This window comes from Paenibacillus agaridevorans, assembly GCF_018604145.1.
GTDB classification, from domain to species: Bacteria; Bacillota; Bacilli; order Paenibacillales; family Paenibacillaceae; genus Pristimantibacillus; species Pristimantibacillus agaridevorans.
Map to the genome: position 1 here is coordinate 150001 of NZ_CP075889.1, position 115343 is coordinate 265343.

77 protein-coding genes, 18 tRNA genes, 3 rRNA genes and 2 pseudogenes (2 of these 100 only partly in view) are annotated in these 115343 nt (G+C 51.2%); 84 read left to right on the forward strand and 16 right to left on the reverse strand.

Annotation, left to right across the window (positions count from 1 at the left end; all coding sequences use genetic code 11):
- The 21 genes from KJW29_RS00555 to KJW29_RS00655 all read left to right on the forward strand — a co-directional run.
- Positions 1-138, forward strand: a 16S ribosomal RNA gene (locus tag KJW29_RS00555) (it extends 1417 nt beyond the left edge of the window).
- Between the two features lie 182 nt (positions 139-320).
- A 5S ribosomal RNA gene (rrf, locus tag KJW29_RS00560) occupies positions 321-437 on the forward strand.
- Positions 438-631: 194 nt separating this feature from the next.
- Positions 632-708 (forward strand) — tRNA-Ile (locus KJW29_RS00565).
- A gap of 30 nt (positions 709-738) precedes the next feature.
- Positions 739-814: transfer RNA gene (locus tag KJW29_RS00570), tRNA-Ala, on the forward strand.
- Between the two features lie 144 nt (positions 815-958).
- A 23S ribosomal RNA gene (locus KJW29_RS00575) occupies positions 959-3891 on the forward strand.
- Together the 16S, 23S and 5S rRNA genes with 18 tRNA genes alongside form the textbook arrangement of a ribosomal RNA operon.
- An 89-nt stretch (positions 3892-3980) precedes the next feature.
- Positions 3981-4056 (forward strand) — tRNA-Asn (locus tag KJW29_RS00580).
- Positions 4057-4059: 3 nt separating this feature from the next.
- Positions 4060-4147 (forward strand) — tRNA-Ser (locus tag KJW29_RS00585).
- 4 nt (positions 4148-4151) lie between these two features.
- Positions 4152-4226: transfer RNA gene (locus KJW29_RS00590), tRNA-Glu, on the forward strand.
- A gap of 79 nt (positions 4227-4305) precedes the next feature.
- Positions 4306-4381, forward strand: a tRNA-Val gene (locus tag KJW29_RS00595).
- A gap of 17 nt (positions 4382-4398) precedes the next feature.
- Positions 4399-4475: transfer RNA gene (locus tag KJW29_RS00600), tRNA-Met, on the forward strand.
- A gap of 33 nt (positions 4476-4508) precedes the next feature.
- Positions 4509-4585: transfer RNA gene (locus KJW29_RS00605), tRNA-Asp, on the forward strand.
- Positions 4586-4600: 15 nt separating this feature from the next.
- A tRNA-Phe gene (locus tag KJW29_RS00610) sits at positions 4601-4676 on the forward strand.
- A gap of 21 nt (positions 4677-4697) precedes the next feature.
- Positions 4698-4773 (forward strand) — tRNA-Thr (locus KJW29_RS00615).
- A 9-nt stretch (positions 4774-4782) separates the two neighbouring features.
- A tRNA-Tyr gene (locus KJW29_RS00620) sits at positions 4783-4866 on the forward strand.
- Between the two features lie 6 nt (positions 4867-4872).
- A tRNA-Trp gene (locus tag KJW29_RS00625) sits at positions 4873-4946 on the forward strand.
- 23 nt (positions 4947-4969) lie between these two features.
- Positions 4970-5045 (forward strand) — tRNA-His (locus KJW29_RS00630).
- A 30-nt stretch (positions 5046-5075) separates the two neighbouring features.
- Positions 5076-5150 (forward strand) — tRNA-Gln (locus KJW29_RS00635).
- A gap of 5 nt (positions 5151-5155) precedes the next feature.
- Positions 5156-5230, forward strand: a tRNA-Gly gene (locus tag KJW29_RS00640).
- An 11-nt stretch (positions 5231-5241) separates the two neighbouring features.
- Positions 5242-5315 (forward strand) — tRNA-Cys (locus KJW29_RS00645).
- Between the two features lie 14 nt (positions 5316-5329).
- Positions 5330-5406: transfer RNA gene (locus KJW29_RS00650), tRNA-Arg, on the forward strand.
- Positions 5407-5421: 15 nt separating this feature from the next.
- Positions 5422-5503 (forward strand) — tRNA-Leu (locus KJW29_RS00655).
- 45 nt (positions 5504-5548) lie between these two features.
- Here KJW29_RS00655 and KJW29_RS00660 read toward each other — a convergent pair.
- The gene (locus KJW29_RS00660; protein WP_214628354.1) at positions 5549-5992 is read right to left on the reverse strand and encodes a tyrosine-type recombinase/integrase; all 444 of its coding nucleotides are present in this window, start codon (positions 5990-5992) and stop codon (positions 5549-5551) included.
- A 220-nt stretch (positions 5993-6212) separates the two neighbouring features.
- Between KJW29_RS00660 and KJW29_RS00665 the strand changes: the two genes are divergently transcribed.
- On the forward strand, positions 6213-6647 hold the full coding sequence (locus KJW29_RS00665) for a hypothetical protein (RefSeq protein ID WP_214628355.1): 435 nt from the start codon (positions 6213-6215) through the stop codon (positions 6645-6647).
- 133 nt (positions 6648-6780) lie between these two features.
- On the forward strand, positions 6781-9057 hold the full coding sequence (locus tag KJW29_RS00670; protein ID WP_214628356.1) for an ATP-binding protein: 2277 nt from the start codon (positions 6781-6783) through the stop codon (positions 9055-9057).
- 138 nt (positions 9058-9195) lie between these two features.
- Here the strand turns inward: KJW29_RS00670 and KJW29_RS00675 are convergent, their stop codons facing one another.
- Positions 9196-10083 carry a hypothetical protein gene (locus tag KJW29_RS00675; protein ID WP_214628357.1) on the reverse strand — a complete coding sequence of 296 codons (888 nt, stop codon included), beginning with the start codon at positions 10081-10083 and terminating at the stop codon, positions 9196-9198.
- Between the two features lie 664 nt (positions 10084-10747).
- Here KJW29_RS00675 and panB point away from each other — a divergent pair.
- Positions 10748-11566, forward strand: a complete 819-nt coding sequence (panB, locus tag KJW29_RS00680; RefSeq protein ID WP_214628358.1) for a 3-methyl-2-oxobutanoate hydroxymethyltransferase — start codon at positions 10748-10750, stop codon at positions 11564-11566.
- 128 nt (positions 11567-11694) lie between these two features.
- Here panB and KJW29_RS00685 read toward each other — a convergent pair whose 3' ends face one another.
- The 5 genes and pseudogenes from KJW29_RS00685 to KJW29_RS00710 form a co-directional block, all read right to left on the reverse strand.
- The gene (locus tag KJW29_RS00685) at positions 11695-12942 is read right to left on the reverse strand and encodes a DUF418 domain-containing protein (RefSeq protein ID WP_214628359.1); all 1248 of its coding nucleotides are present in this window, start codon (positions 12940-12942) and stop codon (positions 11695-11697) included.
- 10 nt (positions 12943-12952) lie between these two features.
- A pseudogene (locus KJW29_RS00690) lies at positions 12953-13750 on the reverse strand (SDR family oxidoreductase).
- Complete coding sequence (locus KJW29_RS00700) at positions 13747-14295, reverse strand: class I SAM-dependent methyltransferase (RefSeq protein ID WP_214628362.1); 549 nt, start codon at positions 14293-14295, stop codon at positions 13747-13749. Before KJW29_RS00700 ends, KJW29_RS00690 begins: the two are co-directional and overlap by 4 nt.
- On the reverse strand, positions 14295-14726 hold the full coding sequence (locus KJW29_RS00705; RefSeq protein ID WP_246608781.1) for an SRPBCC family protein: 432 nt from the start codon (positions 14724-14726) through the stop codon (positions 14295-14297). The genes KJW29_RS00700 and KJW29_RS00705 overlap by 1 nt, the downstream gene beginning before the upstream one ends.
- A complete protein-coding gene (locus tag KJW29_RS00710; protein ID WP_181376441.1) occupies positions 14726-15040 on the reverse strand; it encodes an ArsR/SmtB family transcription factor in 315 nt (104 codons plus the stop codon). Before KJW29_RS00710 ends, KJW29_RS00705 begins: the two co-directional genes overlap by 1 nt.
- 329 nt (positions 15041-15369) lie before the next feature.
- On the opposite strand from KJW29_RS00710, the pseudogene KJW29_RS36685 reads away from it, so the two are divergent.
- Positions 15370-15451 (forward strand): annotated as a pseudogene (locus tag KJW29_RS36685) (multidrug ABC transporter ATP-binding protein); the annotation flags it as partial.
- Between the two features lie 220 nt (positions 15452-15671).
- Here the strand turns inward: KJW29_RS36685 and KJW29_RS00715 are convergent.
- On the reverse strand, positions 15672-17129 hold the full coding sequence (locus tag KJW29_RS00715; RefSeq protein WP_246608527.1) for a DUF4091 domain-containing protein: 1458 nt from the start codon (positions 17127-17129) through the stop codon (positions 15672-15674).
- 383 nt (positions 17130-17512) lie between these two features.
- On the opposite strand from KJW29_RS00715, the gene KJW29_RS00720 reads away from it, so the two are divergent.
- The 13 genes from KJW29_RS00720 (at position 17513) to KJW29_RS00780 (ending at position 32548) form a co-directional block, all read left to right on the forward strand.
- Complete coding sequence (locus KJW29_RS00720) at positions 17513-18379, forward strand: AraC family transcriptional regulator (RefSeq protein WP_214628364.1); 867 nt, start codon at positions 17513-17515, stop codon at positions 18377-18379.
- Between the two features lie 68 nt (positions 18380-18447).
- On the forward strand, positions 18448-18927 hold the full coding sequence (locus tag KJW29_RS00725) for a hypothetical protein (protein WP_214628365.1): 480 nt from the start codon (positions 18448-18450) through the stop codon (positions 18925-18927).
- Positions 18928-19403: 476 nt separating this feature from the next.
- Positions 19404-20591: a hypothetical protein gene (locus KJW29_RS00730; protein WP_214628366.1), complete on the forward strand. Its 1188-nt coding sequence runs from the start codon at positions 19404-19406 to the stop codon at positions 20589-20591.
- Positions 20592-20620: 29 nt separating this feature from the next.
- Positions 20621-21877: a DegT/DnrJ/EryC1/StrS family aminotransferase gene (locus KJW29_RS00735; protein ID WP_214628367.1), complete on the forward strand. Its 1257-nt coding sequence runs from the start codon at positions 20621-20623 to the stop codon at positions 21875-21877.
- A gap of 209 nt (positions 21878-22086) precedes the next feature.
- The gene (locus KJW29_RS00740; protein ID WP_246608782.1) at positions 22087-23280 is read left to right on the forward strand and encodes a Gfo/Idh/MocA family protein; all 1194 of its coding nucleotides are present in this window, start codon (positions 22087-22089) and stop codon (positions 23278-23280) included.
- Between the two features lie 39 nt (positions 23281-23319).
- Positions 23320-24345, forward strand: coding sequence for a TIM barrel protein (locus KJW29_RS00745; protein ID WP_214628368.1), 1026 nt, complete (start codon positions 23320-23322; stop codon positions 24343-24345).
- A gap of 5 nt (positions 24346-24350) precedes the next feature.
- Positions 24351-25208: a sugar phosphate isomerase/epimerase family protein gene (locus KJW29_RS00750; protein WP_214628369.1), complete on the forward strand. Its 858-nt coding sequence runs from the start codon at positions 24351-24353 to the stop codon at positions 25206-25208.
- 360 nt (positions 25209-25568) lie between these two features.
- Positions 25569-26693 (forward strand): ROK family transcriptional regulator, encoded by a 1125-nt coding sequence (locus tag KJW29_RS00755; protein ID WP_214628370.1) that lies wholly within the window; start codon positions 25569-25571, stop codon positions 26691-26693.
- Positions 26694-26721: 28 nt separating this feature from the next.
- Positions 26722-28866: a hypothetical protein gene (locus KJW29_RS00760; RefSeq protein ID WP_214628371.1), complete on the forward strand. Its 2145-nt coding sequence runs from the start codon at positions 26722-26724 to the stop codon at positions 28864-28866.
- A 107-nt stretch (positions 28867-28973) separates the two neighbouring features.
- Positions 28974-29981 (forward strand): LacI family DNA-binding transcriptional regulator, encoded by a 1008-nt coding sequence (locus KJW29_RS00765; protein WP_214628372.1) that lies wholly within the window; start codon positions 28974-28976, stop codon positions 29979-29981.
- 25 nt (positions 29982-30006) lie between these two features.
- Positions 30007-30378, forward strand: coding sequence for a sensory rhodopsin transducer (locus tag KJW29_RS00770; RefSeq protein WP_214628373.1), 372 nt, complete (start codon positions 30007-30009; stop codon positions 30376-30378).
- A 48-nt stretch (positions 30379-30426) separates the two neighbouring features.
- On the forward strand, positions 30427-31332 hold the full coding sequence (locus tag KJW29_RS00775; RefSeq protein ID WP_087570728.1) for a polysaccharide deacetylase family protein: 906 nt from the start codon (positions 30427-30429) through the stop codon (positions 31330-31332).
- Positions 31333-31375: 43 nt separating this feature from the next.
- A complete protein-coding gene (locus KJW29_RS00780; protein WP_087570729.1) occupies positions 31376-32548 on the forward strand; it encodes a M24 family metallopeptidase in 1173 nt (390 codons plus the stop codon).
- 480 nt (positions 32549-33028) lie between these two features.
- Here the strand turns inward: KJW29_RS00780 and KJW29_RS00785 are convergent, their stop codons facing one another.
- Positions 33029-34162 (reverse strand): SGNH/GDSL hydrolase family protein, encoded by a 1134-nt coding sequence (locus KJW29_RS00785; RefSeq protein ID WP_214628374.1) that lies wholly within the window; start codon positions 34160-34162, stop codon positions 33029-33031.
- Between the two features lie 247 nt (positions 34163-34409).
- On the opposite strand from KJW29_RS00785, the gene KJW29_RS00790 reads away from it, so the two are divergent.
- On the forward strand, positions 34410-35171 hold the full coding sequence (locus KJW29_RS00790; protein WP_214628375.1) for a sugar phosphate isomerase/epimerase family protein: 762 nt from the start codon (positions 34410-34412) through the stop codon (positions 35169-35171).
- A gap of 308 nt (positions 35172-35479) precedes the next feature.
- Here KJW29_RS00790 and KJW29_RS00795 read toward each other — a convergent pair whose 3' ends face one another.
- Positions 35480-36385, reverse strand: coding sequence for an AraC family transcriptional regulator (locus KJW29_RS00795; protein WP_214628376.1), 906 nt, complete (start codon positions 36383-36385; stop codon positions 35480-35482).
- A gap of 230 nt (positions 36386-36615) precedes the next feature.
- Between KJW29_RS00795 and KJW29_RS00800 the strand changes: the two genes are divergently transcribed.
- The 7 genes from KJW29_RS00800 (at position 36616) to KJW29_RS00830 (ending at position 49321) form a co-directional block, all read left to right on the forward strand.
- Complete coding sequence (locus KJW29_RS00800; protein WP_214628377.1) at positions 36616-38052, forward strand: ABC transporter substrate-binding protein; 1437 nt, start codon at positions 36616-36618, stop codon at positions 38050-38052.
- A gap of 78 nt (positions 38053-38130) precedes the next feature.
- On the forward strand, positions 38131-39060 hold the full coding sequence (locus KJW29_RS00805; RefSeq protein WP_214628378.1) for a carbohydrate ABC transporter permease: 930 nt from the start codon (positions 38131-38133) through the stop codon (positions 39058-39060).
- On the forward strand, positions 39057-39881 hold the full coding sequence (locus KJW29_RS00810; protein ID WP_214628379.1) for a carbohydrate ABC transporter permease: 825 nt from the start codon (positions 39057-39059) through the stop codon (positions 39879-39881). The genes KJW29_RS00805 and KJW29_RS00810 overlap by 4 nt, the downstream gene beginning before the upstream one ends.
- 33 nt (positions 39882-39914) lie before the next feature.
- Positions 39915-40982, forward strand: a complete 1068-nt coding sequence (locus tag KJW29_RS00815) for a Gfo/Idh/MocA family protein (RefSeq protein ID WP_214628380.1) — start codon at positions 39915-39917, stop codon at positions 40980-40982.
- 18 nt (positions 40983-41000) lie between these two features.
- Positions 41001-45596 (forward strand): LamG domain-containing protein, encoded by a 4596-nt coding sequence (locus KJW29_RS00820; RefSeq protein WP_214628381.1) that lies wholly within the window; start codon positions 41001-41003, stop codon positions 45594-45596.
- Positions 45597-45687: 91 nt separating this feature from the next.
- Entirely contained in the window at positions 45688-48345 is a 2658-nt protein-coding gene (locus KJW29_RS00825) for a glycoside hydrolase family 38 N-terminal domain-containing protein (protein ID WP_246608783.1), read from the forward strand.
- 22 nt (positions 48346-48367) lie between these two features.
- Positions 48368-49321 (forward strand): carbon-nitrogen hydrolase family protein, encoded by a 954-nt coding sequence (locus KJW29_RS00830; protein ID WP_214628383.1) that lies wholly within the window; start codon positions 48368-48370, stop codon positions 49319-49321.
- A gap of 224 nt (positions 49322-49545) precedes the next feature.
- Here the strand turns inward: KJW29_RS00830 and KJW29_RS00835 are convergent, their stop codons facing one another.
- Positions 49546-50976 (reverse strand): extracellular solute-binding protein, encoded by a 1431-nt coding sequence (locus tag KJW29_RS00835; protein WP_214628384.1) that lies wholly within the window; start codon positions 50974-50976, stop codon positions 49546-49548.
- 177 nt (positions 50977-51153) lie between these two features.
- Between KJW29_RS00835 and KJW29_RS00840 the strand changes: the two genes are divergently transcribed.
- Both KJW29_RS00840 and KJW29_RS00845 read left to right on the forward strand, forming a co-directional pair.
- A complete protein-coding gene (locus KJW29_RS00840; protein ID WP_214628385.1) occupies positions 51154-52716 on the forward strand; it encodes a sensor domain-containing diguanylate cyclase in 1563 nt (520 codons plus the stop codon).
- A 93-nt stretch (positions 52717-52809) separates the two neighbouring features.
- Positions 52810-54420 (forward strand): S-layer homology domain-containing protein, encoded by a 1611-nt coding sequence (locus KJW29_RS00845; protein WP_214628386.1) that lies wholly within the window; start codon positions 52810-52812, stop codon positions 54418-54420.
- A 102-nt stretch (positions 54421-54522) separates the two neighbouring features.
- Here the strand turns inward: KJW29_RS00845 and KJW29_RS00850 are convergent, their stop codons facing one another.
- Complete coding sequence (locus KJW29_RS00850; protein WP_214628387.1) at positions 54523-55713, reverse strand: coenzyme F420-0:L-glutamate ligase; 1191 nt, start codon at positions 55711-55713, stop codon at positions 54523-54525.
- 373 nt (positions 55714-56086) lie between these two features.
- On the opposite strand from KJW29_RS00850, the gene KJW29_RS00855 reads away from it, so the two are divergent.
- From KJW29_RS00855 to dgoD, 6 genes are all read left to right on the forward strand, one after another.
- Positions 56087-57091, forward strand: a complete 1005-nt coding sequence (locus tag KJW29_RS00855) for a Gfo/Idh/MocA family protein (protein ID WP_214628388.1) — start codon at positions 56087-56089, stop codon at positions 57089-57091.
- Positions 57092-57137: 46 nt separating this feature from the next.
- Positions 57138-58451 (forward strand): enolase-like domain-containing protein, encoded by a 1314-nt coding sequence (locus KJW29_RS00860; protein ID WP_214628389.1) that lies wholly within the window; start codon positions 57138-57140, stop codon positions 58449-58451.
- Positions 58448-59377, forward strand: coding sequence for a Gfo/Idh/MocA family protein (locus KJW29_RS00865; protein ID WP_214628390.1), 930 nt, complete (start codon positions 58448-58450; stop codon positions 59375-59377). The genes KJW29_RS00860 and KJW29_RS00865 overlap by 4 nt, the downstream gene beginning before the upstream one ends.
- Before the next feature lie 713 nt (positions 59378-60090).
- Positions 60091-64776 (forward strand): S-layer homology domain-containing protein, encoded by a 4686-nt coding sequence (locus KJW29_RS00870; protein ID WP_214628391.1) that lies wholly within the window; start codon positions 60091-60093, stop codon positions 64774-64776.
- A gap of 164 nt (positions 64777-64940) precedes the next feature.
- Positions 64941-65612 (forward strand): FadR/GntR family transcriptional regulator, encoded by a 672-nt coding sequence (locus KJW29_RS00875; RefSeq protein ID WP_214628392.1) that lies wholly within the window; start codon positions 64941-64943, stop codon positions 65610-65612.
- Positions 65613-65617: 5 nt separating this feature from the next.
- Entirely contained in the window at positions 65618-66766 is a 1149-nt protein-coding gene (gene dgoD, locus KJW29_RS00880; protein WP_214628393.1) for a galactonate dehydratase, read from the forward strand.
- Between the two features lie 3 nt (positions 66767-66769).
- Here the strand turns inward: dgoD and KJW29_RS00885 are convergent, their stop codons facing one another.
- Positions 66770-68569, reverse strand: coding sequence for a sensor histidine kinase (locus tag KJW29_RS00885; protein ID WP_214628394.1), 1800 nt, complete (start codon positions 68567-68569; stop codon positions 66770-66772).
- Positions 68566-70185: a response regulator gene (locus KJW29_RS00890; protein ID WP_214628395.1), complete on the reverse strand. Its 1620-nt coding sequence runs from the start codon at positions 70183-70185 to the stop codon at positions 68566-68568. Before KJW29_RS00890 ends, KJW29_RS00885 begins: the two co-directional genes overlap by 4 nt.
- Positions 70186-70360: 175 nt before the next feature.
- Between KJW29_RS00890 and KJW29_RS00895 the strand changes: the two genes are divergently transcribed.
- The 9 genes from KJW29_RS00895 (at position 70361) to KJW29_RS00935 (ending at position 81556) form a co-directional block, all read left to right on the forward strand.
- Positions 70361-71350, forward strand: coding sequence for an ABC transporter permease (locus tag KJW29_RS00895; RefSeq protein ID WP_246608528.1), 990 nt, complete (start codon positions 70361-70363; stop codon positions 71348-71350).
- Positions 71351-71380: 30 nt separating this feature from the next.
- Positions 71381-72256 (forward strand): carbohydrate ABC transporter permease, encoded by an 876-nt coding sequence (locus tag KJW29_RS00900; protein ID WP_187104413.1) that lies wholly within the window; start codon positions 71381-71383, stop codon positions 72254-72256.
- Positions 72257-72318: 62 nt separating this feature from the next.
- Complete coding sequence (locus KJW29_RS00905; protein ID WP_214628396.1) at positions 72319-73833, forward strand: extracellular solute-binding protein; 1515 nt, start codon at positions 72319-72321, stop codon at positions 73831-73833.
- Positions 73834-73867: 34 nt separating this feature from the next.
- The gene (locus tag KJW29_RS00910) at positions 73868-75379 is read left to right on the forward strand and encodes an FAD-dependent oxidoreductase (RefSeq protein ID WP_214628397.1); all 1512 of its coding nucleotides are present in this window, start codon (positions 73868-73870) and stop codon (positions 75377-75379) included.
- Positions 75380-76909, forward strand: a complete 1530-nt coding sequence (locus tag KJW29_RS00915) for an alpha-L-arabinofuranosidase C-terminal domain-containing protein (protein WP_214628398.1) — start codon at positions 75380-75382, stop codon at positions 76907-76909. It begins immediately after the preceding gene.
- Positions 76910-77913: 1004 nt separating this feature from the next.
- Positions 77914-78834, forward strand: a complete 921-nt coding sequence (locus KJW29_RS00920; protein ID WP_214628399.1) for an ATP-binding cassette domain-containing protein — start codon at positions 77914-77916, stop codon at positions 78832-78834.
- Entirely contained in the window at positions 78827-79588 is a 762-nt protein-coding gene (locus tag KJW29_RS00925) for an ABC transporter permease (protein WP_214628400.1), read from the forward strand. The genes KJW29_RS00920 and KJW29_RS00925 overlap by 8 nt, the downstream gene beginning before the upstream one ends.
- 190 nt (positions 79589-79778) lie before the next feature.
- On the forward strand, positions 79779-80480 hold the full coding sequence (locus tag KJW29_RS00930; protein ID WP_214628401.1) for a response regulator transcription factor: 702 nt from the start codon (positions 79779-79781) through the stop codon (positions 80478-80480).
- Positions 80477-81556 carry a sensor histidine kinase gene (locus tag KJW29_RS00935; RefSeq protein WP_214628402.1) on the forward strand — a complete coding sequence of 360 codons (1080 nt, stop codon included), beginning with the start codon at positions 80477-80479 and terminating at the stop codon, positions 81554-81556. Before KJW29_RS00930 ends, KJW29_RS00935 begins: the two co-directional genes overlap by 4 nt.
- A gap of 249 nt (positions 81557-81805) precedes the next feature.
- Here the strand turns inward: KJW29_RS00935 and KJW29_RS00940 are convergent, their stop codons facing one another.
- Positions 81806-83131, reverse strand: coding sequence for a serpin family protein (locus tag KJW29_RS00940; RefSeq protein ID WP_214628403.1), 1326 nt, complete (start codon positions 83129-83131; stop codon positions 81806-81808).
- A 280-nt stretch (positions 83132-83411) separates the two neighbouring features.
- Between KJW29_RS00940 and KJW29_RS00945 the strand changes: the two genes are divergently transcribed.
- From KJW29_RS00945 to KJW29_RS01035, 20 genes are all read left to right on the forward strand, one after another.
- On the forward strand, positions 83412-88484 hold the full coding sequence (locus KJW29_RS00945) for a DUF8202 domain-containing protein (protein WP_214628404.1): 5073 nt from the start codon (positions 83412-83414) through the stop codon (positions 88482-88484).
- A complete protein-coding gene (locus tag KJW29_RS00950) occupies positions 88481-89191 on the forward strand; it encodes a metallophosphoesterase family protein (RefSeq protein ID WP_214628405.1) in 711 nt (236 codons plus the stop codon). The genes KJW29_RS00945 and KJW29_RS00950 overlap by 4 nt, the downstream gene beginning before the upstream one ends.
- A 157-nt stretch (positions 89192-89348) precedes the next feature.
- Positions 89349-90530: a polysaccharide lyase 6 family protein gene (locus tag KJW29_RS00955; protein ID WP_214628406.1), complete on the forward strand. Its 1182-nt coding sequence runs from the start codon at positions 89349-89351 to the stop codon at positions 90528-90530.
- Between the two features lie 103 nt (positions 90531-90633).
- Positions 90634-92988: an AraC family transcriptional regulator gene (locus KJW29_RS00960; protein WP_214628407.1), complete on the forward strand. Its 2355-nt coding sequence runs from the start codon at positions 90634-90636 to the stop codon at positions 92986-92988.
- 581 nt (positions 92989-93569) lie between these two features.
- Positions 93570-95237, forward strand: coding sequence for a type 2 periplasmic-binding domain-containing protein (locus KJW29_RS00965; protein ID WP_246608529.1), 1668 nt, complete (start codon positions 93570-93572; stop codon positions 95235-95237).
- A gap of 105 nt (positions 95238-95342) precedes the next feature.
- Positions 95343-96296 carry an ABC transporter permease gene (locus tag KJW29_RS00970; RefSeq protein WP_087570037.1) on the forward strand — a complete coding sequence of 318 codons (954 nt, stop codon included), beginning with the start codon at positions 95343-95345 and terminating at the stop codon, positions 96294-96296.
- A 12-nt stretch (positions 96297-96308) separates the two neighbouring features.
- The gene (locus KJW29_RS00975; protein WP_087570038.1) at positions 96309-97184 is read left to right on the forward strand and encodes a carbohydrate ABC transporter permease; all 876 of its coding nucleotides are present in this window, start codon (positions 96309-96311) and stop codon (positions 97182-97184) included.
- 23 nt (positions 97185-97207) lie between these two features.
- Positions 97208-98338 carry a glycoside hydrolase family 88 protein gene (locus KJW29_RS00980; RefSeq protein ID WP_214628408.1) on the forward strand — a complete coding sequence of 377 codons (1131 nt, stop codon included), beginning with the start codon at positions 97208-97210 and terminating at the stop codon, positions 98336-98338.
- A 576-nt stretch (positions 98339-98914) separates the two neighbouring features.
- Positions 98915-101209, forward strand: a complete 2295-nt coding sequence (locus KJW29_RS00985) for a chondroitinase-B domain-containing protein (RefSeq protein ID WP_214628409.1) — start codon at positions 98915-98917, stop codon at positions 101207-101209.
- 844 nt (positions 101210-102053) lie between these two features.
- Positions 102054-102182 (forward strand): hypothetical protein, encoded by a 129-nt coding sequence (locus tag KJW29_RS36400; protein WP_281426307.1) that lies wholly within the window; start codon positions 102054-102056, stop codon positions 102180-102182.
- Entirely contained in the window at positions 102172-103188 is a 1017-nt protein-coding gene (locus KJW29_RS00990) for a glycoside hydrolase family protein (RefSeq protein ID WP_246608530.1), read from the forward strand. The genes KJW29_RS36400 and KJW29_RS00990 overlap by 11 nt, the downstream gene beginning before the upstream one ends.
- A gap of 23 nt (positions 103189-103211) precedes the next feature.
- Positions 103212-104216, forward strand: a complete 1005-nt coding sequence (locus KJW29_RS00995) for an aldo/keto reductase (protein WP_214628410.1) — start codon at positions 103212-103214, stop codon at positions 104214-104216.
- Between the two features lie 36 nt (positions 104217-104252).
- Positions 104253-104639, forward strand: coding sequence for a cupin domain-containing protein (locus tag KJW29_RS01000; protein ID WP_214628411.1), 387 nt, complete (start codon positions 104253-104255; stop codon positions 104637-104639).
- Positions 104640-104792: 153 nt separating this feature from the next.
- A complete protein-coding gene (locus KJW29_RS01005; RefSeq protein ID WP_214628412.1) occupies positions 104793-105773 on the forward strand; it encodes a Gfo/Idh/MocA family protein in 981 nt (326 codons plus the stop codon).
- Positions 105766-107919, forward strand: coding sequence for a TIM-barrel domain-containing protein (locus tag KJW29_RS01010; RefSeq protein WP_214628413.1), 2154 nt, complete (start codon positions 105766-105768; stop codon positions 107917-107919). Before KJW29_RS01005 ends, KJW29_RS01010 begins: the two co-directional genes overlap by 8 nt.
- Positions 107920-108011: 92 nt before the next feature.
- Positions 108012-108806, forward strand: a complete 795-nt coding sequence (locus KJW29_RS01015) for a helix-turn-helix domain-containing protein (RefSeq protein ID WP_214628414.1) — start codon at positions 108012-108014, stop codon at positions 108804-108806.
- Between the two features lie 173 nt (positions 108807-108979).
- The gene (locus KJW29_RS01020; RefSeq protein ID WP_214628415.1) at positions 108980-109945 is read left to right on the forward strand and encodes a Gfo/Idh/MocA family protein; all 966 of its coding nucleotides are present in this window, start codon (positions 108980-108982) and stop codon (positions 109943-109945) included.
- A 53-nt stretch (positions 109946-109998) separates the two neighbouring features.
- Complete coding sequence (locus tag KJW29_RS01025) at positions 109999-110829, forward strand: sugar phosphate isomerase/epimerase family protein (protein WP_214628416.1); 831 nt, start codon at positions 109999-110001, stop codon at positions 110827-110829.
- Between the two features lie 135 nt (positions 110830-110964).
- On the forward strand, positions 110965-111693 hold the full coding sequence (locus KJW29_RS01030; protein ID WP_214628417.1) for a ThuA domain-containing protein: 729 nt from the start codon (positions 110965-110967) through the stop codon (positions 111691-111693).
- Positions 111693-112733 carry a Gfo/Idh/MocA family protein gene (locus tag KJW29_RS01035; RefSeq protein WP_214628418.1) on the forward strand — a complete coding sequence of 347 codons (1041 nt, stop codon included), beginning with the start codon at positions 111693-111695 and terminating at the stop codon, positions 112731-112733. Before KJW29_RS01030 ends, KJW29_RS01035 begins: the two co-directional genes overlap by 1 nt.
- Positions 112734-112778: 45 nt before the next feature.
- Here the strand turns inward: KJW29_RS01035 and KJW29_RS01040 are convergent, their stop codons facing one another.
- Positions 112779-113681: an AraC family transcriptional regulator gene (locus tag KJW29_RS01040; RefSeq protein WP_214628419.1), complete on the reverse strand. Its 903-nt coding sequence runs from the start codon at positions 113679-113681 to the stop codon at positions 112779-112781.
- A 264-nt stretch (positions 113682-113945) separates the two neighbouring features.
- On the opposite strand from KJW29_RS01040, the gene KJW29_RS01045 reads away from it, so the two are divergent.
- Positions 113946-115343, forward strand: partial view of an ADP-ribosylglycohydrolase family protein gene (locus KJW29_RS01045; RefSeq protein WP_214628420.1) — the 5' portion only. The gene runs 483 nt beyond the window's last position; the window shows 1398 of its 1881 coding nt (coding positions 1-1398); its start codon is at positions 113946-113948; its stop codon lies off the right edge, out of view.

A 115343-nucleotide genomic window follows, 5' to 3' on the forward strand; every position in this document is an offset into this window, starting at 1 on the left:
CACACCACGAGAGTTTACAACACCCGAAGTCGGTGGGGTAACCCGCAAGGGAGCCAGCCGCCGAAGGTGGGGTAGATGATTGGGGTGAAGTCGTAACAAGGTAGCCGTATCGGAAGGTGCGGCTGGATCACCTCCTTTCTAAGGATATACCCGGTCACGATGATGACTGGATAGGAAGCATGTCTTCCATAGCAGTAACTCTCAGGCAGGATTGTTGCTCGCTCGTTGTCAGTTTTGAAAGATCAATGATCTTTCGCATGATGCGTATTTTCTGAAGCGATTCGGAGAAGGATGTCATCGAAAAACGCTGTAGCAATCCGTTTGGTGGCGATGGCGGAGGGGAACCACGCGTTCCCATACCGAACACGACCGTTAAGCCCTCCAGCGCCGATGGTACTTGGACCGCAGGGTCCTGGGAGAGTAGGACGTCGCCAAGCGGGTAACTCTTAGATGAAGCGTCGTTATTCTCCCTTGGGAGAGTATCGGGAACTTGATCGATGAATACTCAATGAAGCTTATGCGATAACTAATGAAGTTTCCGATGCCGACCTTGAAGCGATTCGAGATGTGCGGTCATCAGGTGCGGAATGGACGTCGTAAAGCGGATGGAAGTTCAAAACGGAATATCTGAGGGCCTTTAGCTCAGCTGGTTAGAGCGCACCCCTGATAAGGGTGAGGTCGGTGGTTCGAGTCCACTAAGGCCCACCATTATCATCACTGAAGTGTTGATCCCATTATGGGGCCATAGCTCAGCTGGGAGAGCGCCTGCCTTGCAAGCAGGAGGTCAGCGGTTCGATCCCGCTTGGCTCCACCAAGCACATCCCCTTCGGGAGTATGTGCGAATTTGCACCTTGAAAACTGGATAACGAAAGTAAAAAGAAGATGAAAATCTTCTGCTGAAACATCCTTTAGCTGGATTAACAGATGGCTGCAGCAATGTAGTTCATCGAAAATACTAGGTTAAGCTAGTAAGAGCGCACGGAGGATGCCTAGGCACCAGGAGCCGAAGAAGGACGTGGCGAACAACGATACCGCCTCGGGGAGCCGTAAGCAGGCTTTGATCCGGGGATTTCCGAATGGGGAAACCCAGCTGGAGTAATGTCCAGTTACTCTTGAGTGAATACATAGCTCAAGAAGAGGCATACCGGGGGAACTGAAACATCTAAGTACCCCGAGGAAGAGAAAACAAAAGTGATTCCGTCAGTAGCGGCGAGCGAACGCGGATTAGCCCAAACCAAGGAGCTTGCTCCTTGGGGTTGTAGGACATCTCACATGGAGTTACAAAGGAATGGATTAGGCGAAGAGGTCTGGAAAGGCCCGCCATAGCAGGTAAAAGCCCTGTACCCAAAAGTCCATTCTCTCCGAGGTGTATCCTGAGTACGGCGGGACACGTGAAACCCCGTCGGAATCCGGCAGGACCATCTGCCAAGGCTAAATACTCCCTGGTGACCGATAGTGAAGCAGTACCGTGAGGGAAAGGTGAAAAGCACCGCGGGAGCGGAGTGAAAAAGAACCTGAAACCGTGCGCTTACAAGAAGTCAGAGCCCGATCAATGGGTGATGGCGTGCCTTTTGTAGAATGAACCGGCGAGTTACGATTACGTGCAAGGTTAAGGTGGAAAGCCGGAGCCGCAGCGAAAGCGAGTCTGAATAGGGCGATTTGAGTACGTGGTCGTAGACCCGAAACCGTGTGATCTACCCCTGTCCAGGGTGAAGGTGCGGTAACACGCACTGGAGGCCCGAACCCACGCACGTTGAAAAGTGCGGGGATGAGGTGGGGGTAGCGGAGAAATTCCAATCGAACTCGGAGATAGCTGGTTCTCCCCGAAATAGCTTTAGGGCTAGCCTCGGTTATGAGTGTCGTGGAGGTAGAGCACTGATTGGGTGCGGGGCCCGCCAAGGGTTACCAAGTCTAGTCAAACTCCGAATGCCATTGACATGCTTACCGGGAGTCAGACAGTGAGTGCTAAGATCCATTGTCAAGAGGGAAACAGCCCAGATCATCAGCTAAGGTCCCCAAGTGTGTGTTAAGTGGGAAAGGATGTGGAGTTGCACAGACAACCAGGATGTTGGCTTAGAAGCAGCCACCATTTAAAGAGTGCGTAATAGCTCACTGGTCGAGTGACTCTGCGCCGAAAATGTAACGGGGCTAAACACACCACCGAAGCTATGACATTGCAGCTTGCTGCATTGGGTAGGGGAGCGTTGAATACGGATTGAAGTTGGACCGTGAGGACTGGTGGACTGTATTCAAGTGAGAATGCCGGTATGAGTAACGAAAAGACAAGTGAGAATCTTGTCCGCCGAAAGCCTAAGGGTTCCTGAGGAAGGCTCGTCCACTCAGGGTAAGTCGGGACCTAACGCGAGGCCGAAAGGCGTAGTGGAAGGACAACAGGTTGAAATTCCTGTACCACCGTAAGCCGTTATGAGCAATGGGGTGACACAGAAGGGCAGTGACGCGGGCTGATGGAATAGCCCGTCCAAGCAGTGAGGCTGACTTGTAGGCAAATCCGCAAGTCGTTAGGCTGGGCTGTGATGGGGAGCGAAAATTGCAGTAGCGAAGGTCATGTACTCCGGCTGTCAAGAAAAGCCTCTAGCCAGGTGATGGTGCCCGTACCGCAAACCGACACAGGTAGGCGAGCAGAGCATGCTAAGGCGCGCGGAAGAACTCTCGTTAAGGAACTCGGCAAAATGACCCCGTAACTTCGGGAGAAGGGGTGCCTCGGTAGGGTGAATAGCCCGAGGGGGCCGCAGTGAAAAGGCCCAATCGACTGTTTAGCAAAAACACAGGTCTGTGCGAAGCCGTAAGGCGAAGTATACGGGCTGACGCCTGCCCGGTGCTGGAAGGTTAAGGGGAGCGGTTAGGGGCAACCCGAAGCTGTGAACCGAAGCCCCAGTAAACGGCGGCCGTAACTATAACGGTCCTAAGGTAGCGAAATTCCTTGTCAGGTAAATTCTGACCCGCACGAATGGCGTAACGAATTGGGCGCTGTCTCAACGAGAGATCCGGTGAAATTTTAATACCTGTGAAGATGCAGGTTACCCGCGACAAGACGGAAAGACCCCATGGAGCTTTACTGCAGCTTGATATTGGACTTTGGTACGATCTGTACAGGATAGGTGGGAGCCTTTGAAGCCGGAGCGCCAGCTTCGGTGGAGGCGCCGTTGGGATACCACCCTGATCGTATCGGAGTTCTAACCTGGTACCGTGAATCCGGTACGGGGACCGTGTCAGGCGGGCAGTTTGACTGGGGCGGTCGCCTCCTAAAATGTAACGGAGGCGCCCAAAGGTTCCCTCAGAATGGTTGGAAATCATTCGAAGAGTGCAAAGGCATAAGGGAGCTTGACTGCGAGACCTACAAGTCGAGCAGGGACGAAAGTCGGGCTTAGTGATCCGGTGGTACCGAATGGAAGGGCCATCGCTCAACGGATAAAAGCTACCCTGGGGATAACAGGCTTATCTCCCCCAAGAGTCCACATCGACGGGGAGGTTTGGCACCTCGATGTCGGCTCATCGCATCCTGGGGCTGAAGTAGGTCCCAAGGGTTGGGCTGTTCGCCCATTAAAGCGGTACGCGAGCTGGGTTCAGAACGTCGTGAGACAGTTCGGTCCCTATCTGTCGCGGGCGTAGGAAATTTGAGAGGAGCTGTCCTTAGTACGAGAGGACCGGGATGGACGTACCGCTGGTGTACCAGTTGTTCCGCCAGGAGCACCGCTGGGTAGCCAAGTACGGACGGGATAAGCGCTGAAAGCATCTAAGCGTGAAGCCCCCCTCAAGATGAGATTTCCCAGTATGTAAGACCCCTTGAAGACGACGAGGTTGATAGGTTCGGGGTGGAAGCACAGCAATGTGTGGAGCTGACGAATACTAATCGGTCGAGGGCTTATCCTAATCGCTTATTTGGTCATACAGCCGGTAAGCAAGCTAAAGATTCAGCAACTTTCGTATCCAGTTTTCAATGTGCAAACATTGAAGCATATTCCCTGATAGCTCAGTTGGTAGAGCACTCGACTGTTAATCGAGTTGTCACAGGTTCGAGTCCTGTTCGGGGAGCCATACAGAGAGGTGTCCGAGTGGTCGAAGGAGCACGATTGGAAATCGTGTATACGGCAACGTATCGAGGGTTCGAATCCCTTCCTCTCTGCCAGTAAGGCCCGTTGGTCAAGGGGTTAAGACACCTCCCTTTCACGGAGGTAACAGGGGTTCGAATCCCCTACGGGTCACCAACTTTTCTTTAAAAAAATCTTCAAAAACGACTTGCAATCATACATAAAGATGTGATATGATATAAAAGTCGCTCGCCATGGAGGATTAGCTCAGCTGGGAGAGCATCTGCCTTACAAGCAGAGGGTCGGCGGTTCGATCCCGTCATCCTCCACCATGAAAATTTCTTACTGACGCGGGGTGGAGCAGCTCGGTAGCTCGTCGGGCTCATAACCCGAAGGCCGCAGGTTCAAATCCTGCCCCCGCAACCAATTACCATCGGAGATGTCCGAGATTAATGATCTGGAGCTGTGGTGTAGAGGCCTAACATGCCTGCCTGTCACGCAGGAGACCGCGGGTTCGAATCCCGTCAGCTCCGCCATTTATGGCATCATAAGGCTCGGTAGCTCAGTCGGTAGAGCAGAGGACTGAAAATCCTCGTGTCGGCGGTTCGATTCCGTCCCGAGCCACCATTTAAGTATGTTTTTATTTTTGCCGTTGTAGCTCAACTGGTAGAGCAACTGACTTGTAATCAGTAGGTTGGGGGTTCAAGTCCTCTCGACGGCACCATTGTTTTTTGGAGGATTAGCGAAGTGGCCAAACGCGGGAGACTGTAAATCTCTTCCTTCGGGTTCGGTGGTTCGAATCCATCATCCTCCACCAGTTTGTAGGGGCATAGTTTAAAGGTAGAACAAAGGTCTCCAAAACCTTTGGTGTGGGTTCAATTCCTGCTGCCCCTGCCAGATTTAATTTAGTGTGTAGCGTGGCGGTCGTGGCGAAGTGGTTAACGCATCGGTTTGTGGATCCGACATTCGGGGGTTCAATTCCCCTCGATCGCCCCATAACTCACACACAAACGAAGTATCTAGTGTTGGGGATTAGCCAAGCGGTAAGGCAACGGACTTTGACTCCGTCATTCCTAGGTTCGATCCCTAGATCCCCAGCCATCAATGCGGAAGTGGCTCAGCGGTAGAGCATCGCCTTGCCAAGGCGAGGGTCGCGGGTTCGATTCCCGTCTTCCGCTCCATCATTTCTTCTGGCGCCATAGCCAAGTGGTAAGGCAGAGCTCTGCAAAAGCTCTACCCCCAGTTCGAGTCTGGGTGGCGCCTCCACAATACCATAATGAGCGGCCTTAGCTCAGCTGGATAGAGCGTTTGACTACGAATCAAAAGGTCAGGAGTTCGAATCTCTTAGGCCGCGCCATTATCTTCTCGAAATGCCGGTGTGGCGGAATGGCAGACGCGCGCGACTCAAAATCGTGAGGGAAACCGTGGAGGTTCGAGTCCTCTCACCGGCACCACATTAACAACTGACAGTTCATTAGAGAATATCTAATGGGCTTTTTTTATATTTTGATTACTCCATTCATTGTGTTTCCTGAGGATACTTTTGAACTGAATTCCAGGCGAGAATAAATGTTAGCTGTTGCGGAGTAGTCACTGTGACCTAACCACTCTTGAATTTCTTTTAGGCTGACGCCATTGCTCAAGAGCAGAGTGGCGCAGCTATGGCGAAGATCGTGATAACGGATATGCCAGAAATTGTTTTTTTTCAAAACGAGAGCAAAATGTTGTGAAAGATAGTTGGGTTTGATTCGATCGCCAATTTTATCTACATAAATATAGCCCAGATAGTCCGTACAATAAGATTCCTTACAGACCTGTTTATCTGCTTCTTGCTGCTGTTTTAAACGTATCAGAAAGTCGTAGAAGGCGTCTAACGAGGGGAAGCGTATGGCGGCTCGACTTATTTTTTGTCCGGCCTTTTGAAATGGTGACCAGTTTCCCATCAAAGAGCCGGTCGTAACAGTATGCTTGTCCCCTTCACCACTTCTAATAACTGATTAACTTCTGCTGCTGTTTAAAAAAGCCGAGAGTATAGTTCCAAGGCTTGGAACATACTTCGGCGGATCGATTAAATAAATGAAACTATTGGCTATAAAGATGTGATGCGAGTAATGCAATATTAATGCTGAAAATGCGATACCGAAGCTGGCGGGCGAAGGGCGTATGCTTCGGCGGCATGTGGTTGGCGAAGAAGGGGAGTTCCCTGGCTGGGGGTGGTGGCCGGCAATTTTTCCTACGGGGCGGAAGTGGAATGGACATTCCCAAACGTGGGCTGGCATTGGGAAGGCATTCATTTCCGCCATTACGTCGACGCGCGGATCAGGGCTGCTCTGTTTGTGTCTCTTCTCGGATATCGGATCGCAGGGCGGAAGGACGCTTGTCGTGGAAGGCTCTCACCATCTGTGCCACCCGTTCCTTATTCATGCCGCTTCGCCAAACGATAGCGGGGTTCCGCGGTTCATGTGCAATCGCACGTCCCCGCTGAAGGAGAAGCTTCGCATTGCCGCAGCAGGTGCCGCCGACGAGTCGCCGCTGGAACGAAGTGGTTTGAATTTCGATAATTGCGCACAATACCATCCTTACCGACTGTTGAACTGACAGGATACGACTACATGTATGATAACGTAGCAGGAATTCATTTTGCCTCGTCGAAATAAATTAAATCATGAACATAAACAAGAACCTGAAGCTTTTACTCCTTTCACTTCTATTTATAATGGCCTTGGTGAGCTTGCGATTTTTTTATTACAGCTTGATCCAACCCGCGGATCATCCGCTGGCAGAGAACGGTATTTTGGATTTGCGTCTGCTGCTTCCGCTTCATCTTTATATGGATGATATCACCCGCAAGCTGGAGCTCATCTTTGTATCAGGCACCTACCTGCTCGTTCCGATCATCGTCTATCGCTCTATCTTGCAAGGGTTGAAAGATTACGTGTTTATTTTGCTGGCCACCATCAGCGTTTTCGTCAGCACTGCTTGGGGACTGCTTTCCAGCAGCACGCTAATAGAAGTATACTATTATCCGTTCGATTTTGTCATCGCCTCGTTCAGCTTCGCTGCTTTTTGGTTCAAACGTTTTTTCCAGGCCACATCAGAGACGAAAAAGCTCGCGCTGCGATTACAAGACGAGGATAAACGCAAGGACGAGTTCCTTGCCAATACCTCTCACGAACTGCGCAATCCGCTGCATGGCATCATCAATATCGCCCAAGCTGTACGGGAAAATCCGAACAATACGCTGGAGCACAAAGACCGCGACAACCTGGATCTGTTGATTACGGTAGGGAGACGCATGTCCTCGATGTTGAACGATCTGCTAGATGTTTCCAGGCTGAAAGACAGCCAGATTCGTCTTGATCTTCGCGCCGTATCCGTTGCTTCAATCACGGCGGGGGTATGCGACATGCTGCGTTTCATGACCGAGAACAAGCCGGTTCGTCTGGTACAGGACATTCCCGATGACTTCCCGCCGGTCCATGCGGATGAGAATCGTTTAACGCAAATCTTATTTAATCTGCTGCATAATGCCATCACCTACACCGATTTCGGCGAAGTTCGGTTAATTGCGGCGTACAACGGCGACCGGGCGATCCTGCGCATTCGCGATACCGGGGTAGGTATGGATCAAGCGACGATGGACCGCATTTTCCTCCCGTATGAGCAAGGGAATGGCAGCCAAACCGGGCGCAGCGGCGGCCTGGGGCTCGGCCTGCACATCTGCCAACAGCTTGTGGAACTGCACGGCGGGCGGTTGGACGTGCGCTCTTCTCCGGGACAGGGGGCCGACTTCAGCTTCACCCTTCCCTTCTCGCCCTCCGTTCCGCTGCTGAGCGTGGCAGAAGCGGCAGCTGCAGAAACGCGACAGCTTGCGAATGAGCGGACGAAGCCTGACGCCACGTTAGGTTCGGAAAGGAAAGCGGCCGGAAGCGGAGAAATCGTTGCCGCCTCACTGGATGGAGCGGATACTGCTGCCCGGAACGAAGAGCATGGCAAAAACGTCGCCCGCATTCTTGCAGTCGACGACGATCCGGTCAATCTGAGAATTTTGCAAAACCTGCTGGCTGCAGAAGACTCTTCCATTACCCCGGTTTCTAGCGGGGCGGAAGCACTGAAGCGATTAGGCGAAACCCGCTTCGATCTGATCATCGCCGATGTGATGATGCCGCTCATGTCCGGATATGAACTGGCCCGAGCGGTCAGGGAACGTTTCTCCTTGTCTGAGCTTCCGGTTCTGTTGCTGACGGCGCGCAATCATCCGCAGGACATCGGCACCGGCTTTCGATCGGGCGCCAACGATTATGTAACGAAGCCGGTCGACGCCCTCGAACTCAAGTCCCGGGTACGCTCGTTGATCGCCACCCGACGTTCGTTCGAAGAACATTTGCGCATGGAGGCGGCCTGGCTGCAGGCGCAGATTCAGCCTCACTTTCTGTTCAACACGTTGAACACAATCGGGGCGCTGAGCGAGATCGACACGGCACGCATGCGCCAGGTTCTCGATGCCTTCAGCAGCTACTTGCGAACAGGCTTCGACTTCCGGAACCTCAACCGCGTCGTACCGATCGAACATGAGTTGATGTTGGTTCGTTCCTACCTGTCCATCGAGCAGGAGCGATTTGCCGAGAGGCTGGAAGTATCCTGGCATCTGGATGAACCACTGCTTGTCGAGTTGCCCCCGCTAACGATACAACCGCTTGTCGAAAACGCCCTGAAACACGGCATTCTCAAACGGTCGCGCGGCGGCAAGGTGGAGATCGCTGTCAGGCAGGATGAACGGGAAGCAACGGTTTCCATCAAAGACAACGGCGTGGGTATGGAAGAGGCTCTCATTCGCGATGTGTTGAATCATTCGGTAGCGAACAAAGCGGGAGTCGGTCTTTCCAATACCGACAGACGATTGAAGCAAAACTACGACCGCGGCTTGACCATCATCAGCGCTCCCGGACAAGGCACCGAGGTCGTCTTCCGCATTCCCATTGCCGAAGTCGGCAATCGGGAGCCCTGAACGAAAATCGGTAAATCGCTCCTCTTGGCCAGGATTGCCTCTAAAAAAGAAACGCAGGATTCACCATAAAAAGGCTCACACGTATCGCAGGTTTCCAAGCAAACGGGCTAACAATGCGAAGCGGTCAGGGCCGCAAAATCAGCCTTCCGGTGCGGCGTACTTACTCACGTCCGGCTCGAATGCTGCTTCGTTGGAGGGGTCCAGCTCTACGTGGGTTGTTCCGCGATCGTCGGTCAGCACGAGCATGCGCGCTCCGACGACGGGAACGCGGTCTGCGCTGGTGCGCATGTGCGCTGAGATGACACGAGAAGCGCCGTTGACCATGTAGCCTACCTCGACAGTGAATACCGGGAGATCGAAGAGCCAGCTGTTCGTGAAGTTCACGGCGGTTAGCGTCCCGGTGAATGACGAGCCTTTCGCGTATAGATGCTCGATATCCGCCTGACGCCGCCGGGCGTGGGCGATCGAGCGGGGCAACCGTAGAAGCACGATAGCGGCCCAGAGCGCGAAGCTGGCTCCGACGACGGCGCCAAGCTCCGGCGGAATTGTCGGCGACGTCGCGAGGGCCTCGAGGTCAAAGGGGCGCGACGTATCGCTACTCAGCGTCCAGAGCAGGAGAACTCCTGCGGCTGCAACGAGTCCTCCTGCGATTGCAAGCATCGCGAACAATCCGGCGACTCTGATCTGTCCGAACTGCTCGTCCGCTCGCGAGTACAATCCGACGGTCGCACCGATTGCGACGAACAGCAGCACCACGGCGACGCTCACCGTGGCCGGATGGCCGAGGAACATGCTGATCGCCGGTGTCGGCGCTAGGCCAAGCAGAGCGCCGAACGGCACGGAGCCTGTCATCGCCCATAATGCAGCGGCTGCGATCAGCCACGGCAGCAGCGGAGCAGCGCGTCCGGTGTGACGGTCAGGACGGAACAACGTCATCCTTACACCCTTGTCCGTGGTGGAGAAAAGCGGCAGCGTCTCAATATGCTCCTGCTGCCCATTCTGCTGACCCTCCGCAGCCCCCCTCATCGGCATGACCCTCCCGAGGGAGATTCGTGAAACTCGAGCGGCGACGGAGGAGTCCCCGCAGCGCAGCCGGATCGATCAACTATAAAATGGAGGAGCTGCTTCCCTTTTTGTTGTTCTTCCACATTATTAAACAATTCAATCTTATATATTTGATAAGGTAGAGGTGAACTTTTGTATGCGTTCTCAAATTTCCGTTCGCATTGACGCTGATCATCTTTGGCCATACACACGTTCCTATCCATGATTTTTTAGCTATATCATAACACATATGAGTACTAGCCGGGTGGGTAGGCAGCCGCGTTAAGCAAACGGGCTGGAATATAAGCTGGCTTACCCGGCTCGGGGTTACTCCTATAAGCTGCGCCGATATTGTGACAATGATCGAGGGTGCGCTCGGCATGTATAATCATCAAAGAAGAACTGGCCACAGCTGCTTCTTTCAGCGCTTTATCTCGCAAATCATGACGAGCAAGTCGCCGGTTGGCTATGCGGAAGACATTGATGCTTAAAACATTGATCATTACAATCAGAATAAAGGTTTGATATACTTAGAGATGTCCGGATTGCATCCAAATGGAGCTGATACCTGACTAAACAGCATAGCAAAATTTTTCTTAAACCGCGCTTTGATTCATTCGTGAACAGAGACAAGGAGGAACGCGCTTTGAAAAAAACATTGTCAGATTTACGTAGCAAAAAGCAATTGAAACAGAAAATTTCCATGTTAACTTGTTACGACTACCCTACGGCTCGCTTGCAGGACCAGGCAGATATGGATGTTATTTTTGTCGGTGATTCACTCGGCCCCAATGAGTTAGGCTATGAGCATGAGAAGGACGTTACGTTAGAGGACATGATTCATCACCTTAAGGCAGTCCGCAGGGGTATAAAGAATGCTTATCTTTTGGCCGATATGCCTTATGGAACCTATGACACGATTGAAGCAGCGCGTACTACTGCGATGAAATTGATTGACCATGGCGCAGATGGAGTTAAATTGGAAGGACTGGAACTGGCTGTAATAGAGGACCTTTCCAAAAGAGGTATTGAAACATGGGCCCATTTAGGATTTAATCCTCAAAAACATACTGAGGCTAGCGTTCATGGCAAGACGTTTGAAACAGCGAGGTCACTAGTCGAGGCGGCAGACGCCTTGCAGAGTGCGGGAGCTTGTATGATGGTACTCGAGCTTGTTCCTGAAGAGGTAGGAGCTCTGCTGACGGAGCGTTTGTTGATTCCTACCATTGGCATAGGGGCTGGGAGGTTTACAGATGGGCAGGTTTTAATTGCACATGATTTATTGGGACTAACGCCTAAGAAGCTTCGACACGCTAAAGATTATGGACAATTGGATCAGCATATGCTAACCGCTTTTCAACATTACGTGAAAGATGTGAGTAGTGGAATGTTTCCCGAAAAAAGTAACTTACGCCATATGGATCAGGATGAACTGCATCTATTAAGATGTTATTTGTTGAAATAGACTGGTTGGTTCTGCTTATATCATTCAAATATAGCGAGCCTTATCTGTTTTTCGTCTTAAGGGCCTATCGATGTCCAATGACCACTGTCCAAAAACACGAACCGGTTTGTTTTGTGGAACAGGAAGTTCTAATCGTCACCGGATGCGAGGCAGCGGTTTTTCATCGACTGACGTTTGCCGTACGTCAAGGAACGCCAAACCCATTCGAACGGTCCGAAGCGGAAGCGGCGCAGCCATAGTCCGCTTAGCCAAACTTGAACCGCAAAAATGAGCAAGGATAGCGCAAGCCCGATTGATGGCGCGATTTGACCGTACCATCCGAGACCGTAGCTGTAAAACAGGAAGGTGCATACGAAGGACTGTAGCAAATAGTTGGTAAGCGCCATACGTCCCGCAGCCTGGAGCGGCGTAAAGAGCTGTCTCCAGAAGCTCCGCCGAATGAGCAGCAGCAGGCTGGCCATATAAAACAGCGCGATCGCCGGACCGGCGATCAGGATACCCGCCCAATGCGCGGTGTTAAACCCGATTTGTCCCGCGTCTACCGTATGGTACAGCCAAAGCTGGAACGCCAGAAACAAAATTCCGATGCCGCCGCTCCACCGCCAAACTTTACGGATCGCCGCAACATGGCGGTCCGGATCGCGCAGCCATCCTTTCTGCCAGCCATACGCTCCGAGTAGAAACATAGCGAACGTTAAAGGAATTGTTAATAACGAGCTGTTTTGCAAATGGGAAAGGTCGACAAGCCGCTGTCGAAATATTTCCTCGTACGTGCCGCCGCTGTAAACCGCATTTGAATCGTGTAGCAGCCGCAATGCCTCGTCCGCCGACGGCCCGAGAGGAAGTCCCCATGGGACAAGCTCGGGCGCAAACGTATGAGCCGCAATCCATGCGGCGGGAATCAGCAAAAGACCGAGCGCGGTGTACAGAAGCGTATTCAGCTTGCGTCTGTAGAAGGCGAGAAGGGCAAAACCGAGCATCGCGTACACAAGCAAAATATCGCCGAGCCAAATGAAATAGCTGTGCAACGCGCCGAACAGCAGCAGCACAACAAGCCGCCTTATGTAAAGCGCAGTTCCTCTTCGGCCTTTTCGTTCGGCATTTTGGAGAAATAGAATGAAGCCCGCTCCGAACAAAAAGGAAAATATCGAAATAAACTTATAGTCGATGGCGATATAGATCAGTTGCTTCACGAGCAGATCTGCCGCTGCGCTCCACCATTCAACATTCACCATATTCATATAGACGGAGGCGGACGCAAACAGCGGCATATTGGCGATGACGATTCCGAGCAGCGCCAGCCCGCGTATCATATCGAGATGGGCCGCTCTCGCCTCTCGTCCCCCGGCATTCGGCTCCACGTTGCTGCGCTTCATGCGTGGAGCCCTACAAGCTTTCGCCGGGCGGGTCGATATCGCGGAAGCCGTATTCCACCGCAACATCGGCGACTCGCAGCGTTTGGCCCGAGTATCGCTGCACGTCCGGATCCGTAAGCAGCGCCTGAACCGCGCGCCCCGGGAACTCGATGGAATCGCTCCCCGGCGGTCGTTCGCCGATCGCCGCTACAATCGCTTCGGTTCGCGTAAATCCGGGAGAGAGCGCCACGGCGGCAACCCCTTGGGAACGGAAATCGCGAGCAAGCGAACGGGCAAGCCGACTCACGCTGCTCATCGCCAGATCGTAGAACAGATTGCCCATCACGTCCGCCTTAGGATCCGTATATCCGGTCAATATTACGAGACCTTTCCGTTCCATGAGCAGCGGCGCGGCGTACCAAGCGGAAACCAGATGACTTCGAACGCCGATGTCGATCATGTTCCGCCAGTTTTCAAGCGGAAGCGTCCAGAACGGGCCGTTCTGGAAAGGGAGCGCGTTCCCGTTGCAAGCATTGGCGACGAGCAGATCGATCCCGCCGTGTTCATCTCGAATACTCGTAAACAACGCTTAGACGGCGCTGTCGTCCGTATGGTCGAGGGGGATCGCAATACCTTTCCCGCCTCTGGCCGTCACCTGCTCCGCCGTATCTTCGACCGTGCCTGGCAAGGGCGACGTCTTTCGGCTCCGGGATTCAATATCGGTGACATAGACGGTGGCGCCGGTTTCCCCGAGCACCAATGCGATGCCGCGCCCGATGCCGCGCGCCGCTCCCGTGACGACAACGACGGTGCCGCTTCGATCGTTCATTCGTTGTCACTCCCGTTTTTGGATTCGTCTACTTCAGCAACGATGCATACGCCCGGAACCGGTAACAGCTCATGGGCGATCATGTGCTTGATCGCAAACCCGGCGCTTATGAAATGGCCGGCGGTACGATCGGCAATAAGCTGCAGCTTGCTTGCTGCCGGAGGCTGATTGAACACATAGACGGCGCCGCCGGGCGCCAGCATCTGTTTCATGAGGTCCAGGCCGCAATCGCGCTCCAGCCAAAACTGATTGACGTTTACAGCAAAAATTTTGTTGAACCGGCTTTGGGCAAAATCGGCTTCATGCAAAGAAACGGCTAGAAAGCGAGCCTTACCGGATGCGACATGCTCTGCATTGTTTTTCTCAGCGAGGCGAATCATTTTAACCGATCGATCGATAGCGGTGATGCTGCCGTTTGTCAACGTCCTGCAAATTTCAGCAACCGCCGCTCCGTTGCCGCAGCCGATTTCAAACAGCCGGTCGGACGGAGAGATCGCAAGCACATCGACTGCCCAGCGGATTCGATCCACTATAGTCGCTCCCATTATGAGGCTCCCTGACCGATCGTTCCATCGTTCGTTAACACATCCCGCAGCTGCGGCAAATTGCGATTCCAGCCATCCTCGTGGCATTCCCGTTCGGACTCCGGTACAGAGGAGTGCTGGAGGTGCAGCCAGGTACCGCCGGCATCGGGTTTCAGCGCAATGTCCACAATGGAAGAGCCCGGCGGATGGACGTCGCTTCCTTTCCACCCCCATGTGAATACGATTCGCTCATAAGGGTCAATCGTCTTGAACGTGCCGAGCACGATATCGTGTCCGTTCATATCGATCTCGATGCGGCCGCTCTCTGCCGGTTCCAGCTTTGCTTGTTGGCCTAACCATAAACGAAGCTTGGCGGCATCGGTGAAATACGAGAAAATCGTGCTGGGCTTTGCCTCAATGAAAATTTCCCGCTTAATGCCTACATCGCTCATCACTGCTCCTTCTCCCTTTCTTCGGCTTCGGCCAACTGCTTCAGCACCGTAAGATGATCGTCCCAAAACTGCCCTAAATATTGCTGTAAATCTTCAAAACCTTCCTTTCGCAAATAGTAAATTCGACTGTTCTTCCGCTTCTCCACGCCGACCAGCCTGGCTTGCAAAAGCACCTTCAAATGTTGGGATACGGCGGAGCCGCTAATGTCGAAGGAGGAAGAGAGGTCGCCTGCCGTCCGTTTGCCATGCTTGAGAATGTCCAGCATCCGTCTGCGATTCGGGTCGCTGAATGCGGTGAAAATGTGATTGTTCATGAGCATATTTTAGCAAAAACTTAATTTAGTGTAAACTTAAATTATTCGTTCTGTGCTAGATACGATCGTCGTGTGCCTTGGCACGGTTTACAGGGAACAGGATCCCAACCGGCATGCGCCAAATGGCGCTGTTGGCGAGATTTACAATCTTGCGGATCGGCGAGTTCTCTCGGAACTGGAATGGCACCAGATGATAGCGGGTCTGATGAAGTGGGATAGCGAGCTTGTAGTAGCTCCCGATGATTGAGGCTTTGAATTTGGTATGGAACGGTGCTTTACTGAAATCACACCCTTGGAAACAGTCCTACTGAACACCATCAACTGGGAGTTTCTTAGGCACCAACGGAGCGGGGGAAGACGACCACCATTCGCATGATGGTGGAACTGATCAAGGTCAGTCGAGGCGATATTTTCCCTTATAATCGATTAAAGACCTACGCTATGCTGTGAATCCATTTCTGAAGAGCCCGGTGCGGGAAATCCGCACGCCGGGTTCTGTGGGAGTTCGGGCCACCAGTTGAGTGGCCCTTCTACCCGGAGACGGGGGTTAGGCGCCCCCTCCTGCTCGATTCTGGCAATGTAAAACAAGAAAATTTTCATGCGGTTAGTCTACAATTTCCCAAAGTCCTTATTATGCTAAGACTACGGCATCTGCTATTGCGGCATTAATACGCTGACGAGTCTGAAGCAGCCAATCCAAACTTTTCGGATATTGATCGAAAGCAAGCTTTTCCTGCAAACCCAGCTCTAACAACGTCATTGTTTGCTCTCTGCCCACAAGCTTCTCCAGCAATTGAAGCGCGCGCATATCCTGCAAACCTTCATAGAACACTTCCCAACGCAAGGAGTCCAGCGGACCGTCAGCGCCCGGGTACACAACAAAGGCATCGCCGGAAGGGAAACCGCAATCGGCATCCGTCACGCGGAACGGATCAATCGCTTTAAGGGAATGCTGGCTGTACCAGAAGTTAAAGCCCCAATGCAGGAAACCTTTTACATTAAATTTGTACATTTGTGCACCGATAATCCGGTTACGATAAGATGGCATGCCGAAGAAACGATTGGCTACGTCGACATATTGTCCGCAGCAATAGTACGTCCATAGCGGCTCCACTTGATTCTCAATAAACGGCTCGATATGATTAGTCGCCGGAATAGGCACATCTACCAATCCATGTTGGTAAAAATCATAGTCGGACAAAGCATCAAGGAAAGCAAAATTACCCAAGTGCTTCTTCAGAATTTCGCTGGCTTGGCGGTAAGGCTCCAAATGTTCTTTATGCGGCTCATCCGAAATATGAAAGTACACTTGCTTCTCGATACCGCGCTTTTCAATAAACGCAACAAGTTCCTGTAAAAATTGATCAAGGAACGCGCAATAGGCTTCTCCGCCAGCATCCGTATCCCATCCGAAAATGCGCTGTTCCTCTCCATCCACTTCCGCGATAATTTTAGGAGCATGCTTCGCCCCCCACTGGGTGAACAAATGTGAGAACTCGTAATAGAGAATGCCGACTCTCTCACACATCGCAATCCAGCGCTCAAGCTTCTCAAAATTGAACTCATACGTATGTTCTGCGACTTGCTTCACGCCAATCAATTGAATTGTCGGACGTTCTCCTCCAATTGCCGTATCAAGCGGCGGTGTAAATAGCGGGGTAAGTAACAAGTTCACACCATGTCTGGCGGCATTGCTCGCATATTTCTCGATAAGCTCCCAATGCTCCTCGCCGAGCCTCTCTACCTTATATTGTGTTGCTATGCAATCCGTATGGAACCATTCTGTATGAATCAGTTGCTGTGGCGGCAGCTCAGCCGGAAGAACTTCCAGTGTAAACTGTTCTTCTCCCAAGTGAGTACCCTCGCTGCTTGCAAAAGCAAGTGTGATAGCAAAAGATTTCTTGGCTTGCGCCGCATCCGCCGCTGCGATAGACGGCAACGCAACCGTTACCCAAATCGAACGCCATTGATGCGGAATTGCATGCACACCTTGCTCGACAGGATACAAAATATCCGGATACAGACCGGGAGTTGTGCGTGTATAATCATCATCTGTTTGCGCGAAAGTCGGCATATCCGACGGTGCCAAGCCTACAGACCGCAAAGTGATGTAAGGCTTCATTTCGGATTTGACAGATACTTCAAGAAACCTTGATAAGGTGCTACTGCGATAAGCTACTTGAAAGGAGTATACTTCATGCCACAAAGCTGTTCCGCTATTGATCTGTGAATCAAGTAGATCCGAGTCTGCAAACACTTTACTCAGAGAACTTAGACAGCGTGTCTCGAATACTGGTGAAATACTGGTCACAATATGACCTCCTCTAGCTATGATGGTTTCATCATAGCAATAGAACTTATTGTTCGCAATCTAAGGATATTGAATAAACTATAACAATAATGACCTTAATTTCAGAAAAAATTTGCGGTATACTCAACTAGAGAAAGATTGCAGAAAGGCAGGGTTTAATCATGGAACAAGGCGCGTTTGCATTCAGATATACAGAAGCTCTCCCTTACTTGCTGCTCGATTCTATTGGTTGGCAATCTACTGATTCACCCTATTACGGCAATAATGGGCATACCCGCACCGACAATGGTCATGTTATTTTTCAATATACCTTGAGTGGGGAAGGCAGGCTTGAATTGGATGGCCAGACATACAGACTCACGCCTGGAAAAGCTTTTATCGTAAAAATTCCGAGTGATCACCGCTATTACTATGCGGTGGAGACAGGGGAACCGTGGGAGTTTATTTGGCTGAATGCCAAAGGTGAAGATGCGTTTCGCATGTGGGACCGCATTATCGAACATGGAGGAGAAGTTATTGCCTTGCGCGATCGCAGCTTGTCATTGTCCAGTTTTTGGGACATGTATAAAGCTGTATCCGAAGAAAAACTTTCCGATTGTGCAGAGCTGTCCGTTATGTTATACCGCTTCATGCTCTCCTTATTTACTCCCGATGCAGGCTTGAATACACAGGCAGAGAATTCTTCTATAGTAGAAAAAGCCAAACATTATATCAAAGAAAACCTTACCACTCCGGTCACTTTGGAGGATATTGCGGCATATTGCGGGGTATCAGGTGCCTATTTATGCCGCTTGTTCCAACGGAACAAACTTTCTTCGCCGCTGGAATATTTGCGTCGGCGCCGAATTGAAGCTGCTGTGACCATGCTACGTACAACAGAAATGAGCGCACAGGATATTGGCAAACAATGTGGCTTCGAAAGTCCCAGCTACTTCAGTAAAATCTTCAAAGCTTATCTCGGTTTCTCCCCCCGAGAATATCGCGTGCATAGAGTGAATTATCCATTTGATACGATTTATTTGGACTAATTATTTTGTCCTGGCATCGTACTACAAGTTTAATGTGCTCATGTTGTTGTGCCGCCACAGGAACTGCGGTGACGGCTACAAGCTCGGTGCCAGGCAAGTTGTACCTGGTGCCGGCAAAAGCGTATGCTTCTGAAAGCGAGCTTGAGCAAGCCGTCTTGTCGGCAGTAGATGGCACGGTATACGGATTGAAGGCAGATGCGTCAGCGGGGATAGAGGTATCGTTCGACACTTCGCATATGGAACCCGGCAAGTACCAATTATACGCAGTAAACCTGAGAGGCATTGTTTCGCCGGGATCAGCTTCAATAACAGTAAGCTCTGAGCCTGCAGTTATTGACGATACAAGCCCGTTCGTTACTTACAGCAAACGTTGGTCTACACTAACTAACGCCTCATTGCATGGAGGGAGTGAACGTTATGCGCTGGATGATGGGGGTTCCGTTGAGATTATGTTTTATGGGACGCGGGCTACTGTGTACGGAACTATCGCATTTAACGGAGGGATCGCGGACGTTTATGTCGATGGAGAATTGAAGGGACCGCTATGAAACTCAAAAATCCGCAACCGTCAAGGCTGCGGATTTTTGGTGCGTTTGGCCATTCCGGAGGAGTAGAGCCTGGAATAACGACGGCCATTGAGCTGTCAAACAAGTATTAGAATATGTACCTTGATTTAACGGGCGTATTTCTATGCTTGGGTGGGCCGCTCGACTATTTTGTCAGCCAAGCGAATCCGGATACGCTAATTATGCGACTCCCAGACTTGAATCACCTTCAGGTGATTTGTTCTTATTACTCACTTATTAGATAGCTTGTTATTTGATTCTCGAGGTTCTCAATCCGCTAACTCACAGCTATATAATTCAATTAGTGAATTATATAGAAGAATCAACTGTACAGTGGATATTGAAAGCTTTATTGAGTGCGTAAATATTTTAGTTATGGGGTTTACAAATGGGTTTATCGGTTATATAATTCACTTAATGAATTATATAAAGGAATCGAATCGGGAGGGATACGAGCGATGAAAGATGGAGGAGTGAAGGCGGCGTTTGGAAAAGTAAAGATAACGCCAGAGGAGCTGGCGCCGCTGCAAGGTTATGATCCTAGTTTATACATTGCGAATCCTGACAAAGACATACTGGATGAACTGTATGCGCGGGTTTTGATTTTGGACGATGGAAGATCTCGGCAAGTGATTGTTAGTGTCGACTGTTGTCTCACGAACGAAAAGGACTACCTGTCGCCTAATCCTGATGGGCAAATGGAGCCTTATCGTCAATTGCTCCAAACGTTCCCGGAAGGGACTAAACGGTTATGGGCGGATGCAGCTCAAACAGAGGAATTTACCGTATCTGTGCATGCCACGCATACCCATAGCGCCCCCGAGCATTTTAGCGAGAAGTATACTTCCCGAATCGCGGCAATGATTGCAGAAACGGCCGAAAGGCTGCAGGACGTACAAATTCGTGCAGCTGCCGGACAATGCAGCGTATCGGTAAATCGCAGACCTCATCTGCAGCATAACGATACATTGCCCATTGATCATTCGCTCCATCTCATTATGATTGAGTCGCTAGACGGCGAGGCTCTGGGGGCAATCGTCAACTGTGCGGTTCATCCAACCTTGCTGGCGAATCCGTTTAATCGGGTTTCCAGCGAATTTGTCGGACTGGCGATGAGTGAGTACGAATCGACGTTTAAAGAAGGTTTTGTGTCATTGTTCATTCAAGGGTTTTCTGGAAATGTGGGCCCGAGAGACCATTACCGGACAGAAACAGAAGATACGTATCGTTGGGTGCTCGAGATGGCTCAAGCGTTGCATCGGGATATTGCTCACGCAGCGAAAGACCTGCAGCCGATTGGCATACTTCCGATGAAAGCGGCAGAGAAGCAAGTCACGCTTCCAACGCGTCAAGGATATTTTATGCCAACGATCGACGTGACGCTGCAAGGTTTCCGAATCGGGGATTTGCTGCTGCTTGCCGTATCCTGCGAGGTTTTTAATGGCTATGAGAGGTTGATTAAACCGTATTCCCCAGCGTCGTTTACGTTGATGTCCGGACTTGCGAATGGATGCCATGGGTATCTGCCGACCGTAGAGGCGTTCCGTGATGGGCTGGGTGGATACGAAATGAATGTTACCCCTTACGACGAAACCGTTTCTAATCTATTTGTTCGGGCTGCGGCAGAGCTAGTCGAGAGTTTATAAAAAATAACGGTAGGAAAGTAGGGAACTCGATGCAATTACATGATAATCATACTCCGGTACGTACGAAACCATGGGATTTCGGCTTAGTCAGCACGGCGGAAATTGGTGAGCTGGAAAAAGAGTATGTACTGCGTGTCCTGGACAAAAAGAGAGTGTTCCGATACAGCGGAAGCGATAACGAGCTTTCGGAAGCGTATCAATTGGAGAAATTGTACAGTAATCGGCTAGGCGTACAATATTGTCTAGGCGTTAATGCCGGTACTTCGGCGCTTGTAGTTGCGTTGATTGGAGCGGGCATCGGACCGGGAGACGAAGTAATCGTACCGGCTTACACCTACATTGCTACTGCGGCGGCCGTCTTAATTGCCCGCGCAGTTCCAGTCATTGTAGATGTAGATGACACATTAACGATGGATCCGCAAGCGCTGGAGGCGGCTATTACCCCTTATACGAAAGCGGTTATTCCCGTCCATATGCGTGGAGTTCCTTGCCAGATGGACGAAATTATGGCGGTCGCGACAAAGCATAACCTTATTGTGATCGAAGATGTGGCACAAGCAAATGGCGGTTCCTACAAAGGCAAGGCGCTTGGATCGATTGGCAATGCCGGCTGCTTTAGCTTTCAGCAATATAAACTGGTTACTGCGGGCGAAGGCGGCATGCTCGTTACCAATGATCCATCTATAAACGCGCGAGCTATGATTTATCATGATTCTGCTTTTGTGTACTGGGATATGAACAAAATGGCCGAAACCGTTCCTTTTGCTGGCGAGAACTACAGACTCAGTGAGCTAAACGCGGCGCTTGCGCTTGCTCAATCACAGCGGATCGATTCTCTTGTATCTCGACTTCAGAAGGTCAAATCGGTCATTGTGGATGGGATCAAGGATATCGCGCAAATACAGCTTCAACGTATTCCGGATCCACAAGGCGATCTCTCTTACAGCTTGGTTTTTTACTTGGATACATTGGAGCAATCCGAACAATTTTCGAAGCTGTTGGTCAAAGAAGGCATTCCAAACGGCACGATTAACAATAATGGTTTTGCCGATCGGCATATCTTTAAAAATTGGAAATACGTAATGGAGAAGCAGGGCGCTTCGGAAAATGATACCCCTTGGAACTGTCAGAGCTACAAAGGCAATGTCCAATATTCGCAAGATATGTGCCCGCAAACGATTGACTGGCTAAACCGTGCTATCGCGATAAATCTGCATCAAAATATGACGGATGATGATTGTAACGATGTCATTGAAGCGATTCGTAAAGTTGCAGCCACCCTATAAGTGCGTGTTCAAAAAGTTCGGTTCTCAGTACCGAGAAGATTGGATGAAGCTAGGACCTGAGGAGCGGAGCGTAGTGGAAGCTACGTGAGCACCGGAAGGTTCGGCTGAATTCAATATTCGACGTCGAGTAGGCTTCTTGGATTACTTCGTAATGGGAAGCGGACTTTTTGAACAACCTCTATAAGGAGTGAGGGAGCGAGGTGAGTGAGATGCTGTCAGGCGGAACGGTGAAAAAGAAATTGCGCGTTGGCATGATTGGATACAAGTTTATGGGAAAAGCCCATAGCCACGCTTATCGCGACTTGCCTTTCTATTTCGATACTAAAGTCGAACCTGTCATGCAGGCGATAGCGGGACGCAATCAAGAGGGAGTGCAAGCGGCGGCGGAGAAGATGGGATGGGCTTCTTGTGAAACGGATTGGCGTCGTCTGATTGAAAGAGATGACATCGACTTAATTGATATCGTTACACCGAACAATACGCATGCGGAAATCGTGATCGCGGCAGCAAATGCCGGCAAACATATTTTATGCGAGAAACCATTGGCGATGAATGTCGAAGAGGCCGGGCGCATGTTGGAAGCGGTTAATAAAGCCGGAGTTGTGCATATGATATGTCACAATTATCGTTTCGCTCCGGCCGTTCGATATGCCAAACAGCTAATCGACAGCGGGAAGCTTGGGCATATTTATCATTTTAGAGCTAGATATTTGCAGGATTGGATTATGGACCCCAACTTTCCGCTTGTCTGGCGGATGCGCAAGGATGTATGCGGATCCGGCACGCATGGAGATTTGATGGCTCATTCTATTGATTTGGCACGGTATCTAGTAGGCGAGATCAGCGAAGTGTCAGGAATGATGGATACCTTTATCAAGAAACGTCCTCTGGGAGAAATGAGCGGCGGGTTAAATGCGGAGATTTACGGGGATCAAATGGGCGATGTTGACGTTGATGATGCAGTAGCGTTTCTGGGCCGCTTTGACAATGGGGCGTTCGGCGTCTTCGAAGCGACTCGTTTCGGCAAAGGAAACCGCAATACGAACCAGTTCGAGATCAATGGCTCCAAGGGTTCTATCCGTTGGGATATGCAGAGTATGAACGAATTGGAATTATATTTGGAAGATGATGAGCAAGGCAATCAAGGGTTCCGCACCATCACTTGTACGGAGGGAATCCATCCGTATGCGGGGGCTTACTGGCCTGCAGGTCATATTATCGGTTATGAGCACACTTTTATCAACCTTTTGCATGAGCTAACAAATGGTATTGCCGAAAATAGAAGTCCATCGCCTAATTTCGAGGATGGATATCGCAATCAACTGGTCCTGGAAGCAGTTGAAACTTCATCTGCAAACAAAAGTTGGGTAAAAATACCGACAACAACTATTCTTACGCCATAGGACGGCGAATAGCCGTTTTTATTTGAGAGGAGCTTGACTATGTATCGTTTTTCATTTGGACCTTGGAATATTCATGAGGGGACAGATCCGTTTGGCCCCGCGGTTCGTCAATCCTTTGATTTTCAACAGAAATTAGCCGTTTATCGCGAGCTTGGATTCGAAGGCATACAATTTCACGACGATGATATTGTACCGGATATTGAACAGAAATCTTATGCGGAAATCATGAAGGAAGCCGGTGCCGTACGCCGACGTTTAGATGAGCTTGGATTGGTTGCGGAAATTGTTGCACCACGTCTATGGGAGAGCGAGAGTACGATTGATGGCGCGTTTACTTCCAATGATGCGAAGGAGCGCGCCTACGCAATCGAACGTTCCAAACAAGCTGTCGATATTGCGAGAGAGATGGGAACGAACAACTTTGTGTTATGGCTGGCAAGAGAGGGCACTTATATTCGCGAAGCCAAAAATCCGGTTGATTCGGTTCATTATATTGTAGATGCCATGAATCAACTGCTTGAATATGACAGCAATATCCGAATTCTAATTGAACCGAAGCCAAATGAGCCAATGGATCATGCGTACATACCGACTATTGGACATACATTAGCGCTTGCCTATCGGACGATAGATCCGAAGCGAGTGGGCGGGTTGATCGAAACAGCCCATTGCATACTGGCAGGTCTCGACCCATCGGATGAAATGGGCTATGCGCTCTCCTTCGACAAGTTGTGGAGCGTACATCTTAATGACCAGAATGGGCTGAAATACGATCAGGATAAGTCATTCGGGTCTGATAATTTACGGCGCGCATTTAATCAGGTGCGTGTGCTTGAAGAGAATGGATATGGCAAAAACGGTGAATTTGTTGGCTTGGATGTAAAGGTCATGAGGACGCAGCCGCGCGACATTTCGTATAAACACTTGGAAAATAGCAAAAAAATGTTTTTGCATCTCGTTGATAAGGTACGCACTTACGACAAAGAAGCGGAGCGCCAATTGATTGCGGCGCGCGATTATGAAGGATTGGATTTGCATGTGTTAGAACATTTAATGGGGAGATGAATGTCTTGAGCGCATTTAAAGGTAAAGTAGCCGTCCATGGCATTACTTGGGGCGACAAATTCGAAAAAAGCTTTGAGGAAGCGGCGCTGCTAGGCTACAAGGCCATTGAGCCGTGGCCCTCCTTTGTGTTAGGGTTTGAAAATCGCGAGAGCGAACTGCAGCAATTGCTCGATCGATACGGTCTTGCCCTTGCCGGCGTATACGGAGGAGCTTCGGGCGAAGCGGGGCGTTGTTTTGCCGATCCGGCCAAGCAACAGAGCATCATTGATTTTAACGTTCGGCTAGCCCAAATAATCTCCAAATGCGGAGCAGGACATATCGTGTTCGGTCCAGGGGCTCCTCGTAAAGGGACTATGACGCCGGAACAATTAAAGCAGGCGGCAATTACAATTAACGAATCCGCAAAACGAACGTTGGAATTTGGAGTTAAGTCGTGCGTGCATCCCCATTTGTGGACGGAGCTTCAAGATGAGAACGAGCTCGATGAGCTGCTTGCGCTATGCGATGCCGAAGTGTTCTTCGCACCTGATACGGCACATTTATCAGGGGCGGGTATGGATGTGGTCAGTGTGATTCGTCGACATAAGGAGCGGGTCGCCTATGTGCATCTGAAGGATCTTGCGCCGAGAGACGCAAGTGTCGAAGCTGCTACTATGCTGCTGGGCAATGAAGCGTTGCTTGATTTTTGCGAGCTTGGTACAGGTGTGATCGACTTCCCGCCGATTATCGACGCATTAAATGAAATTGGTTACGAGGGATGGCTGACTGTCGAAATCGACTATTCCTTGCATACGCCTCTACGAAGCTTGGAAATATGCCGCGATTTTGTTGAGCAAGAGCTTAAGATTCCGGTGAGAAGCTGATTTCCGGACAAGAAAGAAGAACAGCCGCGGCTATTAGCCGTGGCTGGTTCTATGTCGGCAGAAGCACACATTTCACGCTACAATGCCGGTTACATAATTCATTAAGTAGATTATATGATTGTTTCACTTTGAGTTAAGGCAATCAATTAGTTGTAATCGTTGGATTTGATTTTTATTAATGTATTTACAATCGAGTATTTAAGTTATATAATTTATTAAGTAAAATATATAAGATAAAACAGCCATTCAAGCAGCGAAGACATTATAGTTCAGTCAAAAGCCTTACCCTGTAAGCACAACGAACACTTATGATAGAATGGGTAGGTGATTTTATTATTGCGTGTGAGAGGATAGTTTAGGATGAAATTAAATCCATTGGAAAATCAAATTCTGAAGGTCATACAGAAATGCGAAGGCGTCTCCCGTAAAGCGTTAGCGGAAATGACAGGACTTTCGCAAGCCACAATTACTAATATTACAAAAATGCTCATCGAGCATCATTACGTTGTCGAGGGCGATCGTGTTGGCAATGGGATGGGAAGAAAAGAAGTATTGTTATACTTAAATCCCGAGAAGTTTCGGTTTTTAGGAATTGATATTGGGGGATACCGAATCCGCTTTGCATTGGCGGATAACCTCATGAGAATTACGCATGAGCAGGAATACTTTGTAGATGAGTTTGACGGAGAAGCGGATGTCATAGAGCGTGTGCTTGAGAAAGTCGAACGGTTTTTGGCCGAGTCGGAATTGAATCCAGAAGAGCTTGATGGCATAGGGATCGGTGTTACGGGTATCGTGGATAGGAGTATGCAGCGGATATTAAATATTCCAAACCTCAATGCTTGGGGAGAACTGGATATTGTATCCAGGCTGAACCGGCGCTTTGATTGCCCCGTTTATTTGGACGAAAGCGGTCGAACGATGGCTCTAGCCGAGAAAATAGAAGGTAAAGCCAAAGATGTCGAGGATTTTATCAATGTTCACGTTGCTTACGGTATAGTGGCCGGCATATTTATTAACGGGCAGTTGCTTAGAGGCGCTAATAATGTAGGCGGGCTGCTCGGACATATTACCGCAGATGAAGATGCTGGTCGCTGTTCGTGTGGTAATTATGGTTGTTTAGAAAATATTGTGACTTATCCGATGATCGAGGCTGCTTATAAGCGCCAAGGCGGCCAATTCGAATCCATTGCAGAAGCTTATCGAATAAATGATAAAATCGCATTTGATGTCTGCATAACGTCAGGTAAAGCGATCGGTATAGCTTTGAGCAACGTCATTAATTTGTTTAATCCGCAAGTGATTTATTTGGGAGGTCCCGTATTTGAACATTTGCCTATCATTTTCGAAGAAACAAAACGTACGATCCTGCTTAGAGCAAATCGTTATGCCGCGGTAGAAATGCAACTGGAGCATAGCTCGTTCGGAGATAAGCAGGGGATGATCGGAGCCTTGACGCTGGTTAGAAATTCGTTGATTGGATGATTGAAAATGAATGATGAGGGGGCGGAAGATGGAGCGCAACTACGATTTTCGCAAGCGGCTGGAAGTGGTTCATAAGCCGAATCGCCGTGATTCCAGCGTCCGCGCCGAAGCGGGCGAGCTGGAAATTTCGGAGGACTGGCGCATCGTTATCGATGAGGCGGCCAGTCCGCTGCTGGTCCATACGGCCAAGGATTTGCAGGACTACCTGTTTACGAGCATGAACGTTTCCGTTCGTTTGTTGCGGGTAAAGGATATGGCGGAGACGGTTGCCGTGCAAGAGCGTGTAATCGTACTGGCGACGAGCGAGCAATTGCCAGCGATTGGCGGTAAGCTTGAGAAGCCGCGAAGTTACCGAATCGTTGCTCAGCAAAGTCGTATCATTGTATGCGGTTACAAGGAACGCGGGGCAGCTCAGGGGAGCTATTTTCTCGAGGATCAGATGAATTTGCGCGAAGCGCCGGTGCTGGCTTGCTCGGATGTTACCCGCGAACCGCTGTTCTCGCCGCGTATGGCCCATTCCGGCTGGGGGCTGGATCGTTATCCCGATTCGCATTTGAATGCGCTTGCACATGCGGGGATCGACGCGATTATGGTGTTTGTGAAGGATGTTGACGAGACGCCGGAAGGTTATCAGGATTTCAACTATTTGGTCGATCGCGCTGAGCTCTACGGACTGGATGTCTATGTTTACAGCTATTTGATCAGCCGCCTCCATCCGGATGATCCGGATGCGAAACATTATTACGAATGCACCTATGGACGGGTGTTCGAGGCGTGCCCAAGGTTTAAAGGTGTTATTCTCGTCGGGGAATCCTGCGAATTTCCGAGCAAGGATACAAATACGACGGGCAAGCTGCGGCTTGATTGGCCGGCCGATCAACCGCAAACGAAGCCGAGTCCAGGTTGGTGGCCATGTGAAGACTTTCCGCAGTGGCTGAACCTGTTGTCGGGAACGATTCGCGCGCATAACCCGGACGCGGACATCGTATTTTGGACGTACAACTGGGGCTGGGCGCCGAAGGAAGATCGCCTGAAGCTTATCCGCGCGCTGCCGGAAAATATTACGCTGCAAGTGACGTTCGAGATGTTCGAGCAAATACGCAATGAGCATGTAACTCACGTTTGCGTAGACTATACGCTTTCAAACGTCGGGCCTGGCGCGTATTTTAGCAGCGAGGCGGAAGTGGCACGCGAACGCGGCATTAAGCTGCATGCAATGAGCAACACGGGCGGGCTTACTTGGGATTTCGGCGTCATTCCTTACGAGCCGTTTCCGGGACAATGGAACAAGAGACATGAGGCATTAAAGAAAGCCAACCAAGACTGGGGCTTAAGCGGCCTAATGGAATCCCATCATTTCGGCTGGTGGCCATCCTTTGTTAGCGAGCTCGCAAAGTGGGCTTACTGGAGCCCGAGCCCTACGTATGAAGAAGCGCTCGCGATGATAGCCAAGCGCGACTTTGGCGAAGCGGCTGCGCCTCTTGCAGTGGAAGCTTGGAACGCATGGAGCGAAGCGATCACCCATTATATCCCGACAAACGAAGACCAGTACGGACCGTTTCGCGTTGGGCCGTCTTATCCACTCGTTTTCCGCAATGCTATGTTTAAAAAAGCGGTGCAAATGCCGGCTGTCAAACATGCGATGTTCGGCAACGAAATCGTATTGACGGATTACGATCCGCTAGAAGATCCTCGGCAATCGCTTGGCGTATCCCGCATCGACGTGGAAATCAGGAGCCTCGAGCGGATGCTTGAGCTAATGGACACCGGTAACGAGTTGTTGGAAGAAGCGCTAAAAAGGACTCCGGATAGAAAAAGAGAAGAAGGCGTGAGAATGTTTGGTCTAGGGCAGTTTATTGCCAGGTCGATTAAGACGACGATCCATGTCAAGCAGTGGTGGAAGCTGAAACGACAGCTATTGAGCGAAGGGGATACCGGCAAAGCATTGGCATTGATGGAGCGGATGGAGGAGTTGGCTCGCCGTGAAATCGCAAATGCGGAGGCTGCGATCCCGCTGGTGGAAGCCGATTCGCGGCTTGGCTGGGAACCGAGCATGGAGTATATGACGGACACTGCGCATTTGCGCTGGAAAATTAACCAAGTGCAAAGCGTGCTGGATAGCGAATTTGCACAATACCGCAAGTCGCTTGCGCTAACGGATAGCTTGCAATAACGGACAGCATGCAATAATGGGATTATGTATGAGGCGCGATAGGGAATCAACCTGTGCCAATTGCGCAAACGTTGTCTCAAATATCAAAAGAGGAGTGGAGAGATGCCGTGCAGCTCAAAGATATTGCCAAACAATTAAATGTATCGGTGTCCACCGTCTCCAGAACCGTTAACGGAACGGGGCGGGTAGGCGCCAAGACCCGGGAACGCATACTGGATGCGATCAAGCAGACCGGGTATCAACCGAATGAAGTAGCTCGAAGCTTGAAACGTCGGAGCGCTCGTACGCTCGGGGTCGTAGTCGCGGATTTATCAAATAGTTTCTATTCCAAAGTCATCAAAGGCGTCGAAAAGGTGGCTAGCGAGAACAGTTATAACGTGTTCGTATGTAATACGGATGAAGAAGTGGGCAAGGAAGAGGAGTACATTCGGGTACTGCTGCAAAATCAGGTGAGCGGATTGGTCATTGCCACCGTAGGTTCGGATGTCCGGCTGTTTCAGCCTTATATCGATTCCGGCATTCCGTTTGTATTTATCGACAATTTGCCTTCGTTGGAAGATCGTTTTAATTTGGTTGCGATCGATAACGCGAAAGCGAGCAGAAGCATTACCCAACATCTAGTCGATCAGGGTCACCGCAAAATAGCGATGATGACGGGGCCGTTAAACCAATCCACATCTTCGGAACGAATGCTTGGCTTTCGAAAATGTCTAGAGGAAAACGGCATTACGCCGGAGGTGCGTTGGATAGGCGTCGGAACGTTTAAGCAGGAGTACGGGTACCGAATGATGCGCGAATGGCTGCTGAACGAAGATCGGCCTACTGCGGTATTGGCCGCCAACGATTTCTTAATGTACGGCGCTATAAAGGCGATTTACGAAAGCGGGCTGAAAATTCCTGAAGATATTGCAGTTGCCTGCTTCGATGCGAATGACGAAACGGGATTGATCTCGCCGGGTATTACGGCCATCATTCAACCCGCTTATGAAATCGGATCGATCGCTGCCGAAATCATTATGCGCAGAGAGCACGATAAAGGGCGAAAGCAGTACGAGAAAATCGAGCTGGAGCCTGTACTTCTGCTGAAACAATCAAGCATGGGGAATAAGGGCTGACACCACGCATAGAGGAGGTGAAAAGATGAGCAATGGTCAAGGCAATACGTTGTGGATCTACCCGGATTGCGAATTGCCGCCCGCGGGGGATTCCCTGCTGAAAGGACACGAGTCGGTTATCGTACTGAACTTGGGAGGCAATGAAGCAAACATTAGCTTGACGCTTTATTTTACGGATCGCGAGCCTGTTAAGGATATTAAAGTTAAGGTCGGCGGAGAGCGAGTTCGCTGTCTGCGGCTTGATAATCCGGATGATCTGGAAGGATTTATTATTCCAAGAGAATTGCAATATGCGCTTAAAGTCGAAAGCGACACGCCGGTCGTCGTTCAATACGGCAGACTGGATACGAGACAGGACAATATGGCTTTCTATACGACGATGGGCTTCAGCGAGTAAAGTGTTTTATTTTCGCAATTATATTTACGGAGAAGAGTGGATGAATAGATGAGTGATAATATCAAAGTTATATTCGGCTTCGATATGGAGACGGACGTAGGAAGCTTTACGCCCTATTATGACGGGGTTAAGAATGCTACAGCACCGCTTGTCGAGCTATTTGATAAGAAGGGCATTAAGGGAACGTTCTACTATACGGGGGATGCGGCACGGAGAAATCCGGAGAGCGTAGAGCTTGTAAAGCAAAGCGGCAACGAAGTCGGCTGCCATTCTTTGTTCCATGAGACGGTTGGAGACGAGTTGTTCCCGATTCCCGGAGTCGTTCCACTCCTTCCGGAGGAGGTCCCGTTTCGTATCGAGAAAGCAACGGAATGGGTGCAGCAAGTTCTTGGAGAACAGCCGGTTTCGTTCCGCGCTCCCCGCCTGTGGGGCTCCACTGCGTTGCTTAATTCACTGGAGAAGCTAAATTATGTGTCGGACGCCTCTTATCCGATGTACTTCTATCGGGAGCGATATGTTCCGTACAATCCAAGCTCGGCCGACTGGACGAAGGAAGGCGATATGAACATCGTCGAAATTCCCAACTTCGCCGACATGGTCATGAAGAGCAATGACCCGGGACTGGAGCGCGACCGCGATCAATGGCCGTTGTTCCGTACGCAAGGAACCGACGCGTTGATGAAGCATATCGACGGGTTTGTGAAATTTCTCAAGGATAGAAATTTGCCGGTCGTGCTTTGTTTCTATTTCCACCCGTGGGAGTTCATTCCGATCCAAGAAAGCTATCATTACGGCGAAGCAACCGTTACGCCGGATCGCTTCCTGACGCTTGGTTGCGGGGATAAAGCGATGAAGGAGTTTTCGCTGCTGATCGACCGCCTTAAGGATATGGGCTCGACTTTCCATCGCGCGGATGATTTCGCCAGACTGTGGAACAAGGGTGAAATCCGATAATCGCGCACGCAACGAAAAAAAAGGGATAAGGGAGAGGATTACAATGTCAACGAGGATCTGTATTCCGGACTACGAGTATAAGGAAAGAATTCAGCGGGCGGCAAAGCTGGTACAGCAAAAAGGATTGGACGCGCTTCTTGTCAACTCCAACGAAGCGGACTATGCGAACGCGCGGTATTTTAGCGGCTTCTGGCCGTTGTTCGAGCGGGCTGGCGTCGTTATTACGGCTGCGGGAGACGCCGCGCTCCTCGTTGGACCGGAGAGCACCGTCTATGCTTCGGACTTCGGCAAAATCGATAAAATTTTCACGCTCATGGAATACCGCGAGTCGGCCAACCCTGCGTACCCCGAGCTTAAGCCCAACACGTACCGGGACGTCTTCAAGGCGCTTGGCTTAACGGGCGACAAGCTGAAAATCGGCGTCGCCAGCCTGCTCGACACGACGGTCGTTATGATGGAAGGGTTGAAGAACAACTACCCTGAGGCGGAAATCGTCGGTGCGGACGACATTATGGTTTCGCTGCGCCGGATCAAATCGGTCAACGAGCTGGCGTGCATGCGCGAAGGTTACCGTATTGCCGAGCTTGCGACGGAAGAAGTCATCCGGACGATCCGTCCGGGCGTTACGGAATCACAGATGGTCGGCGTCGCCCAGCGCGTTATTTACGAACATGGCGCCGAATACGAAGGGCTGCCGATGTATATTTTCAGCGAAAAGTCGACGAGCCATGCGATTTCCCGTTCTTCGCACCGCGTCATTAACGCGGGAGACATCGTGCAATTGAACTTGTCCGCCAAAGTCGACGGCTATTCGGCGGCGGTCGGACTGCCGATCAGCCTTGGCAAGTTGACTTCGGAGCGCCGCGATGTTATCGAATTTGGCCTCCGTGCGCACGAATGGACGCAAGCCCAGCTCAAAGCGGGCGTCGTAGCGAGCGATGTGGCGAAAGGTTTTATTAAATTTTTTGGCGATAACGGCTATGCGGACAATTACCTGTACGGTCCTTGCCACGGCACGGGAATGATCGAGGTGGAAGCGCCTTGGATGGAGACGTCGTCCGAGTACTTGCTGGAGCCGAACATGACGTTCCAGATCGATACCTTTGTCATGACGCCGACGTTTGGCATCCGCTGGGAGAAAGGCGTCGTCATTACGCCGGGAGGCTGTGAGCTTATGTGCCAGCCGGTAGGCACAATTCACGAATTGGAATTTTAAAATAACAGGGCGGCATCTGGCCAAACGTGTATGAAAATTCATACACAATCTACCAAATAGGCCGGCATCTGGCCAAACGTATATGAAAATTCATATACAATTCACCAAACAGGCCGACATCTGGCTAAACGTGTATGAAAATTCATACACAATCCACCAAATAGGCCGGCATCTGGCTAAACGTGTATGAAAATTCATACACAATCCAGCAAATAGGGCGGCACCTGGCTAAACGTGTATGAAAATTCATATACAATCCAGTAAATAGGCGGCACCTGGAAAAATGGTTATCCCAAAGTCAGTGAAAACGGAATGCTGGACGCTCCGTTTTGGTAGAAAGTTTAAAAGTGGCAGGCATCGACCTCGCCACTTTCCTGAAAAAGCAGCTACACAAAAAGTTGGACGGAATTATTTTTCGCCCAACTTTTTATTTTTGAGACTTATTGGACAGCTCCTTTTGTTGCTGCTAAACGCGGTCGCTCAGCCTCGAACAGAGTGCGAGCGAACTACCGCACATAGCAGCAGAGATTTAAATATTGGTTCGAGACGATCCGCCATCCTGAGAAAACCTAAGTCAGTTGGATGCGTGCCATCTACCGTACATTCATTAAAATCGCTGCCGAGCAAGTCAGAGCCGTCGATAAAGAAAATGTTTTGATCGCCTTTGGATCGAAGCTCATGAACGAGTGACTGCTGAAATTGCTTGCACTCCATTCTTGTCTGATACAGCTCCCTGTGATTCGGGAAGTGTTCTCTGGCGTAACGGATTTTGGAAACGACCAGCACTTTTGTTTGAGGGTGGACGCTTCGATAGATTTGGATAAATTCAGGAAGCGTTTGTTGAAAAAGCTCGGTACTCACACAATTCGCTTCGTAATCCAGAACCAAACAGGCAGGATCAGGAATGCTGGCAATAACCTCAGCTACCTCTGGTTCGCCTTTGCCGCTTCCCGAAAATCCTAAATTCAAAAATTCCATCGGGATTCTGCGGCTCAAAATGTTGGAATACGCCATACCCGGACGCGACGCGCAGCCTCCCTGAGTAATGGAAGTCCCATATATAATGATTTTTTTGTCCGTCACATAGTCTGGCGGGGGAAGTATGGAGGCATTCTCCTCCAAGCCAATCTCTATCTCTTCCACGCCCTGGTACAACGGTAAATAGAGAACAATATTACGCATTTCGGAATGCCAGTCTTGGAATAAAACGCTATCATATTCTGTCCGTTCGATATCATATTTCGTTGTATTGCAGTATTGCAGTCCATTCGATGTTTCGATATAACAATCCACTCCGCATTGTCCTGTCGCTGGCATATGAAACATATTTGCCTTATCTGCAAGCTTTACTCTTACCGACAATGAAGGAGAGTCAGTTTGGAAACGAACTTGCGCACCCGCCGGATGATTGGCCAAATAATCTACAGCAGCAGGCAGCACGGCCTTTGGCGCAGTTGGCAGTCTCCGATACTTGCCCTCTTCCGCAAACCAGGCAAGACCTGAGACGTGGAAGGGACTCATTTTGGGCGAATGCCATTTCATGTTGTCTTGATTTGCCTCATCGGGCCTCATATTTCTATCATAAGTTTCAATTCTGTTCTCCCGTTTTTTCATGATCAGTCTTGTATCTCCCTTCCATCTATAATTGCTAATGTAGTGCGCTTTCCTGACGACACCTCAAATACTAACACAGTGAAGCCCTTTGGCATAGTGACGATAGGAAGGAAGTCAATGCACGTCTGTTGTTGGCGGACCGGGCTGATTATGTGCATCGTGCGTCGTTGTTTTCTAGACATTTTGGAGCGTGCGGCTTATATTAGGTCTATCGGATTGGAAAAAATGATAGAAGGAGTGAGCTGATATGCTGCATACTGGCATGTTGTCCATTACGTTTCGCCAATTACAGCCCGAAGAAATCGTTGCGCTGACGGTTCAAGCCGGCCTGGATGCCATCGAATGGGGAGGGGACATCCATGTGCCCCATGGCAATGTGGATGTTGCGCATCATGTAAAAAGAGTAACGGAAGAAGCGGGACTCATCATCGCATCCTACGGTTCGTACTACAAGGCAGGCGTTCTTGATTCGGATGTACCGTCTTTCGAGGATGTCCTGGCCAGCGCGGTGGCGCTGGGTGCGCCGGCCATACGGATTTGGGCCGGCAACAAAGGCAGCCAAGCGGCGGATCCAGGCTGGCGGGATCAGGTAACCGCAGACATCGTTCGTATTGCCGATCAAGCTCAGAAGGAGAATATTCGCATTCATTTGGAGTACCATGCCAATACGCTGACCGATACCCTTGAATCGACGATCGCACTGCTTGAGGTTGCTAACCATCCTAATGTCAAGACGAACTGGCAGCCCCCAACAACGCTGTCGGTAGAACAGCGGCTCGAATCTCTGGAAGGCGTACTGCCTTATCTTGCGGATGTTCATGTGTATCATTGGCAGCATGGCGAGCGGCTTTCACTCTCCGAGGGCTCGGAGGAGTGGGGAGCGTATGTCCATCACTTTCGTCCAATAGCGGGGAACCTTCGCTTTGCGATGCTGGAATTTGTGCGGAACGACGATCCCGAGCAGTTCCTCGAGGATGCCGCCGAGTTGCTTCGATTGGTTAAAGCGTAGGTTCGTCACCATCTCTTGACTCCCCCGCCTTGTTTCCATTCTCGTTCACGGCTTCAGTTGTATATGCGAAGGCACATGCAATTGCCGCATACAGAACTTATCAAGTTCGGGTTAAGCCTGGCCATCGTTTGTTTGGCTATCTGGATGAAGCATGCCGATCTACTCGCTCGACGATTTGCACAGCTTGCTGAACTACCTTGTTTTTCATTTGCACAAGGAAATGATCTTGCTAGTCAGTTTCTCCATTGATGAAAAAAAGCAGTAGTCACTACGTGCCCGTAGATGATTAGCTGCTTTTTGGGTTGCTATCAACCAGGATGATGCGTAATTTTGGCGCGAACGGAACGTGAATATTGTGTAGGGGTCATCTTGGTAGAACGTTTGAAGTGGCGGGAGAAATAGTGGATGCTATTATAACCGAGAATTTTTGAAATTTCAGTAAAATTATATTTTTCTTCGCGAATCATCGTTTTGGCTCTCTCCAACTTGAGGTCATTCAAATATTCAATAACTCCGCAGCCGGTATTCGATTTGAAGTTACGTAACAATTGTGATCTGCCGATTGCGAACTTCCTGCAAATGTCTGTCAAAGTCAGCTTCGATTCAACATTCTGCTTCATGTAAGCGACGAGCTGTGTCGTCAGATCTTCATCCTTATTGCCCGTTTTACCTGGATGAAGACGACGCTCTTTCTCTTTCTCAGCGTTACTGAGCCTTCGAGTGAAATAAATGAGCAGTGTCTCCAAATACATTTTAACTAACTGTTCACTCCCGAATGGAGCACTTTTCTTTTTATGCATGACACGTTTGAAAGGCTTGTCCAGGCGGGGAGATAGCGCATTGTACCCTTCGTTAACGAGCAAGGACAAAATCTTTTTCTCCTGTGCATCGACCTTGAAGTGTTTGTTCTCGAAGAAATCCATCGCTTTGGAAGCGCAATCAAATGTAACGATAATAAGATTTGGAGGAGATTTTGCGTCAGATCGCCCGCCATGAAACTGATTAGGCTTGTAAAAGATGACTTCCCCCTGCTTTAAGCTGAATTGATCGTTCTCTCTTTTGACATGTAGTTCCCCTTTGTCCACATACACAAACTCCCAAAAGTCATGCATTTCTCCTTTAGTAGAATAAGAGCTTGGGAGCTCGTAGTAATGAAACGTAACCAGACTGTCCACAACGATTTCCTGACTAAGCGGCACATGTTTATAGATCATCGGCTGTCCCCCTATACCAAATGTTTAGCCAAGAAGATCACAAGAGCAAGTTCTTAAAACATAGCTCGATTATACTCGATAATCCCCCTTTGCGAAACAAGGATTTGGCATATCGATATGATACGAAAGTGCAAAACAAATGGACAGAATGGTAAAGACGAAAGTCGACTAGGGTCCTAATATTAGAACTACAGCAACAAAAAATAAGAATAAAGGGGATGTGGATTGGCATGATTAAGAGCAAACAGCCTTTTAGAAAATGGGGCGCAATGGTCCTAAGTACAGCAATGGTGTTCTCATTGGCAGCTTGTGCAGGCAACAGCAGCGACAACGGCAGCACAAGCGCGAGCTCCTCACCCGCAGCCGAGGCGACTAAGGTTCCCAAGAGTGATGTTACGCTCACAATGTGGCACTGGAAAATCGCCTTCGACCCGGGCTTCAAAGCTGTTGCAGACGCTTTCAAGGAAAAAACCGGGATCACGGTAGAGACAACAGCGACAACACCTGATGAAGCTTACTTCCAAAAGCTTACAGCCTCGGCGGCAGCTGGAAACTTACCTGACATTTGGGCTTACCATGCTTCACCATTGGGTGGTGCTTACGACGGCAAGGCTGTAGAGTGGTCGGAGGAGCTTGAAAAAGACGCAGCATGGAAATCAGGCTTTCTTCCGGCAGCGCTTACAGGCGTTACAGTCTCTCAAGCTAATGTAGAGGCTTATGCCAAGTCCGATAAATCCAGCGACTGGATCAAAGCGGCAAAGGTTGGGCAAACGTATGGTCTGCCGCTTGATGTTGGCGCTTTCTACATGGTCTACGGCAATAAAAAGCTGGTGGAGAACGCGGGTCTGGATGCAACAGCTCCGAAAACGATGGAAGAGTGGTTGACTATGATGAGCACAGTCAAGGAGAAGACAGGCACTCCTGGACTCGTATTCAGCGCCAAAGCAGCGGGCGTATATTCCTCCTGGTTCGTGAACTTCGTGGATTACATGAAGAACGGTCCCGAATCGTTCACGAAATTCATGAAACGCGATGAGAAGCTGTCGGATCCGAAGCATATCTGGTCATTGGAAATTATTGACGACATGGCGAAGAAGGGCCTGATCCTGCCTGGTTCGGTTACGCTTGATATCGATGCGGCTGACCAAGCATTCGCTCAGGGAAAGGCAGCGTTCAGCATCGGAGGCACCTTCACTTACGCTACTTTGAAAGCGCTTGGCATGAATCCGGATGACATATTTAGCTTCCGCGTTCCTGCTTATGAAGGTTCCGTTGTGGCGGACGCAACGGTCACTCCGTTCCCGCTCGTCCAAATCGTGGCTAACAATGACAGCCCGCATAAGCAAGAAGCGATCGAGTTCGTCAAATTCCTGACATCCGAGGAAGGTCAAGTCTTGTATGCGAACAATGCGTTCGACTTGCCGGCCGTGAAAATCAAAGACACTTCCAAGCTCAATGATTCGCTCAAGGCGATGGCCGAATCGCTCAGCAGCGAAAGTAACTGGTGGTCCGAGAATCCGGCAATCGGTCAGGAAGTGTACAAGGAAGATTGGAAAGTGTACCACAATAATATGGTGAAGGTCATGCTGGGCGAGATGACAGTTGAAGATGCGGCCAAGGATTATGACAAGGCGGCAGAAGCTTTCAAAGCCAATGAAGCCAAGTAGCAGTCGACACTAATACAAAGCCGGAGGAGAAAGAACATTCGCCTTCTCCGGTCTTCATGACAGGGGTGTTTTTCAAAGATGAGTATCCGAAAAGATTTGCTGCGGGAAAGAATTGCCGGATATGTTCTCATAGCTCCTGCAGTCATCCTGTTTATGGTGATTGGTTTGTTCACGGTTTTATTTTCATTGGTTTTATCTTTCTATCATCTTGGTCAAGGTCAAATGATCTGGAATGCCAGATTCGCGGGACTTGATAATTTCAAAGACTTTTTGTTTGGCGGCAATGTCATTCTGACACGATTTTTCTGGCAGGCACTCCTCAACAACACTTGGATTGCGCTAATTATGGTGTTTGTTGTCGTGCCTCTTTCGCTTGTGCTTGCCGTGATGCTTCAAGGCATCGTTCGCGGAGCTAAATTGTTCCGGACCGTATTTCTGCTGCCGATGGTTACTTCATCGGTTGCCATTTTCTATGTATGGCAAGGGATTTACGAACCGACGGGTGCCTTGAATCAGATGCTGACGGCAATTGGGCTTGAGGAATGGGTCGCGGTAAATGGTTGGCTCGGTGAATTGAGAACAGCACTGCCAGCGGTGCTCGTCACGATTATTTGGGGCTCTATTCCAGGAAATCTGATTCTGTTCTTTGCCGGACTGCAAACCGTGGACCCGCATTTGTACGAAGCGGCCGAGATCGACGGGGCGAATGCCTGGCACAAGCTGCTGCACATCACATGGCCGATTCTGATGCCGATTACGGTCATTGCAGTCATCATGAATCTGGATGGAGCGCTGCAGGTGTTCAGCCAAATATGGGTAATGACCAAGGGCGGTCCTGCAGGCGAGACGATGGTCGTCAACGTGCTGATCTATCAGGAAGCCTTTCAGAATGGCGACCTAGGCCGAGCCAATGCAATGGGGTGGACACTGTTCCTGATTACCTTTGTTCTATCGATGATCAGCCTGCGGTTATTCCGTGACAGGTCTCAGGGAGGTGACGCGCAGTGAAAAGAACCAATCAAGTCATTCTATATGTGGTGCTTACCGTCTGGGGTTTGCTGTGCCTCTACCCGCTAACCTGGATGATCGGGGCTTCCTTCAAGGCGCCGTTGGATGTCATGAATACTTACTCCCTGCTGCCTCCTGGCAAGTGGCATTGGGAAACGTATGTTGACGTATGGAATCGATTGAATTTTTTTAAGTATTTCCTGAACAGTGTCAATGTGGCGTTCTGGACGCTGGTCGGGATAAATGTCATATTCGCGATGGCAGGCTTTGCATTCGCCAAACTTCGCTTTCCAGGCAACAATGCGATATTCCTGCTGTTTCTTGGCATGATGTTCGTACCTGGGATTACAATTATGATTCCTCTTTATCTGGTGGAGAATTATCTCAACCTGCTGAATACGCATCTGGGGCTTATTCTGCCTTCTATAAACGGGGCAGCACCTATGGCTATGTTCTTGTTCCGCAATTACTTCCGTTCCGTTCCGCACGAGCTGTACGAATCCGCGAAGATGGAAGGAGCGGGCGTAATGCGCATTCTGTTCTGGATTTATATTCCAATCTCGACTCCGATTATCGCTACTATTACGATGGTCAATTTCCTCGGCTCCTGGAACAGTTTTCTCTTACCGATGATTATGCTGACCAGCCAGGATCTGTTCACCTTGCCACTCGGTGTCATGCTGCTTGATACAGGGGTGTTCAGACAATGGAATATTTTGATGACAGGCTCGCTAATCTCAGTTATTCCGATCATCCTTTGCTTTTCCTTTTTACAAAAGTACTATATTCAGGGCCTGACAGCAGGAGCAATCAAATCATAAAAAAACCACACACGATAAGGGAGAGAGACACACATGAACACGAATATTATACGTCTTGGAGTTATTGGCTGCGGGGGGATGGCAAGTACGCACAGCGGCGGATATCAAGAGCTAAGTGACCGGATGGTCATTACGGCTACTTGCGATGTCATTGAGGAAAGAGCGCGCGAGGCGGCGGAGCTTACAGGAGCAAACCTGTACGTCACGGACTATCGGGATCTACTGGATGCTGTTGATGCGGTGCTCGTTGTATTGCCGCATGATTTGCACTTTGAGGTCGGAATGACCTGCTTGAAGGCCGGCAAGCATGTGTTGATGGAAAAACCGATGTGCAACACAGAAGAAGAATGTATAGAGCTTATTCGGACCGCGGATGAAACAGGCAAAGTATTGATGACCGCTTATCCTGTCCGGTTCTTCCCTGCTGTTCGCATGATGAAGGAGTTGATTGACAGCAAAGCCTACGGTGAATGCTTCCAAATGTCGATTTGGACGGAGCAGTTCACAAAGTATCCGGAAGGTCACTGGGCTACATCAGCCAAGAGATTAGGAGGAGGCCAGTTCTTCAGTCATGGATGCCACTATGTTGATCTGCTACTGTGGTTCCTGGGCAAGCCTGTGAGAGGGATTCATCTTGGTTCGAACTTCGGAACGCCTTGGATGGAGAAGGAGGGGACAAGTAATGCAACGATTGAATTTGAGAGCGGTGCGCTAGGCTACCACTTCGGAACATGGGGGGCAAGAGGGACGCGGCTCGGATGGAGCATTCATGCGCATTGCACGGAAGGCATGCTCGAGATTCATCTTGGAGATCAAAAGCTGTACTTGCATACGCATATCAAGGAAGAGCGTGCGAATCTGGATACCGAATCACGCACGACCGTACTGCTCGACATGAACATGTCCAGCAAATTTACCCATTTCGAAATTGGACATTTCCTCGATTGCATCCGGGATGGTTCGCGACCGATGACGGATGGACCGGCAAGTCTTCAGGGGCTTCGGGTCGTTTGGCGCTTGTATGAAGCAGAGCTGAACAGCACATTCGCTGATTTGCGCGGACTTGGACTTGACGAAGATTGGGAGAGTGTTTCAATATAAGCCCAAAGGAGTGTTTATATGGTAAATAGTGCAATAAGAGGATTTGTGTTAGTTATACTGGTTTATTTTCTTGCGGCACTGCTGTTTGCTAGAGATACGTATGCGGCTAATAGCATCCAAAATCCTGGTTTCGAGAGTAGTCTGACTGGCTGGAGCTTCTCGAACGGGGGGACGTCTGGCGCTTATACGATTGATCCGGCTTCTCCCTATGCAGGAACGAAATCGCTCAAGCTCACGGCGCCTGGCGGATCGGATACAGCCAAAGTTACGCAAAGTGCGATCAGCGTCAACGCCGCCAAGTTCTATGCGTTTTCCGTCTATTACAAGACCTCAAGCATGTCAGGAACACCCTATTTGAAAATAAATTGGTATGACAGCTCCTCGGCACTGTTGTCAAGCCGCACATTTAATTTGCCGAAGACCCAAGCAGCATGGGGCTTGCATGCAGTAGCGATTGCCGATAATAAGGTTGGCCTGCCGCAAGCGCCTAATCTGGCTGTTCAGGCAAGCCTGGAGCTCGGAGTATCAGGAGGAACGGGGACCGTCTGGTTCGATGAAGTCCGGATGGAGCAGATGCTTCTGGATGCAGCCGGAGATCCGATTACAGTCACGAATATTGTGGATATCAACGAGCCGTTCGATCCGGACGGAACGTCAGACGCTTACTTCATATCCGACCCGGCCAAAGATTTCTGGGATCTGATTCCCCCGACGACATTGAGTTCGCCGCCAAGCTCGGTATGGACGAATGAGCTTATTCAGCAGTATTTTTTTGGAATCGATACGCGAGTATTTACGGCACCTAGGATCGGACCGATTATCGTTGATCGGGATGCGAACATCGAGACCGTGGGCACGACGATCGGACAGCTTGCTCCGGAGAGCGGCAAGTTGGTGAAGGCGGGAGATATAACCTTCCAGCCATTCGTCAAGAAATGGACGACAAGCGGCGACTATTATGTTAGAAAGCTTTCGGATAATTTGTATGGCGAATATTTCCCAGCTTACGCTTTGACCGAATTTCCTTCGAAGACCGAGCCGCTGTATGAACGCATGCTGGAGCTGCTTGATGCTACGGTAAATTCCCAATGGGATGTGTTAGGGAACAACAACTTCACCCAAACGTATTATCCGTCGGAATTTGTTCAGACGAAGAAATATTACGGAGGCTTCGATTTCAATCACGATGTGCCCTGGACAGACGCGACCGGGTATACATGGGATGCACATGAAACCGATCATCATGCTGTTGCCGAGCTGGCTGCTTCACTGATCCGGGGTTATGAATACTCAGGTGATTCCGATTATTTGGACGCCGCACGCAAGTTCGTCTACAATCAGATTCCGCGTTATGGCTTCCATAAAGGGACATGGAACGGGAATGTCTATTACATGACGGAGTACAACCCGAGCGGAGCCTCGGTCAATCCGATCGATGATGCGGTTGACAATGCCCAAGGCTTTGTAGCACTGGCTAGTGCAATGGTAGCTTATTATGATACGGGATCAGGCTACAAGGAGGAATTGTTGGAATATGCGCGCGGCTTGCTCTGGTACATGGCGCGCGAGTTCGCTACGGACGGTAGATGGTACTACTATGGCGCGGAATATAGCAACAATTACGAGTGGGTGACTTACGATCTGCCCACGATTATGAGCGTTGTTCAAACGATCCCCTACTTGGTCAAAGCGGGTATGGATGTTAGCGATCTGGTAGCTGAATTTATGCCGGCCATCCGTTGGTACTTCGGCAATTACGAATACTACCATTCCATTAATAGAGTCCGCTCCTACAAAACATTCGAGGGGACACTAGCGGCCAATGAAAATGTGGATTTCGTCATTTATGCCCAATCCACAACACAAAATGCGTCAGGCCTGCGTTTCCATGATACGCTGCCTGAGCAGTTTAATGTGCCAGGCACGCTGCAGCTGCGTATTTCCAAGCTTGTGCCTCCGAATGTTTCGCAAAATGACTGGACGATCAGCAACAGCTATGATTCGGTCTATACAGTAACGCCAGCGCAGTTGGAGAGCGGAATCAATCTGCCTTTCAACCTGAATACAGGGGAGTTCGCAAGAATCTCCTACACATTAACGGCAGCGAGCTCCTTCAACTCCAGTGAGCTGCGTGTACCTAATTCGAAGTTGGTGTTATGGAATTCAAGCGGTGTGAACCAGGAGATGTTGGGTGGCAGTGCTAAGGTTCTTGTTGGGGATTGGACGAAAGTAAGAGCATCGAACTTCTTTCAAATCCCTGCCCAAATAGCGTTCCCTTTTGCAACGGAGACCAATGTAGGTATTGTAGTCAGCGCTGCGCCTTTAGCGACGGCTTACAGCGACTCTGCTTGGGGAACGTCTACAGGGAGTTCTTATATTTATCATTTTGATGCCTTGATGTCGCCTGCGGCATCGTCAGGCAAAGGGAGCTCACCAGTTGATTCCCCGCCATCCTCTAATGGAGCAGTGATATATTTCGCAACAAGTACGAACGATTTCTTTGAAATTGATTTGCCGCAAACAAGAAGCAGTGCTGACTTCGACATCTACCTGGATGTATTGAAGGCCCCTTATGCAGGCATCTACCAAATGTCCATAGACGGTCAGGCACAAGGAGAAGTCATTGACGGCTATGGAACGGGCGTCTCAACCGTATATTTGGGTCGCAAGGTATTATCCAGCCGGACGCATACGGTACGCTTCGATATTGTGGACAAAAACCCGTCCGCCACTAATTATTATGTTAATGTGCTTAAGCTCACATTAGTTCCGCATACGTCGAATCCAGCTTCTTCGAGTACGAAGGCTACGCTTCATTTTGATGAAATTATCGGTACGAGTGCAACCGACAGTTCTATCTACAGCAACACAGGCACTTTGCAGGGGAATGCCTCGTTCGTGACATCAAAGTTCGGGGGAGCGGCGAGAGTCAGTACGGGTACCGGTTATGTGAAGGTAAATGACAGCAGCAGTCTCGATCTAACGACTGCGATGACGGCAGAAGCATGGGTGAACTGGGACGGCTCAGGATCAGGCGACAAATATATGTTTCATAAAGGAACTGCCTACGGCTTCGGTCTTCTCTCTACGAATAAGCCGTTCGCAACCGTATACGTAGGCGGATCATGGCGTACGATCTCCTCGCCAGACACCATTGCCGCTAATGAGTGGCATCATATTGCCATGACATATTCTTCCGTGAACGGGATAAAGCTGTATGTGGATGGTGTGGAGAAAGCGAGCGCTGCCAATGTGACCGGATCGATAAACACGAGCACGGGGAGCTTGAATATCGGCCGCGATGCGCATGGATGGGGCAGCAACTTCAGCGGTTTTATCGATGAAGCGAGAGTGTCCAAAGTAGTTCGCTCCAACTTCAACTTGAACAGTGCGTATGCAGCGAATGCAGATACAGTGCTGCTGCTGCATCTCGATGAAACGTCGGGCACGAATGCGGACGATGCGTCCTCGTCAGCCAATGACGGCACGCTGCAGGGCGATGCAAGCTGGAGCAGCTCCAGGGTGGGCAATGCAGTCAAAGTCAACACGGGAACAGGTTATGTGTATGTCAACGATAACAATAGTCTGGATATTACCGATCAACTGTCCATTGATTTGATGTTTAATTGGGACGGGACAGGGACGGGCGACAAGTATATTGTGCAAAAAGGGAATGCCTACGGACTTGGCATCCAGTCCAACAATAAACCGTTCATAACCGTTTATATCGATGGCAGCTGGAGGACTGTGGGCGGCGATTCAGCCATCACGGCAGGCGAGTGGCATCATATGACGATGACTTATCGTCGATTGAGCGCCACCACTGGCGAGCTGTCATTGTCGGTGGACGGCAGTTCATACAAAAGCGTGATTATCACGGGACTTGCAACGGGTTACATCAATAGCAGCTCCGTCCAACTGTCGATTGGTCGCGACTCTTCCGGCTGGGGACTGAACTTCCCAGGGTTTATTGATGAGCTGAACATTTTCAATGCCGGCAAGCTGGTCTCCAATCAGGTGCTCAACCTGAAGCTGGATGAAGGAACGGGCATCACGGCATCAGACAGCGCATGGTTCGGCAACAATGGGACGCTGCAAGGAGATGCTTCGTGGCAGACCGCACCTAATACGCAAGCTGTTAAGGTCGGCGGTACAACCGGTTATATATCGGTAAATGACAGCACTAGCCTGGATCTGGACAATGTGATCACCATGCAAGCATATTTCATGTGGGATGGTGTGAATACCGGGAACCAGTATATCATCCAGAAGGGTGATGCCTACGGTCTTGGAGTAGGCTCAGACGGCAAGCCTTATGCCACTGTATATGTAAATGGAGCATGGAGGACCGTATATTCCGATATCGCAATCGTACCTAATCGCTGGTATCATATCGGGATGTATTATACCTCGACCTACAGAGTTATGCGGCTGTATCTGGATAAAACGCATTACTGGGATTACACGATGCCGACTGGTTTGGGCAACTACCAGATTAACAAAAGCGCGCTCCCCTTAAACATAGGCAGGGATGCGAACGGCTGGGGGCTCTCTTTCAGCGGTATGATTGATGAAGTGAAGCTGAACAGGGATCAACTGAACATTGCCTGGTAAGACACAGGCAACATTGAGCGGCTGGGGGTATGGAAGCATGCCCTTTGGCCGCAATTCTTTGTATAATGGGAGGCTATAAACAGTGAAGTCGATGACATTATACTATTATTCCGGTACGCATTGGGACAGGGAATGGTATCAATCGTTTCAAGGATTCCGCTATCGATTGGTGCCCATGATGAATGAATTGATTGAGGTGCTGGAATCGCAGCCTGACTTCGCGGTATTCCATCTGGACGGTCAAACGATTGTGCTGGAGGATTTCCTGGAGATCGAGCCGGGCAAACGCGGACGGTTGCAAAGGCTAATTCAGGACAGGCGCATCATTATCGGCCCTTGGTATGTGATGCCTGATGAATATTTGTTGTCCGGAGAAAGCTTGATTCGCAATTTGATGAAAGGCATTCATATTAGCCGTGCGTGGGGTACAGAAGCCTGGAAGTACGGGTACTTATGCGATATTTTTGGTCATATTGCCCAAATGCCGCAAATTTTCAACGGCTTCGGCATTTCGCATGCCGCAATCGGAAGAGGAGTCAACGATCATGCCGTTCCTGCCCATTTCTTATGGAGATCGCCTGACGGGAGCGAATGCATCACGTTCAAACTTCAAGATGAAGGTTTATATGGGGCTTTTCTTGTAGCGCTTAATGATGCGGATAGCAAGAAGCTGACAGGAGAAGAGAGGGAGTCGTTTCTAAAGGAGCGTATTGATTACGAGCTGAACAGGAGCTCTTTTCCCGTTCATCTGTTGATGGATAGCTGTGACCACGGGCATGTACGCAAGGATACGAACGAAGTGCTGGCTATGCTGGAACGATTATATCCGGAAGCCGAGCTCAAGCATGTCAATATCGAACAAATGGGCGCTCAGATGGAGCAATATCGGGAGCAAATGGCTGTTAGAACGGGAGAATTAAACGAGCCGACAAAGAAGAAGGGCTTCAACCGTCTTCTGCCCAACATTTTATCCAGCTATTATCCCCTCAAGCAGGCCAATGATCAATGTCAGACGCTGCTGGAGAAGTGGGTCGAGCCTCTGACGGCTTTGGCTTCGCTAAAAGGGTACTCGATCCAGAAAACTTACTTGGACCTGGCCTGGAAATATTTGCTTCAGAATCATCCGCATGATTCAATCTGTGGCTGCTCGATTGATCAGGTGCATCGGGATATGCGCTACCGCTTCGACCAGTCTGCTGGCATATCCGACCAGTTAATCCGTGATGTTATGGATCAGGAAGCGAATAAGTACGTTTCTTCAGAGGGCAGTTGGCGCAAGGTTGTGAGCATATGGAATCCGCTTCCGTTTGCCAGGCGGACAGCTGTTACGGTCGATATTGATTTGGATATAAAATATCCGTTCACTAATGAAGTTCATTATGGTTACGAGGTGAAGAACAGCTTCAAGCTGTATAGCCATCTTGGGGAAGAAATTCCATACGGGCTGGTCAGCATGCGGAAAAACTGGAAGCATCGAGCGTTCAACCGGAATGTCGGGGAGTTTAATCGACATACTGTAACGTTCGTGGCAGACTTGCCTGCACTGGGTTATGCTGAATACGATGTAGTTCCTTTCGTAGGTACATGCCGTTACATGGAAGTCATGTCTCGTCATGAGCGTGAAGTGGAGAATGAGCATTTGAAGCTGACCATTGGTCACGACGGAACGATCAGCATCTACAACAAGGGCAACGGACAGCGCTATGAGCATCTATTAAGCTATCTGGACGACGGAGAGATCGGGGACGGGTATAATCACGCTAATCCCGTAGAGGATCGATTGATTTCGAGCTATGGTGCTCCCTGCATAATGGAGCGGATTGAGAATGGACCGGCTCGAACTGTTTTCCAGATTACTCATACGATTACGGTTCCTTCGCGCATGGAGCAGCTTCCGTACGGTTTTGTCCGTTCATCGGATAACGCGGTTCTTACAATCCGCTCCAAAATCGGCTTGTCCCAGGGGGCTTCCTACGTTGATGTTGAAACGACGGTGATCAACAACGTCCGTGATCACAGGCTTCGGGTAGCTTTGCCGACAGGCTGTCAGTCAGATACCTACTTCGTGAACCAGCCATATGCATTCGTGGAACGCAAGACAGGTGTGGATACAAGCACTCAGGACTGGAAGGAATGTGCGGTAGTAGAGAAGCAGATGGGCGGGATTGTAGGAAAACGGGGAGAAGATGGAATTGGATTGGCGTTCGTCTCTGCTTACGGATTGCATGAGTGTGCCGCCCCGGATGATGAGTATGGGAATATCCATGTAACTTTGCTGCGTTCCTTCAGTAGGACAGTGGAGTCGAATGGGGAAGAAGGCGGGCAATTGATTGGCGAGCTGAGCTACAAGTACGCGATTGCCCCTCTTGATGCGCATACCTGTTATGCCGATCTAGTGCGTTTGCAGGAAACGCTCCAAGCAGGAGTTCGTACCTGGACCGCTGCCATAGGCGATGAGTACAAGCTTGCAGCACCGGCCAGCCAATTTCAAATATCGGAATCGAATATTTGCTTAAGCGCATTGAAACGGCCCGAGAATGGGAATGAGAACGAGATCATCGTTCGCTGTTGTAATATGTCCTCCGACAACTCAACAGCTCGTTTTTATTCCAGTCATGAGGTTAGAAACGTGATCAAGGTGAATTTGAATGAGGAAGGCAGCGAGGCTTTGAAGCATGAGAAGGACGGATTCGATATTGAGCTAAAGGCATGGGAATTGCAGACGTATCGCATACAATTCATGGCATAGAGAGAGTGAGTGAGGCGGGAAAATGGCGAAAAAAGTAAGGATAAGCGCGCTGAGCGCACATTACGGGACGATCAGAGAGGGAGGGAGCGGAGGGTGGCTGCATGCGATTGACGACATGAAGCAGCATTTATCCAACGTCATCAGTCAGGTGCTGCCTGATCAACCGGATTTGATCGTACTGCCTGAGTGCTGCGATATGCCCGCCAACTACTCAGCGGAGCAGCGAAAGCAGTTTTATCGGGAGCGCGGGGACTCCATCTTGCATTTCATGGCTGGCATCGCGTCCGACAACAGCTGTCATATTGCTTATCCCTCTATGCGGGAAGCGGCTGAGGGCACGTGGTTCAATTCTGTTCAACTCCTGGGGCGCAGCGGCGAAGTTCTCGGAGTGTATAACAAAAATCACGCCGTCATCTCCGAGATAATGGACGATGGCGTACGATGCGGGATAGAAGCTCCGATTATCGAATGTGATTTCGGTCGGGTTGGTTTTGCGATTTGCTTTGATTTGAATTTCGATCAACTGCGTATGCAGTATGTTCGCGACAAGCCCGATCTTATCGTGTTTCCGTCCATGTTCCATGGCGGGCTGATGCAGCAGTATTGGGCTTATTCTTGCCGGGCGCATTTTGTAGGGGCGATTGCAGGGGGATTGCCTAGCGCGATTCTGTCTCCTGTTGGGAATACAATCGCTCAGACTTCGAGTTATTATGCTTATACTAGCGCGACCGTCAATCTGGATTGCGCAGTCATTCATCTGGATGGGCACCAAGCGAAGCTGAAGGCGATGCGTCAGAAATACGGGTCCAACGTAACCATAACCGATCCGAGTTATTTGGGCTCCGTCCTATTGGCGAGTGAAACAGATGAGGTCACGATGCAGGATTTATTGACTGAATACGATTTCAAACTACTGGACGATTACATGACGGAGTCTCTATCGTTCCATAACAATCCTTCCTACAGGGAGAAATAGATCAGATAAACCAAACGCAGTTCATCAGGCTGTCTGGAGTGTTAACAGGCTCTCGGATGGTCTTTTTTATATCTGGTGATTAGCCCCTCCGCTAAACAAAAAAGTGAAGATCCAGCCCCTCGGATTTAGCGGAAACATCCTGCCTATCGTTCGTATTTAGCAAATCGAAACGAAACATCGCATAAACGCCCAGCAATAACACCGCTGTTGCGGCGATTCCGATTTTATTCCTCCGTATAGCCCCCCCCCTTTGCCGATGGCGAATTCAATAACTCTTCGACCTGACGGCATAACGTCTCTTCGTCAATGAACTCGGACCAATATTGCTTTAGAATCGTTTTTAAAGTGAAAAACGAATGTAAAGGCAAATTCAAATCCCGATTCATCCGAAAAGCGGAGATCGTCTCGCGGAACAAATCGTAGCGCGAAGGTCGATTTAGACTGTTGGCATCCTCCAAAGTCTCCTCAGCGACCGGCTTCAACGCGGGCAGGCTGATGGTTTGATTTCGCAAAATACGCTGCGCCCGCGCCGAAGCCAGATAGTCGCTGAAAGCGGCGGCGGCTTGAGGTTGCTTGGAATTCCGGTTTACCGCCACGCCAATGACGTTTAGAAGCGTTCGCGGCTCGAACAAATAAGGGACGGGGGAGATATCATACTGGATATCCAAATCTTTGAAATCGTTTAGCGACGTATAGGTGGTCAAAATCATTGATACCTTTCCTTGAAGGAACAGCTCGTTGACATCGTCGTTGCTTTCGGACAAATAACGAGGGAAAACCACTCGATTATTAATCAATTCTTTGCAGAGCCGAATACTTTCTAGCAGAGGAGTGCCATGCAGACGGAATGCGCCCGGCTGTTTCATCGCAAAGTCCATGCAGCTTTGCAGCAAAAAGACGGGCCAGCGATTATCCGACAGCAGATAGAAATAAAAACCGTGCCGCTGGCCAGGGACAGCAAGCGTATGGGCATGCTGTATAATATCTTGCCAGGTCCAGCTGCCGTCGGGTTCAGGCACGTTGGCTTCCTGGAAGTGCGTGCGATGATAGGCCAGCACTAACGGAGAAAAGACGATAGGCTGAGCCAAAAGCGTTTGTCCCCGGGTGAAGGCCCTCTGAGTAAAACGGTATGTATGGGTTTGCGGAACGAGAGGCTGCAGCATGTCGATGTCGTCGTTTTCCTCCAAATGCTGAAAGTCGAGATTGTTAATCGTGCACACATCCAGCAGCCCGCTGTTCATATAATCTTTGACGGTGCCCAAATAATTGGACACCGATTGCAAGGGCAGCGCCTTGACCCGGATTGTCGGATGCAGCTTGCGGAAGTCTTCGATGAGCAAGGGCAGCGCAAAATCCCGCTCGATAGAAGAGCTGTAGCCAAATGATATCGACTGAAAGAAGCCAGGCAATTGCTCCGTAACTCGGCTGCCAACCCGGTCCACTTTGACGATCAAACCTTCCTCAACCAGAGCGTCGAGTCCTTTTCGAGCCGACTTGTTGCTTAGCTGAAATAGTTTTGTGAGCTTAAGCTCGGAGGGCAGCAAATCGCCGGGCGCGTACACCCCGTTTAATATATCGGAACGCAAATGATCGATCATATTTTGCAGTCGAAGCTGATAATTTTTCCGTCCTGGTTTGGGCTGATCGCGATTCATTTTTCATCATCCTTTAGTTTGTTCTCAATCTCCGTCAATCTACTGTATATCATACAACAAATGTTATTTAATGTGCATCAACATCGAGGTGGGGGGAATATACGGGGGAGTGGCTCTTTTTCGTCTGTGAGTATGATATATTTGTTCTAGATATGAAAAAGGAGATAGGTCACATCCATGAAGCTCTCGTTAAAGTATTTAATTTTATCAGCGGCACTGCTTTCCATGATTTTCACTCTATTTAGCAGCATCTCATCGGGTTATCGGATCAGCCAGCAAACACTTATCGAAAACACTCTGGAAACTAACCGGGTTTACGCACAAAAACTGGCCAATACAACGGATGTTTTTTTTAACATGACTCTACAAACCTTGGAACTAAGCTCCAAGGACATTTCGTCATACATGAAAGGAGATCATTATTCCAAGACGAAGCTTCTTCAAGAGGCTGATCGTTTGAAAAAGCAAACAAACACGTTTAACTCTGTTGTGATTGTAGCTGCCGACGGCGAAATTCTCGCGACGTCACCGCAAACGCTGGATGTAGTTGGGAAGCTTCTGGATTCTACGGGCGGACAGGAAGCTTTAAAAGGGAAGCGACCGCTTATATCGAAGCCCTATTTATCCATAACCGGGCGTTTGATTATTTTCATCTCGCATCCGATCGTAGATGAAGATGGGGAATATCTTGGTTTAGTTGGCGGCAGCTTGTATTTAAAAGAAGCCAATATTTTGAACATGATATTAGGGGAGCACTTCTACAATGATGGATCTTATGTATACGTTGTAGACGAAGACGGTCGTATTATTTATCATCAAATGCCAAATCGGATCAATGAGCTGGTGTCGCATAACCCAGTCGTGCGGAAACTTATGAACAAAGAAAGCGGAGTTGCCCGCGTCTTAAACACACAAGGCGTTGATATGCTTGCAGGATATGCCTATGTTCCATCTGTTGGATGGGGGATTGTATCTCAGCGGCCAGCGGCAGCTTCATTAGCCCCCACCTCGGACATGATGAATGGAATGATTGTTAAATCAATTCCGTATTTATTGATTTCTTTAATACTTCTTTCATATATATCCAAGCTGATTGCTCAACCCTTACAAAAACTAGCGCATTTTACGGAGTCAAGCACGGAAAATAATCAAGAGAATAGTATGCAAAAAGTTAGTACTTGGTATTATGAAGCCATACAATTAAAAAAAGCCCTTACCTATAGTCTTGGTTTTTTCCATGATAGAGTCGACTATTTTACTTACCAGTCTAAAACAGATCCCTTGACGAAGCTTGCAAATCGACGGACATTAGATGAACAAACTCAGAAGTGGTCGGAGGATGGGGTGGCATTTTCCGTCATTCTATTAGATGTTGATCATTTTAAGAGGGTTAATGATACCTATGGCCATTCTAAAGGTGACGAAGTTTTGATATTTCTAGCTCAAAAAATGAAGGAAGTATCAAGAGAAAAGGATATTTGTTGCCGCTATGGCGGCGAGGAGTTTGTGTTGCTTCTCCATGACAGGAGTGGCGCTGAAGCGTATCAAGTTGCCGAGAAGCTACGAATGCTAGTAGAAAGCACCGTGAGTCCATGTGGTGACACCATTACTATATCGGCCGGCATTGCAGCTTATCCGGCTAGCGCGACTCATCTTGCTCATTTATTCGAATTGGCTGACCAATACTTATATGAAGCGAAAAATACCGGAAGAAACAAAAGTGTTTTCAAACAACCGTAACGCTTGTTTGCCATTATTTTAGCGATGACTACGATCTTAATATTTGGTATGCTTCGAGAATTGAGATAGGGAGAGGAGCATTCCAAAAAATCCATGCTGGGTAGATTAGCAATAACGACATTTATTGTCGTTTTTTTAGCAAGCGGCGCATTTCAGGCAGCAACAGCTAATAAAGTTCTGCCTTTTGATGATATTAGTACTAGCTACGCACAAAATGAAATCATAAATTTATTTAACAAAAAGATGATGACAGGTACATCGAAAACTAGTTTTTCGCCTACCAGGTCCATTACTAGAGCTGAATTTATTACCGTATTGGATCGTTTGTTGGGGCTTAATCCAGTTGGAAGTCCCCTAACATCTTTTACTGATGTAGCGCTGGACGATTGGTATTATGGCTGGATACAGGCTGCTGTTCAACTAGAACTAGCTAATGGCATAACGGCTACATCCTTTGCTCCAAAGAGGGCGGTAACGAGGCAAGAGGCTGCAGTTTGGGTAGCAAGAGCTTTGAAACAGAACGGGGAAAGCTCGATTGGCCTCTGTACAACTTTTAAGGATGGTAAAGAAATTGCAGACTGGGCAAGCGCCTCCGTTGCGGCGGTCCATAAAGCAGGATTAATGAAAGGAGATAATAAGGGGAAGTTCAGACCTTCGGAGCCCATAACAAGACAGGAAACAGCCGTGCTTATCGATCGAGTGTTACAAAATAAGAGCTGGGCTGCGGAGCTTAAGGCGTTGCCGGAAAAAAGAATCGTTATCGGATGGCAGTATGGCCAGTCAAGGGAACAATATCAGAGCCATATTTTGAAATCGAATGTAAACACGCTATCACCTCGCTGGTATTTCGTAGGGGAAACAGGTGACTTGTCCGATTCTACTGACACGAAGCTTATTGCATGGGCGAAGCAGAATGACAAGCAGATTTGGGCAATGGTTGGCAATCGATCCGATCAATGGGCTACCCACCTTATGTTGTCTGATTCTACAGTAAGAAATAAAGTTGTTGAGCAATTATCGGAAATCGTGAAGCGTTACGACCTGGAAGGACTTAATATTGATTTCGAAAACGTCGCCCCAAAGGATCGCGAATTACTTACGACATTCATTACTTCTTTAGCGGAGCAGCTGCATACGCTTGGGGCAGTGCTCTCCATTGATGTGTCTCCCGATCTTGGCACGGATTGGACGGAAGCATTCGACTATGCCGCGCTTGGCGAACAAGCGGATTATGTCGTGATGATGGGATACGATGAGCATTATGGGGGAAGCTTATATCCAGGCTCGAATGCTTCGTTGCCGTATGACGAACATGCCATTGATACACTCCTTAAGGTCGTACCTAGCGAAAAGGTAATTCTCGCTTTCCCTTTCTATAACCGGGATTGGACCTTAAATGAGAATGGCACCGTTTCATCTTCCGAATTTATTACCCTTACCGAACAAAATCGGAAGATCAATACCTACGCGCTTAAACCCGTATGGAATGAAGCAATGGGGCAATATGTGGCTAGCTATATGAAGCAGTCTTTGAAGCATACGATCTGGTTCGAGGATGCTCGTTCCCTAATAACCAAATATCGCCTGGCCGTAGACAAAAAATTAGCCGGGGTAGCTTATTGGTATATTGGCGGTGAAAGCGAGGATGTATGGGCAAGCTTAAGCAACGCGGAGACCTATTATGATTATTCGTTCTCAAAGTAAGGTGAGCTCCGCATCGGGTTAAAAACAGGATAGGGTGCCCTGGCCAAATGAATGGCTTTGGGACACCCTCTTTATTTGGGATTGTTCAATAACGCTATGTATTTATTTCGTATAGTTATCGAAATAACCTTGAATAAAGACGATAGGCGTACCTTTATCTCCACTTCCGGAAGTTAAATCGGATAAGGAACCAATAAGATCGGTAAGCTTGCGAGGTGTAGTGCCCTGCGCTTCCATTGAACCTGTAAGATCCGAATTTTTATTGTTAATGTATTGCGATATAGCATCTTTCAGTTCCTGGCCTCGTAGATCAGCAAAATGATTATCGGCAAGATATTTTAACTTCACTTCATTAGGGGTTCCGTCCAGTCCTGCTGTATAGGCGGGCGATACAACAGGATCAGCAAGCTCCCATATTTTGCCTACGGGATCTTTGAAGGCGCCATCTCCATAAACCATGACTTCCAAGTTTTTTCCAGTTACTGCTTTGAGCCTCTGTTGTATGGCATCAACTACAGGCTGGCAATTACGCGGGAAAAGCTTCACGCTGCTTTCTGTCGATTTATTTGAGCCAAGCAAACCATAAGCTTCGTTATATCCGCTGCCATCGATAGACTCAGACAGTATATTGTCGAGGCTATAAACGTTGACTCCGCCATTTGCTTTTAGTATTCTCTTTGTCCTGAATCTTGTATGTATATCACAAGCTAGAACATGTTTGGTGTATTTCAAAATGGTCTTTGGATTATTGGAGAAAATAACCTCACATTCCACGCCAAATGCTTCAACTAATGATTTATAATAATCGATATAATCAACACCGGTAAACGTATGCTTATTAAATCCAAAATAATCGCGGAATTGTTTTTCGGTCAAAACATCTGTCCATGGATTAACTCCCTTTTCATCAAGCATGTCAATATCAACTAAGTGATTGCCAACCTCATCAGATGGATAGCTTAGCATTAAAACAATTTTCTTAGCGCCCTTTGCAATCCCGCTGAGACAGTTCGCAAATCGATTGCGGCTTAAGATCGGGAATATGACCCCCACAGTCTCTTCTCCAAATTTTGAACGAACATCTTTGGCAATATTGTCGATAGTCGCATAATTGCCTTGCGCACGAGCAACAATGGACTCGGTAATGGTAACGATATCTTTATCATTTATTGTGAACCCTTCGGCTTCGGAAGCTTTCACCACACTTTCTACAACGATTTCCTCTATATTGTCCCCCTGATTTATGATAGGGCAACGTAGTCCTCTAACGACGGTTCCAACCATTCTTTCCACATGAATCGCTCCTTACAACAATATAAAGTTTAGTTATGTTGTGCATCTCACTGTACTATACATGTGTTTATTGGTAGAAGTAAAATGATTATTCCTAATACTAGGGATAAGGGTGGATTATATGGTGATGTTCTTACAAGCGAATATTAGTTTGGTTTCACTCACCATCACTCTGATGTATATCGTTCGTAAAAACCGCTTATCGTACATCAACGTTAGTGGTAATATAAAATATACGATTATAGATTGACGAAATAGCTTAAATCCTGTACTTTATTGTTAGATAAATACATCAGTTTATACATCAGATGTGGAGTTATTTATCTTATTTCAAGAATATATACAGCAGTTAAAAACGATTGGAGGAATTACGATGATTAAAGTGGGAATGATCGGATGCGGCAACTTGGGACGAACGCATGCCAAATGTATCGCTGAGCTTGAGGGAATAAAGCTGTCAGGCTGTTTCGACGTTTACAAGCCAAGCGCAGAAAAATTGATGGAGGAATTTGGCGCAGATTATGCGACGGATGATCCCGATCAACTGTTTAATGATCCATCGATAGACGTTGTGTACGTGTGTACCATGCATGATACGCATGCCGAATACTGCATCCGTGCTATGGAGAGCGGCAAGCATGTGCTCGTAGAGAAACCTCTGGCGATGACGGTAGAGGAATGCGTGGCTGTGGGAGAAACGGTAAAGCGTACAGGCAAAACGTTATTTACGGCGTTTAAGATGAGGTACTACGAGATGTTGTGGAAGGCGAAAGAATTGATCCCTAATCCTATCATGGTGACCATGCAAATGATGGACAGCAGATGGGGGGACGGCATATGGCCCAATGATCCCGTTAAAGGCGGAGGCAACGTCATCAGCCAAGGATGCCACTCCACCGATGTTATGCGGTTTATGGCAGGAGGCGATCCGGTAGAGGTATATGCGGCTGGCGGCAACTACTATCAACCGAGCGGCGTTGTTGACAACCTGGTGGCCGTCTATCGATTCGACAACGGCGCGGCGGGCTGTTTGATCCAGGGCGATAGCGATTGTCCCCCATTAACGAGCAAGTTTTTTATGCAAATGTTTGCAGAAGGCAAATCGATTACCATATCCGATCGTCTCACTACTTTGACCTATACCGAGGCAGGAAAAGAGCCGCAAGTATTCCAAGGCACGGAAAGCGGGTTTATGGAAGAAAATCGAGCGTTTCTAAAATGCTTGCAGGAAAACGCCAAAGCGACAATCAATCATGTAGACGGCTTATACGCCACGCTGATGATCTTGCAAGCGATTGCTTCGCTGGAAAGCGGCAAGCCGGAGCTGATTCAAGCCGTAGTCGAGGAGTCCATAAGCGAGAGGATTAACCAAGGATAGGGAAGGTCGTATTGACGGGGAGAGCTTATCGATTGGAGGATAAAAAATGATAACAATCGCCGAATCCAAGCATCTATCGATCCAAGAACCTTTGCTGGAGCCTTTCGGATTTAAAGGGGACTACTTGACGGAGTTATGGCAATCGGTGGCAGGGCTTCGTTCTCATGACGGCGCCATCGGCATCGGAGTAGGCGTTCAAAGCGTCTTATGGTCCGACGACCGGGTATTTTCGCAATATGGAGAGCAAACCGGAAACGCTTTGATGGCGAATGCGACCCAATATGCATTGATGCTTGCGGAGCACACGGAATTTGATACGCCAATCGATTTAATGGATCGATTATTTCCGGAAGTGCATGCATTCGCGCAACGAAGTGTTGGAAGAGATGATCTTCGTGCGACCTTTGCTCTGAATGCGCTTGTTGCCTTGGATCAAGCGGCTTGGTCCTTGTACAGCAAAGGCAAGGACGCGGGAGGCGGCTTCCAGGAGTTGGTTCCTGAATCATACCGTTCTGCCCTTTCGGCTCGACAGCAACAACTAGGGTGCATCCCTCTTGTGTCTTACAACCTGTCAGAAGAGAAGATTGAACAGATTCTTGGAGAAGGTTATTTTATTTTGAAAATTAAAATTGGCGCTGATCCCGAGCAAAACGGGGACCCTGCCAAAATGCTGGAATGGGACAAACAGAGGCTGTCACAGATCCACCGCATTGCTTCTCGCTTCGATACGCCATACACGCGGAATGGAAAAATCGCTTATTATTTGGATGCCAATGGCAGGTATGACGGGAAAGGTCGCATGATAAGTTTCCTGGAACATGCCGATCGGTTAGGCGCGCTGGAGAGCATAGTACTGCTTGAGGAGCCGTTTAACGAGACGAATGTTATCGATGTATCGGATTTGCACGTTCGATTTGCAGCCGACGAAAGCATCCATAACGAAAATGATGCGCAACTGAGGATTGAGATGGGATATAAGGCGATCGCGCTTAAGCCGATCGCTAAGACGATGAGCATGAGTTTAAAAATCGCTAAACTAGCTCGTGATAAAGGCATTCATTGTTTCTGTGCCGATCTAACCGCTAATCCCGTATTAGCGGATTGGAACAAAACGTTGGCCGCTCAGTTGCCTCCGCTTCCGGAATTAAAGATCGGCGTGTTAGAAGCGAACGGACAACAGAACTACCGCAATTGGGAACGGATGAAAAGCTGGCATCCCTATTCCGATGCGTCATGGATTACACCTAATAAAGGACTTTTTACGTTGGACGATTCATTTTTTAATGTGATGGGAGGGGCGCTTGAAATAGGCTCCGAATACGAAAATCGATTATATGGCAGAGGTGAGCAAACGAAATGAAATCATTAAAAATCGGTTTGGTGGACCTCGATACATCACATCCTGGCAGCTTTGTTCCCATTGTTCGCGAGATGGGGCATCACGTCACAGGAGTGTTCGATAGCGGAACGATCTATCCTCCTGGATATACTGCGACATTCGCTCGCGAGCATGGCATTGATCATGCTTGCGAAACGATAGAAGAGCTGGTCGAGCGGGTAGATGCGGTGTTTATTCACAGCTGCGATTGGGATTTGCATGTCCAACACGCAAGGCCCTTTATAGAAGCGGGGAAAGCCGTATTTATTGACAAACCTTTAGCCGGTAACCCCAGGGACTTGCAGCAGCTCATCGATTGGGGCAAGGATGGCGCCATACTTACAGGCGGATCTGCGCTCCGCTATTGCAATGAAGTGAAAGAGTGGAGAGAAAGAGGCATTGGAACGGAAGAATGGGTGTATGGACTTGTCGGCTGCGCGGTAGATGAATTTAACTACGGTATTCATGCTTATGCCATGCTTCATGGTCTTATGGGAGCGGGGATCGAATCGGCCAGATACGTGGGGGAGACCGCACAGCAACAGATCGAGCTGGCTTGGAAAGACGGCAGGCGCGCAATGGTGAGCATCGGGAAGACATCTGGTTACTTGCCTTTTTACGCCTCGATAACGACGCAAAAACAAGTCGAGTTTATAAAGGTGGACAATAATCGCTTATATCAAGCCATATTGGAAAACGCTCTGCCTTACATGGCAGGGGAAGCGCCATCGCCGATCTCGCTCGATGAGCTGGCAGAAGCGGAAATGGCAGCAATTGCTGCCAAGCTGTCTGCGGAACGGGGCGGGGCGCTTATCCGTATCCATGATATTCCATTAAGCGAAGTCGGCTATAACGGAGGTTTGTTTGCACAACAGTACAAAGCGATGAAATTTCCCGATCAGAAGTGAGTGAGCTTCGGCGAACTTCGAATTCGCTGAGTTCAGTCGGAGATCCGGCTGTATACTCGGCGAGGGATTTTAAACATTAAAAGCTCTTAGGATGAGGTTCTGCCTATCTTAAGAGCTTTTTTGTTACCACGCCAGAATTTATAAGTTTCCGAGCTTTTCGGAAATCTGAGATTCTATTTGGCGATAAAACTTCCTCTAAACGCGGTCGCTCATCCTCGAAGGACTCGATAGGCGTTTTTCTCATAATAATAGAATTGATAAAATTCCGGGGTGGAGCGCGAGATCAGTCATAGTCGCTAAGTTGTGCTAACGTGAGCGATAGCAACAATGGAACTCAGAGACCTTAACTCGGCGAATGGAGGGGTAAAGGCAGGGCTAACGGAACCAAGAGACTTTATTGGTTGATAATAAGGGGGATGGAGCGCGATTGGGTGGGAATAAGAACGCACAGTTCCGTTAAGGGTACCCAAACCGTTGATTTGGCGAAAATAACGTCGCTCAGTTCCCATCCTGGTCTACATTTATGCTTTATTGAGCTCGGCTGTTGCTGTAGCGCCGAATGAAGCATAAAGGATATTCATTTCATAGGATTTATACGCATTACGTCAGGTGCGGCATGAAAGGAGGATAAACCCGCAATAATGCTCATATTACATGCACCCGGACTCTGTTATGCTCAGCGATGATAACAATAACAGGGAGGGGTTATTCGCATGGTTGGTATTAGGTATAGGAAACAAGCGAAAATGCTGGTCGCTGCAATTCTCGTCTGGACGATGGCGCTTTCCGGGCTGTTGCAAGAGCCGCAGAAGGCAAGCGCGGCGGTGGCAATCACGATTGATTCACCGGAGAACGGCGCAACGGTAAACAGCGGTACGGTTAGAATATCGGGTACTTATGCAGGGCTTTATGATATTAAGCTGTTCATTAATGGTACAAGACAGGTGGACGCTCTTACATACGATCCAACCGGCACCGATTCCGGCACCTGGCATTATGATTTGGATACAACCGGTTATAGCGGAATGGTACAGTTGAGGGCGCGGGGGCTCGATACGTCGACCCGATACGGCATATGGAGCCCGGATATGCACATTAACGTTAGCAATGCCGCATCGGAAGCGCCGCTTGTAACAATTGCAAGCCCGCAGGAAGGGACTTCGCTAAGCGGCGTCGTGCCGATAGAGGTAGAAGTCCAATCGACGGCTGGCATTAGTCGGGTGGAGGTACGCATCAATGGCGGACCGTGGCAGGAGGCGGGGCAGAATAACGGGCATTATACGTTGAACTGGAATACGGATAGCTTATCCGATAGAATCGTGAGCCTGGAGGCTCGGGCCTTTAACGAACATGGGGCAGCGGGCAGAAGCTTAACGACTTATGCGCAGATTGGGTCTGGCATATTTGAAACTGTAAGCGTTAACAGTCAGGACAGAGCGATGTGGATTTGGGAAGCCGCGTCGTATAATATGCTGCTGAATCCCGGCTCCAGAAACGTACTGCTGGAGATGGCCAAGGATACGGATACCTTTCAATCCGAGCCCGTGAAGGTGTTGTATTTTGCGGTTGGCCCGTTTGCCGGCATGGATGTGATGGAAGACAGACCGGATTTGCTGCGCGATTTTATCGCATGGGCGCACGAGCATGGCTTTGAGGTGCAGGCCTGCATCGCGGGAGGAACGTCACCGCCTTATATGGGGGCTTATAGAGCGTTTCATGACGTAGCGATCGGGCACTTCGAGCAGGTGCTGAACTATAATTTGTCTTCCGATCCAACCGAACGTTTTGTTGGAGTCAATGTAGATATCGAACCTTATATTTCGCCGGATTTTGCGGATGTAAGCAAGTTTTTGCAGGTGGAGTATTTGGAGCTGGTCGAAAAAATGATTGAGAGGCGCGATGCATCCGGATTAAATCTATCGTTCGGACCCGCGATTCCGAGATGGTACGACACATCGGACCGCGCAAAGGATATAACATTCAACGGGGAAACCAAATGGCTCTCCGAGCATATTCAGGATATGGTGGACTATATTTCGATTATGAACTATCGAGACCAGGCGGAAGGCTCCGTCGGGCTGATTGAGCAAGCGCAAGGGGAAATCGATTATGCCAACGCGATCGGCAAGCCGAATTCGGTCGTAATCGGCGTTGAGACGCTCGACATTGCCAATAGCGGAGATCCGGAGACGATCACCTTCCGCGAAGAAGGCAGAGCCTATATGGAGTCCGAGCTCGACAAGGTGCACGCGGCCTTTGGCGGCAATCCCGCTTTCGGAGGAATTGCCATGCACCATTATGATTCCATCCGATGGCTGCCTTCGCATTGGGGGCCGGACGGGGTGTTATGGATGCCGTCTGACGACTCTGAGCCTCCCTCTGTTGTCAGTCGCCAAGCCTCCGCGCAGGCTGTTGATTATCAGACCGTAACGTTGTCCTATGGTCGGGCTTACGATAATTCGGAGATCGAAAATTATGTCATATACCGCAGTACAGTGCCCAATTTCACGGCAGGCGCCGAACAAGCCATCGGCACGGCCAGATCATTGTCCTATAAAGATACGGGCCTGCTGCCGGATACGACCTACTATTATAAAGTGGCTGCCGTAGACTTGCGAGGCAATGTAGGTCCTGCATCGGAGCAAGCGGTGGCAACAACCCGGCATACGGAGCTCAAGCCGATGATCGTGTCCTCGATGAAGGTGGAACGGTCGGGGACTGCGGTGTCAGCCGCTATCGCAATCTCCGATTACGCGACCGGTGTGCCCATCGCGGCCAATGTCGAGGGGAGATTTACTTATGCCGGAGGCCGCTATGTATCGGGACAGACGGGCGGTTCTTCCGTATCCTTCACTTCGGAAACGATTGGCGAAAACCATCTGGCAGGCTTTATGCCAAGACGCGTCACCGCAAGCGGCTATTACTGGGCGCAAGCCTACGACATGCCGCGAGCAGCCAATGTGTATCCGCGCGTTCGCCTTCAGAGCTTGGCCGTAAGCGACGGAGAACTGTCGGAGGGATTCGCGCCGGATCAGTCTCACTACAACTTGCAGGTAGACGCCGAAACAACATCGATTCGTATTACCCCGACCGCGGAGGAAGCGGGCACCGCGATTCTGGTAAACGGGGTTCCGGTTGCAAGCGGCGCCGCATCCCCGCCTATATCGCTGGGAGAAGAAGATACCATTATCGTTGTGCAAACGACTGCGCCTAATGCGGCTATGGACAGCTATACGATCACCGTACAGCGGTCGGAAGCATCGGTGGACAATGTATTCGTTGCCGTCGAGGATGCGCATGTGCATCAAAATCATCCATCAACCAATTATGGCGCTTCGGAATACTTGAACGTTATGGATATCCTGAATGCGGATGGCGGCGGAGATCAGCTTGCCTACTTGAAATTCGATTTGACCGGATATACGCAGCCCGTACAATCGGCGGACGTGCATGTCTATTTAGCTGAAACGCTTCCCAAAAAAGTGAAAATCGATGTCATCGGTTATCCCAACAGCAGCTGGAATGAAAATACGATTGTGTTCAACAACAGGCCGCTGCAAACGCCCCAAGCGCTGGGTACGATGGAGGTGCAGAACGCCGGCTGGTATTCGTTCGACATCGCCTCATTCGTCCAGAGCAGAATGGGGACCGGCAGCGATCAGAAAGTAACCGTTCGTTTCATTATTAACGATATTCCGAATTCCTCCGGGGCTTTGGTCCAGTTTCACTCGCGCGAGCATGCCGACAATCAGCCGTACGTGCTGGTGAATCCATCTTCGGACGCAACGCTCTCTAAGCTTGCGCTAAGCAGCGGCAGCCTTGATTCGCCATTCGATCCCGAGCTGCCGGCATATAAGGCGGTTGTAAGCGGCGTTGATCGGATTGCGGTTACGCCTGTCGCAACGAATAAGCACGCCGTCATCGAGGTTAATGGCGAAACGGTGTTAAGCGGAACCCCATCGCAAGAAATTCCGTTAGAGCTGGGAGAAAATCCGGCGATACGAATAGATGTGACCGCGCAGGACGGCACCGAACAACATTATACCGTCGAGGTTGTACGGCAAAGCGCAGGATCCGATTATTCCGGGGGCAGCGTCGTAATTCCGATATCATTCGCGGATGTTAAAGTGGCAGAGGGACTTATTCAAGCTACGCCTCATGTGACTTTTACGGAAAAGGATGGAAACGTAATCGGCAAGGTTGACATTAAGGAAGAAGCTGTCCGCCATGCCTTAAACAAAGCGGCCGAGTCTAATTCCGCTCTGCGCGGCATGACAGTTGCTGTAAGCGAGCGGGAGAGCGAAGGGCAAGCCGCTGGATGGGAGCTGCAAATTGCTCCGGGAGCATTGGCGCGGCTGAAAACTGCCGGCTTAACGCTGGAGCTGCTTGGACCGGGCTGGAGCCTGACTATTCCTCTGGAGGCAATGGCAGGTCTGGCAGAGCATAAGGAGCCTTTGGCTATTCATATTGCGGATTTGGATGCTGCCGCGCACGAAGCTGCGATAAGCCGGATGTCCTCCTCGCCGGTAGTCCGTTCTGAATTGGGCGGTAGTGAACCTTTGTGGCATTCTGATCCTCTGGTTGTAGAAACCAATTTCAGCGGCGAACCGATCGTCCTGACCTTGCTGCCGCGTAACGCCCAGGAACGGCTTCAATATACGAAGCTGGAAGCGGGACTAGGCGTATATATCGAGCACAACGATGGCGACGTTGCGTTCCAGCGGGGCACCCTTGTCTATGATGAATCCGGCCAATCGGCTGGCGTGCAAATCATGGTCGACAAATTCAGCACCTTTACGGTCGTTGCTCTTCCGCACAAGCCGGACGCTTATATTAACGGTTACGCGGACGGCACTTTCCGTCCGGATAACAACCTCGCAAGGGCGGAGTTGGCTGTGCTGCTGGACCGCTTGGCGGGCACGGATCCAAAGGGCGATACAGCAGAAGGGGATACTCAAAGTTCGGCGCTGTGGAAGGATGTCGGAAGCCACTGGGCCAAGAGCGCGATCGGGCGTTGGGCTGCCAAAGGATTATTCCATGGTTATCCGGACGACACCTTTAGACCGGATCAAGCTGTAACGAGGGCGGAGCTGGCGACGATCCTGTCGCGCTGGAAGAATCTTTCCCTTCCTGCGATCCCTGTGCAATTGTTCGCGGATACCAATGGACATTGGGCACAATCAGCGATTGAAGCAGGACATGCTGCAGGCTGGTGGAACGGCTACGGCGATGACAGCTTCCGTCCGGACCAATCCATTACGAGAGCCGAGACGATAGCTATACTTAACCGGGTGACGGGACGTATTCCGGCAGCCGAACCGATTAAGCTGCCTTGGACCGATGTCGCGCCGGAACATCCGTTTGCGGGCGATATCGCTGTTGCGACAGCAACTGAATAAATGAAATTGTAGCGGAAGGGGATCTGTGTCGTTGTGCGACATGGATCCTCTTTTATGGTGACTTTTATGGTGGCTTTTTTTATCTTTGACAAATCGCCAAATAGATAATATCTTATAAAAAGAAAGATCATATCATTAATGAAAGCTAGGATTGCGAGGCACTTATGAAAAAGCTGGCTCATGAAGAGATACTAGAGCAATTGCAAGAGCGAATCCGCTCCGGAGAATGGAAGCCCGGGGAACGTTTGCCGACGATGCAAGAATTGGCGTCGCAATACAAGCTCAGCCTGACGGCCGTACGCGAGGCGCTGCGCCTTCTTGAGAGTCGCAGGATTGTCAGCATCGAGCATGGCAGAGGGATTTTTGCCTGCAACGATCCTGGACTGCTCGATGATCCCGTGGCTCCGATCAGAGGGATGGAAACCCGTTCACTGCTTGAGCTGCTGGAAGCACGTCTCGCGATCGAACCTGAACTGGCGGCGTATTGCGCCAAACGATCGTCCGGGGCCCAGGTCCGGTCCATCCGCGAATTGGCGGATCTGATGGAAGACCAGATCGGGCGGGGAGAGGATCACTTCGCTACGGATGTTCAGTTTCACCAAGAGATCGCCGAAGGCGCCGACAATCCGTTGCTTGCACAGATGCTGTCCGTCGTGGCAGACCTGTCGGCGCAGGGAAGGAGGGAGACGGACAAGCTGCCCCATATGCGGGATAAAGCCGTCAGCTATCACCGGCTGATCGCGATCGCGATACAGGAGCGGGATGCGGAGCAAGCGCGAGCGTTAATGAAAGCCCATATTCAAGATATGATCAATACCATACAATCGAAAGGATGAGGAGCTTGAAAATCACGGGCATGGAGTTATTCATCGTTCCGCCGAGATGGTTGTTTCTAAAGATCGATACGGATGAAGGGATTGTCGGTTGGGGAGAACCGATCGTTGAAGGCAGAGCTCGCGCGGTAAAAGCAGCGGTCGAAGAATTGAGCGGGTATCTGATCGGCAAGGATCCCCTCGCCATCGAAGATCACTGGCAAGCGATGTACAGAGGAGGATTTTATCGGGGCGGTCCCGTGCTCATGAGCGCCATCGCGGGGATCGACCAAGCGCTGTGGGATATCAAGGGGAAATTTCACCAAGCCCCGATCTATCAGCTGATGGGAGGAGCCTGTCGTGATCGCATGAAGGTCTACTCCTGGATCGGCGGGGACCGTCCTTCCGATGTCGGGCAAGCCGCATTGCGCGCGCAGTCCCAAGGTTTTACAGCCGTTAAGATGAACGCGACGGAGGAATTGCAATATATCGATTCCTATCTCAAGATCGATCAAGTTCTGGAGAGAGTGGCTGCGGTCAGGGAGGCTGTCGGCCCTTATTTGGGCATCGGGATCGATTTCCATGGCCGCGTCCATAAACCGATGGCAAAAATTTTGGCGAAGGAGCTGGAGCCTTTCCGCCCGATGTTCCTCGAAGAGCCCATGCTTCCAGAGAACAACGAGGCGCTTCGGGACATTGCGGCCGTTACGCATATCCCGATCGCGACCGGCGAGAGGATGTTCTCGCGTTGGGATTTCAAGAAGCTGCTCGCGGACGGCTACGTCGATATTATCCAACCGGACTTGTCGCACGCAGGCGGCATAACAGAATGCAAGAAAATCGCGAGCATGGCGGAAGCTTACGACGTTGCCCTTGCGCCGCATTGTCCGCTCGGACCAATCGCGCTGGCTGCTTGCTTGCAAGTGGACGCGACTAGCCATAACGCGTTTATTCAGGAGCAGAGCCTGGGGATTCATTATAACCAAGGCAATGATTTGCTGGATTATGTCGTCGACTCGTCCGTATTCGAGTATGTGGACGGATGCGTCTCGATCCCGGACGGTCCGGGGCTTGGCATCGAAATCAACGAGGCGCATGTACGGAAGATGGCGGAAATCGGGCATGACTGGAAAAATCCGATCTGGCGCCATCAAGACGGCAGCGTGGCGGAATGGTAACGTCTAGATTTTGATTTTTAGCAACACATTCGTCCCGCTACCCGGCTTCGAGGTCAGGGTGACTCCGGCGCCGTTATCGCGGGAAAATAAGCGAAGGCGCTCGTGCACGTTATAGAGTCCGTAGCTTTCGACTTTGTTGTCTGGAGATGGAGGTTCGAGAAGCTGCGCGAGACGTTCGGGAGTCATGCCGACGCCGTCATCCCGTATCTCGATCGTTAGCCAGGGTCCTTCGAGTTTCGCGGATATGTCGATGGTCCCCCGCTTCGGCCGTTTCATATGGATGCCGTGCAGAACCGCGTTCTCTACAATCGGCTGCAAGGTTAGCTTTGGAAGCCGACAGGACAGCAACGTCTCTTCGACTTCGCAGAAGAGCTCAATGCCGCTGTCATCCCGAGTGTTATGAATGTGCATATAGGATCGAATCAATTGAAGCTCTTCGGCGAGCGTAACCACATCGCTGCCCTTGTTAAGGCTTAGCCGGAAGTAGGTGGATAGAGCCTCGATCAAGTCGCTGATCTCATCGGCTCCCCGGCGAATGGCCATCCAGTTCATGCTGTCCAGCGTATTGTACAAAAAATGCGGATCGACTTGCGCCTGAAGCGCCTTAAGCTGGGCATCCCGTTCGTGCAGCTTGGAGCGGTAAGACTCCGCCGTCAGGTCATGCACGGTTTGCACCATGCGCGAAATCGCGCTTTCGAGCTGCCGCAAATCGCCTTTCGGCTTTGGCAGGCTGCCGTCGAAATGCGCGGAGCCTTCGGCTTTGAGGGTACGGTTCATGTCCCGAACCCGCTTGGCCAGGCTTTCGGCAGCCGCCGCGAACGCAAGCACCAGGAAAAAGATAAAGACGATGGAGCCGATACCGAGCAACAAAACCGCTGACACTTTTGTCAGGACGACGCTTTTGCCGGAAAGCTCGGAAGTCGGCAGCTTGGCGACGATCGACCAATCCGTGTTCGGAATCCGGCGATAGAGGAAGGAGGTTGTTCCTTGGTCGTCCCGGAAGCTGCCTTCCTTCGATTTCGCTAACTGTTCCATCTGGGCTGCGGTCAGGTCGGCGGGCTGTCCTAGCCTGGCGGCATCCTGATGCGAGACAAGTCGGCGATCGTCGTCCACGACAAACACTTCTTGAGAGGACGACAAGGACACCCGACTTAAAATCTCCTGAATCATACTCACTTTGACGTCAACCGACAGCACGCCGATAACCGACTCGTAATGAAGCGGATCGTGAAGCATGCGCACGGCTGATATAACTTTGGCATCCGACTCCCCGAGATAAGGTTGAAGATAGGTCCCGCGCCAATAATTGCCTCCGTTGCGCGAAATCATGTTTCGGTACCAGGCGGCTTCGCGATCCAGGTCTTGCAACGAAAAGAAATGAATGTCTTCCCTCGAATACGTCAGTCTCGGGTCGACGAACAGGCGAATTCGGTGAATGCCGCGATTTCGTTCCAAGCTGACAAGCAGTTTCTCGAGCTCCTGGAAGTCCTCGAACTGTTCGTATGCCGGTTTTGTGGAACCGCTAAGATACTGAGCGATCCCCTGATTGGCGATTACGCTGTCGGAGACGCTCGCGACGTTATCCAGGCCGTTGGAGATATTGTACTCGGCTTGATTTAACGTCTGCAGCATCGAATCGCTCATTTCCCGTTCGATGATGCCGGATGTCTGTTGAAAATAGAGAAGAAACAGCAGGCAACCAGGGACCAGGACGACGACGATGTAGATCGCTATCGCTTTTTTTGTGATGCTCGCTCCGGAATAGGCCCGCAAATATCCCTTTAGCCATCTCCAGCCGTTCATAGTCCCCGCTCCCGGAATTCGCCGGGCGTGTAACCGGTTTGCTTCTTGAACAACTTTCCGAAATATCCCGGATCTTTGTAGCCGACCGCATAACAAACATCATACAGTTTGTTGGCCGGATCGGCCAACAGCGCCTTGGCGGCGGCAATCCGCGTCTCGATGATGTATTCGTTAAGCGTTCTCCCCGTCTCCTGTTTAAACAGCAGGCAGACATAGGTCGTGGTCAAGTATACGGAAGCGGCTATTTGGGCGTTCGTCAAGTCTTCCGCATAATGCTCTTCGATATAACGGCAAATTTGCGCCACGACGTTGTGCGTTTTATTTTTGCGCTTGTCCGATATTTCCGCATAGGCCAGATTTAAATGACGAACGGCTTCTTCGCGAAGCTCGGCTACCGTCTCCGCCGATACGATCGCCTGCCATAACCGGAGCTCGCCGTCCTCCAGACTTTCGGCGGGCAGGTTCATCTCCCGCCGCAATTCGGCGCACACCGCCAGAAGCTGAGCCCCTGCAATCCGGGTCCGGAAGATGGCGTTTGTTTCCTCGCCGCCTTCGAACGCTCTTTCTGCCGCCAGACGCAGGGCATCCCGGTCGGATCCCTTTAACAATGCGGCAATTTCTTTCGGTTCGAGCTCCTCGCCTCCCCCGTTGGTACCGGTTGAGGGATTGTAGATGAGTCCGTCCATCGAGATAATCTGGTTTTTCCCGACATACCATTTATGCTCCGAAGCCCGTGCGGCCTCACCATAGGCGTGTGGCAGTTCCTCCCAACGTTCCGCCGCCGGTCCTACTCCGATCGTCACTTCAAGCTTTAACAGCCGGTTGATCTGTTCTTTGACTCGCTGTATCAACGCAAAGAAGCCGTCTTCTTCGTCATCCGAGGCGAAGTGGACGATGCCGGCGTACTCCCCGGTCCGTACCTCGAACGCATGTCCTGGATAACGCTCGTTCAACACATCCTCGATGATGTTTAAAAGGGCAAACGCTTGCAACTGTCGTTCTTTCTCCGGCAGCGCTCCGATTACTTTGCCGTAATCGTCTATACGGATGGCGAAGACGCCAAGTCGGAATGGAGAAACGGGCAGCCGTATGCCAAGAAACTCGAATTTGTTCCTTAACGCCTCCAAATCCTTGGCCCCGTCCAGGACGAGAGCGGCCAGATGCCGTTCCCGCAGAAGCGGGATGCTTTGGTTCAGCTTCATATGCAGCCCGTTCAGCGTCCTGATTTCTTCTTCTTCCGCATCCAGCTTGTCGACGAGTCGCCGAAGCAGCTCGGTCAGCTCGCCCAGACGCACGGGCTTCAATAAGTAATCGACGGCCTCAAGCCGTATCGCCTTCTTTAAATAGTCCAGATCGCCGTAACCGCTAATGAACACGAACTTCGCCGGATGGCCTTCTTCAGCGAGCCGTTCGGCCAGCCCGATTCCGTCCAAATGCGGCATCCGCACGTCTGTCAATACGATGCGGACGCCCTTTGTTTCGCGGATCGCCCGCAATGCCATCTCCCCGTCTTCGGCTTCCCCGGCCACTTCCAATCCGAAGGCAGACCAATCGACGCATTCCCGCAGACCGGAGCGAACGGAGCTTTCATCGTCCACGATAAAGAGCTTGTACATGTCATCATTCCTCCCGAACGAGTTAAAACTATACAGTAGCACCGTAAAATCGTAATCCGCTCCTCTATAACCGATCGAGGTTAGCCGTTACAATTTGTTCAAGGGGAAATCACTCAACCCCATTGTAAGGCGAATCATAAAATGGTGTAAAGTCTGACGGAGAGGATGGTAGAAGATGAAGGAGTCCGAAGCAGTGACGGGACCACTTCCGCCTTCGATGGCGGCAGGCCGCCGCAAGCCGGACGGCCAACGATTTTGGCGCTATTTCCGGATGAATTACGATCTTTATCTGATGTGCTTGCCGGGACTGGTTTTCCTGGTCGTGTACAAATTTGTTCCATTGCTTGGCTTATCGCTGGCTTTCAAGGATTTTAACCTGTTTGCGGGCAACAACATCATCGATTCGATCATGGCAAGCCCTTGGGTCGGCATGAAACACTTTAACCGCATTTTTGAGGACGAAGCTTTCCTGAGGGTCATCAGCAATACACTGATCATCAGCTTGTACAAGTTAGTGTTCCTGTTTCCGATCCCGATTCTCGTCGCAATCTCGCTAAACGAACTGAGAATCCGCTGGATGAAGCGCTGGGTCCAGACGATCGTGTATTTACCGCATTTCCTGTCGTGGGTCATTATTTTCGGTCTGTTCTATTCCTTGTTCGGCTCCTACGGCATGATCAACAAAGTGATCGAAGCCGTCGGCGGTCAAAGCATCAGCTTTTTCTCCGATTCGTCATGGTTTCGTTCCCTGCTCGTCTTTACAGAAGGGTGGAAGGAAACCGGATGGAACACCATTCTGTTTCTGGCGGCAATGACGGCCATCGACCCGCAGCAGCAGGAGGCGGCGCTCATAGACGGGGCAGGCCGCTTTAAACGAATCTGGCATATTACGATTCCCGGCATTATGCCTGTCATCATGCTCGTCCTGGTTTTGCGATTGGGACAAATTTTAAACGCCGGATTCGAGCAGGTTCTGGTCATGTACAATCCGGCGGTGTACGATGTCGCGGACATTATCCAAACGTTTGTTTACCGGATCGGACTCGGTAAGATGGATTTCAGCCTGTCGACGGCCCTTGGCTTATTCGAATCGGTTATCGCATTCATACTGGTGTACTCCAGCAACCAGGCCAGCAAACGGTTTCTGGGGAAAAGCATCTGGTAGCCCGGGGACGGGAGAAGGGAGAACCATTTCATGAATTCTATTCGCAACCGATCGGACCGATGGTTCGACGCCGTCAACAATGTGCTGATCGTCGTTGTCGGGCTCATCTGTCTATTGCCCTTCCTGCACGTGCTTGCGAAGTCGTTCAGCGATCAAGCGTCCGTCATGGGGAATAAAATTACGTTTTACCCGATCGGCATGCATCTCGAAGCGTTCCGTTTCGTGTTTGCGCATACCCGGTTTTTCGAAGCGCTGCAGGTGACTTTGCTCGTAACGATCATTGGCACGGCGCTCAGCCTGACAATTACGATATTGGCAGCCTATCCGCTATCCAAGCCCGAATTCAAGGGTCGCAAGCCGATTTTGCTGCTGTACGTATTCAGCATGCTGTTTTATGGCGGTATCATTCCGGGTTACATCCTGATGAAGGAGCTGGGACTGCTCAATACGATCTGGGCCATGATCGTTCCGCTGCTCGTCGTGCCGTTTAACCTGTTCGTCTGCAAAACGTTTTTCGAGGGCATTCCGGAAAGTATCGAAGAATCCGCCAAGATCGATGGAGCGACGAACTTGCGAATCTTGCGATCGATCGTGCTGCCGATATCGTTGCCGGTCATCGCGACTCTAGGCATTTTCTATGCTGTCGGCTACTGGAACAATTATTTTCACCCGCTGATTTATATCAGCTCGGTCGATTTGAAGCCGCTTCAGCTGTTTTTGTACGAAACGATTGCGAACACGGAGGAGCTGTTGCAGGAACAGCCGGATACGGTCAGGCTCAGCATGGCGCCCGAAGGTTTTCGCGCTGCGACCGTTATTTCCTCGATAGTGCCTATATTATTGGTATATCCATTTCTGCAGCGTTATTTTGTGACTGGGATGACGCTCGGATCGGTTAAAGGTTAGGTTTTGAGGCAAAGTGCCTTACTATAAAAAACAGGGGCTACAAAAAGGGAGGCTAATCATCTATGTTATCCAATCGCATGAAATGGATGAAAACAGCAATTGCCGGGATCGCGGCATTAACCGTGCTTGCTGGATGCTCGGGGGGAACGGGGCAGGAAACCGGTCAGGGCGGAACGAGCCCATCGTCTTCGCCTTCGGCGGAAACCGGAGGAGCGAAGCCGAAACTGGAGGTTCTTGCTTTTAACGTCGGTTTCGACCCGAACAACGATCCTGTCGCCAAAGACATCGAAGCAACGACGGGGTATAAGATCAACTATACGCTTTTGCCTAAGGATAATCCGGAGGAAAAGCTTAATATCGAGGTTGCATCCGGCGCGAACTACGACATTCTCACGTTAAACCCGCCGCAGTTTTATACGCTGGTCGCCCAAGGCGCGCTTCAGCCGATCGGAGATTTGGTCGACCAACACGGAGCGAACCTGAAGGAAGGAATCTCGGAATCTTCCTGGGAGCTTGGCAGATACAACGGAGAGTTGTACGGCATTCCGCAGAAAAACGAACGCGCCAACATCGAGCAGACGATGATCGTTCGGCAGGATGTGCTGGATGAGCTTGGTTTGAAAACGCCGGAAACGCTTGACGAGTTCTACGAAACGCTGAAAACGATCAAAGCAAAGAAGCCGGACATGATTCCGCTTACGGGGAACGGAATGAACGTCCCTATGGTCTGGAGCGCGTACGGCATCTATACGGCGTGGTCCGAAGTGGACGGACAATTGCTGCCGCGAATTAAGCACCCGGCAATGGAAGAGTATTTTGCCTTCATGAAGAAACTGTTCGACGAAGGTTTGGTCGATAAAGACTGGCCGATCAATAAATCGGCCCAAGCCCAGGAGAAGTTCATCAGCGGTCAGGCAGCGATGATCTCGGGCGACTGGAATCTGGCCTCGAATATGAACGATGCATTTAAAACGAACGTGCCAGATGGCAAAATGGGTTACATCTCGCCTTTGCAGGGACCTGACGGATCGGCCGGCGTGGAAATGGCCGACAAGCTGATCTATGTGCATGCGATTCCGAAGTCCTCTAAAAATGCCGAAGAAGCGATCAAGTTTATGGACATGAAGATGGAGAAAGACAACTTCACGTTTCTGACGTTGGGCGAAAAGGGTGTTACGTTTAACGAGGAGAACGAAGTATATAGCCCGATCATGCCGATTTTTACGGAAAAACGAGGCAGCGCGTACTTCTTCCTCAACGGCATTCGTGAAGTCGAGTATGCGGAAATGTGGCTGGCGCGTCTTCGCCGGACGCCGACTTTGTTCGAAGCTTTTAATGCTATAAATAAGGATTTCGACAAATATGCGAAAGTCAATCCGATCGCGTTTATGCCGCCAATCGAAGCCGTCGGCAAAAACTTGCCGAGCCTGACTCAAATGGAGAACGACTTCTTCCTGCAGGTGCTGCTCAGCGGCGAGAAGGTCGAGAACTTCGACAAGTTCCTCAGCAAATGGGATTCGTCCGGAGGCAGCGACGTAATAAAAGCGATCAACGACTGGTACAGCACAAAAAAATAGAGAATACGTTGCACTTGGAAGGAGCGGCATGAAAATGAATTATATTGAAGAAACGGCCCGGCGCATTCCCGTAACGGCGGAACCTGATGTGCTCGTCGTGGGGGGAGGCCCCGCGGGAATCGGCGCCGCGGTAGCCGCCGCCCGCAACGGAGCAAAGGTATTGCTGCTTGAGCGGTACGGATTCGTCGGCGGCAATCTGACGGTAGCAATGGTCAATCCGATGTTTACGTTCCATGACGTTAACGGCAATCAAGTTATCCGGGGCGTAGCCGGCGAACTGGTTGAACGGCTGGTTAAGAAGACGGCCTCTCTGGGCCATGTCACGGATTTGACGTTTGATAATGCTTCGATGTCTCCGTTCGATCCGGAAGGCATGAAGCTCGTGCTGTTCGAAATGCTGAAGGAGGCCGGCGTCGAACTGATGCTGCATACCACGTTCGCCGACGCCTACGCGGAAGACGGCAGGATCATCAGCGTTATCGTCGAAAGCAAATCGGGACGGCAGGCGATTCGGGCAAAAACGGTAATCGACTGCTCGGCGGACGCCGACGTCGCCGCGAGAATCGGCGCTCCTTTTGTCAAAGGACGGGAGTCGGACGGGGCGATGCAGCCGGTAACGCTGTTCTACCGGGTGGCCGGCGTCGATGTTGGCCGGTTAAAAGCCTGGATGAAAGACAACCGGCAGCTGCTCAAAGATTCGCCAAGCGACGAAGAGATAGACGCGCAAAGCGCGCTGGCGTTTCTCGGGATGAAGGAAATTATTCAAGCGGCGGTCGAACGCGGGGAGTATCCGAAAGATGCCGCGCCGCGGATTCTGATGTACGAGCTTCCGCGAGAAGGTCAATTTGCAGTGAACTGCACCCGCCTTCAAGGCATCGACGGCACCAATGTCATGGACCTGACGAGGGCAGAGATCGAAACGAGGCATCAGGCGTGGGCTGTGACCGAATTCATGAAACGGAACATCGGCGGATTCGAGGACGCCTACGTGCTCGATACAGGCGTGCAGGTCGGCGTTCGCGAAACGCGGCATATCGTCGGGGATTACACGATGACCGAGGAAGACGTGCTGAACAGCCGGGCGTTCGAGGATGGCATTGCATGCGGCACGTTCGCCATCGACATTCACCCGCCGGAAGGAGAGCAGCAGGTGTTTACCGGTTCGGGCAAGGCGGTCTACGAAATTCCTTACAGCAGTTTGCTTCCCCAAGGAGTCGATAATTTGCTCGTAGCCGGGCGCTGCATCTCGGCGACGCATAACGCGTTTGGTTCGGTTCGCGTCATGGCGACGGCAATGGGCATTGGGCAAGGGGCCGGAACCGCGGCGGCTCTGGCTGTTAGCCGGAGGCTTAACACTCGGGAAGTTCCAGTGGCGGATGTTCGAAGCTTGCTGATCGAACAAGGCCAATACCTGCTCGGGGCCGAAGGCGTGGAGGACCGGGTCGACGGCGGCTTGCGCCTGACGAAGACGGAGGGATCTGGCAGCACGGCGAGCCACCATAATCCATTCGTGAAGATAAGCGGCGGCCAAAGGGAGGACAGTTAGATGAAGGCTAGCGTTACGGTGAACATGCATGAACGGATAGGGGAGATCAACCCCTATATATACGGTCAATACTTCGAACATCTCGGCAATTGCATGTACCCGTCCGTATGGGACGGAGACTCGCCCAAGTCGGATAATCAGGGTTTGCGGCAGGACGTCATCGAGGCAGCCCGGGAACTGGGCGTTCCGGTCATCCGATGGCCGGGAGGATGTTATGTCGACCTGTACGACTGGAAGGACGGCGTCGGCCCTAGCGGGCAGCGGCCGGTTCGTCCGAATTGGCACTGGGGCGGCTTGGAGTCGAACCGGTTCGGAACGGACGAATTTCTGAGCTGGTGCGAGCAAGTCGGCGCCGATCCCTATGTAAACGTAAATCTGGGAACAGGTACGTTGGTCGACGCTTTGCGCTGGATGGACTACTGCAACGGCACCGAAACGGCGGATGCACTGTGGCGCAAGGAAAACGGGCGCGAGGAGCCTTATGGCGTCAAGCTCTGGGGCATTGGCAACGAAACATGGGGGGACTGGGAGGCAGGTAATCTCGGCGCTGATGAATATGCGGCCAAGCTGGCCAACTGGGCGCAGTTCACCAAGAAGTACGATCAACAGCTGCAGTTGCTGGGCGTAGGGTCCTACGAAGGGAACGACGAGGAGTGGGACCGGAAGGTCATCGAAGCCGCAGGCAAATATCTGAGCTATTTGACGATTCATATTTATGGCTGCTCCATCGACCGGGAGAGCTCGAACGAATATTATCCGATTGCCTTTACGCCGGTGTACTTCGAGAACCAGCTGCGCAAGATGATCAGCACGCTGGAAACGACGTTAAGCAAGATGCACAAGAAGCCTGAACACCCGATTCGTCTTTCCTTGGACGAATGGAACATTCGCCATTACGAAGAGAATCCGTCGGGCCAGGAAGGTTATTCGCTCAATCGCAACAGCCCCCGCAATCTTCAAGATTCGATATTCGCGGCGGGAATCTTTCATGCGATGATCCGGCTTAGCCCGCATGTGGGCATGGCGAACTACGTGTTCCTCGTCAACGGAAACGGCATTATGAACGTGACGGAGGACGCCGTCATTAAGACGCCTTTATATCATCTGTTCAAGCAATATCGGGAGTGGATGGTAGGCGATAGCGTGAGCGTCGATGTACAATCTCCGTCGCGTCTGACGCCGGTGCCGCAAGTGAGCAATCCGGAATACAGCGCAGAGCTGGAGCGGAAGCATCAACCTGTCTCCTCGCCTTATATCGACGCCGTTGGAGCCATCGGGGAAGATGGTAGCCTGCGCGTGGCGATCGTGAACCGTCATCTGGAGGAGAGCTTCGAGCTTGCGCTGGGCATTCCGGAAGGATTCGAGAGCGTCGCGACCGTATGGTCGCTGCATCATCCTAATATTCACGCTTCCAATACGCCGGAGGCTCCGGAGCAGGTCGTTCCCGTTACGCGCGACGCTGTATCCGTCGAAAACGGGCTTCACGTATCCGCTCATAGCGTGATTCTGCTTCGGTTCGAGAAAATGTAAGTCATTAGGTTTGCAAGAAAGGACCTCGAATTCCACTGTAAAGTGGGGGATGAGGTCCTTCGTTATATTAGGAAATGATGCAACTCAAAGGGGTGCACCATTGTACTCGAAATATCATACACATTCGCACCAGTTGCGACTCTACAGCACCATTGTACTCGAAATTTCATACACAATCGTATCAGTTGCGCCCCACTAGCAGCATTGTACTCGAAATTTCATACACATTCGCATCAGTTACGCCCCAATAGCAGCATTGAACTCGAAATTTCATACACAATCGCATCAGTTGCGCCTCTACAGCACCATTGTACTCGACATTTCATGCACATTCGCATCTGCCGGCGGCACAAAAGGTTAAAAAATCTAACAGACACCAGCGACGTTATTTGTCCGATTTTCGACTTCTCCTCAATCTAAAGGACAGGAACAACGCTATTTGGTTGTTAGGGAGCCAATTTTCGCAAGGATGCTGCCAATAAGGTCGTGTATGTCCGATAGATTTTCGAAAACCTAAAAAATCGAACAATAGCGTCATTTATGTCCGATAGGCGCTGAGTGACTGGGCGCTTTGAGTTTTTGAATTACCTTCAGGTGATTTTGTTCGAAAATCAGACTTAACGTGGGGCTTAGTTGAAGGAGCGAACAGATCTCAACGACGCTTTTGTTCGTTTTTTGTTTGAAACAAACTTCGAGCATCGAATAGGGAGGGGGAACAAAGAAGCCCCGATCGATGAGGTATAAACGTATGCTTCGTTTTCACTAGTTGGGTTGAGCGCCTAATGAGGTATAAACGTATGCTTCGTTTGCCCCATAGTCGGGTCGAGCCCCGAATGAGGTAAAAAAGTATGCTTCGTATTTCTTCTCCCCATTGTTTATTAAAAGTTAATCATTTCCCAACACTTTGTTTATTGATTGAAAGCCGGCTATTCACAACTGCAGTTTATGATTAGAAAAGTCATAGACAGCCTGTGGCCACAACAATAAGGGGGGATTTCTGCAACGTGGAAGAATATGTTCTGCAAACCCGGCAGTTGACCAAACAATATCCGAAACATACTGCGCTGGCACAAGTGGAGCTGTCGATCCGTAAAGGCAGCATCTATGGATTTATCGGACAGAATGGTGCGGGCAAATCCACACTGATGCGAATTATTTCGGGCTTGGCCTTCCCCAGCTCCGGCAGCTTCGAGCTGTTTGAGCAAAGTTCCGCAAGCGGCATTGTTCAGGCGCGCAAGCGCATGGGGGTCACGATTGAAAGTCCCGCGCTGCTAACTCATCTGACAGCGAGAGGGAACATGGAGGTCCGCCGGCTTCAGAAGGGCATTTCCGATAGAGCAAGCCTCGATAAACTGTTGAACATTGTTGGCCTGGACCGTACGGGCAGCAAGCCGGTCAAGGAATTCTCACTGGGCATGAAGCAGCGACTCGGCCTGGCTATTGCATTGCTTGGAGACCCGGAATTTCTTATTCTCGATGAACCGACAAATGGCCTGGATCCTGTTGGCGTGATGGAATTAAGGCAGCTCCTGACCAGGCTTAACCGGGATACCGGCTTGACCATCCTGATCTCCAGCCACATTCTCAGCGAGCTCCATCTGTTGGCTACCCATTACGGCATCATTCATCAAGGGAAGCTGCTGGAGCAATTGACTGCGGGGGAGTTGAATGAGAAATGCCGCCAATACCTTCATATCAAGGTCGATGATTCGGATCGGGCTGTAGAGGTTTTAATGGATCAGGCGCCGGCAAAGATCAATAGAATGCCCGACGGATCCATTCGATTATACGAATCCACTGAGCGGCCGGGCGCGATTTCTTCCTTGCTGGCAGGTTCCGGGTTGGAGATTGAGCAATTTATGCCTGTGAGCGAAGAGTTGGAGCGTTATTTCATCCAGAAGATCGGAGGAAACAGCCATGATTAATCTTATCCGCTCCGAATTGTACAAGCTGCGCCATGATCCGCTGTACCAAGCCTTGCTGATGGTCATGATTTTTGCTCCGATTATGTTATATGCGATGTTCTACTTTGTCGGGAGCAATTCCGGAAAACCGCCAATGACCGGCATTCAATCCTTTGTTGTCGGAGTGCAGGCCAATCAGATCTTATTAAAAATATCTTTAGGTATTCTGGCAGGCTTTTTTATCTCCAAGGAGTATGCTTCCGGTGTCATGAAGGTCGTCTGCTCAACCGGCTACTCGCGTACTCGGATTTATTTGGCGAAGCTGGCCGCTTTTATGTTGGGTGCTGTGGCCTTGTCTCTTCTTTGTCCGTTAATATCGATGGCGATCGGGAGCGTCGTTAATGGCTTCGGCAGCTTAACGGAAATCACCGCTGCTGTTTATATAGGGAGAACATTGGCTTTAACTGCATTGTTTGCCACAGCATTCACTGCGCTTGTCGCTGTACTGGCGATCTGTTCTACGGAAGCCGGGGTGACGGTCGGGGCTGCATTGCTGTTTTTTCTTTTTTTTGATCAAATCTCCGAATCATTGGCAGGACTTATTCCGGTTTATAGAACGGTCTATGACCATTCTGTATTCAAGCTGTTTCTGCAGATGATGGAATACCGGATCGCCGGTGAACAAGTTTTGCTGTCAGTCCTTGCAGCATGCTTGACGGCGGCTGTCTTTGTGCTGTTGGGAATGTTTGCTTTCAATAAAAAAGAAATTAAGTGACTTTCGATAACGGGATTTCGGGAGGTGATCGTTTTGATCAAACGTTTGATGTATATAGGCCTTATTGTCATTGCTGCATTAATGTTGCTCATTATGGTAGTTGGAATCGAGTGATAATCTGATCCGTTTTACATCCACATCACCATCTTTTATGATAAAGGGGAGTGCATCAACCAAAGGAGTCGTTCGTATGCAAGGCGCCAAAATTATGATTGTAGAAGATGAGCGGGAAATTGCCGATCTGATGAAGGATTACTTGGAGGCAGAACAATTCGAGGTGGTGCTGTGTGAAGATGGTGAGCAGGCTCTCCGTTTATTTAGACAGTTGTCCCCCCATTTGGCCATATTGGACATTATGCTTCCCAAGTTGGACGGGATGGAACTCTGCCGAATGATCCGTGCCGAATCACAGATTCCTATTATCATCCTGAGCGCAAAAAAAACAGATTCAGATAAAATAGTAGGCCTCGGTCTGGGAGCGGACGATTATGTGGTTAAGCCCTTTAGCCCCAGCGAGGTGGTAGCCAGGGTAAAGGCACAGTTAAGAAGGAGCAATCAGCTCTCGCGTCCGCCGGAGCCCACGGATGTTATCGTCTGCAGGGATCTGGTTATCCATCTAAGGGCTTATGAGGTGACCGTCCGCAACTCGCCGGTACATTTCTCCGCCAAGGAGTTTGAGGTGCTGCGATTTTTGGCGCGCCATCCCAATCAGGTGTTCACCCGCGAGCAGATCTTCGCAGACGTGTGGGGCTACGATCAGTACGGCGATATGAATACAATTACCGTACATATCAAGAAGATTCGAGAGAAGATTGAAGCGGATCCGGCCAATCCTGTCTACCTGAAGACGGTGTGGGGGATCGGCTATAAGCTGGATGGGAGCGGGCGATGAGAACAGGTCTGCGGTTTAAGCTGATATCCTCCCTGGTCATCGTTGCCGTCGTGCCCATTCTCATTTTGGGATTAGTCGGATCGATGGATTCCGGGAACTCTGGAGCGGGCAATGTTATGTATACGAATATAATGATAGGGATTACGGCTCTGATCCTCATCCTTGTGGGTATTTCGGTCATGCTGGCAAAAATCATTTCGCGAGACATCCTGGTGCCCTTAAAGGAATTGAGTACCGCCGCGGATAACATTGTGCGGGGGGACTATGAGTTCCGGGTTGCTTACCGTGGGAACAATGAAATGGGCCGCTTTAGTGAGGCCTTCGAGGTGATGAGATCGAAGCTGCAGGAGTCTCTGGAACAGCAGCGCTTTTCCGAGCAGGCGCGCAAGGAGCTTATTACAACCATTTCCCATGATTTGCGAACGCCGCTCAGCTCCATCAAAGGTTATGTGGAAGGTTTGCAGGATGGTATCGTCCATGACAAAGCAAAGTATGAGAGGTATTTGGCCATCATCAAAAACAAGACCGTAAAGCTGGACAGCCTGATCGAGGAGCTGTTTCAGATTACGCAGCTGGAGTCCGGGCATCTGATCATGCAGGCTGAGCTGGAGAACAGCCAGGAGCTGCTGGAGGATTTGATCCGGCCCTTCGAGCTGGAATTTATGGATCTCAACGCTGAGCTGATCGTTCACCGGCCATTTCCGGCATTGCCGGTTCGAGCAGATCGTGTCCGAATTGCCCAGGTTTTCGATAATTTGTTGGGCAATGCATTAAAGTATGCCGGTGCCGGCGAATCTAGCATCACAATCTCTGCTGAAATGGAAGCTTCGTTTGTCCGTATCCGGGTGGGGGACAATGGAAGCGGCATAGCGGAGGAGGATCTGCCCCATATTTTCGATCGCTTTTACCGTGGGGACAAATCTCGCTCCAGCAAGTATGGAGGATCGGGACTGGGCCTCTTTATATGCAAAAAAATCATAGAGGTTCATGGGGGCACGATCTCTGTAAGCAGTCGGCTGGGAGCAGGGAGCCTATTCGAAATCAGCCTGCCTGTTGTGGAGACGGCAGGGCGGTAATTGTGTCCACCCGTGGGGCTGTCCCAAAAGCCAATTTGTGTTTTTTAGCCTCAAGTTAAGTCGGATCTTTTCAAGAAGGACCTCATCCCACTTTACAGTGGAATTTGAGGTCCTTTCACGTATAAAACGGAACGTTCCCTTATCATTCGAACACTTTTGGGACAGTCCCTTCCTATTATACCTTCCAAGAGAAGCTTGGCATCCGACATGAGTCGATTGCAGGACTGGACGGGCTGGGTTGGAACGAGATCAATCCATCTGCCGCACTGTCCCCATAAACAATATCGCATCTGTACGCTCATCGTGGATGGCGAGGAAGAAAGGACGGTCGACTTCCATCTCGAACGTATTGGAGGGGGCGGACGTCACTTCCATGCCGATACTTGTCACCGCTCCAGCCTCCGTGCCTTGTTCATTCACTTCAATGAAGGTCTTGTGTTTGACTTCTCCGATGTAAACATTGTTGTCGTGCGAGATCATCGGCGAGAAATCTGCCCGATTCGGATCAAATGCCGTCTCCATTCCCAGTGCCTTCAAGGTATCATTCAAGGTGATTTCGTATTCCATCTTGAATCGCGGCAGCCGCAGCTGGCCTATAGCAGGCTTGAATTGGTCCAGCCACTTCTTCCACTGTGCTGCAGACAAACCATCCAGGAAGGCGTCAAGGTTGTTGTCCTCATCCGGGAGAAAAACAATCATGCTCATGTTTCCGCCATTATAAGGAATACGGACAGCTTGGAAGCCTTCTCCACTGAGATGGCTCAGCTTGCCGTCTTTGAGCATCATCGGCACTTCCTGCAGCGATCCATCGGCATTCGTAAACGGGCGGGCTTCCGTAAGGTCCTCACTGAACGAGCTTGCCCAGTTGGCTTTGAAATAGATGGTATTGAGCAGGAAAAGGATGGCGTTTTCCTTAATCGGCGCTTTGATTATTTCGTTTATCTTGCCAGCAGTTTGCTCACGCACCCATTTGTTGATCTTATCCGCCGATTGCGCATCCTGAAAGTCGAGCGACTCCATCTCTGCATTAAAATGGTCCTTGTTCGTCTGGATGAATTCTTTATTAAAGCTCAAGTCTTCTTTTGCCCAGAGCGAGTTGGCAACGGAGAGCTTGATTTCTTCCCCGCTATGGGAGAGCAGATCCAGCAGGACTTCATAGCCGCGGTTGCGTGCCTCGGCATCCATGCCTTCCAGATGCAAAACCTGGTTCATCGCGTTGAGCGTGTCCCCGCCCGCCCCATTGAGGGTCATCGCCAGTGCGGTAGCAATGCTTGCGGGAGAGAGGAAGTCATTGCTTCCCGCGTACGTGTCTGCCTTGCGGACTTCATCGTACAGGTCGAAGGCGAAGGCAAGCTGGGCTTTCGCTACCGCCGCATCATAGTCGTCTATCGTATAGGCTGCCTGTTCAATGCCGGAGTCCTCGTTAGACACTTCATACGAGCTATTGCTGTTACTCGGTTTATTGGTTTGATTCAGACCGTTTGGGCTTTTGGCGCCTCCGCACCCGCTAAGCAACAGTAAGGCGGATAACCCGACTATCATCCACGCCGAGTCCCTTTTTCTATTTCTTCTCATCGGTTAAACCTCCTTGCATCTTCTTCCATTATAGACGGAACGCAAGGCGGAGAGGTTGCGGCGGGAAAACGCATCGGGGAAGCTGTCGTTTTAGGATTTGATGTCCATTTCGGAAATTGCAGATCGAAATCGGGACTTTTGAGGGCGGTTTCAGCTTTTGACGATTTATCCAGTATCCATCTTTGTATATAAAAGAGGGAGAGTTTGCTCGATAAATGGGAGAACTCTTAAATCCGAAATGCCGGAGCGGGTCCGCGCCGGGAGACGAGGGGGAGTAAAATTGACTTTAACCAAGTTGTTCGGAACGAAAGCAGCAGGCCGAGGCCGCACATCCAGAAAAGCTGTACATATTATGCTGGCGGCGATGCTGGCTGTCGGATCTGTCGCCGCGTTGCCGGCGGATACGACTCAGGCTGAACCTCAGGCAGGAACGCCGGGAGGAGTAGACGCAGCCGCGCTCCGACTGTGGCTGGAGGCTGACCCGGGCAGGGTAACACGTGTCGGCAACGATGTAACGGTATGGAAGGACAGCAGCGGCAACGCTCACGATCTCGTAAATGACGGCAGTATTGAGGCGATTAGCAGCCGTACCAAGCCAAGCTACGTGCCTGAACATCGCGATTTGAACAATCAGCCGGCAGTGAAATTTATTCGTTCGGGATCAGGCAGCATCCTTCAGGATGCGGACGGCTTGTTTGCGGACGGGGAAGAGATTGACGGCGCAAGCGTCTATACGGTAACCGGAGGTTTGGGAGCGATCGACAACTCGCTGATTTTCAATCAAGTCTTGTCGCGAGGGGGATTCGGCGCGCATATTCCGCATAAAAACGGTTCGACAAGCGCAACCTTGGGGTCTGTTCTGTGGGATTCCGGCAGCAGAATGACAGACAGCTCGCATCAGCGGTTAACAGCGGGCGATCAGGTGTTTTTGTCCCAATATAATATATGGGGACTGCATCACAATGCCAATTCGGACGTCAACGGCTCCGTCTACCAGTCTGTTGCCCGTGACGGCGTGACAATCGGCCAATCGAATACGCCTCTGCGTCCGTTCGTCGGCTCCGGCGGCGCTATGTCGCTCGGCGCGGCCGCATCGAACGGCTCGGGCTTTAACGGCTACATGGGTGAGTTTATCGTCTTTACGGAAGCGCTTACGGATGCGCAAAAACGCCAAGTCGAGACGTATCTGGCGATCAAATACGGCTTGACTCTGCCAGCGGGAGATTACTTAAGCGCCGGATCGGCGCCGCAGACTGTATGGGACTCCGCTTCTCATACGGGTTATAGTCACAACATAGCGGGTATCGGACGTGATGAGATCGGCGCTCTGGATCAACGGCAGAGCCGCAGCGGCGCTGGCGGAGCGAACGCTGTGCAGGTATTGATCGGCACCCCGGAAGGGGAAACGCTCGCGGACAAGCAGTATCTGCTATGGGGCGACGATGGCCAAACGGCTGATCCGATGCCTTACGGCTCCGGCCATATGCGCCTCAGCCGCACATGGAAAGCGCAGAATACAGGGGAGGTCGGCCATGTGCGGATCGCGATTCCCCGCAATGCCATGCCACTCGGAGGTTTGCTGCTGACGAGCGCTTCGAGCGACGACTGGACCCATGCGACGGAAATTCCTCTGACGGAAGTAACGCTTCGCGGCGAGTCCTATTATGCGGGGGAAGCGACGTTGGCGAACGGCAGTTACTTTACGTTTGCCGAACAGATGCCGCAGCTTCAACTATCCGGATTGACCGTTAAGGACGGGAATCAGGCCGTTGTGCTGAATACGCCGTTCGATCCGAGCAAGACGGACGGTTATGAGGCGCTTGTACCTGCAACGACGGAGAGCGTCGCTCTGGAAGCGCAATTGCCTGCCGCCACGCCGGATGCACTTCTGGGCGACTCACCGGTCGCCTCGCCGGCTACCCGTATCGAAATTTATATGAGCAACTATGAGTCGGAGCGTGTGCCGCTGTCTGCGGGAGACAGCATTCCGCTTTTGCCCGGGGTGAACCGATTGAGCATAGAATTAAAAGACGAAGAGAACGGCCCGGTGCGCAATGCTTACAGTCTAACTATTATTCGCCGACTGCCGATTGACGGGAATGGGCAAATCGGGTTGCATGCGGGCTCTGTTACAGCCAGTTCGTCACAGCCGGGCACCCATTATGTTCCGGCCAATGTGGTGGACGGCGTCTGGGGCGAGGATGCGGCAGACATGGAGAGCCGCTGGTCGGCTTCGGGACAAGGGCAGTGGCTTCAGTTCGATCTTGGGGAGAAGCAGCGCATGACTTATATGAATCTGGCGTTCCTTAACGCAAGGGAACGGCTGTCCAGCTTCGAGGTATTGGCATCCAACGATGCCTCATTCGAGAGCCATGTCGTGGCGCTGCCGAAACGAAGCGGCCGGGCTTTGAAGGCGGAAGATTCCGTGCTGCAGCCTTATGTTATCGCGAGTCCGATCGAAGCGCGTTATTGGCGGCTCGTCGGTTACGGCAATAGCGCAAGCGGAAGTTCCGGCAACTGGAACAGCTTGATGGAAGCGCAGCTGTTTATCGGCGAGGCGCCAGTTATCGAGGAGCCGCAAGGACCGGGGAAGCCGCCGTCCGCGGGCGATGTGGATGAGGATGATCTGCCGCCGCCCGCGCTGACAACGGTACAGGTAAGTTCGGCGGAGCAATTGCAGCAGGCGCTTGATACTGTTGCGCCAGGCACGATTATCGAGGTTCAGAACGGCACGTATGAGCAGAATGGGCCGTTCGTCATTCTTAATAAGACAGCCCCGCCGGCTTATCCGATCCGGATTACGGCAGCAGAGCAAGGAAAGGCCATCATATCCGGCAACAGCTATTTCCATATTGAAAATTCCGCTTATGTGGAAGTGACCGGCTTCGCCTTCCGCAACGGAATCGGCGCGGAGGGAAGCAACGAAACGCTGGTAGATCGCGGCCTTGAGCACCGTACGCTGACAGGCGTCCATCCGGGCGTGCAACTGCAAAGCGCAAGCCATATCTCGATCATGCGCAACAGCTTCGCTCTTAACGAAACCGGACAACCGTACAGCTTCACCGCTCCGCTCGTCGGGACCGTAACCTGCTTGATCGACGTTCCGGGAAGTTGCAGGACCGGCGGGCTGGACAGCACGGGCGGAGACGCCTACGAAGGGCCGACTCCGTATGACGACCCGTCTCTGCTGACGGCTAACGGCACTCATCGCCATTACATCCGGGTTGAGGGCGAGAGCAGCCATAACCGCTTGTCCTACAATGACATCGGACCCAAGAAGGGCTTCGGCGCGGTAGTCATTTACGACGGCGCAGGCCATTCCGGGCAAAATATTTCGCAATACGACGTCATCGAATACAATCGATTCCACGGCATCGGACCGCGCGTCAGCAACGGTCTGGAGGCAATCCGCCTTGGGCTGTCCAGCTTGTCGCTTTCGTCCGGCTTCGTGACGATTCAATATAATTTGTTCGACGGTCTTAACGGCGAAGATGAAATCATTTCCGTCAAAAGCAGCGACAACATTATTCGTTACAATACGATCCGCAATTCTTACGGCGGCATCGTTGCCCGGCACGGACATCGCAACAGCTTCTACGGGAATTATCTGATTGGCGATGGCGAGACTCCGGGATTAAGCGGATTCCGCATTTACGGCAATGATCACAAAATTTACAACAACTACATGGAAGGGTTGACCGACCGCGTTATCCGCCTCGATGGCGGCACGCATGACGCGGGCCCGGACGGCAGCACGAACCCGACGGTGCGCTGGGGATCGCCGGAGCAGACGGCCGAGCTAAACAGCCTTCCGGCGGAGACAAGGACGGAGCTGCTGCGCGGCCACTGGCGGCAGTACAACGTACAAATATTCAACAATACGATTGTCAATGTCGGCAACAATACGACAGCGATCAGTCTGGGCGGCAGAACGTATCAGCCGGTCGCAACGAAGGTGTACAACAATCTCATATTCAGCAATTCGGGCACGATCTTTAATGAGACAGGTCCCGTGCAGAGCGCCCCGCCGAGCGAACGAACGGTCTATGCCGGCAATTTAATTGAAGGAATTGCAATTCCGGCAAATAATAATGCGATAGCGGGCGGGTTTGAGAAAAAGGAATTGAAGCTGGTGCGCAGCGCAGACCGTATGATCCGGCTGTCAGCCATCAGTCCGGCTGTCGATGCGGCCAAGCCGCCCTATGTTGCGTCCGAGGATATGGACGGGCAGCCGCGTGTCGGCGGCACCGATGTTGGAGCGGATGAATACAATCCGGGAGCACCCGTAAGCAGGCGGCCGCTGACGACAGCCGATGTCGGCCCGAATGCCGGGATCGGGACGAATCCGCCCGATGGCGAAGGCGCTCCGGGACTGAGCGCAATGCAACTGAAGTCCGGAAGCGAAGAACTGCTGGGCGGTTTCGCACAAGATGTGAGATTTTATTCGATAACGGCGCCTTCTTCGATAAGCAGTGTGACCCTTGTGCCGACAGCGCTCAGCGACGGCTCATTGATCGAGGTCAGCGTGGATGGCGGGCAGCGCCGCACAGTTGCGAGCGGCCAGGCGAGCGAGGCGCTGGCGATTGCTTCGGATGGAAGCCACATTCTGGTCGAAGTGACGATGCCATCCGGCAGAAGCAAATCGTATACGATCGCTGTCAAACGTCCCGTTGCAAGCGGGGGAGGAGGCTGGTATCCGCTTCCGACGCCAACCCCGTCGGCAAGTCCGGCTCCATCGCCGACGGCAACGCCGGCGCCGAGCGAGTCGCCAAAGCCAGGTCAGACGCCGGAGCCGCCTCGTCCATCGGATTTCCCGGACACCGGAAATCACTGGGGCCGGGAAAACATTGCCCAAGCGGTCGAGCAGGGCATCGTGAGCGGTTACCCGGATGGCAGCTTCCGACCCGACATGCCGCTCACCCGCATGCAATTTGCCATTATGCTGGCGCGGTCGCTAAAGCTGGATGCCGCGTTGACGGACTTGCCGTTTGCCGACGGGGCGGATGTTCCGACATGGGCTGCCGGCGAGCTTGGGGCGGCGCTGCATGCAGGCATTCTGCAAGGATACAATGACGGCACATTGCAGCCTAATCGCGCCATTAATCGAGCCGAGATGGTTGCCATGCTGCTAAGGGCTTATCCGCTGGAGGACGACGGGACCGCTCCGCGGAGCTTCGCGGATAGCGCAGATATCCCCGACTGGGCAAGAGAAGCCGTATCCCTGGCATCTGCAGCGGGAATCATTGATGGACGGAAGCCGAACCTTTTTGTGCCAAGCGGTACAGCTACGCGGGCAGAAGCGGTGACGGTAGTGCTGAGAATGTTGGAATTATGGGAGTTGAATCAATCGTGAAAGCATTAATTATTTCGGATATCCACAGCAACGTTTATACGCTCGAAGCAATCCGAAAGGCGGAACAAGACTGCGATCTGATTTATTGCGCGGGAGATCTCGTAGACTACGGGCCTTTCCCGCGGGAAGTTATCGAATGGGTGCACAAAAACGATGTGATTTGCGTTCGCGGCAACCACGACGACACTATTATCGATCTGTACCGAAACGGCAACGGCGGTCATGATGTGGCGGAGGATTCGATCAAGTGGGCGCATTACAATGCAAGACTGCTCGGCGAAGCGGAAATTTCCTTTCTCGAAAGCATGCCGGTCTGCCGGACATTCGAGATGGACGGCTATAGCTACACGATGCAGCATTTGTACGATAACTACTTGACGATCGACAGCTTGCCCAAGTACGACGCCTTCTGGGCGGAACGCAACGGCGGGACGACCGAAGCCGCCGGAGATCGCCGCATTATTTTCGGACATACGCATCGCAGATGCATTCATTATTTGAGCGACACCAGTCTGTGGCTGAATCCGGGGAGCGTGTCTTACCGTCGTCGCGACGATGCGTCCAAAGAAGCGCATTACTTTACGATAACCGATGGCGAAATAGCGATGAAAAGTCTTGTCTACGACCGCACGCCTCTGCTCGAAGCGGCACAAAAAATGCAGTTGAAGGAAGACGATATGCGAGTCGCGTATTTCTTTTTCGGGTAAAAAGAGCGCTCCAGTTTACATTTTTATGATTGCTTCATTTTTTCACACTATGGTATAGGTGACTTATCTTTCATAATAGGTGTTGCAAAGTTGCGGATATGGTCCTGCGAAGGCTGCGGGAACATATCCGCCTATTCTTTAGGGAGCAGGTGGGAAGATGACTTCTATTTATCGGGTTTCGAATAGCGACGAGTTGGCGGCAGCCATTGGCCGGGCAGAGCCTGGTTCCACGATCTTGTTGGCAGACGGCGTTTACGATCGGAATGAAGACTATATCATTGAAGGCAAAGCGGGATCTGACACCGCCATACTAAGTATCCGCGCAGAAAACAAAGGAAAAGCGTCGATAGTTGGCGAATCTAGTATACACATTTTGAACTCTGCCTACGTAGAGATATGGGGTCTGCATTTGCAGGTCGAGCGGCGAGAATCCATCATTTTGGACGGTTCGCGGCATGTGAGAATTGCGCGGAACAGATTCCAGCCGCGACAGGTTGGGGCGGAGTACAGCTTGCTGTCTGTAGTGGGGAGCGGCAGCGGCTGGAACCGGATCGAACGCAACGAGTTCGGGCCGAAGGCCGACCCTGGACCGCTCGTCATTTTTGATGGCGACGGGGAACAAATATCGCGGCATGACGTCATCGAATATAATTATTTCCATCATATAAGCCCGCGCGTCGTCAATGGGCTCGAAGCGATCCGGCTCGGCTTGTCCGGCATCTCTTTATCGAACGGCTATATTACCATTCAACACAACTTGTTTGAAGAATGCGACGGAGAACCCGAGATTATTTCGGTAAAAAGCTGTTATAATACAATTCGGTACAATACATTTCTTAACTCCGCCGGCCAGGTGACTGCGCGTCACGGTCATGGAAACCGCTTTCATCATAATGTGTTTATCGGTGATGGCGTAAAGGAGGAGATGGGCGGGTTTCGCATTTACGGCAACGACCATCACCTGTTCGATAATTATATGGAAAACTTGACGTTGGATGCGCTGCTTATCGACGGCGGCAACTACGATGGGGGGCCGGACGGTTATCCCGAGTCGCCGACGCAAGAGGAATTGAGAAAACATTGGCGCGTCTATCGCGCCCATGTGACCCATAATACGATTGTCAATTGTCGGCATGGCATTACGCTCGGGAAGCGGATTCCGTATGCGCCGGAGCAATGCGTTGTCGCTTACAACCTTGTATGCGGCAAGGATCAGCCGGCCATCTACGAATACCGGCCGTCTCCGGCGGTTTGTATCAACAATCAGAAAGCGGATGCCGAGGCTATTCGCCGTCCGGCCATTCTGACAAGAACGGACGTCGGCCCCGACTCTGATTAAAATGGGTGTTTAAAAAGTTCGGCTTTCAGTACCATACGTTACCTGACATACATCGCAATCAAAAGTGGACTTTTTGAACTACATCTTATGGGAGGCAGAGCCTGTGGCCAAGACCCGAAACCGTTGGACAAACTATCTGAAACAGCTCCGGCACAAAAATCGCAGCGTAATCCTGACCTGGATGCTTTCCTACGTCTCGGTGCTGCTCGTGCCCATTTTGATCAGCGGCGTTATATACGGCGCGACGCTGAGCGTTGTAAAGGCCGAAATTAATCGTGCCAACCAATCCATCCTTCTGCAAATGGAGCAAGCTATAGATAACCAGTTCAAGGGAATCGAGAGTCTGAGCCTCGAGGTGAGCCTCAACAGGCGGATTGCGGCATTCATTTCGGCCGATGCCGACCTGTCCGATTCGGATCATTACGAAATATACCAGATCGCCAATGATTTGCGCGTATACGAAATTGCCAACGATTTTCTGGAAGGCATTTATATTTACTACAAAAGCAGCGATACGGTCATCGCCCGCAACAACCGTATGAACAGCGAAACGTTGTACGACCATATCCGCTTCGAAGAGCATATGCCGTTCCAGTCATTCCGGGAATTTTTTGATCAATGGTACATTAAAGGCTACCACACGGTCGTCGTTTCCGAAGAGAATGAGTGGAGGCCTACGGTTATGTATGCCCAAAATGTGATGTCCAACGTTATCAATCAGCCGGGCGCGGTCCTGCTGTTCATGATCGACCGGAGCAAGCTGCTGGAGCAAGCGTCGGCGCCAGACGAAGGCACCATCCTTATTTTGGATGAGGACGATCGGGTCATTGCGTCTACGGGCGATCCGCTGGCGGAGCCTGCTGTGGAATACGGCGATATGCCGGAGGAATCGGGGCAACTGGAGTTCCAAACTGCCGATGGCCGGCTTGTCGCTTCCTACACAACCTCATCCATTACGGGATGGAAATATGTGATGACGCTGCCGGCAGCCGTATACCATCAGAAGATGAACGTGGTGGAGCAATTGACGATCGCCAGCATCCTGCTGTGCCTCGTTGTTGGCGGGGGCGTGACGTATTTGCTGCTCAAACGGAACTACCTGCCGATCCATGCGCTGATCCAGAGCTTGTCGTTCAAGGCGGGCGTTACCTTCGATCGCGGCTCCAATGAGTATTCGTTCTTGGAGCAGGCGCTGAGCAGCACCTACCATGAGAAGGAAGAGCTTCATTACAAGCTGAACCAGCATAACAATACGCTCAGGTCGCATTTCTTGCAGCGACTGCTGAAAGGGCAGCTCGACAGCCATATCCCGCTGCACGAATCGTTCTCCGCCTATGACCTGCGCTTTCAGCAGGATGGCTTTTCCGTCATCTTGCTGCGCATCGAGCATTTCGGCAAGTTCCATCGGGAAGATGAGGAGCAGGTGCGCAACAAGCGGTTGCTGCACTTCCTGATCGCCAACGTGGTCGAGGAGGTCGCGCGCAAGTCCGCCCATGCCTACGCGGTAGAGCTGGACCAGGAGCTGCTCGCTTGCATCGTCAACCATCAGCTTGCATCGACGGAGGAGCAGCGGGCGGAGCTCGGACGCATCGCGGAAGAAACCATGTCGTTTATTTCCGATCATGCCCATGTGCAACTGACCGCTGCCATCAGCGCGCAGCAGGAAGGCGAAGATGGCATTTTCCAGGCGTTCCAGGAAGCGGTCGAGGCGATGGAATACCGTATTGTTGCGGGCAGCGGGGGCATTATTCATTATGGGGACTTAAACGGCGGCGACAGCCAAGGGACCGCTCCAGGCGGCTATTTCTATCCGCTCAAGGCTGAGCAGCAATTGATAGCTATCGTGCGCGAGGGCCAGCTCGATAAGGCGAAAGCGTTAGCCCAGGAGATCATTCAAAAAAATGTGACGACGGAGCCCTTTTCTTTTCATACGGCCAAATGTCTGATGTTCGACCTGATGGCTACGCTGCAAAAAATAATCGGCGAAATCCGCATCGCGGGCAAGCCCGATGTGCCGGACGGCGTGCGCGCCATCGAACGTCTGATGCAATGCCAGACGGTAGGGGAGATGCGGGACCAGCTTTACGATATGCTGGAGCTTCTTTGCGGCTACGTTAACAATAACCGCGAATACAGCAGCAATCCGCTGATTGATAAGGTCATGAAATACGTCAACGATTATTACCATGACGAGAACCTTAACATATCGATGATCGGGGAAGCTTTTTCCATGACCCCGTCGTATATTTCCAAGCTGTTCAAGGAACATGCCGGCGAATCTCTGCTCGACTATATTAACAAGACGCGTCTGGCGCAAGCCAAGCTGCTGCTTACCGGCGAGAAATATACGGTCAGCGAAATATCGCTGATGGTCGGTTACAACGATGTGAATACTTTCCACCGCATATTCAAAAAATTTGAAGGGATAACGCCCGGGCGCTACAGGGAAGTCAAGTAGCCCCCGGGCTTTCCTTTTCAATAGGTGGTTCAAAAAGTTCGCTTTTGATCACGAAGTATGCCAAGAAGCGTACTCGACATCGAATATTGAATGCAGGCGAAACTTCCGGTGCTCACGTAGCTTCCACTACGCTCCGCTCCTCAGTTTCTACCTGCCTCCAATCTTCTCGGTGCTGAAAAGCGAACTTTTTGAACTTTCATTTTAATAGGTAGTTCAAAAAGTCCGCTTTCCATCACGAAGCAGGCCAAGAAGCGTACTCGACATCGAATATTGAATTCAGGCGAAACTAAGCAAATGCTTACGAAGTATGTTTCCTTCGGAAACATTGCAGGTGCTCACGTAGCGCTGCTACGCTCCGCTCCTCAGTTTCTACCTTCATCCAATCTTCTCGGTGCTGAAAAGCGAACTTTTTGAACTTATATTTTATGAAAAAGCGGTAAACTCGCGCTTTTGCTACCCTCATTTTTGAGGAATTGCCGTATATTTTAGGTTTTGACAATGGCTTGCGACACTGAATTGGCGTTACGATGATAGCGGATTCACACCAACAAATTCGAGGGCGAATAGAACGGAGGGGCACAATGGCAAATAATCGAGACAGCAAGAAGCGCAAGTGGCAGCTCATACTGGGGATCACAATGGTACTTTCATTGTTGTTAACCGCATGCTCTGGTAATGGGGGGAGCGGCAACAAGGACAAGGCGGAGCCGACCCAAAGCGCCGTCAGCAATACGGAAGGCAATGGCGACAGCAAAGGCAACGAGGGAGAGGATAAACCGGTTTATCCGATGGATACCAAAGATACTTTCTCCTACTGGGCTCCAATCAACGGCAACCTGATTACATTTGCAACGAATCTTGCGGAAGCGCCAATCGGCAAGGAAATCGCGAAAGCAACCGGCGTGAAAGTAACCTACATCCACCCGACCGACGGGCAAGCGGAAGAGCAGTTTAATTTGTTGCTGGCTTCCACCAAGCTGCCGGATGTGCTGGAGTACGACTGGAGCATCTATCCGGGCGGACCGGAGAAGGCGATAGCAGACGGGGTTATCGTACCGCTTAACGATTTGATCGACCAATATGCGCCTAACCTGAAGAAGATGCTGGAAGCCGATCCGGAGCTGGATAAGATGGTGAAAACCGACAGCGGCCAATATTATGCTTTCCCGATGGTGCGCAACTCGGAAGGCGTAGTCTTCCGCGGACCTATGCTGCGCAAAGACTGGCTGGATGAGCTGGGGCTGCAATTGCCAGTAACGGTAGACGATTGGCATACGGTACTGACGGCGTTCAAAGAGAAAAAAGGCGCCGTAGCGCCACTGACAGCGCAATATGCGGGCAAAATGAACTTGCAGGACGCGTTTTTTGGCGCATACAAAACATCGCACGGCTTCTACATCGACGACGAGGGCAAAGTGAAATACGGCCCGCTTGATCCGCAATACAAGGATGTTATCACGTTGTTCCGCAAGTGGTATTCCGAAGGCCTGATCGACAAAGACTTCCCGATCATCGAACGCAACACGCTGGATAAGCGGCTTCTTAACGGCGAGTCCGGCGCGACTGTCTACCTGCTGGGCGGCGGCATGGGCAAATGGCTGGAGTCCGGCAAAGCCCAAAATCCGACATTTGATCTGGTAGCGGCTCCTTATCCGGTATTAAACGCAGGCGAAAAACCGTTTACCGGACAGCGCGATTTCAAATATAACCCGAAAGCAAGCGCGGCAGTGACGACATCGGCGAAAAACCTGGAAACAATCGTAAAATGGCTGGATTACGCATTTAGCGAGCAAGGAACCTTGACTTACAACTTCGGCGTCGAAGGCGAAAGCTACACGATGGATAACGGCGTTCCGAAATTTACCGATATGATCGTGAAAAACGACAAGTACACGTCGCAGCAGATGCTGGCGCAATATACGATTCCGAACGGTCCGTTCCCGATGCATGAGCAAAAATCGACCAATACGTTCCCGCAACAGGATGAGGCGGTCAAAATTTGGTCGGAGACCGATGCGGCGAAACATATTTTGCCCGCGTTCATAACGCCTACCGTAGATGAGAGCAAGAAGGTAGCGCAGTCGATGACGGCAATCAACACCTATCTTGAAGAAATGTTTATCAAATTTATTATGGGCAACGAGCCGATCGACAAGTTCGACAGCTTCGTGAAGCAGCTTGAGGATATGGGTATTCGCGATGTAATCGACATCTATCAAGGTGCCTTGGATCGCTACAACAACAGATAACTCCATGCATCGTCTCGCGGCAGGCTCCAGGCCGTCGCGGGGGCAGGGGAATGGTGCAGCCCATCCCCTGCCGATGATGCTGCATGCAGACAGGAGGAGTAGGAGATGGCTCAGTTGAAGCTGGGACGGGGCAAAGTCGCGCATGCCGGGAGTCTGCCGCTTAATATCGCGAAAGATATCGTCAAAAACAAATATTTATACATTATGCTTTCTCCTGTTTTGGCTTATTTCATTATTTTTCAATATTTTCCGATGTACGGCGCGATTATCGCGTTCAAGGATTTTAATCCCCGGCTAGGAATTGGGGGCAGCGCGTGGGCGGGACTGGAGCATTTCAAAGACTTTTTTGGCGGAATGTATTTTTGGCGGGTGTTTAAAAACACTCTGATGATTAGCTTTTATGATCTCGTTTTCGGTTTTCCCGCACCGCTTATTCTTGCCTTGTTGCTTAATGAGGTCAAAAATGCGCTGTTCAAACGTTCGGTCCAGACGATCACTTATTTGCCGCATTTTATTTCGCTTGTCATTATTGCCGGCATGATCAAGGATTTCACGAGCAGTGACGGCGTCATCAACGATATTATCGCATTTTTCGGAGGCGAGCGGGTTACGATGTTGCTGGAGCCGTCCTATTTCCGGACGATCTTCGTTTCGTCGAATATATGGCAGCATGTAGGCTGGGGGACCATTATTTATTTGGCCGCGCTGTCTGCGATCGATCAAGAGCAATATGAAGCTTGCAAGATCGACGGGGGTGGACGCTGGAAGCAGATGCTTCATGTTACTCTGCCTGGGCTGCTGCCCGTCTTCGTTATATTGCTCATCCTGGACATTGGAAGGATTATGAGCGTTGGCTTCGAGAAAGTGATTCTGCTGTACAACCCGACCACTTATGTGACAGCGGATGTCATTTCCTCGTATGTGTACCGGATCGGGCTTCAAGATTTTCAATTCAGTTTCAGCTCCGCTGTCGGATTGTTCAACTCCGTGATTAACTTCGCGCTTGTTATCGGCTCCAACTGGATAAGCCGGAAGTTGAACAATACGGGTCTGTGGTAGAGGAGGGTTCGCATGCGAGTAAGCTTGGGTGAACATATATTCCGGGTTTGCAATACGCTGTTTTTGTCCACGCTCATGATTGCAACAATGTACCCGATTCTTTACGTGGCATTTGCATCATTTAGCGAACCGGCGCTGATGATGGCGCATAAAGGCATTTTATGGAAGCCGTTGGGCTTTTCGTTTGAGACATACGCGGCGGTATTCAGCAATCCGATGATCCTGCTTGGCTACCGCAACACGTTATTTATTGTCATTATAGGCGTGGCTCTCAATTTGCTGCTCACATCCTTTGCCGCTTACGCCTTGTCCAGAAAAACGTTGCAATATCGCAAGCCGCTTACATTGTTTATCGTGTTCACCATGTTTTTCAGCGGCGGCTTGATTCCGTTCTACTTGCTTGTCAGAGGACTGGGCATTACGGACACGTTATGGGCGCTGATCCTGCCTACCGCAATAAGCGCGTTTAACCTCATTATTATGCGGACATCGTTCGAGGCGGTGCCGGATGCGCTGGAGGAATCGGCCAAGATCGACGGCGCCAACGACTTTGGCATTCTGTTCCGCATCTTCCTGCCGCTTTGCAAGCCGGTGCTTGCCGTGGTAGGCCTGTATTACGGGGTAAGCCACTGGAACTCCTGGTTTAACGCCATGATCTTCCTTCAGGATCGGTCGCTGTATCCATTGCAGTTGATCCTGCGTGAAATTTTAATTATCGGCGAAGCGAACTCGATGGCGGAGGGAGCGTCCCAGGATGAGATCATCATATTGGGCGAGACGTTGAAATACGCCACGATTATGGTAGCGACGCTTCCGGTTTTTCTGGTATATCCGTTTTTGCAAAAGTATTTCGTAAAAGGCGCCTTGATCGGTGCCATTAAAGGTTAGCAGAGAAGGAGTGGACTTCGGGGATGAGCAATGAAAAAGCGAAGCTGCAACAGTCCGAGCTGTCGGCATGGTGGGAAAAAGCGAGGATTAAAGTCGATCATATGATCGAAGCGGGCTGGACAGAGGCGCCGCATGTTTCGGCAGCGGGCAAATATGACCAGATCAAAGTGGATCAATGGATTTCGGGCTTTTGGCCGGGCATGCTGTGGATTCTGTATGATATGACCGGCGATCCCCGTTATCGGGAGGCGGCGGAGCCTTGGGACGAACGCATGGAGCAATGTTACTTGCGCGACAACCATTTTCACCACGATGTCGGCTTTCAGTTCCTGCCGACTTCGGTTATCCGCTACAAGCTTACCGGCGACCCGGACGCGCGGCGGCGCGGACTGTTCGCCGCCAACTATCTGGCGGGTCGGTACAACCCAGCCGGACAGTTCATTCGAGCTTGGCCTCGCAACCAGACAGGTTGGTCGATCATCGACTCGATGATGAATCTGCCGCTGCTGTTCTGGGCGAGCGAAGAAAGCGGCGATCCGCGTTTCAAGCATATTGCGGTCGCCCATGCGGATATGGTGCTGCGCACGTTCATCCGCGACGACAGCTCGGTGCATCATATCGTTATTTTTGATCCGGAGACGGGCGAAGTGGAGCGTTATGACGGCGGACAGGGGTTCGCGCCGCAATCGTCCTGGTCGAGAGGCCAAGCTTGGGCGCTCTATGGGATGAGTTGCGCTTATCGCTATACGGGCGAAGCGCGTTACTTAAACGCGGCGAAGCGGGTGGCTCATTACTTTATCAGCGGGCTGGCGGAAGACGATGTGCCGCATTGGGATTTCCGCGCGGCGACCGACTTGACGGAGGAGCCGCGCGACACCTCGGCGGCGAGCTGCGCGGCATCCGGCTTGATCGACATCGCGGCGCAGGTTACGCCCGAGGAAGCCGCTTTATACCAGCGTGCGGCCACGCGCATCATGCGTTCGCTGTCGAACAACTACAGTACGCTCGACCAGCCGGAGTATGAAGGCATCCTGCTTGGAGCAACCGGACATAAGCCGGTTAACAGCAACATCAACGTATCGCTGATTTACGGCGATTACTATTATATTGAAGCTTTGGCTAAGAGCAAAGGCTGGAGCCGGCACATTTTTTAAAGTATAGGAGAGTATATGATCTCGGATTTACCGAAAGGAAGATAGCGAGATTGCTCCTCCACGAGAGACTTCGATAGAGGTATCTTCAACGTAGCAGTAAGTGCGAGGAAAGACCCATTGCGGCAACTGCATACCGCATAACGCATAACGCATAGCGTAAACCGCAAACCGAAAACCGAATACCGCAAACCGAAAACCGAATACCGCAAACCGAAAACCGCAAACCGCATCGGAAAATAAAGGGGAAAATGCCCTTTAATCCGGATAAATCGGGCTGTGAGCCCAGTTTAGAGGGAAAAGCTCCGTTTAATGGGAGGGACATTACCCGAAAACAGCGATTTGGCCTGGATTAGAGGTAGGATTTCCCTCTAAAACGCAAACAAGGGCGTAGACTGGGGCATTAGTGGGCATTTTTCCTCTTATTCGGGAGAAGGGTGATCAAACAGACAGAAATCACGAAGCCGGGAGGGCAGGCTGATCCTCCCGGCTTCCATACTCTTGAGAGGAGGTGCTGACGGAAACGAAGGCAATGATTCAATAACCATCAATTCACTGTGAAAGGATGAAAAATGAATCATGAGAACCAAAAGTATGACGTGCGTTATTTTGTTCTGTATGCTGTTTGCGTTAATGCCGGGAGCGGCAGGGGCGGCCGATGCGAAGTTCGCAATTGGCAGCTCCAGCGTGACGGCGAGCGGGCATGACGGCAACGTTCCGGCCAACACGGTGGACGGCGATTTCGGCACACGTTGGTCGAGTCAAGGCATCGGGGAATGGATTCAGTACGATTTGGGCGTAAACAGCAAACTGTCTTACATCAAAATTGCTTTTCTGAATGGGTCAAGCCGCACCTCTACTTTTGATATTTTGACGTCTACGGACGGTTCCGCCTTCACGACCGTCAGCAGAGGAGTTGTGAGCAGCCTTGCGGATGGCCTGCAAACATTCGACTTTCCGGATGTCGATCCTGTCCGCTATGTGCGGATTGTCGGATACGGCAACTCCTCCAACCTGTGGAACAGCTATACCGAAGTTGAACTGTACGGCACCGCAAGCGGCCCTCCTCCGGGCGCAAGCAAGCTGACGGTTAGCGTGCCGCAGCTAATGGCCAGCGGAGATGACGGCAATATCGTCGCACATACAATCGACGGCGATCTCGGAACGCGATGGTCGGCAAGCGGCGACGGGGAGTGGGTCCAATACGGCTTGGGATCAAGCAAGCGAGTGGAGTACGTGAAGATCGCCTTTTTTAACGGGGCATCGCGAGCTTTCACCTTTGATATCCAAACTTCCTATGACGGCTACAACTTCAGCACGGCGCTTTCGGGAGCGGTCAGCAGTTTGAGCAACAGCTTGCAGACATTTGATTTTGCCGATGTTGCCCCCGTCCGTTACGTTCGAATTGTTGGCCACGGCAACTCGGTAAACGCCTGGAATAGCATAACCGAGGTCGAAATTTATGGCAGCGCTTCAAGTGGCAGCGGCAGCGAAGGGACAGTAGTCGAAGTAAGCAACTCCACGCAGTTGGCTGCCGAGCTTGCAACTGCTTCGGCGGGCAAAACGATCGTGCTGGCAAACGGTACGTACTCGCGTACTAGCCCTTTTACTGTTCTGAATAAAAACGGCACTGCCAACGCGCCAATCGTCATTAAAGCAAAAAACCGCGGTCAGGCCATCATCTCGGGAGCGTCGGGCTTCCGCGTCGAAAACGCCTCGCATGTGGTGCTGGACGGATTAAAGTTTACGAACACAACCAATGGAGCAGTCGTGTTGGAAGGTTCGAACCATGTGCGGTTGACCCGCAATGCGTTTGCGCTCCCAAGCTCGGGCGGAGACCTGATGTGGCTGCAAGTGCGGGGCACAAACAGCCATCATAACCGCATCGACCGCAACGACTTCGGGCCAAAGAGCGACACCAACCCTCTGATCGCTTATGAGGGGCAAAGCGGATCGGGGCAAATTTCGCAACACGATATAATCGAATACAACTATTTCCATGATGTCGGCCCATGGGTAACCAACGGCAAAGAGACGATCCGGCTCGGTTTGTCCGGCCTAACACTGTCCCACGGCTATAACACGATTCAATACAATGTATTTGAAAATTGCGATGGCGAGCCGGAAATCGTCTCGGTCAAGAGCAGCAGCAATACGATTCGCTTTAATACGTTCCGCACGTCCAAGGGCAGCCTGACGCTGCGGCATGGTCATAACAACAGCGTATACGGCAACTTCTTTCTAGGGGACGGAGTGGAGTCGGATCAGGAAGGTATCCGGTTGTTCGGCAATGACCACAAAATTTATAACAACTACTTTGAAAATTTGACAGGCGAAGCGATCTACTTGCCGAACGGCGACTTCGACGGCGGTACCGGAGGCTCCCCTCCAAGTCCGACGGTGGAAGAATTGCGCAAGCAATGGAAGGTGTACCGGGCGCTTATCGTCAACAATACGATTGTCAATAGCGCTACCGGAATCGTGGTCGGCTCGGGCAAAGCGGATGCGCCGCAAGATTCCGTCGTTGCGAACAATATCGTGCGCAACAGCACCGGCACGCTTTTTTACGAGGCGGCGACAACGAATACGCTGTTTCAGGGCAACATCGGGTATGGCAGCACCATTAGTAACGTATCGCGCAGCTCGGGGCAGATCCGAAATATTAATCCGCTGCTAACTACGGTGAGCGGCATCCAGAAGCTGTCCGCGAGCAGCCCGGCAATTGACGCCGCTGTGGGAACATACGCGTTCGTGCTGCAGGATATGGATGGTCAAGCGCGGGCGACAGCGGATGTGGGAGCGGACGAATATTCCGGCGCTCCTCTGCTAAATCGGCCGCTGGTAGCCGGCGATGTAGGACTGAATACGCCTTAGCGGCGATAGAGGCGCAAGCTCTGCCGACGCTGTGCGCTGTCGGCGCAGTGCGCTGCCAGAGCTAGGTGCTGCCATGCTAGCTGCAAACGAAGTTATGCGCTGCCGGCAGCTTGTCCGCCGGCAGCGCCTATGTCGACTGGAAAGCGAATCTTTAACGGACAAATCTGCACCTTAGCGCCACATTTAGTGGAGCTCGTATTTTTAACGGACATATGCGAGGTCGTCGATTCATTGTGTGCAAAACTGGAAATGAAGCTGCAATCAATCATCGCCAAATTGTTAACGGAAATGTGGGCCCTTATATGGATCGTTTGGCGTGATATTAAAATCTAACGGAACCCTGCGACGTTATTCGTGAGAAATCTAGGCAAATCGCGGACTTTTACCCATCATAAGGGCTGTCAGTTCCGTTAGATTTGCTAAGTGCTGCTTTTTGCTGAAATAACGCCTTTCATTTCCGTTGCAGTTGCACCCGTTCATTTCTGACCGGACACTTGCTCGAAATTTCACCTTTTTACAATTAATAGACAACCTCATATACGACTCTTAGAAGGCTAACAGTGGCGAAAACCGCAGATTGGTCCCTCTAAGCGTACAGATGTCCTTTAGAATTTGCGAAGTGCTGATTGGTCCCTCTAAGCGTCGCTGATGTCCATTAGAATTTGAGATGTGCTGATTTCGTGCGCTAAGTGTCGCTGATGTCCGATGTGCGCTAACCCAGCTGGGCATAGCTAGCTGATGAATGTTCAGCCGGCTGCCCGAAATATCGTATCGACTCCATAAGTTAGGAGTCGTTGTGGAGCAGTCTAGTTATTGATGCTTGATGCAACAGGAGGGGAAAATCATGATTCTCGGCAATAGCGATTATACATGGGCAAAACAAGGCGGGAAAATTGGATTTCAGGCAGCGGCGCGTGGCTGGCGGCCGTCGCGGCGTGATGTCGGATATGGAGGAACGTTTCATGCATACTAGCGCAATGCTGCCGGCTCCGCGTGACGGCGGCTTCCGGATGGAAGGTTATTGGGTATGGTGCGGTTCCGTCGTGCAGGGAGAGGACGGAAAATTCCATATGTTCGCCTCGCGCTGGCCGAAGACGCTGCCGATGCATCCCGGCTGGATGACGGCTTCGGAGATTGTCAGGGCGGACTCGGATACGCCCGAGGGACCTTATCGATTCCGCGAGGTGGTGCTTCCGGCGAGGGGGGCGGAATATTGGGACGGGCGCTGCACGCACAACCCCCATATCGTCAAGCACAACAACAAATATTTGCTTTATTATACGGGCTCGACCCACCCGCTTGGCGATCCGGAGCCGCCCGGGAACTTTGGCTTAACCGATCCGCAATGTATCGTGGCGCGGGCGAACAAACGGGTAGGGCTGGCTATCGCGGACAGCGTATTGGGTCCGTGGCGCAGAGCGGACGAACCGATATTGCCGACGCGTCCCGGTCGATTCGACAGCTTTTTGACTTCCAATCCGGCTCCGTGCGTTCGGGATGACGGTTCCGTGCTGCTGATCTACAAGGCTCGCCGATACGAAGGCAATCTGCATGGCGGCATGACGATTGGCGTCGCGCATGCGGATCATTACGAGGGGCCGTACCGGGTGCTGAGCGATGAGCCGGTGTTTCCGCCGGAGTCATTCCATATCGAGGACCCGTTCATCTGGCAAACAGCCGAAGGATACAGCTTGATCGCGAAAGATATGGAAGGTCATCTATGCGGAGAAACATACGCCGGCATCTACGCCGGGTCGCCGGACGGGCTGCAATGGAGCTTGCATGAGCAGCCGCAAAGCTATTCCCGCACGGTGCGTTTCGATGACGGCACGGTGCGGACGCTGGGCAATCTGGAGCGGCCGTTCCTGCTGTTCCAGAACGGCAAGCCGACCCATTTGTTCGCTGCCGTCTCGAACGGCAGCGACGGTTTTATGGACGCTTCCGACACATGGAACATGGTGATACCTTTAAAGCAGTGATACGCGGAAGGGGGAAGTTTGAGATGAACAACTACGCAGGGTCAAGCGAGCGTTACGAGACGATGAAGTATAACCGATGCGGCAGAAGCGGGCTGAAGCTGCCGGCGATAACGCTTGGGCTGTGGCATAATTTTGGCGGCGTGGATGCGGTGGAGAATGGCAGAATCATGCTGCGCCGCGCCTTCGACCTCGGCATTACGCACTTTGACCTGGCGAACAATTACGGGCCGCCGCCGGGATCAGCCGAGGAGACGTTCGGACAATTGTGGCGTCAGGATTTTTCCGCTTATCGGGACGAGATGATCGTGGCTACCAAAGCCGGCTATCGGATGTGGCCGGGGCCTTACGGCGAGCGAGGGTCGCGCAAGAGCATGCTGGCAAGCCTCGACCAGAGTCTGAAGCGGCTTCATATGGATTATGTCGATATTTTTTATTCGCACAAATACGACTCGGAGACGCCGCTGGAGGAAACGATGCTGGCGCTGGACCAGGCAGTGCGCCAGGGCAAAGCGCTGTATGTCGGCATCTCCAACTATGGACCCGTGCAAGCGCGGGAAGCCATCGCTATTTTGCGCGGGCTGGGGACGCCTTGCCTGATCCATCAATGCCACTATTCCATGTACGAGCGGACGCTGGAGGAGGGCTTGCAGGATGTGCTGGAGGAGGCCGGCGTTGGCACGATCGCTTACAGTCCCCTGGCTCGCGGGCTGCTGACGGATCGTTACCTGGACGGCGTTCCGGCGGACTCGAGGGCGGCGGGCGCCAGCGTGTTCCTGGGCCGCGAGGATATTACCGAAGCGAAGCTCGCGAAGTCGCGCAAGCTGCAGGAGCTTGCCCATCAGCGACAACAAAGTCTGGCGCAGATGGCGGTGGCCTGGGTGTTGCGGCGGGGACGCGTCGCCTCCGCGCTGATCGGCGCGAGCAAGGCGGAGCAGATTGACGATATTGCTAAGTTTCTGAGCCAGGCCTCGTTTACGGACGAGGAGCTCGGAGCAATCGATCATATTTTGCGCGGCGACGCAGGTTAGCGGCGGCAAGCCGGCAATGAAAGGAGAATGCGGCGAATGATCAGGCTTTCGTTGAATGATTTGCGGACAGAGGAAACCGGACATTTTCTTAATGGCCTGCTGCCCGGGCGTTATCTTTATTCGGGAGGGCTCGCGTTCGCCGCGCCAGGGGAGCGGAGCCATACAAGCGACGGTCCCGGCGGCAAGGATATCCATGTCCATGCCGACAGGGAGGCGTTTGTCATTTTGCAGGGGCGCGGCGTGATGGAAGTCGAAGGGGAGCAACATGAGGTCCGGATGGGAGATATCGTTATCATTGAGCCCGGCGAAGATCACCACCTCTGCTCGAGCGAGACGGAGCCCATTGTGGCGTTGTGGTGCCATGCCGGTTCCGAACGCCACCCAAGCCAGCACGCGACGGCAAAGCGGAAGAACATTCGATAAACCACGGTTTGACCGTACAAGGCACGAAAAGGAACACGGCTTGAAGCCCACCGCCATTGCAGCCCCATGTGTTCCCTTGCAAGAGGGAGGCGGGGCTGCATGCGTGCGGGCGGATAGGGCGGCATAACGCTTTGCGCAAGGAGATGGACAAATATGAAGGCTATTTTGGCAGGGTTAGGGGAAGCGGGTTTGGGCTGGTATAAGCGACTGCGCAGCAGGGGAATTCTGCTGGCCGTCGTCGAAAAAGACCCTGCGCGACAGGCGAAGCTTGGAGACGATCCCGTCCCTTTTTATACGTCGCTGGAGGAGGCGCTTAAGAACGAACGGCCGGATTTTGTTGTTAATGTTACTCCGCCCGCCGCGCATACGGCGATCAACAACGCGGCCTTCGACCGGGGGCTGCCGGTCCTTTGCGAGAAGCCGATTTCGTTTGATTATGCCGAATCGATGGAAATCGTGGCAAGGGCGGAACGCGAGGGGATTCCGTTTATGATTGCGGAGAATTATCGGCATTTCCCCTACATCCGCAAGCTGAAGGCGTTGCTGGAAGAAGGCGCGATCGGGGAAATTTCGACTGTCGATATTGCATTTCGGCGATATCACCGGGTGAAGCGCGATTACGCGGTATCGGTGCTTGACGATATTGGCGTCCACCATCTGGATCTGCTTCGGTATTTGACGGGCCGCGAAGGCGTCGCTGTCCAGGCGGGCATGTTCAATCCATCCGGCGGATGGCAAGAGGAAGGCGCCATGCTTCAGACGATGGCGATTATCGAGCTGGAGGGGGGCATACCGGTCCTTTATTCCGCGACAATCGCGTCCCGAGGGCCGATGACCCCGTGGTGCGGAGTTTGGCGTATAGAAGGAACGAAGGGAGCGTTATTGCTCGACAATGGCATCATTTCCGTATATTCGGACGATGAGGTCAAGATGATCACGGAATTTGACGATATGCAGCAGAGCGACGCCTTGGGCGAATTTCTTGCCTCTCTCGCAGAAGGCAGAGAAGCGGAGACAAACGCCGGCGACTACTTGCGGACGCAGGCGCTTGTCTATTTTACGAAAATGGCAGCCAAGAGTGGAACGAGGACGGCAATAGAGCTTCCGGCAAAGGAGGGGGTGCGCCATGTCTAACGAGAATGACGCGTACGAATACCAAACCTCTGACGCCGCGACGAGTTGGAAGGAGGTCGCGCCCGGCGTATGGCGGCTCCGCATCGGCAGCCCGGAGGGGCTTGCGCCGCTGGCGTTAATTGGAGCCGAGCCGGACATAGCGGCCCTCGGCCTTATGGAGGCGACTCCGCCGCCGTTTCGGTGGAGCGATATTACAGTGGAGGAATGCGGCAATAACGCCAAGCTGATGGTTCTGCCGCTCGATGGGCAAGAGCGGTTGTATGGCACAGGCTTGCAGTTTATGCGTTCCAATCAACGGGGCAGGACTCGCTATCTGCGCGTTAACAGCGACCCCAAACAAGATACGGGCGAAACGCATGCTCCTGTCCCTTTTTATGTTAGCGATAAGGGGTATGGCGTGCTGGTGGATACATCCCGTATTGTGACGATGCATCTCGGTTCGACGCTGCTGACATCGGATACAGATACGGAGTGGATACGGGATCGCAATCTTGACCCGGAGTGGAGGGCGACGATGCCGTCTCCGCGCGTGGAAATCAAGCTGCCGTCTGATGGCGCATTCCTCTATGTATTCGGCGGGCCGAAATTGCGTGACGCAGTGGCCCGCTACAATTTGTATTGCGGCGGCGGAGCGCTGCCGCCCAAGTGGGGGCTCGGCTTCTGGCATCGCGTGCCGACGCTCCATACCGACGAAGAAGCGCTGCGGGAGGCGCTGGAATACCGGGAGCGGGATGTCCCTTGCGATGTGATCGGGCTGGAGCCGGGCTGGCATAGCCGCAGCTATCCCGTTACGGGCGAATGGGACGGCGGGCGTTTTCCCGATCCTCCATCATTCGTGCGGCGGATGGGAGAGGCGGGCTTCCGCATCAATCTGTGGGAGCATCCCTACTTGTCGCCGGACAGCGGCATGTACTCGAAGCTTCGTCCAATGTCCGGCTCTCATACGGTATGGGGCGGCATTGCTCCCGACTATGCTCTGACCGAAGCAAGGGCGGCGTATAAGGAACATCATCTGCGGGAACATGTCTCGCTTGGCGTAGCCGGCTACAAGCTGGACGAGTGCGACGGCAGCGAGCTTACGAACAATGCCTGGATGTTCCCGGACCACGCGCGCTTCCCGTCGGGGCTTGACGGCGAGAGCATGCGCCAGCTCTACGGCCTGATGTTCCAGAAAATGACCTATGACCTCTACCGCGCCGAAAATCGAAGGACTTACGGGCTTGTCCGGGCGTCCGGCGCAGGCACTTCATCGCTGCCTTATGCGCTTTATTCCGACCTGTATGATCACAAGCAGTTCATCAGGGCGCTCTGCAACGCCTCTTATTGCGGGCTGCTCTGGACGCCGGAAGTGCGGAAGGCGCGCAATGCCGAGGATTGGGCGAGACGAATGCAAACCGTATGTTTCTCGCCGCTTGCGATGCTTAACGCATGGGGGGATGGCACGAAGCCGTGGAGCTTCCCCGAAGTTGAAGGCGTCGTGCGCCATTATATCCGGCTTCGGATGCGGTTGCTTCCCTATCTTTACACCGCATTCGCGGAATATCGGGAGAAGGGAATTCCGCCGATCCGCGCGATGAGCTTCGAGATCCCTCCCGGGCAACTCTCCGCCGCGAGCGGAGAAGGGGCCGGAGCGCTGGACACGACTGCAGGAGCATATGGCAAACGCAGGGCGAGGGAATGGGACGATCAATATATGTATGGCAACGATATGGTTGTTGCTCCGCTTGTCGAGGGAGAGTCGGAGCGGGAAGTGCTGCTGCCGGAGGGCGTATGGTACGGATTGGAGTCCGGTATACGTTATAACGGCGGAACAATTATTCGCGTTGCGTCGGGTGTGGAGCATATTCCGGTGTTTGTCAGGGAAGGCGCGATCATTCCGATGATGCCGCCGTTGTCGCATATGCCGTCGAACGGCGCGAAGACGGAGCTGCATCTGGTCCATTTTGGCGATGCGCCGGGAATGTGCATGCTTTACGATGACGATGGCGAAACATTTGATTATGAGAGAGGCGGCGGAAGCTGGCATCGCGTTTCTGTTGTTCCCGATGGAGCCGGGGGACTGTGCGGCCGGCTGGAAGGCGAAGGGGAGCTTCCTCCCTCTTATAGCCGCATCATCTGGCATCTGCGCCTAACCTCGCTTGTTTGATTAGAAAAGCATTTACCGCTTGACCGCAAAATCGGAGCGTCATAACATGTATATAGTTGTGGAGATCCGAATTAGCGGCAGGAGGGTAAGCGATGATGGAGAAAGATATGCAGGCGCGCAGCTTTATCGGTAATGCGGATCAAAGTTGGGCGGATGAAGGCTTTCACGTTCATCCTTCTCTGGAGATCACTATCCTGTTGGAAGGTAGCGGAGCGGTGGAATGGCTGCAGGGCAGAAGCGATCTGGAGACTGGCCATATCATCATCGTGCCGCCCGATCTCCCGCATCGCTTCGAAGGAATGGGTCGCAATCGCTTTGGCCTGATCCAACTGGAGCATTGCCCGCCTGCGGTCGTCGAGCTGTTAAATCGATTTCATATCAACGGAGAGCCGCGAATCTTCCGGTTGTCCCGTCTGGACAAAGAGCGCTTTGAGGCGCTGTTCCGCGAATGGCTGCGCTTGTTCTCCACACCGCTCAAGGAGACGGCCTGCGCTTATCGCGCCTGGATCGAAGTGCTGCTCTTGTTTCTGCTTGAGCATTCGCAAACCGGGCAACAGCCGATCTCGATTGCCAAAGCCGCCGATTTTATCCGTGAGAATTTGGACAAGGGACTGCAGATTTCGGATCTGGCGCAGCTGGCGGGAATGGCCGAGAGCGGATTCCGGCGTTTGTTCGAGCAGGTCTACCATATGAGCCCGAAGCGTTATCAGCAGCAATGCCGTATGGCCGAAGCCAAATGGCTGCTAAATTCCTCGGACAAGGAGCTTAATGAGATCGCCCGTCAGATCGGCTTCGAGCGGCTGCATTCTTTTTCGCAATGGTTTCGTAAGCTGGAGGGCATGTCCCCGTCTCAATGGCGCAAAACCCAGCAGATCAATTTCGGTTGAAATCCCCTCAAAGCAGGCATCCTTCCCTAATTTCGGGAGGGGATGCCTGTTTTTTTGTGTAAATAATTGAGCGTTTTCGATAACTACAGCCTGATTCATATATTCTATGCTGATCAATAGAGACGGTTAGCAGTTGCCCGTCGAAGGATGATAACCAGGAGGAGAGTTTACACATGACAGTTAGAATCGGTTTTATCGGCGCAGGAGGTATCGCCGAGCACCATATGAACACACTTCAACGCATCCATCCGGCCAAGATTACCGCAATCTTTGATGTCAATCCGAATAGAGCGGCAGAGATCGCGGACAAGTATGAGGCGGCGGCGTACGCAAGCGTGGAGCAACTGCTCGATTCCGGCCAGGTAGATGCCGTATTTGTCTGCTCGCCGCCTTTTGCGCGCGACGGGGCGGAAGTATTGGCCGCGCAAAAAGGAATCGCCGTGCTGGCCGAAAAACCGGTCGCGCTAAACATGGAGCAGGCGAAGGAATGGGAGGCGCAGATCCTTGGCTCAGGTGTCGTTCATTCCTCTGGTTATTGCCTGCGTTATCTGGATATTGTGCAGAAGGCCAAAGCTTATTTGCAGGATAAAAAAATTTCCCTCGTGCAAGCCTATCGGATCGGCGGAAAGCCGCCGATGGCATGGTGGACGCGCATGGAGATGTCCGGCGGCCAGCTTGTCGAGCAGTCGACGCATCAACTCGATTTGGTTCGCTATTTGGCAGGAGAAATTTCTTCTGTTCACGCTTTCCATGCGCAAACTCATATTAAGCAGACCGATCCGGAGGCAACCGCTTATGATGTGGGGGCGGTCTCGTTCGTCCTGGCGTCCGGAGGGGTGGGCAATATTACGAGCACCTGCTTGTCCAATCACTTCAATCGAGGTGAGGTCGAGTTTTTTGGACCGGATTTCTACCTGTCGATTAACGGCAATACTTTAAAATTTATCGACGCCGAACAGCACATCACGGAGGTTTCGCGCGATGACTTCTATTATCTGCAAAATAAGGCATTTGTCGAGGCGGTTGCAGCCAAGCGGCAGGATCTGGTGTTGGGCGACTATGCCGAGGCGGTAGAGACGCTGCGCGTCACGCTCGCTGCCAACGAATCGGCGGATTCGGGAAAAGCAGTCGCTCTGTAAGGGGCGGTATTCGAAAAGACAATGCAGATTTAAAAAAGGAGCGATGACTGCGTATGTTGAAGGGCGTCAATCAATGGTGTTTTCCGAACCAGACACCGCTGGAGGAAGTATTTGCCGTCAGCCGGAAGGCGGGCTTTGACACGGTAGAGCTGAATGTATATGAGCCAGGCAATGTCGGTTTGACGACAGATACGACTCCGGAAGAAGCAAAGGCAATCAGGCGTCAGGCGGAAGCGCACGGCATCAAGCTGCGCAGCCTATCCACCGGATTGTTATGGGGCTGTCCGTTGTCGTCGGCGGACGCCGGGGTGCGGGGACAGGGCCGCGAAGTCATCTCCAAACAGCTGGAGCTGGCCGAGGCGCTGGAGATTGATACGGTGCTGGTCGTACCCGGGAAGGTTGATCCGGATACGAGCTATGACGCATGTTACGAACGCAGCCAGGCCGAGCTGAACCTGTTGTCCAAGGCAGCCGAGGCGCGCGGCGTGCGGATAGGCGTGGAAAACGTCTGGAATCATTTCCTGCTGTCACCGCTGGAGATGGCCCGTTATGTGGATGAGCTGCAATCGTCCCATATTGGCGTTTATTTCGATGTGGGCAACGTATTGAAATATGGTTATCCCGAGCAGTGGATTCGCATTCTGGGTCAGCGCATTTTCCGTGTGCATGTCAAGGATTTCAGACCTGCCGTCGGCACGTTTGGCGGTTTCGTGCCGCTGCTGGCCGGCGATGTCAATTGGTCAGCCGTGCGCACCGCGCTGCAGGAGATTGGCTACAGCGAGTCGCTGACCGCGGAGATCAGTCCCTATGCCGGCAACGGTCTGCAGGCCGTGTACGATACTGCGCGGCAGATCGCTTGCATCATTGACGGAGAAGCCCGATAGGCATCGTAATTTCGCCCCGAAATTTGATAAAGATCATGACAGAATACCGTATAAATTAAATAGATTCGGTAATCGAACGGAGATCGTTCCTCTATTAAAATGGAGAGGAAGTTGATCAAAGGGGAGATTAGACGAATGAGCCAGCATATTCATGTAACCGTATGGAACGAATACCGTCATGAGAAAACGAATGAAAAGGTAGCTTCTGTTTATCCGGAGGGCATGCATACAGCGATTGCAGAGGGTCTTGACGTAACGGGCGAGATCACAATCGCAACCTTGGACGATGAGGAACATGGTTTGACGAACGAAGTACTGGACCGGACGGATGTGCTTCTCTGGTGGGGGCATACGGCGCATGGCGAGGTGCAGGACGAAATTGTCAACAGAGTGTATGACCGCGTACTCAAGGGAATGGGACTGATTGTATTGCATTCGGGCCATTTCTCCAAAATATTCAAAAAGCTGATGGGCACCTCCTGCGACTTGAAGTGGAGGGAAGCGAACGAGAAGGAACGAATCTGGGTCGTTAAGCCTGGCCACCCGATCGTGGAGGGAATCGGCGAATACATTGAACTTCCGCAGGAAGAGATGTACGGCGAACACTTCGATATACCGGAGCCGGACGAGCTTGTTATGGTGAGTTGGTTCGAAGGAGGCGAAGTGTTCCGCAGCGGCTGTTGTTATACGCGCGGGGCAGGCAAGGTGTTTTACTTCCGGCCGGGGCATGAGACGTTCCCGACTTACTACAACCCGCAGGTACGCAGGGTAATCTCCAATGCCGTTAAGTGGGCGGCGCCCGTGCAGCGTGACTACCCGGTCTATGGCAATGCCAAGCCGCTAGAGAGCATTAAGGGGCAATAATGACGGCGCTAAAAGTAGGCGTGGTCGGCACCGGCGGAATTTATAAGTGGGCGCATCTTCCGGGATGGTTGTCGCATAAGGAAGTTGAAATTGTCGCCTTCTGCGACTCGTTGCGCGCTTCGGCAGAAGCGGCGGCAAAGGACTTTCCCGAGGCGAAGGTCTACGATGATTATCGGGAGCTTCTTGCCGATCCTTCCATTGATGTCGTCGGAATCAGCACTCCTAACCTGTATCATTCGGAGATTGCCATCGCAGCGTTGCAGAAAGGCAAGCATGTATTTTGCGAGAAACCGGATGCGGTAAATCCGGTCGAAGCGCAAAAGATGGCGGATGCCGCCAAAGCTTCGGGCAAGCTGTTGATGACGATGCGCAACAACCGATTCAGCGAGGAAGCGCAGTTCGCGAAGAGAATCATCGAGCAAGGCGAGCTCGGAGAGCTCTACACGGGGCGTTGCGGCTGGATTCGACGCCGAGGTATTCCGGGGCGCGGCGGCTGGTTTACAACGAAGGAGCTGTCCGGCGGAGGTCCATTGATCGACCTTGGCGTGCATATGATTGATCTCGCGATATGGCTGAGCGGCAATCCGAAGCCTGTCGCGGTATCGGGAGCGACGTACCGCAAGTTTGCGGATCAGCCGGACGCGTCGGGTCGGATCCCGGAAGGCACATTCGACGTCGAAGATTTGGCCGCTGGCTTCATCCGCTTCGATAACGGGGCAACGCTTCAGATCGAATTCAGCTGGGCATCCCATATTGCGGAAGAACAGAAGTTTCTCGAGTGGAGAGGCACCAAGGGCGGTCTCAATCTCACGAATGACAAGCTGACTCTCTTTACGGAATCCGCAGGCGCGCTTATCGATCAGAAGCCGGCATTCCCGGGCTCGGCAATTCCTCAACATACGGCGAACATTCGTCACTTCGTTGAATGCGTGCTCGGCCGCGAAACGCCGATTTTTGTACCGGAGCAAGGCGTCGATATGATCAAGATTCTATCGGCGATCTACGAATCCGCCGAACACGGGCGGGAGATCCGGCTGTAGAGCCGGAGTTGGGTACGCAAAACTATAAAAAACAAGCTCAACCGCTCATCGGTTGGGCTTGTTCTGTTCGATATCCCGATAATGCTGAGGGGCGACTCCTTCTAGTTTTTTAAATAAACGGCTGAAATAAAAGGGATCCGAATACCCGACTTCTTGTGAAATCTCTTGAATGTTTTTACCGGTATGGTCAAGCAGATGTTTGGCTCTTTGAATTCTAAGAAGTTGGATATAACGTGTCATGGAGATCCCTGTGTATTTCTTGAATATCTGGCATAGATACTCGTATTTGTAATCAAGCGTACGTTCAAGGTTTTCCCCGTTAAGCTCGGATACGTAATCGTTATTTAAATGGTTGGCCAGCTTGCGAAACGTAAAATAGGAAACCGGAAAGCTGGTGTCCAGGTGGCTTTGTTCCAGGAAATCCGTTGCGATGGAGGCAAGCATTTCGGAAAGGATTAATGTGCTTTGAAATCGAAAGTAACCCCGAGGCTGCTTCATGGTATCCGCCAGGTCTTCGAAGCGGCTTAGCAGCTTATAACATTGTTTGTTGCGGTATAGACGCGGGAGAATCAGCAGATCTTCATGACTCATTTCGACAGTCTGAAGCTCGGTACGTTCGACATGGACAAAGTCGAGATCAGATAGGCGATTAACATCAAAATTGTTCATCCCGGGCGTACATGAGAATTGAGCCCAATAAAACTTCCCCTGTTTAAATTCCGAGACGCCCCCCTTATGTTGCTCCCAAGGACAAAGCAACAGCGAATCCCCGGGCTGCAAGACCGTTTGGATGCCTCCGGCCTCGAGATTTACCATTCCATCGGCAACTACGATTAACTCATAATACGGATTATAATGTTGATCGAAGAATGTGGTGTTTGTACCCGCATCAAACAGATCCGCCCATCTCACGTCCAAGGTGGAAAGTCGCGACATCGAATAATACATAATGGCTCCTATCGATATATATAGTAGAAACAACTTAGCACTGTATATGGCTTCATGTTGAAAGCGCTTTAATGAAAGGATTGTTTTATTATATCATACTATAGTAGGTGTTCAAAAAGTTGGGTTTTCAGTATAAAAAGCAAGGTTTAAAATTCACAATTTCTCTTCAAACATCTCAATCTAGTTCATGGCTTCCATCATGCCATATTCTTATAATCAAGCTAATTCGTTTACAACAATTAAACCGGCAATGGAGGAATTGGCATGGGATTGAGTATATTGAATGAACAAGAGTATTATCGAATCGTTTATGGCGGTTGGTTGGGAAAAAATATAGGAGGTACTTTGGGGGCGCCGGTAGAGGGAGTAAAGGAGCTGTTAACGCTAACCTTTTATCCGGAATTGCCGGACGGCCCGCTCGAAAATGATGATCTTGATCTTCAACTCGTATGGCTGCATGCGCTCGAACAGTATGGTCCCGGATTAACGGCTCGAGAGCTGGGACAGGAGTGGGTGGACCATATCTTTTTTCCTTTCGATGAATATGGCTACGCATTAACCAATTTACGCAGAGGGCTTATTCCACCCGTTGCCGGCTCCTTTAATAATCCATTTACTAACTGCATGGGTTCGCCAATCCGATCAGAAATATGGGCGATGGTTGCCCCCGGATTACCGGAAGTAGCTGCGTCATATGCCTATCAGGATGCAATCGTAGACCACGCGGGCGGCGAAGGGGTATATGGGGAAATGTTTTTTGCGGCCATTGAAAGCGCCATTTTCTTCGAAAAGGACCGAGACCGACTGATCGACATCGGCATGAAGTTTATACCTCCAAATAGCCGCACCTGCAAGGCACTACAAGATTTGATTCGTTGGCATCAAGAGGGCAAGAGCTGGACGGAAACGCGTTCGCTTATTCTTGAGCATCACGGCAGCGACAATTTTACAGATGCTCCTCAAAATATTGCATTTACCATTCTTGGCTGGTTATATGGCGAGGATTTCGAAGATTCGATATTAAAAGCCGTTAACTGCGGATATGATACCGACTGTACGGCTGCAACGCTGGGGGCTATATTGGGGATGCTGCTTGGACCGGAGGGACTCCCTGACAAATGGGTGAAGCCGGTAGGCGATCGCGTCGTTGTCAGTCCGCCGATTAACGGATTTCCAGCGCCAAAAAATTTGGATGAGTTGACTTTACGAACGATTCGTATGGGGAAACAAATTTTGGCTGCTGCTGATGCCGATATCATTGTACATCCCAATGAGCCAAGTTGCTGGAGCATAAAGGATGTTTCGCTTCGAGAGGTTCAGGAGCTTTGGAAAAGGTCGGCGACATCCAATCATTACTTGCTGCCGCGGGGGACCTTGCAAAACCCTGCTCTTGAACTGATCATGGAGTATGGTGCCGAAGGACCGGCGATTGGAGCCAATCAAAAGAAAACCATACATGTTACATTAATAAATCGTTCATTGACCACGATAACAGGCAAACTTTCAATGGACTTGCCTGAGAGCTGGGCGGGACCGGATACGCTCGAAACGGTGTTGCACCCGAACCAGTCTATAGAATGGGCTGCGGACATAACGGCTCCGGCATTCGTGGGGGCCAGCCAAGAACTTGGTTTGCTCTGGACAAGGCTTCACGACAATTCG

Excerpts from the sequence above, each read along its gene's own strand:
- KJW29_RS01000 (WP_214628411.1), top strand. The coding sequence starts at position 104,253 with ATGATCAGGCTTTCGTTGAATGATTTGCGGACAGAGGAAACCGGACAT.
- KJW29_RS00995 (WP_214628410.1), top strand. The coding sequence starts at position 103,212 with ATGAACAACTACGCAGGGTCAAGCGAGCGTTACGAGACGATGAAGTAT.
- KJW29_RS01015 (WP_214628414.1), top strand. The coding sequence starts at position 108,012 with ATGATGGAGAAAGATATGCAGGCGCGCAGCTTTATCGGTAATGCGGAT.
- KJW29_RS00925 (WP_214628400.1), top strand. The coding sequence starts at position 78,827 with ATGATTAATCTTATCCGCTCCGAATTGTACAAGCTGCGCCATGATCCG.
- KJW29_RS00735 (WP_214628367.1), top strand. The coding sequence starts at position 20,621 with ATGCAATTACATGATAATCATACTCCGGTACGTACGAAACCATGGGAT.
- KJW29_RS00955 (WP_214628406.1), top strand. The coding sequence starts at position 89,349 with ATGACTTCTATTTATCGGGTTTCGAATAGCGACGAGTTGGCGGCAGCC.
- KJW29_RS00820 (WP_214628381.1), top strand. The coding sequence starts at position 41,001 with ATGGTAAATAGTGCAATAAGAGGATTTGTGTTAGTTATACTGGTTTAT.
- KJW29_RS00835 (WP_214628384.1), bottom strand. The coding sequence starts at position 50,976 with ATGAATCGCGATCAGCCCAAACCAGGACGGAAAAATTATCAGCTTCGA.
- KJW29_RS00790 (WP_214628375.1), top strand. The coding sequence starts at position 34,410 with ATGCTGCATACTGGCATGTTGTCCATTACGTTTCGCCAATTACAGCCC.
- KJW29_RS01035 (WP_214628418.1), top strand. The coding sequence starts at position 111,693 with ATGACGGCGCTAAAAGTAGGCGTGGTCGGCACCGGCGGAATTTATAAG.
- KJW29_RS00720 (WP_214628364.1), top strand. The coding sequence starts at position 17,513 with ATGGAACAAGGCGCGTTTGCATTCAGATATACAGAAGCTCTCCCTTAC.
- KJW29_RS36400 (WP_281426307.1), top strand. The coding sequence starts at position 102,054 with ATGATTCTCGGCAATAGCGATTATACATGGGCAAAACAAGGCGGGAAA.
- KJW29_RS00745 (WP_214628368.1), top strand. The coding sequence starts at position 23,320 with ATGTATCGTTTTTCATTTGGACCTTGGAATATTCATGAGGGGACAGAT.
- KJW29_RS00805 (WP_214628378.1), top strand. The coding sequence starts at position 38,131 with ATGAGTATCCGAAAAGATTTGCTGCGGGAAAGAATTGCCGGATATGTT.
- KJW29_RS00865 (WP_214628390.1), top strand. The coding sequence starts at position 58,448 with ATGAAATCATTAAAAATCGGTTTGGTGGACCTCGATACATCACATCCT.
- KJW29_RS00910 (WP_214628397.1), top strand. The coding sequence starts at position 73,868 with ATGAATTATATTGAAGAAACGGCCCGGCGCATTCCCGTAACGGCGGAA.
- KJW29_RS00700 (WP_214628362.1), bottom strand. The coding sequence starts at position 14,295 with ATGGGAGCGACTATAGTGGATCGAATCCGCTGGGCAGTCGATGTGCTT.
- KJW29_RS00840 (WP_214628385.1), top strand. The coding sequence starts at position 51,154 with ATGAAGCTCTCGTTAAAGTATTTAATTTTATCAGCGGCACTGCTTTCC.
- KJW29_RS00965 (WP_246608529.1), top strand. The coding sequence starts at position 93,570 with ATGGCAAATAATCGAGACAGCAAGAAGCGCAAGTGGCAGCTCATACTG.
- KJW29_RS00660 (WP_214628354.1), bottom strand. The coding sequence starts at position 5,992 with ATGGGAAACTGGTCACCATTTCAAAAGGCCGGACAAAAAATAAGTCGA.
- KJW29_RS00975 (WP_087570038.1), top strand. The coding sequence starts at position 96,309 with ATGCGAGTAAGCTTGGGTGAACATATATTCCGGGTTTGCAATACGCTG.
- KJW29_RS00675 (WP_214628357.1), bottom strand. The coding sequence starts at position 10,083 with ATGAGGGGGGCTGCGGAGGGTCAGCAGAATGGGCAGCAGGAGCATATT.
- KJW29_RS00710 (WP_181376441.1), bottom strand. The coding sequence starts at position 15,040 with ATGAACAATCACATTTTCACCGCATTCAGCGACCCGAATCGCAGACGG.
- KJW29_RS00915 (WP_214628398.1), top strand. The coding sequence starts at position 75,380 with ATGAAGGCTAGCGTTACGGTGAACATGCATGAACGGATAGGGGAGATC.
- KJW29_RS00785 (WP_214628374.1), bottom strand. The coding sequence starts at position 34,162 with ATGAAAAAACGGGAGAACAGAATTGAAACTTATGATAGAAATATGAGG.
- KJW29_RS00770 (WP_214628373.1), top strand. The coding sequence starts at position 30,007 with ATGAGCAATGGTCAAGGCAATACGTTGTGGATCTACCCGGATTGCGAA.
- KJW29_RS00890 (WP_214628395.1), bottom strand. The coding sequence starts at position 70,185 with ATGTACAAGCTCTTTATCGTGGACGATGAAAGCTCCGTTCGCTCCGGT.
- KJW29_RS01010 (WP_214628413.1), top strand. The coding sequence starts at position 105,766 with ATGTCTAACGAGAATGACGCGTACGAATACCAAACCTCTGACGCCGCG.
- KJW29_RS00705 (WP_246608781.1), bottom strand. The coding sequence starts at position 14,726 with ATGAGCGATGTAGGCATTAAGCGGGAAATTTTCATTGAGGCAAAGCCC.
- KJW29_RS00730 (WP_214628366.1), top strand. The coding sequence starts at position 19,404 with ATGAAAGATGGAGGAGTGAAGGCGGCGTTTGGAAAAGTAAAGATAACG.
- KJW29_RS01040 (WP_214628419.1), bottom strand. The coding sequence starts at position 113,681 with ATGTATTATTCGATGTCGCGACTTTCCACCTTGGACGTGAGATGGGCG.
- KJW29_RS00905 (WP_214628396.1), top strand. The coding sequence starts at position 72,319 with ATGTTATCCAATCGCATGAAATGGATGAAAACAGCAATTGCCGGGATC.
- KJW29_RS00930 (WP_214628401.1), top strand. The coding sequence starts at position 79,779 with ATGCAAGGCGCCAAAATTATGATTGTAGAAGATGAGCGGGAAATTGCC.
- KJW29_RS00895 (WP_246608528.1), top strand. The coding sequence starts at position 70,361 with ATGAAGGAGTCCGAAGCAGTGACGGGACCACTTCCGCCTTCGATGGCG.
- KJW29_RS00900 (WP_187104413.1), top strand. The coding sequence starts at position 71,381 with ATGAATTCTATTCGCAACCGATCGGACCGATGGTTCGACGCCGTCAAC.
- KJW29_RS00970 (WP_087570037.1), top strand. The coding sequence starts at position 95,343 with ATGGCTCAGTTGAAGCTGGGACGGGGCAAAGTCGCGCATGCCGGGAGT.
- KJW29_RS00985 (WP_214628409.1), top strand. The coding sequence starts at position 98,915 with ATGAGAACCAAAAGTATGACGTGCGTTATTTTGTTCTGTATGCTGTTT.
- KJW29_RS00855 (WP_214628388.1), top strand. The coding sequence starts at position 56,087 with ATGATTAAAGTGGGAATGATCGGATGCGGCAACTTGGGACGAACGCAT.
- KJW29_RS00825 (WP_246608783.1), top strand. The coding sequence starts at position 45,688 with ATGACATTATACTATTATTCCGGTACGCATTGGGACAGGGAATGGTAT.
- KJW29_RS00795 (WP_214628376.1), bottom strand. The coding sequence starts at position 36,385 with ATGATCTATAAACATGTGCCGCTTAGTCAGGAAATCGTTGTGGACAGT.
- KJW29_RS00760 (WP_214628371.1), top strand. The coding sequence starts at position 26,722 with ATGGAGCGCAACTACGATTTTCGCAAGCGGCTGGAAGTGGTTCATAAG.
- KJW29_RS00990 (WP_246608530.1), top strand. The coding sequence starts at position 102,172 with ATGCATACTAGCGCAATGCTGCCGGCTCCGCGTGACGGCGGCTTCCGG.
- KJW29_RS00685 (WP_214628359.1), bottom strand. The coding sequence starts at position 12,942 with ATGAAGCGCAGCAACGTGGAGCCGAATGCCGGGGGACGAGAGGCGAGA.
- KJW29_RS00875 (WP_214628392.1), top strand. The coding sequence starts at position 64,941 with ATGAAAAAGCTGGCTCATGAAGAGATACTAGAGCAATTGCAAGAGCGA.
- KJW29_RS00775 (WP_087570728.1), top strand. The coding sequence starts at position 30,427 with ATGAGTGATAATATCAAAGTTATATTCGGCTTCGATATGGAGACGGAC.
- KJW29_RS00800 (WP_214628377.1), top strand. The coding sequence starts at position 36,616 with ATGATTAAGAGCAAACAGCCTTTTAGAAAATGGGGCGCAATGGTCCTA.
- KJW29_RS00780 (WP_087570729.1), top strand. The coding sequence starts at position 31,376 with ATGTCAACGAGGATCTGTATTCCGGACTACGAGTATAAGGAAAGAATT.
- KJW29_RS00665 (WP_214628355.1), top strand. The coding sequence starts at position 6,213 with ATGCTTCGGCGGCATGTGGTTGGCGAAGAAGGGGAGTTCCCTGGCTGG.
- KJW29_RS00940 (WP_214628403.1), bottom strand. The coding sequence starts at position 83,131 with ATGAGAAGAAATAGAAAAAGGGACTCGGCGTGGATGATAGTCGGGTTA.
- KJW29_RS00860 (WP_214628389.1), top strand. The coding sequence starts at position 57,138 with ATGATAACAATCGCCGAATCCAAGCATCTATCGATCCAAGAACCTTTG.
- KJW29_RS00755 (WP_214628370.1), top strand. The coding sequence starts at position 25,569 with ATGAAATTAAATCCATTGGAAAATCAAATTCTGAAGGTCATACAGAAA.
- KJW29_RS00830 (WP_214628383.1), top strand. The coding sequence starts at position 48,368 with ATGGCGAAAAAAGTAAGGATAAGCGCGCTGAGCGCACATTACGGGACG.
- KJW29_RS01005 (WP_214628412.1), top strand. The coding sequence starts at position 104,793 with ATGAAGGCTATTTTGGCAGGGTTAGGGGAAGCGGGTTTGGGCTGGTAT.
- KJW29_RS00980 (WP_214628408.1), top strand. The coding sequence starts at position 97,208 with ATGAGCAATGAAAAAGCGAAGCTGCAACAGTCCGAGCTGTCGGCATGG.
- KJW29_RS01020 (WP_214628415.1), top strand. The coding sequence starts at position 108,980 with ATGACAGTTAGAATCGGTTTTATCGGCGCAGGAGGTATCGCCGAGCAC.
- KJW29_RS00845 (WP_214628386.1), top strand. The coding sequence starts at position 52,810 with ATGCTGGGTAGATTAGCAATAACGACATTTATTGTCGTTTTTTTAGCA.
- KJW29_RS00815 (WP_214628380.1), top strand. The coding sequence starts at position 39,915 with ATGAACACGAATATTATACGTCTTGGAGTTATTGGCTGCGGGGGGATG.
- KJW29_RS00870 (WP_214628391.1), top strand. The coding sequence starts at position 60,091 with ATGGTTGGTATTAGGTATAGGAAACAAGCGAAAATGCTGGTCGCTGCA.
- KJW29_RS00740 (WP_246608782.1), top strand. The coding sequence starts at position 22,087 with ATGCTGTCAGGCGGAACGGTGAAAAAGAAATTGCGCGTTGGCATGATT.
- KJW29_RS01030 (WP_214628417.1), top strand. The coding sequence starts at position 110,965 with ATGAGCCAGCATATTCATGTAACCGTATGGAACGAATACCGTCATGAG.
- KJW29_RS01025 (WP_214628416.1), top strand. The coding sequence starts at position 109,999 with ATGTTGAAGGGCGTCAATCAATGGTGTTTTCCGAACCAGACACCGCTG.
- KJW29_RS00935 (WP_214628402.1), top strand. The coding sequence starts at position 80,477 with ATGAGAACAGGTCTGCGGTTTAAGCTGATATCCTCCCTGGTCATCGTT.
- KJW29_RS00885 (WP_214628394.1), bottom strand. The coding sequence starts at position 68,569 with ATGAACGGCTGGAGATGGCTAAAGGGATATTTGCGGGCCTATTCCGGA.